The 113835-nt window shown below is 64.0% G+C and carries 103 protein-coding genes (1 of these 103 only partly in view); 44 read left to right on the top strand and 59 right to left on the bottom strand.

The annotated features are described in order from the left end of the window. The 4 genes in view from U5A58_RS20500 to U5A58_RS20485 are tightly spaced (at most 55 nt apart) and all read right to left on the bottom strand, a layout consistent with a single transcriptional unit that may run on beyond the window. On the bottom strand, positions 1-1191 hold the 5' portion of the coding sequence (locus U5A58_RS20500) for an NAD(P)/FAD-dependent oxidoreductase (RefSeq protein WP_321962806.1). It extends 66 nt beyond the left edge of the window; 1191 of the gene's 1257 nt are visible here — the first part of the coding sequence; it begins with the start codon at positions 1189-1191; the stop codon falls past the left edge of the window. Positions 1192-1208: 17 nt separating this feature from the next. Continuing rightward, complete coding sequence (locus U5A58_RS20495; protein ID WP_415774264.1) at positions 1209-2243, bottom strand: sugar ABC transporter substrate-binding protein; 1035 nt, start codon at positions 2241-2243, stop codon at positions 1209-1211. Between the two features lie 55 nt (positions 2244-2298). Beyond that, positions 2299-2622, bottom strand: a complete 324-nt coding sequence (locus tag U5A58_RS20490) for a non-heme iron oxygenase ferredoxin subunit (protein ID WP_321939159.1) — start codon at positions 2620-2622, stop codon at positions 2299-2301. 37 nt (positions 2623-2659) lie between these two features. Next, a complete protein-coding gene (locus tag U5A58_RS20485) occupies positions 2660-3718 on the bottom strand; it encodes a fatty acid desaturase (protein WP_321962805.1) in 1059 nt (352 codons plus the stop codon). Positions 3719-3969: 251 nt separating this feature from the next. Between U5A58_RS20485 and U5A58_RS20480 the strand changes: the two genes are divergently transcribed. From U5A58_RS20480 to U5A58_RS20465, 4 genes are all read left to right on the top strand, one after another. Next, positions 3970-5001, top strand: coding sequence for a LacI family DNA-binding transcriptional regulator (locus U5A58_RS20480; RefSeq protein WP_321962804.1), 1032 nt, complete (start codon positions 3970-3972; stop codon positions 4999-5001). Positions 5002-5130: 129 nt separating this feature from the next. Further along, positions 5131-5922: a DeoR/GlpR family DNA-binding transcription regulator gene (locus U5A58_RS20475; protein WP_321962803.1), complete on the top strand. Its 792-nt coding sequence runs from the start codon at positions 5131-5133 to the stop codon at positions 5920-5922. Beyond that, on the top strand, positions 5919-7127 hold the full coding sequence (locus U5A58_RS20470) for an MFS transporter (protein ID WP_321962802.1): 1209 nt from the start codon (positions 5919-5921) through the stop codon (positions 7125-7127). The genes U5A58_RS20475 and U5A58_RS20470 overlap by 4 nt, the downstream gene beginning before the upstream one ends. Positions 7128-7252: 125 nt before the next feature. Continuing rightward, on the top strand, positions 7253-8548 hold the full coding sequence (locus U5A58_RS20465) for an MFS transporter (RefSeq protein WP_321962801.1): 1296 nt from the start codon (positions 7253-7255) through the stop codon (positions 8546-8548). Between the two features lie 25 nt (positions 8549-8573). On the opposite strand, the gene U5A58_RS20460 is transcribed toward U5A58_RS20465, so the two are convergent. Next, positions 8574-9671 (bottom strand): lactonase family protein, encoded by a 1098-nt coding sequence (locus U5A58_RS20460; protein WP_321962800.1) that lies wholly within the window; start codon positions 9669-9671, stop codon positions 8574-8576. Positions 9672-9724: 53 nt separating this feature from the next. Further along, positions 9725-11284 carry a methyl-accepting chemotaxis protein gene (locus U5A58_RS20455; RefSeq protein WP_321939172.1) on the bottom strand — a complete coding sequence of 520 codons (1560 nt, stop codon included), beginning with the start codon at positions 11282-11284 and terminating at the stop codon, positions 9725-9727. 423 nt (positions 11285-11707) lie between these two features. Here U5A58_RS20455 and U5A58_RS20450 point away from each other — a divergent pair, with 423 nt between their 5' ends. Further along, the gene (locus U5A58_RS20450) at positions 11708-13063 is read left to right on the top strand and encodes an MFS transporter (RefSeq protein WP_321962799.1); all 1356 of its coding nucleotides are present in this window, start codon (positions 11708-11710) and stop codon (positions 13061-13063) included. Between the two features lie 15 nt (positions 13064-13078). Here the strand turns inward: U5A58_RS20450 and U5A58_RS20445 are convergent, their stop codons facing one another. Both U5A58_RS20445 and U5A58_RS20440 read right to left on the bottom strand, forming a co-directional pair. Further along, positions 13079-14299, bottom strand: a complete 1221-nt coding sequence (locus tag U5A58_RS20445; protein ID WP_321962798.1) for an MFS transporter — start codon at positions 14297-14299, stop codon at positions 13079-13081. Positions 14300-14313: 14 nt separating this feature from the next. After that, positions 14314-14766, bottom strand: coding sequence for a MarR family winged helix-turn-helix transcriptional regulator (locus tag U5A58_RS20440; protein ID WP_321914995.1), 453 nt, complete (start codon positions 14764-14766; stop codon positions 14314-14316). A gap of 18 nt (positions 14767-14784) precedes the next feature. Between U5A58_RS20440 and U5A58_RS20435 the strand changes: the two genes are divergently transcribed. Together U5A58_RS20435 and U5A58_RS20430 are read left to right on the top strand one after the other, a co-directional pair. Further along, positions 14785-15300: a hypothetical protein gene (locus U5A58_RS20435; RefSeq protein WP_321962797.1), complete on the top strand. Its 516-nt coding sequence runs from the start codon at positions 14785-14787 to the stop codon at positions 15298-15300. 102 nt (positions 15301-15402) lie between these two features. Beyond that, positions 15403-16464: a porin gene (locus tag U5A58_RS20430; protein WP_415774267.1), complete on the top strand. Its 1062-nt coding sequence runs from the start codon at positions 15403-15405 to the stop codon at positions 16462-16464. A gap of 11 nt (positions 16465-16475) precedes the next feature. On the opposite strand, the gene U5A58_RS20425 is transcribed toward U5A58_RS20430, so the two are convergent. Continuing rightward, on the bottom strand, positions 16476-16799 hold the full coding sequence (locus U5A58_RS20425) for a hypothetical protein (protein WP_321962795.1): 324 nt from the start codon (positions 16797-16799) through the stop codon (positions 16476-16478). Positions 16800-17170: 371 nt separating this feature from the next. On the opposite strand from U5A58_RS20425, the gene U5A58_RS20420 reads away from it, so the two are divergent. The 3 genes from U5A58_RS20420 to U5A58_RS20410 are packed head-to-tail and all read left to right on the top strand — an operon-like array spanning position 17171 to position 19016. Beyond that, a complete protein-coding gene (locus tag U5A58_RS20420) occupies positions 17171-17677 on the top strand; it encodes a 2,4'-dihydroxyacetophenone dioxygenase family protein (RefSeq protein WP_321914998.1) in 507 nt (168 codons plus the stop codon). A gap of 30 nt (positions 17678-17707) precedes the next feature. After that, positions 17708-18115 carry an alpha/beta fold hydrolase gene (locus U5A58_RS20415; RefSeq protein ID WP_321962794.1) on the top strand — a complete coding sequence of 136 codons (408 nt, stop codon included), beginning with the start codon at positions 17708-17710 and terminating at the stop codon, positions 18113-18115. Beyond that, positions 18090-19016, top strand: coding sequence for a 3-hydroxyacyl-CoA dehydrogenase (locus U5A58_RS20410; protein WP_321962793.1), 927 nt, complete (start codon positions 18090-18092; stop codon positions 19014-19016). The genes U5A58_RS20415 and U5A58_RS20410 overlap by 26 nt, the downstream gene beginning before the upstream one ends. Before the next feature lie 17 nt (positions 19017-19033). Here the strand turns inward: U5A58_RS20410 and U5A58_RS20405 are convergent, their stop codons facing one another. Continuing rightward, entirely contained in the window at positions 19034-20059 is a 1026-nt protein-coding gene (locus U5A58_RS20405) for an AraC family transcriptional regulator (protein ID WP_321962792.1), read from the bottom strand. A gap of 297 nt (positions 20060-20356) precedes the next feature. Further along, a complete protein-coding gene (locus tag U5A58_RS20400; protein ID WP_321962791.1) occupies positions 20357-20737 on the bottom strand; it encodes a DUF4148 domain-containing protein in 381 nt (126 codons plus the stop codon). Positions 20738-21247: 510 nt separating this feature from the next. Here U5A58_RS20400 and U5A58_RS20395 point away from each other — a divergent pair. Continuing rightward, positions 21248-21784 carry a sigma-70 family RNA polymerase sigma factor gene (locus tag U5A58_RS20395; RefSeq protein WP_321962790.1) on the top strand — a complete coding sequence of 179 codons (537 nt, stop codon included), beginning with the start codon at positions 21248-21250 and terminating at the stop codon, positions 21782-21784. After that, a complete protein-coding gene (locus tag U5A58_RS20390; RefSeq protein ID WP_321962789.1) occupies positions 21784-22569 on the top strand; it encodes an anti-sigma factor in 786 nt (261 codons plus the stop codon). The genes U5A58_RS20395 and U5A58_RS20390 overlap by 1 nt, the downstream gene beginning before the upstream one ends. A gap of 148 nt (positions 22570-22717) precedes the next feature. Here U5A58_RS20390 and U5A58_RS20385 read toward each other — a convergent pair whose 3' ends face one another. Beyond that, complete coding sequence (locus U5A58_RS20385) at positions 22718-23038, bottom strand: DUF4148 domain-containing protein (protein ID WP_321962788.1); 321 nt, start codon at positions 23036-23038, stop codon at positions 22718-22720. A gap of 385 nt (positions 23039-23423) precedes the next feature. Here U5A58_RS20385 and U5A58_RS20380 point away from each other — a divergent pair, with 385 nt between their 5' ends. Further along, positions 23424-26096, top strand: coding sequence for an excinuclease ABC subunit UvrA (locus U5A58_RS20380; protein ID WP_321962787.1), 2673 nt, complete (start codon positions 23424-23426; stop codon positions 26094-26096). Positions 26097-26188: 92 nt separating this feature from the next. On the opposite strand, the gene U5A58_RS20375 is transcribed toward U5A58_RS20380, so the two are convergent. Further along, positions 26189-26392, bottom strand: a complete 204-nt coding sequence (locus U5A58_RS20375) for a DUF2970 domain-containing protein (RefSeq protein WP_110382942.1) — start codon at positions 26390-26392, stop codon at positions 26189-26191. Positions 26393-26799: 407 nt separating this feature from the next. Here U5A58_RS20375 and U5A58_RS20370 point away from each other — a divergent pair, with 407 nt between their 5' ends. Then, positions 26800-28221: a PLP-dependent aminotransferase family protein gene (locus U5A58_RS20370; protein ID WP_321962913.1), complete on the top strand. Its 1422-nt coding sequence runs from the start codon at positions 26800-26802 to the stop codon at positions 28219-28221. Here U5A58_RS20370 and U5A58_RS20365 read toward each other — a convergent pair. From U5A58_RS20365 to U5A58_RS20350, 4 genes are all read right to left on the bottom strand, one after another. After that, the gene (locus U5A58_RS20365) at positions 28194-29507 is read right to left on the bottom strand and encodes an HlyD family efflux transporter periplasmic adaptor subunit (RefSeq protein ID WP_321962786.1); all 1314 of its coding nucleotides are present in this window, start codon (positions 29505-29507) and stop codon (positions 28194-28196) included. The two genes, U5A58_RS20370 and U5A58_RS20365, sit on opposite strands and share 28 nt — an antisense overlap. A 34-nt stretch (positions 29508-29541) precedes the next feature. Beyond that, the gene (locus U5A58_RS20360; protein ID WP_321962785.1) at positions 29542-31065 is read right to left on the bottom strand and encodes an efflux transporter outer membrane subunit; all 1524 of its coding nucleotides are present in this window, start codon (positions 31063-31065) and stop codon (positions 29542-29544) included. Positions 31066-31121: 56 nt separating this feature from the next. Next, on the bottom strand, positions 31122-31559 hold the full coding sequence (locus U5A58_RS20355; protein WP_321962783.1) for a MarR family transcriptional regulator: 438 nt from the start codon (positions 31557-31559) through the stop codon (positions 31122-31124). An 89-nt stretch (positions 31560-31648) separates the two neighbouring features. Beyond that, positions 31649-33211 carry a DHA2 family efflux MFS transporter permease subunit gene (locus U5A58_RS20350; RefSeq protein WP_321962782.1) on the bottom strand — a complete coding sequence of 521 codons (1563 nt, stop codon included), beginning with the start codon at positions 33209-33211 and terminating at the stop codon, positions 31649-31651. 470 nt (positions 33212-33681) lie between these two features. On the opposite strand from U5A58_RS20350, the gene U5A58_RS20345 reads away from it, so the two are divergent. From U5A58_RS20345 to U5A58_RS20335, 3 genes are all read left to right on the top strand, one after another. Beyond that, positions 33682-34104 (top strand): VOC family protein, encoded by a 423-nt coding sequence (locus U5A58_RS20345; RefSeq protein ID WP_321915012.1) that lies wholly within the window; start codon positions 33682-33684, stop codon positions 34102-34104. Positions 34105-34419: 315 nt separating this feature from the next. Beyond that, a complete protein-coding gene (locus U5A58_RS20340; protein ID WP_321962781.1) occupies positions 34420-35130 on the top strand; it encodes an SDR family oxidoreductase in 711 nt (236 codons plus the stop codon). An 81-nt stretch (positions 35131-35211) separates the two neighbouring features. Further along, positions 35212-35445 carry a 4-oxalocrotonate tautomerase family protein gene (locus tag U5A58_RS20335; protein WP_321915014.1) on the top strand — a complete coding sequence of 78 codons (234 nt, stop codon included), beginning with the start codon at positions 35212-35214 and terminating at the stop codon, positions 35443-35445. A 136-nt stretch (positions 35446-35581) separates the two neighbouring features. Here the strand turns inward: U5A58_RS20335 and U5A58_RS20330 are convergent, their stop codons facing one another. Continuing rightward, positions 35582-36835, bottom strand: a complete 1254-nt coding sequence (locus U5A58_RS20330; RefSeq protein WP_321962780.1) for a serine hydrolase domain-containing protein — start codon at positions 36833-36835, stop codon at positions 35582-35584. 306 nt (positions 36836-37141) lie between these two features. Here U5A58_RS20330 and U5A58_RS20325 point away from each other — a divergent pair, with 306 nt between their 5' ends. Both U5A58_RS20325 and U5A58_RS20320 read left to right on the top strand, forming a co-directional pair. Next, positions 37142-38179: a GGDEF domain-containing protein gene (locus tag U5A58_RS20325; protein ID WP_321962779.1), complete on the top strand. Its 1038-nt coding sequence runs from the start codon at positions 37142-37144 to the stop codon at positions 38177-38179. A gap of 191 nt (positions 38180-38370) precedes the next feature. Further along, on the top strand, positions 38371-38637 hold the full coding sequence (locus tag U5A58_RS20320) for a DUF4148 domain-containing protein (RefSeq protein WP_321915017.1): 267 nt from the start codon (positions 38371-38373) through the stop codon (positions 38635-38637). A 77-nt stretch (positions 38638-38714) separates the two neighbouring features. Here the strand turns inward: U5A58_RS20320 and yicI are convergent, their stop codons facing one another. From yicI to U5A58_RS20260, 12 genes are all read right to left on the bottom strand, one after another. Further along, positions 38715-41045 (bottom strand): alpha-xylosidase, encoded by a 2331-nt coding sequence (yicI, locus tag U5A58_RS20315; RefSeq protein WP_321962778.1) that lies wholly within the window; start codon positions 41043-41045, stop codon positions 38715-38717. Between the two features lie 54 nt (positions 41046-41099). Continuing rightward, positions 41100-42179 (bottom strand): sn-glycerol-3-phosphate ABC transporter ATP-binding protein UgpC, encoded by a 1080-nt coding sequence (locus U5A58_RS20310; RefSeq protein WP_321962777.1) that lies wholly within the window; start codon positions 42177-42179, stop codon positions 41100-41102. An 18-nt stretch (positions 42180-42197) separates the two neighbouring features. After that, positions 42198-43010, bottom strand: coding sequence for a carbohydrate ABC transporter permease (locus U5A58_RS20305; RefSeq protein WP_321962776.1), 813 nt, complete (start codon positions 43008-43010; stop codon positions 42198-42200). Positions 43011-43094: 84 nt separating this feature from the next. Continuing rightward, positions 43095-44033, bottom strand: coding sequence for a sugar ABC transporter permease (locus U5A58_RS20300; RefSeq protein ID WP_321962775.1), 939 nt, complete (start codon positions 44031-44033; stop codon positions 43095-43097). A gap of 87 nt (positions 44034-44120) precedes the next feature. Further along, on the bottom strand, positions 44121-45332 hold the full coding sequence (locus tag U5A58_RS20295) for a sugar ABC transporter substrate-binding protein (RefSeq protein ID WP_321962774.1): 1212 nt from the start codon (positions 45330-45332) through the stop codon (positions 44121-44123). A 262-nt stretch (positions 45333-45594) separates the two neighbouring features. Next, on the bottom strand, positions 45595-46641 hold the full coding sequence (locus U5A58_RS20290) for a substrate-binding domain-containing protein (RefSeq protein WP_321962773.1): 1047 nt from the start codon (positions 46639-46641) through the stop codon (positions 45595-45597). A 166-nt stretch (positions 46642-46807) separates the two neighbouring features. Next, the gene (locus U5A58_RS20285) at positions 46808-47953 is read right to left on the bottom strand and encodes a hypothetical protein (RefSeq protein ID WP_321962772.1); all 1146 of its coding nucleotides are present in this window, start codon (positions 47951-47953) and stop codon (positions 46808-46810) included. A 645-nt stretch (positions 47954-48598) separates the two neighbouring features. Continuing rightward, positions 48599-48991, bottom strand: coding sequence for a hypothetical protein (locus tag U5A58_RS20280; protein ID WP_321915025.1), 393 nt, complete (start codon positions 48989-48991; stop codon positions 48599-48601). Positions 48992-49073: 82 nt separating this feature from the next. Continuing rightward, on the bottom strand, positions 49074-49757 hold the full coding sequence (locus tag U5A58_RS20275) for an RraA family protein (protein WP_321962771.1): 684 nt from the start codon (positions 49755-49757) through the stop codon (positions 49074-49076). After that, the gene (locus U5A58_RS20270; RefSeq protein WP_321962770.1) at positions 49754-50794 is read right to left on the bottom strand and encodes an amidohydrolase family protein; all 1041 of its coding nucleotides are present in this window, start codon (positions 50792-50794) and stop codon (positions 49754-49756) included. Before U5A58_RS20270 ends, U5A58_RS20275 begins: the two co-directional genes overlap by 4 nt. A gap of 34 nt (positions 50795-50828) precedes the next feature. Next, positions 50829-52157, bottom strand: coding sequence for an MFS transporter (locus U5A58_RS20265; protein WP_321962769.1), 1329 nt, complete (start codon positions 52155-52157; stop codon positions 50829-50831). A 169-nt stretch (positions 52158-52326) separates the two neighbouring features. Further along, on the bottom strand, positions 52327-53226 hold the full coding sequence (locus U5A58_RS20260; protein ID WP_321962768.1) for a LysR family transcriptional regulator: 900 nt from the start codon (positions 53224-53226) through the stop codon (positions 52327-52329). A 211-nt stretch (positions 53227-53437) separates the two neighbouring features. Between U5A58_RS20260 and U5A58_RS20255 the strand changes: the two genes are divergently transcribed. Further along, the gene (locus tag U5A58_RS20255) at positions 53438-53824 is read left to right on the top strand and encodes a hypothetical protein (protein ID WP_321962767.1); all 387 of its coding nucleotides are present in this window, start codon (positions 53438-53440) and stop codon (positions 53822-53824) included. A 253-nt stretch (positions 53825-54077) separates the two neighbouring features. Then, a complete protein-coding gene (locus U5A58_RS20250) occupies positions 54078-54362 on the top strand; it encodes a hypothetical protein (RefSeq protein WP_321962766.1) in 285 nt (94 codons plus the stop codon). Here U5A58_RS20250 and U5A58_RS20245 read toward each other — a convergent pair. Further along, a complete protein-coding gene (locus U5A58_RS20245; protein WP_321962765.1) occupies positions 54346-54636 on the bottom strand; it encodes a hypothetical protein in 291 nt (96 codons plus the stop codon). The genes U5A58_RS20250 and U5A58_RS20245 overlap by 17 nt on opposite strands. Positions 54637-54945: 309 nt before the next feature. Between U5A58_RS20245 and U5A58_RS20240 the strand changes: the two genes are divergently transcribed. Then, positions 54946-55941, top strand: a complete 996-nt coding sequence (locus tag U5A58_RS20240; protein WP_321962764.1) for a GlxA family transcriptional regulator — start codon at positions 54946-54948, stop codon at positions 55939-55941. Between the two features lie 6 nt (positions 55942-55947). Here U5A58_RS20240 and U5A58_RS20235 read toward each other — a convergent pair whose 3' ends face one another. Beyond that, positions 55948-56901 (bottom strand): GlxA family transcriptional regulator, encoded by a 954-nt coding sequence (locus U5A58_RS20235; RefSeq protein WP_321962763.1) that lies wholly within the window; start codon positions 56899-56901, stop codon positions 55948-55950. 142 nt (positions 56902-57043) lie between these two features. On the opposite strand from U5A58_RS20235, the gene U5A58_RS20230 reads away from it, so the two are divergent. Further along, positions 57044-57847, top strand: coding sequence for an SDR family oxidoreductase (locus U5A58_RS20230; RefSeq protein ID WP_321915035.1), 804 nt, complete (start codon positions 57044-57046; stop codon positions 57845-57847). A gap of 39 nt (positions 57848-57886) precedes the next feature. On the opposite strand, the gene U5A58_RS20225 is transcribed toward U5A58_RS20230, so the two are convergent. Genes U5A58_RS20225 through U5A58_RS20210 form a run of 4 tightly spaced genes read right to left on the bottom strand, consistent with a single transcriptional unit; the run spans position 57887 to position 62582 of the window. Continuing rightward, entirely contained in the window at positions 57887-58873 is a 987-nt protein-coding gene (locus U5A58_RS20225; RefSeq protein WP_321962762.1) for an ABC transporter permease, read from the bottom strand. Further along, positions 58870-59850 (bottom strand): ABC transporter permease, encoded by a 981-nt coding sequence (locus tag U5A58_RS20220; RefSeq protein WP_321938881.1) that lies wholly within the window; start codon positions 59848-59850, stop codon positions 58870-58872. Before U5A58_RS20220 ends, U5A58_RS20225 begins: the two co-directional genes overlap by 4 nt. Continuing rightward, entirely contained in the window at positions 59847-61418 is a 1572-nt protein-coding gene (locus tag U5A58_RS20215; RefSeq protein ID WP_321962761.1) for a sugar ABC transporter ATP-binding protein, read from the bottom strand. Before U5A58_RS20215 ends, U5A58_RS20220 begins: the two co-directional genes overlap by 4 nt. A gap of 36 nt (positions 61419-61454) precedes the next feature. After that, positions 61455-62582: a sugar ABC transporter substrate-binding protein gene (locus U5A58_RS20210; RefSeq protein ID WP_321938877.1), complete on the bottom strand. Its 1128-nt coding sequence runs from the start codon at positions 62580-62582 to the stop codon at positions 61455-61457. A 396-nt stretch (positions 62583-62978) separates the two neighbouring features. Between U5A58_RS20210 and U5A58_RS20205 the strand changes: the two genes are divergently transcribed. Then, positions 62979-63722, top strand: a complete 744-nt coding sequence (locus U5A58_RS20205; protein WP_321962760.1) for a FadR/GntR family transcriptional regulator — start codon at positions 62979-62981, stop codon at positions 63720-63722. 4 nt (positions 63723-63726) lie between these two features. Here the strand turns inward: U5A58_RS20205 and U5A58_RS20200 are convergent, their stop codons facing one another. From U5A58_RS20200 to U5A58_RS20190, 3 genes are read right to left on the bottom strand one after another with little or no spacing between them, the layout of a single operon-like run. Then, entirely contained in the window at positions 63727-65388 is a 1662-nt protein-coding gene (locus U5A58_RS20200; RefSeq protein WP_321962759.1) for a methyl-accepting chemotaxis protein, read from the bottom strand. Positions 65389-65403: 15 nt separating this feature from the next. Then, positions 65404-65712: a hypothetical protein gene (locus U5A58_RS20195; protein ID WP_321962758.1), complete on the bottom strand. Its 309-nt coding sequence runs from the start codon at positions 65710-65712 to the stop codon at positions 65404-65406. Positions 65713-65760: 48 nt separating this feature from the next. Continuing rightward, positions 65761-68304, bottom strand: a complete 2544-nt coding sequence (locus tag U5A58_RS20190) for an EAL domain-containing protein (protein ID WP_321962757.1) — start codon at positions 68302-68304, stop codon at positions 65761-65763. A 253-nt stretch (positions 68305-68557) separates the two neighbouring features. On the opposite strand from U5A58_RS20190, the gene U5A58_RS20185 reads away from it, so the two are divergent. Beyond that, positions 68558-69130 (top strand): XRE family transcriptional regulator, encoded by a 573-nt coding sequence (locus U5A58_RS20185; protein WP_321962756.1) that lies wholly within the window; start codon positions 68558-68560, stop codon positions 69128-69130. A gap of 16 nt (positions 69131-69146) precedes the next feature. Next, a complete protein-coding gene (locus tag U5A58_RS20180; RefSeq protein WP_321962755.1) occupies positions 69147-69683 on the top strand; it encodes a GNAT family N-acetyltransferase in 537 nt (178 codons plus the stop codon). 138 nt (positions 69684-69821) lie between these two features. Here U5A58_RS20180 and U5A58_RS20170 read toward each other — a convergent pair whose 3' ends face one another. From U5A58_RS20170 to U5A58_RS20140, 7 genes are all read right to left on the bottom strand, one after another. Then, the gene (locus tag U5A58_RS20170; RefSeq protein WP_321962754.1) at positions 69822-70607 is read right to left on the bottom strand and encodes an alpha/beta hydrolase; all 786 of its coding nucleotides are present in this window, start codon (positions 70605-70607) and stop codon (positions 69822-69824) included. Positions 70608-70739: 132 nt separating this feature from the next. Then, positions 70740-71771 (bottom strand): helix-turn-helix domain-containing protein, encoded by a 1032-nt coding sequence (locus tag U5A58_RS20165; RefSeq protein ID WP_321962753.1) that lies wholly within the window; start codon positions 71769-71771, stop codon positions 70740-70742. Positions 71772-72000: 229 nt separating this feature from the next. Next, positions 72001-72804, bottom strand: a complete 804-nt coding sequence (gene eutC, locus U5A58_RS20160; protein WP_321962752.1) for an ethanolamine ammonia-lyase subunit EutC — start codon at positions 72802-72804, stop codon at positions 72001-72003. Next, on the bottom strand, positions 72801-74198 hold the full coding sequence (locus U5A58_RS20155; protein WP_321962751.1) for an ethanolamine ammonia-lyase subunit EutB: 1398 nt from the start codon (positions 74196-74198) through the stop codon (positions 72801-72803). The genes eutC and U5A58_RS20155 overlap by 4 nt, the downstream gene beginning before the upstream one ends. A 27-nt stretch (positions 74199-74225) precedes the next feature. After that, positions 74226-75635 carry an ethanolamine permease gene (eat, locus tag U5A58_RS20150; protein WP_321915050.1) on the bottom strand — a complete coding sequence of 470 codons (1410 nt, stop codon included), beginning with the start codon at positions 75633-75635 and terminating at the stop codon, positions 74226-74228. Positions 75636-75783: 148 nt separating this feature from the next. After that, entirely contained in the window at positions 75784-76803 is a 1020-nt protein-coding gene (locus U5A58_RS20145) for a M23 family metallopeptidase (RefSeq protein WP_321962750.1), read from the bottom strand. 593 nt (positions 76804-77396) lie between these two features. Then, the gene (locus U5A58_RS20140; protein WP_321962749.1) at positions 77397-77708 is read right to left on the bottom strand and encodes a hypothetical protein; all 312 of its coding nucleotides are present in this window, start codon (positions 77706-77708) and stop codon (positions 77397-77399) included. On the opposite strand from U5A58_RS20140, the gene U5A58_RS20135 reads away from it, so the two are divergent. Genes U5A58_RS20135 through U5A58_RS20120 form a run of 4 tightly spaced genes read left to right on the top strand, consistent with a single transcriptional unit; the run spans position 77707 to position 81173 of the window. After that, complete coding sequence (locus U5A58_RS20135) at positions 77707-78423, top strand: ABC transporter permease (RefSeq protein WP_321962748.1); 717 nt, start codon at positions 77707-77709, stop codon at positions 78421-78423. The two genes, U5A58_RS20140 and U5A58_RS20135, sit on opposite strands and share 2 nt — an antisense overlap. Continuing rightward, positions 78420-79343, top strand: a complete 924-nt coding sequence (locus tag U5A58_RS20130; RefSeq protein WP_321962747.1) for a glycine betaine ABC transporter substrate-binding protein — start codon at positions 78420-78422, stop codon at positions 79341-79343. The genes U5A58_RS20135 and U5A58_RS20130 overlap by 4 nt, the downstream gene beginning before the upstream one ends. A 10-nt stretch (positions 79344-79353) precedes the next feature. Then, on the top strand, positions 79354-80007 hold the full coding sequence (locus U5A58_RS20125; RefSeq protein ID WP_158763271.1) for an ABC transporter permease: 654 nt from the start codon (positions 79354-79356) through the stop codon (positions 80005-80007). Then, complete coding sequence (locus U5A58_RS20120; RefSeq protein WP_321962746.1) at positions 80004-81173, top strand: ABC transporter ATP-binding protein; 1170 nt, start codon at positions 80004-80006, stop codon at positions 81171-81173. Before U5A58_RS20125 ends, U5A58_RS20120 begins: the two co-directional genes overlap by 4 nt. A 23-nt stretch (positions 81174-81196) precedes the next feature. Here the strand turns inward: U5A58_RS20120 and U5A58_RS20115 are convergent, their stop codons facing one another. Further along, positions 81197-83218 (bottom strand): TonB-dependent receptor, encoded by a 2022-nt coding sequence (locus tag U5A58_RS20115; RefSeq protein WP_415774266.1) that lies wholly within the window; start codon positions 83216-83218, stop codon positions 81197-81199. A gap of 420 nt (positions 83219-83638) precedes the next feature. Here U5A58_RS20115 and U5A58_RS20110 point away from each other — a divergent pair, with 420 nt between their 5' ends. The 4 genes from U5A58_RS20110 to glgX all read left to right on the top strand — a co-directional run bounded on the left by U5A58_RS20110 (position 83639) and on the right by glgX (position 88764). After that, complete coding sequence (locus U5A58_RS20110; RefSeq protein WP_321962745.1) at positions 83639-84046, top strand: DUF6632 domain-containing protein; 408 nt, start codon at positions 83639-83641, stop codon at positions 84044-84046. Between the two features lie 236 nt (positions 84047-84282). Further along, positions 84283-85818 carry a methyl-accepting chemotaxis protein gene (locus tag U5A58_RS20105; protein ID WP_321962744.1) on the top strand — a complete coding sequence of 512 codons (1536 nt, stop codon included), beginning with the start codon at positions 84283-84285 and terminating at the stop codon, positions 85816-85818. Positions 85819-85963: 145 nt separating this feature from the next. Further along, on the top strand, positions 85964-86287 hold the full coding sequence (locus U5A58_RS20100) for an antibiotic biosynthesis monooxygenase (protein WP_321962743.1): 324 nt from the start codon (positions 85964-85966) through the stop codon (positions 86285-86287). A 299-nt stretch (positions 86288-86586) separates the two neighbouring features. Then, positions 86587-88764, top strand: coding sequence for a glycogen debranching protein GlgX (gene glgX / locus U5A58_RS20095; protein WP_321962742.1), 2178 nt, complete (start codon positions 86587-86589; stop codon positions 88762-88764). 102 nt (positions 88765-88866) lie between these two features. Here the strand turns inward: glgX and U5A58_RS20090 are convergent, their stop codons facing one another. The 9 genes from U5A58_RS20090 to U5A58_RS20050 all read right to left on the bottom strand — a co-directional run bounded on the left by U5A58_RS20090 (position 88867) and on the right by U5A58_RS20050 (position 100399). Then, positions 88867-89700, bottom strand: coding sequence for a M55 family metallopeptidase (locus U5A58_RS20090; RefSeq protein ID WP_321962741.1), 834 nt, complete (start codon positions 89698-89700; stop codon positions 88867-88869). Then, entirely contained in the window at positions 89697-90773 is a 1077-nt protein-coding gene (locus U5A58_RS20085; RefSeq protein ID WP_321962740.1) for a P1 family peptidase, read from the bottom strand. The genes U5A58_RS20090 and U5A58_RS20085 overlap by 4 nt, the downstream gene beginning before the upstream one ends. Then, complete coding sequence (gsiD, locus tag U5A58_RS20080) at positions 90770-91663, bottom strand: glutathione ABC transporter permease GsiD (protein WP_321962739.1); 894 nt, start codon at positions 91661-91663, stop codon at positions 90770-90772. The genes U5A58_RS20085 and gsiD overlap by 4 nt, the downstream gene beginning before the upstream one ends. A gap of 7 nt (positions 91664-91670) precedes the next feature. Then, entirely contained in the window at positions 91671-92591 is a 921-nt protein-coding gene (gsiC, locus tag U5A58_RS20075; protein WP_321915066.1) for a glutathione ABC transporter permease GsiC, read from the bottom strand. Positions 92592-92660: 69 nt separating this feature from the next. After that, the gene (gene gsiB, locus U5A58_RS20070) at positions 92661-94184 is read right to left on the bottom strand and encodes a glutathione ABC transporter substrate-binding protein GsiB (RefSeq protein ID WP_321915094.1); all 1524 of its coding nucleotides are present in this window, start codon (positions 94182-94184) and stop codon (positions 92661-92663) included. 108 nt (positions 94185-94292) lie between these two features. Beyond that, positions 94293-96194, bottom strand: coding sequence for a dipeptide ABC transporter ATP-binding protein (locus U5A58_RS20065; protein ID WP_321962738.1), 1902 nt, complete (start codon positions 96192-96194; stop codon positions 94293-94295). 47 nt (positions 96195-96241) lie between these two features. After that, on the bottom strand, positions 96242-97237 hold the full coding sequence (locus U5A58_RS20060; RefSeq protein ID WP_321962737.1) for an isoaspartyl peptidase/L-asparaginase: 996 nt from the start codon (positions 97235-97237) through the stop codon (positions 96242-96244). Continuing rightward, the gene (locus U5A58_RS20055) at positions 97234-98175 is read right to left on the bottom strand and encodes a MurR/RpiR family transcriptional regulator (RefSeq protein ID WP_321962736.1); all 942 of its coding nucleotides are present in this window, start codon (positions 98173-98175) and stop codon (positions 97234-97236) included. Before U5A58_RS20055 ends, U5A58_RS20060 begins: the two co-directional genes overlap by 4 nt. Before the next feature lie 310 nt (positions 98176-98485). Continuing rightward, the gene (locus tag U5A58_RS20050; protein WP_321962735.1) at positions 98486-100399 is read right to left on the bottom strand and encodes a PAS domain S-box protein; all 1914 of its coding nucleotides are present in this window, start codon (positions 100397-100399) and stop codon (positions 98486-98488) included. A gap of 689 nt (positions 100400-101088) precedes the next feature. Between U5A58_RS20050 and U5A58_RS20045 the strand changes: the two genes are divergently transcribed. From U5A58_RS20045 to U5A58_RS20030, 4 genes are all read left to right on the top strand, one after another. After that, the gene (locus U5A58_RS20045; RefSeq protein WP_321962734.1) at positions 101089-103041 is read left to right on the top strand and encodes a putative bifunctional diguanylate cyclase/phosphodiesterase; all 1953 of its coding nucleotides are present in this window, start codon (positions 101089-101091) and stop codon (positions 103039-103041) included. A 43-nt stretch (positions 103042-103084) separates the two neighbouring features. Beyond that, a complete protein-coding gene (motA, locus tag U5A58_RS20040) occupies positions 103085-103954 on the top strand; it encodes a flagellar motor stator protein MotA (protein ID WP_321915073.1) in 870 nt (289 codons plus the stop codon). Positions 103955-103964: 10 nt separating this feature from the next. Further along, complete coding sequence (gene motB, locus U5A58_RS20035) at positions 103965-104903, top strand: flagellar motor protein MotB (RefSeq protein WP_321962733.1); 939 nt, start codon at positions 103965-103967, stop codon at positions 104901-104903. 220 nt (positions 104904-105123) lie between these two features. Then, entirely contained in the window at positions 105124-105582 is a 459-nt protein-coding gene (locus tag U5A58_RS20030; RefSeq protein WP_321915075.1) for a PRC-barrel domain-containing protein, read from the top strand. A gap of 54 nt (positions 105583-105636) precedes the next feature. On the opposite strand, the gene U5A58_RS20025 is transcribed toward U5A58_RS20030, so the two are convergent. Continuing rightward, positions 105637-106761: an aromatic ring-hydroxylating dioxygenase subunit alpha gene (locus U5A58_RS20025; RefSeq protein ID WP_321962732.1), complete on the bottom strand. Its 1125-nt coding sequence runs from the start codon at positions 106759-106761 to the stop codon at positions 105637-105639. Positions 106762-106909: 148 nt separating this feature from the next. Between U5A58_RS20025 and U5A58_RS20020 the strand changes: the two genes are divergently transcribed. Together U5A58_RS20020 and U5A58_RS20015 are read left to right on the top strand one after the other, a co-directional pair. After that, positions 106910-107761, top strand: a complete 852-nt coding sequence (locus U5A58_RS20020) for an intradiol ring-cleavage dioxygenase (RefSeq protein ID WP_321962731.1) — start codon at positions 106910-106912, stop codon at positions 107759-107761. A gap of 363 nt (positions 107762-108124) precedes the next feature. Next, positions 108125-108394 carry a hypothetical protein gene (locus U5A58_RS20015; RefSeq protein ID WP_321915079.1) on the top strand — a complete coding sequence of 90 codons (270 nt, stop codon included), beginning with the start codon at positions 108125-108127 and terminating at the stop codon, positions 108392-108394. A gap of 30 nt (positions 108395-108424) precedes the next feature. Here the strand turns inward: U5A58_RS20015 and U5A58_RS20010 are convergent, their stop codons facing one another. After that, positions 108425-109387, bottom strand: a complete 963-nt coding sequence (locus U5A58_RS20010; protein ID WP_321962730.1) for a D-glycerate dehydrogenase — start codon at positions 109385-109387, stop codon at positions 108425-108427. Between the two features lie 286 nt (positions 109388-109673). Between U5A58_RS20010 and U5A58_RS20005 the strand changes: the two genes are divergently transcribed. The 4 genes from U5A58_RS20005 (at position 109674) to U5A58_RS19990 (ending at position 113553) form a co-directional block, all read left to right on the top strand. Then, a complete protein-coding gene (locus tag U5A58_RS20005; protein ID WP_321962729.1) occupies positions 109674-110432 on the top strand; it encodes an SDR family oxidoreductase in 759 nt (252 codons plus the stop codon). Between the two features lie 71 nt (positions 110433-110503). Continuing rightward, positions 110504-111823 (top strand): MFS transporter, encoded by a 1320-nt coding sequence (locus U5A58_RS20000; protein WP_321962728.1) that lies wholly within the window; start codon positions 110504-110506, stop codon positions 111821-111823. A gap of 29 nt (positions 111824-111852) precedes the next feature. Beyond that, positions 111853-112245, top strand: coding sequence for a VOC family protein (locus tag U5A58_RS19995; RefSeq protein ID WP_321962727.1), 393 nt, complete (start codon positions 111853-111855; stop codon positions 112243-112245). Between the two features lie 51 nt (positions 112246-112296). Next, positions 112297-113553 carry a citrate synthase gene (locus U5A58_RS19990; RefSeq protein ID WP_321962726.1) on the top strand — a complete coding sequence of 419 codons (1257 nt, stop codon included), beginning with the start codon at positions 112297-112299 and terminating at the stop codon, positions 113551-113553. 27 nt (positions 113554-113580) lie between these two features. Here U5A58_RS19990 and U5A58_RS19985 read toward each other — a convergent pair. Continuing rightward, positions 113581-113835 (bottom strand): hypothetical protein (locus U5A58_RS19985; RefSeq protein WP_321962725.1); only part of this gene is annotated, 255 nt, incomplete at its 5' end.

The following is a 113835-nucleotide window of genomic DNA, read 5'->3' as shown; positions in this document are numbered from 1 at the left end:
CTCGGGTTCGATCCGCACACGGCGTGCAATGAGTTCCTGCGCAATGCGCACGTCACGGGCGATCTCGCCCGTTTGCCCCACGCCGCTCGCGCCCACCAGCCAGCCCGCTTCGTCGAACGCGAAAAAGACCTTCGATGCCGGCCCCGTTGCACGCACCGCCCGGGTCGAGCCGAACCCGGGCAAGCCTGCAATCTGGATCGTCATGTCGTATTGATCGGACCAGAACCACGGCACGGCGCTGTACGCCTCGTCGCGGCCGAGCATGTTGAGCGCTGCCACGCGCGCCTGATCTTCCGCGTTGCGCCAGCATTCAAGGCGAATGCGACGCCCGTACAGCGGATGCACGAACGAGCACACGTCGCCCGCTGCGTAGATATGCGGGTCGCTCGTACGCAGCATGGGATCGACGGCAACGCCGTTGTCGATCGCGAGGCCTGCCTCCTGCGCCAGCGCCACGCGCGGCGCCACGCCAATGCCGACCACGGCTGCGTCGCAAGGCACGACAGTGCCATCGCCGAGCACGACGCCATTGACGCGCCCTTCGCCCTCGAAGCGCCGCACCTGCACGTCGAAGCGCACGTCCACACCTCGTTCGCGATGCAGGTCCACGAGGCACTGCGCCACCTCCGCGGGCACCGCGCGCATCAACGCGCGCGGCGCCGCTTCAAACACGGTGACTTCGCAACCGCGCTGTCTGGCCGAGGCCGCAACTTCAAGCCCAATGAAACCCGCGCCAATCACCGCAATGCGCCGTCCGGGCCCAAGCTCGCCCGCGATGGCGAGCGCGTCGCTGGCATTGCGCAACACATGCACGCCCGCGAGGTCTGCGCCGGGCACGCTCATGCGGCGAGGCTCGGCGCCGGTCGCGATCAGCAAGCGATGGTAGGAAAGCGATTCGCCATGCGCGAGCGTGACCGTCTGCGCGGCGCAATCGATCGCGCTCGCGGCGCAGCCGCTGCGCAGATCGACGCGCTGCTCGCGATAAAACGTCTCGCGATGTATCGCGCCCTGCTCCGGCGTGCGCTCGCCCACTAGCACCGCCTTCGAAAGCGGCGGCCGCTCGTACGGTTGTGCGGCTTCATCGGCGATCAGCGTAATCGCGCCTTCCCAGCCGCCTTCGCGCAAAACTTGCACGGCACGTGCGCCGCACTGGCCGCCGCCGATCACCACCATGGCATCGTCCGCACTCATTTCGACTCCTTGCGCGCTCAACGATACTGCCCCGCGAGCGCAGACACCTGCTGGATATTCTGCGGCGTGATGAAGCCCGGCCCGGAGCTGATATTGCGCGCCTCATACACGGGCTTGAGCCCATAGTCCTTCAGGCGCTGCTGGAATTTCGGGTTCTGCTCGAGCACGGTGCGCGCCTGCAGCACGTCGTTGCTGTGGTTCTGATGCATGATCGCCAGCAGCGCAACCGGGATATAACCCTGCAAATACGGCTGCTGATCGGTGCAGAACTTGATCGTGCCGTCCTTGATGCCCTTTGCGACGTCCGTGTCGATATCGAAGGTCGCAAACCAGATCTTGCCCGCAAGGCCGAGACTCTTCACCGCGCGTATCGTCGGATCGGCCGAGGTCGGGCCGAGCGTGAGCACGCCCCGCGTGTTCGGGTGGTTGCGCAGATACGCGCTCACCTTCGATTCTATGCCTGTGGGGTCCGTGCCTGCATCGAGCACCGATGTTTTCATGTTCGCGCCGATAGCGTCGGCAAAGCCGCGGCAGCGTTCGAACGAGAGCGGGTTCGTCGCGTAGTGGTTCACGCACAGGAAGGTCTTCACGCCGTCTGCTTTCGCGCGCAGCCCCGCTTCCTTGCCGGCGAGATATTCGGGCTGGCCCACGTGCATGAGCGCGCCAAGCTCTGCGCTCTGCTGCTCCGTGCCCGTATTCGCGGTGATAAAGGGAATGTTCTTCGACTTCAGGCGCGACACGGCGCCCTTGAGCAGATCGAAATCCGCGATGGTCGTGACCACGCCGTCGTAATTGCGCGCCGCCGCCTGATTCACGAGCTGCACCATATCGGCAATATCGCCATTGGGCGGATTACGGTAGTCGGTCTGAACATTGAAGTCTTCATCGGCCTGCTTGATGCCGTTCTTGACGGTGTTCCACCATGCGTCCGAATCGGGCGCGTGCGAAATGAAGTCGAAATGGGCGACGGGGTCCGCGTGCGCCGCAGGGCTCAGCGCGAGTGCAAACAGCGTAGCCGCCAGCGGCAACACCTTCAGGAAAGGAACGTTCACGGCTGTCTCCTAAGTTTCGTCGTTATCGTGCTGAATCATCGATTCGTATGCCGAATCATTCTGCGGCGAGTCCGAGATAAATCGTGCCGCCCTCCACCTTCACCGGATGCGTTGCGAGATTCACGCAGACCGGCGCTCCCTTGGCCGCGCCCGAGGGAATATGGAAGCGCCCCATATGCATCGGACATTCGATGATGTCGCCGAACACGAGACCTTGCGCGAGACGCGCCGTTTCGTGCGTGCAGACCCCTGCGGAAGCGTAATAACCCGTGGGCGTGTGATAGATCGCGTAAAGCTCGCCTTCGTGCTCGAACTCCATCACGTCCTCCTCTTCGAGTTCGTCGCTCGCGCACACCTCGTGCCATTGAAGAATGTTCATCGTCGTCTCCACCATCTGTTAGCGGGTAACCGAAGCGTCATTGCGTATCGGCGGCAAAAGCCTTTGATACCGCGTCCTCGCGCATCACGCCCGCCGTCTTGCCGGGCACCTGTGGCGTGACCATGTAGTCCGGGTCGTGGCGCTGCATGCGCAATACGTGCAGGATCTCGGCCCACGCGTCGAACACACCGTCATAGGCGGGCGGCAAGTCAGCCTCGATCGCCTTGCGCAATTTAGGCAGCGCATGAAACGGCACGTTGGGGAACATATGGTGTTCGACGTGATAGTTCATGTTCCAGTAGAGGAACTGCAGCACGGGGTTCAGCCGCAGCGTGCGGGTGGAAAAGCGGTGATCGAGTTCGTTCTCGCGCAGCCCGGTGTGCTGCGTAATGGCCAGCAGTTCATGCAACCAGGCGCCGTATGCGCGAGGCAGAAGCAGGAACACCACCGGCAGCCCGCTATGCGCAACAAAAGCCCACACGCCAACGCCCACGTAGAGCGCGAGCATGACCCGCGAATTGCGGCGCATCGCCCGATATTCGACCACGGGCACCACGGCCTTCGCGCTCCTCGCGACGATGCCGAGGCTGTGCAACACGATGTTGCCGAGATGATGGATGCCGTGCGAAATGCGCAGGAAATCGGTGGCGAGCTTGAGGTAATTGGGCGGGCGCTTGACGGCAATTTCAGCGTCGGCGGGCACCGTGGCCGTGAGGTGCGTATAGGTGTGATGCTGCGCATGCGACCAGCGGCTATAGATCTGCTCGCGCCACGTCATGAAGCAGATGACCCAGTGCACGCTCTCGTTGAGCCACTCGCTCCTGAACGGCGTGCGATGACGCAACTCGTGCTCCATCGCCTCGGCGAACGCGTAGATCGTGCCGTAAAGCAGCAAGGCCGGAATGCACCAAAGCGTACCCAAGGCAAACCAGGCGAGCGCGCCGGCGGCGAGCACGAGCGCCATGAAGCCGCCGAAATACATCAGGGCAACCCTGTCGTTGCGCCGCGTGACCTCCTTGAGCACCTTGCGGTCCAGCGGACAACGGTACCAGTCGTCCATCGTGATGACCTGTGGCGAGCCTTGCTGTGCGGACATGAATCGAACTCCCGTGCATGACGTTGAACGCTGATGAGCCGCCTTGAATTCGCTCATCCTTGAGGCGAATTACAGGCTCTAAATGAGCCATCGTCAAAGACTAATACGACTCATTTTGAGCATTAAAGGGTTTTCACCTAAAATGCCAGCACGTGAAAACGTTCTCCACGTGGAGATAAATTTCAAATATTCGTATTTTATGACTCATTTTGAGGCAAAATGCGTTCATGCCCACCCGCCGCGGAGATCCGATGAAAAGCCGCCCTACGCTGAAGCAGTTGATGGAACTCACCCAACTGAGCCGCGCAACCATCGACCGGGCGCTCAATGACCGGCCAGGCGTGCACCCGCGTACGCGCAGCGCTGTGGAAGCGGCACTCAGGCAGCTGGGCGCAAGTGACGATCAGGCGTTGCCCGTGGCCTCGCGTGCAGGGCCCAACGCGCTGCGCGTGCGCCTGCTCCTGCAGGCCGGCGACGCGTTCACCGCAGAGCTCACGCGCACGGCAGCGAGCCTCGAAGCCGAGTTCGCCGCTGCGGGCGTCACGCTCGACGTGGTCAACTGCGTAGGCGCCAGCGACGAGGACGTCGCGCTGCGCGTGCGCGAAGCCGGGCAAGGGGCGGACGCCATCGGCATCATCTGCACGAACACGCCGCCCATTACGTCGGCGTTGCGCGCATGTATGGCGCGGGGCCTTGGCGTGGTGACGCTCATCACCGACGTGGATGCCGACGCGCGCCACACCTACGTGGGCGTGAACAACCGCGCCGCGGGCCAGTCGGCTGCGTTCCTCGTTGGCCGCCACCTGGAAGGTCGGCCCTCGCCCTCCGTGGCCGTTGTGGTCGCAACGTTCTCGTACACCTGTCACGAAGACCGCGAGATCGGCTTTCGCTCGCTGTTGCGCCAGCGCTTTCCCCATGTGAATGTCGTCGAAGTGATCAAGGGCGCCGACTCGGGCGCGGCGACCTACGAGGCCACGCGGCGCTGCATGGAAATGCACGGCGCGCTCGACGGCATCTACAACGTGGCGGGCGGCAACGAAGGGCTCGCGGCGGCGCTGCGCGAGCGCGGGCTCGCGGGCCGCACGCTCTATGTCACGCATGAGGTGAACGCCGTGACGGAGCCGCTGTTGCGCGCAGACGTGATCGACTATCTGCTCTCGCAAGATTTGCGTTTGCTGCTGCACACAGCCGTCGAACAGATGCGCCAGGCGGTGGCAGGCGGCACGCCCCCTGCGCAGGCGCTCGTACCGATCGAAACGTATTCGCGCTATTCGCTCCCCTGAAACAGTTGCACCGCGCACACTGCGCCGCCTGTTGCATGTCTCGCCCGTTTACGCTACTTTATGCTCGTTTTTGCTCGATTTAAAAGGGCAAAAGCGAGTCAGCCGACACACAAACGGGAGCCGAACCCCATGCAACGAACACGCCAGGCGGCCATTGAAAGCCTGCTCCCCGACGAGCGCGAGCGCCTGATCCTCGAAAAACTGCGCGCCGAGGGCCGCGTGCTGGCCGCCGAACTCGCCGCGCAACTCGACACCTCTGAGCACACGATCCGGCGCCATTTGCGCGATCTGGCCGAGGCGGGACACTGCAAGCGCGTGTACGGCGGGGCGCTGCTCACCTCGCCCTCCAACAAGCCCGCCTCCGTGCGCATGCGCGAGCAGTTGCCAGCCAAGGCGCGCCTCGCGCGCGCCGCCGCCGCGCTCGTCAAGCCCAACCAGGTGATTCTGCTCGACGCGGGCTCGACCAACGTCGAGATCGCGGCGGCGCTGCCGGAAAATGCCGGTCTCACGGTCATCACGACTTCGCCGCAGGCCTGCGTGCGCCTGCTCGAGCGCCCGGGCATCGAGGTCATCCTGATCGGCGGGCGCGTGAGCGCGCAAGCCGCGGGCGCGCTGGGGGCGGCAGCCCTCGTGCAAATTCAGAGAATCAAGGCCGATCTTTGTTTTCTCGGCGCGTGCGCGCTCGACCCACAGGAAGGCGTCGCCGCATTCGATGCTGAGGATGCCGAAATGAAGCGCGCCATGGTCGCGGCAAGCGGCCAGATCGCGGCGGCGGTCACCACCGAAAAGCTGATGACGTCCGCGCCGTTCGTCATCGCGCCCTGTGCTTCGCTCGACTATCTGGTCGTCGATGCCGATGTGCCGAAACTCCATCTGAAGCAGCTAAAAGCCGCATGCGGCGACGTGACGGTGGCGCGATGAGACCGCTGCGCGAACGTTACGCCACCACCGCCGTCTTTCTGGCGAACGGCTTCGGCATTGGCGCGTGGGCCGTCGAGGTGCCGCGCGTGAAGGACAAGTTGTTCCTTGGCGACTCGCTGCTCGGCGTCGCGCTCTTCGCCTTCGCGCTGGGCGCGATCGTCGCTATGCCGCTTGCGGGGCGGCTCGCACCGAAGTTCGGCAGCGGCCGCGCGACCGCCCTGCTCGGCGTGCTGTTCGTCGCCGCGTTCCCGCTACCCGCGCTCGCGCCTAATGCGCCGCTGCTGTGCGCCGCGTTGCTGTTGCTCGGCGCGCTCAATGGCGCACTCGACGTTTCCATGAACGGCCACGCCAGCGCTATCGAAAAGGTGTGGAGCGCGCCGATCATGTCGTCGTTCCATGCTGCGTGGAGCGCGGGCGGTCTGGCGGGCGCAGCGGTGGGCACGGTGCTGCAGAAGGCAGGCTTCGGCGTCCTAAGCGGTCTCGCGCTGCCCGCTATTCCCATCGCCGTGCTGATCGTCGGCGCGGCGCTGTTTTCGCTGCGCGACGTGGGCACGCGCCCCAAGGCTGCGTCCGGCAGCGGATTCGCGCTGCCGCAGGGGAGCGTCGTGAAGCTCGCCGCGCTGGCGTTCCTTTGCATGGTGACCGAGGGCGCCATTGCCGACTGGAGCGCCGTGTACCTGCGCTCTGCCTTGCCCGCTCATGCCGATAGCGCAGGCATCGGCTATACAGCGTTCGCGTTCGCCATGGCGGCCTGCCGCATGGTGGGTGATGCGTTCGTGCGGCGCCTCGGCGCGGTGCGCGTGGTCGCGCTGGGCGGCCTCCTTTCGGCTGCGGGACTCGCGGCTGTGCTCGCCGCGCCTGCGCTCGCTACGGCGGTTGTGGGTTTCATCTGCGTCGGCATTGGGCTCGCCAATGTGGTGCCGGTGATTTTCAGCGCAGCCGGGCGCACCACCGATCCGCCCGTTACCGGTGTTTCGATGGCGGCCACCGCCGGGTACGCGGGCTTTCTCGTGGGGCCGCCGATCATCGGCTTTGGCGCTGGGCTCGTCGGATTGCAGCTAGCGCTTGGCGTGCTGGTGCTCGCTACGCTCGCGGTCTGCTTTGCGGGCAGCCGTGCGGTTCGCGACGTGGATGCATCGCCCGGCGAATCGGCAACGCACGCACAGGCGAATGCGCGTGACGCGGACCGCATTGAGACGGAGTAACCTGCGCACATCGAATTTCAGCACAAGATCCGGATATCCCCAGCCAACCGCCCTACGTAGACTCGATCCCGAAGTTCAAACCACCGCATCCAGCCTGCAACGGATCGATCTTCGGGACATCTACGATGGGCAACACGCCGGAAAACGCCACCTCACAGCGCGTCGTCGTCAATCTTTCGCATGCGAGTCTCGCGGCGCAATTCAGCGAGCAGATGGCCATTGCGGTCATCCCCATCGTCGCCGTGGTGGCGCTAGGCGCTTCCGCACAGCAAAGCGCTTCGCTGCAGGCCATCAATACGCTGCCGTTCCTGCTGCTCTCGCTGCCCGCCGGCCTCGTTGCCGATCGCAGCCGGCGCAAGCCGCTCATGATCGCAAGCGAACTGCTGCGCGCCGCCGCCCTTTTCGTGCTGTTCGCGTTGTTCCATGCGCGCGTGCTTTCGCTCTACACGCTCGGCACACTGGGCTTCGCCATCGCGACGGGCACCGTCGTGTTCAGCGTGAGCGCGCCCTCGCTCGTCGCAGCCATGGTCGAAACGGGCGACCTGCTCACCGCCAACCGGCGGCTCGAGATCGCGCGCAGCATCGCCTATACGGCGGGACCAGCCGTGGGCGGTATCTTTGCGGGCTGGGCGTCGGGCGTGTTCGCGTTTCTCGCGGCGTTCGCGCTGTCGCTCGCCAGCGCATGGTTTCTCGCGCGCCTGCCCACCGAGGCGCCGCGCCCGCGTTCGCGACGCGCGCTCACACACGAGTTATTCGACGGCGTGCAGTTCATCGCGCGCAACACGCATCTGCGGCCGATCGTGGCGACGGCCTTCGTCTTCAATACGTCGTGGTATCTGTTGCTCGCCGTGTTCGCCTGGTACGCGATACACCGGCTCGCGTTCGCGCCATCGGCCGTCGGTGTTGCGCTTGGCGTGTACGGCTTCGGCATGGTGGGCGGCGCGTTTCTCTACAAGCTCATCGCAAAGCGCCTCGTCTTCGGAAGGCAAATTCTGCTCGGCCCGCTGAGCGCCGCGCTTGCCTCGCTGCTCATGGCAAGCACCGCGCTCACGCATTCGCGCGCCACCGTGTTTCTAGCTTTCTTTCTGTTTGGCTTCGGGCCGATCGTCTGGACCATCTCGACCACGGCGTTGCGCCAGGTCGTCACGCCGCGCGATCTGATCGCGCGCGTCTCGTCGGTCATCATGACGGCGACATTCGGCGCGCGCCCGCTTGGCGCCCTGCTCGGCGCGCTCCTGAGCACGCGGCTTGGCATGACCAGTTGCCTCGTGGGCGCGGCGTGCGGATTCGCCATGCAACTCGCGATCATCGCGTTCTCCGCGCCCGCGCGGTTGCGCTCGATCGAAGGTCTCGACGCAGCGCACGCAGACACGCGCGAAGCGAAGGCAATGACCTTCGCGACTGAGAACCACCAACAATAAGGCGGCCAAAGCCGCCCCTTATGCCTTACTCGTTCGAACCGTCGAAGTCCACCACTTCGACCCAGTTCGCGCCCTTGCCCACCGGGTACTTGCCAAGCTCGTGCAGCGCGCCGCTCTTCGCATCGATACGGTAAGCGCTCAGCGTGGGCGAGAGCTGGCCCACGGCAAAGAGGTATTGGCCCGAAGGATCGATATTGAAGCCGCGCGGCTGCTTTTCCGTGGCATACGTGCCAATGCGCGTGAGCTTGCCCGTTTCCTTGTTCACGCGATACGCGCCCAGCGTGCTCGACGTGCGCTCCGAGATATACAGGTGGCGGCCGTCGGGCGTGAGGTGCACGTCGGCGCCCCACGGCTTGTCGCCGGAGAAGTCAGCGGGCAGGATCGAGATCGTCTGGATCGGCTTGACCGTATTGTTCGCCGCGTTGAACGCGAGCACGTGCAGTTTGCCGTCGAGCTCATCGATCAGATAGACGAAACGCTGGTCCGGCGAAAACTGGAAGTGGCGCGGGCCGGAATCCTTGGGCAGCGAGTAGGCGGGCTGCGCGTCTTCGGTGAGCGCGCCCGTCGCGGCGTCGAACTTCAGGCGCAGCCATGCGTCTGCGCCGAGCACCGAGGCGAACGCATAACGGTTGTCCGGCGAGGTGCGAATGATGTGCGCCATCGGGCCCGTCTTCACAGTTTGCAGCACGTCGCCCGCCACGCCGTTTTCGGCGATACGGTTCACCGCCAGCAGATTGCCGCCGTACGAAGCGGAAAGCAGATAACGGCCCGTGCCGTCGGTGGACACATAGGCCATGCTCTCCGCGAGCGGCGCGCGCCCGAGTTCGACGAGGTGGCCATCGAGCGGATTCACCGCGAAGCTCACCACGCGATACGGCTTCGAGCGCAGCGCCGCATACAGGCGATGATGATCGGGCGAGAACGCCATCGGCATGACCGTGCCGCCCACCGGCACGGTTTCGACCGCGGCCAGCGCGCCGCTTTGCGCGTCGAGCCGGAACACCGAAATGTCCTGGCTATCGGCGTTCGACACGTACACGTAGTTAGCTGCGTGCACGGCCACCGATGCCGCGAGCCCGAAAACGGCACCCACCACGCCGCGCAAGATTGCGTTCTTCTTCATCAACTCTTTTTCCGTTTGTTACTTCTATTAATCAGCTTCGCACTCGCCTGCCTTCACGCAAGCGCGCCAACGCGAAACACCGAAACCGCTTCCTTCATCGATTGCGCCTGGTGCTCCAGCGCGCTCGCCGCGGCGGCCGCCTGCTCCACGAGCGCGGCGTTTTGCTGCGTGACCTGGTCCATCTGGCTCACAGCCATGCCAACCTGCTGGATACCCGTGCTCTGCTCCGCGGTGGCCGTGGTGATCTCGGCCATGATGGTGGCGACGTTGCGCACCGAGTTCACGATCTCGTTCATCGTCTCGCCTGCCTGCGCGACGAGCGCGTTGCCGTTGCGCACGTCTTCCATCGAGGCGCCGATCAGTTCCTTGATCTCGCGGGCGGCACCCGCGCTGCGCTGCGCGAGCGTGCGCACCTCGCCCGCGACCACGGCGAAGCCGCGCCCCTGCTCGCCCGCGCGCGCCGATTCCACGGCGGCGTTGAGCGCGAGAATATTGGTCTGAAACGCGATGCTGTCGATCAAGCCGGTGATCTCGGCGATTTTCTGCGAGCTGGCGCTGATGTCCTGCATGGTCTGCACGGCGCGCCCCACCACGTCGCCGCCGCGCTGCGCGAGATCGGCCGCGCCCGTTGCGAGCGTGCTGGCCTCGGATGCGTTCGAGGAGTTCTGCTTCACGGTGGAGGTGAGTTCCTCCATGCTCGCAGCCGTTTCTTCGAGCGAGGCGGATTGCTCTTCCGTGCGGCTCGACAGATCGAGGTTGCCCGCCGCGATTTCGCGCGCGGCCGTGTGGATTGCATCGCAACTGTCGCGCACGCCGGCCACGGTGCGCGAAAGCCCTGCCTGCATCCGGCGCATTGCCGCGAACAGCAGGCCAATTTCGTTGCGGCCCGCTTCGGGCACGCGCACCGTGAGATCGTTCGACGCGATGCGGTCGAGCACCGCCGCCGCTTCGGCGAGCGGGCGCGACACGATGCGCTGCAACGCGAAATGCGTCACGACGACGAGCGCCAGCGCAATCGCCACGCCGACGCCCACGAGACTCACGATCCACGCGTAGCGCGCGTTGCCGTCTTCGAGCGTTGCCTCGGCGAGCGCGTTGGCGAGCTTCTGGAACTTCTCCACGTTCACGGAATAGGCCGCGCCCGCGGCGGTGATGTCGGTGTCGTTGACCGCCACATAGGCCGCTGTGTCGCCGTTGCGCAGCGCGGCGGTCGCGCGCGTGAGCGTGTTGGAAAGCTGTGCGGCGGAGTCGAGCAACTGACGCTTGAGGTCCGCGTCCATGCCGTCGAACGCCGGGGCGTTGGCGAAGGCCTGCGTTTCGCTCACCGAAAGCTCGAAGCTTTTGGCAGCACTGGTCAGCGCGGAGTCGCGCGTGGCCGTGTCGTTGCGTTCCTTGAGCGCGCTATAGCCGCGCACGAGCGCCGAGCGCGTGCGCGTGGTGTCCTTGTAGGCGTCGTTGACCAGAATGGTCTGGCGCGCGATTTCGTGCAGGCGCTGGGCGCTGGCGTTCGACTCCCGCAGCGAAAACACGCCCGCGAAGCCGCCGATCAGAATCATCACGCCAAAGATCACCAGCACTGCAAGGAGGCTGGCTCGTACCGTCGTGTTGCGCATGTTGCTTCAATCCCCGGTTTCCATGGTGTTCTTCTTTACGGCCCAAACGCAGGAGTCTTGAGGGTGTGCCCGCCATGTTGTCCAACAACTTGGGCATATCATCCCATCATCACGCGCTTATCCTGAAATTCGAGTTTACCCTGAGACCCACTCAAGAGGCGTACAGTTCGGTTGCCTCGGCTTCCTGGGCAATGTACGATTGGCTCTGACAACCAGCCTCGATGTCAAACAACTTGCTGACAACTGGCTGAACAGGCAGCGGAGCAGGTCCGCACCCGGAACGCGCTTGACGTAAGTTCAGCGCGTTCCTGCATAAGTAGATGCGGCGCGCATGAGGCGCGCCGTCAGGAGACAGCAGATTCGGGCCGCCGCCTCGCTCACGTTGCGCGGCCCGGGTCTCGCGCACGATAGAGGTCGATCCACATGTCGTTGAGCCGCACCGCCACGCAGTCCGATGTCGCCAGGCGCACCAAGGTGCGCTACCTGATCCTCTCGCTGATCTTCATCATCACCACGCTCAACTACGCTGACCGCGCCACGCTCTCGGTCACGGGTTCGGCAATGCGTGCCGAGTTCGGTCTCGACGCCATCCACATGGGCTACATCTTCTCCGCGTTCAGCTGGGCGTATGTGCTCGCGCAGGTGCCCGCGGGCTGGGTGCTCGACCGCTTCGGCGCGCGCCGCGTGTACGCGGGCAGCATCTTCCTGTGGTCGCTCTTCACGCTGCTGCAAAGCTCGATTGGCCTGCTCGGCAGCGCGGGCGCCGCGATCGCAGGCCTCTTCGCCCTGCGCTTCGCGATGGGCGCGGCCGAAGCACCCGCCTTCCCCGCCAACGCGAAAGTGGTCGCGAGCTGGTTCCCGGCGAAGGAGCGCGGCACGGCCTCGGCCATCTTCAATTCGGCGCAGTATTTCGCGGCCGTGGTGTTCACGCCGCTCATGGCGTGGCTCACGCACGCGTATGGCTGGCATCACGTGTATATCGTGATGGGCGTGGGCGGCCTCGTGCTGGCCTTTGCGTGGATCAGGTTCATGAAGAACCCCGCCGATCATCCGGGCGTGAACCAGCAGGAACTCGAATACATCGAGGCGGGCGGCGGCATCGTGAACGGGCATCAACGCACGGCGCGCGCGGAACGCAAGGCACGCAAGGGCGCGAACTGGGCGGTCATCCGCCAGCTGTTGGGCAACCGCATGCTGCTCGGCATCTACCTCGCGCAGTATTGCATCAACGTGCTCACGTACTTCTTCCTCACGTGGTTCCCGATCTACCTCGTGCAGGCACGCCACATGACCATCCTGAAGGCGGGGCTCGTTGCTTCGCTGCCCGCCATCTGCGGGTTCCTCGGCGGCGTGCTGGGCGGTGTGGCGTCGGACGCTTTGATTCGCTCGGGCCGCTCGCTCACTGTGGCGCGCAAGGCGCCGATCGTCGGCGGCATGATGCTCTCGTGCTGTATCGTCGGCTGCAACTACGTGAACAGCGACTGGATCGTGGTCGCGCTCATGTCGCTCGCATTCTTCGGCAAGGGGCTGGGTGCGCTCGGCTGGGCCGTGATCGCCGATACCGCACCGCGCGAAGCCATCGGCCTCTCGGGCTCGATCTTCAACATGTTCGGCAATGTGGCCGGCATCGTCACGCCGATCGTGATCGGCTATGTGCTGGCCGAAACCGGTTCGTTCAACGGCGCGCTCGCCTTTGTCGGCGTGAACGCGCTCGTCACGGTGATCAGCTACCTCGTGATCGTGAAGGACATCAAGCGCGTGGAATTGAAGGCCGCCTGAAGCGGCTGCGCTCGATCACTGCTCGTGGGCCCGCCGCGCCAGCGCGCGGGCCGCGACAATAGCGGCCGCGAAGCCGGAAGCCGCGCCCACCAGCAAGGCCCAGCGCGGCCCCCAGTGGTCGGCGATCCATCCCACGATCGGTGCGCCGATGGGCGTGCCACCGAGCGCCACGGCCAGGCGGATCGCCAGCACGCGGCCGCGCATGCCAGGTTCCGTGGAAAGCTGCATGAGGCTGTTGGTTTCGGTCGTGAACGTGAGCGCCGCGATGCCGATCATGACGAGCGCGCCGCCGAACCACCAGTAACCGGGCGCAACAGACGCCAGCACACACGCCACCCCGAACGCCGCCGCCGCGAACAACAGCGAGACGAAACGCGGATGGCTGCGGCCCGCGCCGAAGAACGCGCCGCTCATGGTGCCCACCGCCATCAGGGAAGAAAGGAGTCCGTAGCGTCCCGCGTCGGCGTGGAAGACGTTCACGGCCATCGTCGAGATGAAGATCGGGAAATTCAGCCCGAAGGTGCCGATCAGGAACAGCATGACGAGGATCGCCCGCAGGTCGGGGCGCGCCCACACGTAACGGAATCCCGCGGCAATCCCGCCCTTCGCGGGCTGCTTGCGCTTCGCTGAACGCAGTTCGTCCACACGCAAGCGCGTAAGCGAGATCAGCACGGCGACAAACGAAAGGCCGTTGAGCAGGAAGGCCCAGCCCACGCCCACCGAAGCAATGACGAGTCCCGCCACCGCCGGCCCGATCATGCGCGCGGCGTTGAACGAGGTGGAATTGAGCGCGACGGCGTTGGAGAGATCGGCGTCGCCGACCAGCTCCGAGACGAAGGTTTGCCGCACCGGCGAATCGAATGCCGTCGTGCAGCCGAACAGGAACGCGAACACATAAACCTGCCAGAGCTGCACGAGCCCCGTGACCGTGAGCACGCCTAGTGCAATGGCCAAAGCGCCTAGCAGCGCCTGCGTGAGCATCAGCAGCTTGCGCTGGTCGAAGTGGTCGGCGGCAAAGCCCGACCACGGCATGAACAGCATTTGCGGGCCGAACTGCAAGCCCATCACGATGCCCACCGCCGCCGCGCTGTGATGTGTGAGGCCGGTGAGCACGAGCCAGTCTTGCGCCGTGCGCTGCATCCACGTGCCGACGTTCGAGACGAGCGCACCCGCCGACCACACGCGATAGTTGTAACTCTTGAGCGAGCGAAAGAACCCCGAAGCAGGAGCGCTCATGTGAGCCCCTCGCCTTAGTCGGCCACGAGCCGCTTGAGCAGGTCGACTGCGGCGGCTAGCTGCTGTTGCTCGGCGCCGGAAAGGCGCGTGTCGATCCTGCGCGAGAGCCAGTCCTGGCGCGCGGCCCGCCCTTCTTTGAGCCACTCGCGAAAGGCGTGGGTGAGCGACCAGAGCGTTTGGCGCCCGTCGTTGGGGTCCGGTGCGCCGCTGATATGCCCCGCCGCCTCGAGCGGCGCGATGAGTGTGCCCATCGACTGCGGGCGCATACCCTCCGCGCGCGCGAGGCTCGACACCGTGGCCGGCCCTTCGCGTTCGAGCCGCAGCAGCACGGCCATCTGCGACGGCGTGAATTCGCCGAGGATCGCCTGCTCGCGAAAACGGCGGCGCAGTTGCCCGACGAGGGCGCGCAGGTCGCCGGCAAGCGACGCGGCGAGGTCGGGAGGGGGAGTTTTGGCGCGATCGGTCATCTCCGCATTCTAGGAGATATGAAGGTAAACTGCAAAGATAACCTTCATATCTCCGAATCCAGGCTGGAGCGAGGTTGGTTTGGGGAATGCCTGGCGGGGTGTACTGCTTTATGTCACCTGAGATGCGTTGACTCGACCCGTGTCGTCGGTTGCGTTCGGCCACGGGCAATTGAATTCATTCATTTCGCCGAGTTCGCGCATCTGCTCGACGGTGACGAGGTCTTTACTGTCGATCGTTTTTCCGGCCATGCAACCGAAGCCGCGCCCTGCATTGTCGATCCGAACACGCTCACGCGCACCGCCAACGCTGCTGGGCGCGCAACCGTTTTGAAGTTTTGCAGGTCGTTGGGGCGACTGAACTGGTTCTACGACACATTTCTGACGCGGTTTATATCGCTATCCTTATTAATTAAATCACACAAAGGCAATCGTGCTGGGAATTGCTCGCCAGGCACGGCAACGCACATGTTGTCGTCATTGCGACACCGCGCTGAGTTTGAATTGGCGGGAAATGTACAAATTCAGGCGGCGTAGGTCAAGTTTCGATGTGTGTAATGCGCGTAAATACAGGGAGGAGACCGCATAGCCATTCAAGGAGACACCCGCATGACGAAGTGCAATCCAACCTGGCGTGCCATTCGAAGCGCCGCCATCAGCACCTGCGCACTCGCCGCTGTATCTGTTGCACATGCCCAAAGTAGCGTCACGCTGTACGGCATTGCAGACGCCCAGATTCTCTACACGAACAAGACCTTCAATCTCGCCACGGGTGCCAGTGAAGGTCATCAGTTTTCCCTTCAGAGCGGCGGCGAAAGCGCGACTCGCTTTGGCGTAAAAGGGACTGAAAATCTTGGTGGCGGGCTCGCAGCCATTTTCAACCTCGAAAGCGGCATCGATATTGCCAACGGTGGACTGGGTGACTCTAACGGCGAGTTCTTCGGCCGCCAGGCGTGGGTTGGCCTGGTCGGCGGCTTCGGCACAGTCACCGCCGGTCTTCAATACTCTCCGTTCCTGCTTTCGATCTTTGCGACCGATCCACGGGACTTCAAATATTTTGGCAGCGGACTCGTCAACTACGTTGACAACGTCGTCGTCACTGGCCTCTTCAACGCCAATTCAATCATGTACACGTCACCTGAGATTGCGGGCGTCCAGGGCCGTGCCATGTACGCCTTTGGTGGCTCTCCTGGCGACTTCAAGGCAGGTCAGCAGTATTCCTTCGGGCTTTCCTGGCATGCTAGCGGCTTGCTGCTCAGCACCGCGATGTATAACGGCAACTCAGGCGGGACCGCAGCCACCATACCGAACCCAAGTACCGTCGCTTTCGTCGGCCGGAACATCGGAGCAACTTATTACCTCGAGCACCTGTCTATCAAAGTCTCCTACACGCTCTACAAAGTCGCTGGCTCCTTCGACAACCGCGTGATCGCCGGCGGCCTTGCATATTCGCTCACACCCTCCCTCTCCATCGACGGTGGTGCCTGGTATACCCGCGACGGCAATGACTCAAGCAATCATTCAATCCTCGGCTCGCTCGGCGTTGACTATTCTCTCTCCAGGCGCACAACTCTTTACACGCAGGTCGCTTACGCTAACAATCACGGGCGCATGAATACAGGATTAGCAATCAACGGGGCGCTCTTTGGCGTAACAGGGTCACAGTTCGGCGCCGATGTTGGCATTCGACACCTGTTTTAATATTCGATTTCTCACGCTGCTGCGGCCTTACCCCGAGGCTTCCCAACTTGAGCCTGCCATGCCCTACGGCGCGCCATGCGTTGGGCAGGCTTCGCCGTGGCGCCCGCTATTATCGCCAGTCTGCTGATGCGCCGACGTAACCGGCCAAACACGCTGGCCGCCGATGACCGGTGCGCGGCACTCTCATGCTGACGCGCCGTGCATCGATGCAGTGATTCCGCGAATCGCTGTAAAGCCGATACCGAACCGCATACGCTCTGGTATTCCTCGCGGCCAATCCTGCCATCGAGGATGACGGTCAATCCCGACGCGCGGGCCATGTCGATGATGTCCATTTTGATCTCCTGTTTAGGTGCCTTTCCTGTCATACCGCGGGCAGGCGCCGGTTATTCCCCATCCGTACAGGAAAACGACCATCACTTGTGCAGCAGCAGTCGATTCATCGAATCACGCCCACGCTATAAACAGGAATCCTTTTCGAACGGATTCTTCACATGCATGCCTTGACGGCCAGCCGACACGATCTTTGGCTGGCGTCCTCTTTGCCGGTCTTCCAGCACGAGGAAAAACTGGCGCGTAAAGTACAAATTTGGGCGGCGCCAGTCAAGTTCCGGCGGCGAAACTGCGATGGAATAGACACCAGAGATTGCACATCGGCTTGTCTCGATGCCAATCCTGTTCCTCATCCCCACTGGAGACACTTTCCATGAACGCAGAAGTCGCACAAGCCCTCAATGATGTTTCCGCAATTGACACGGTGCATATCGGCGGACAATCCACGCCGTGGCTCCCCTTTGCTCCGATCAACGACAAGATTCACCTCAAGTATTTCCGGATCAACCCTGTCACGGGCGAAGTGGTCTTGCTTATGAAGGCGGCCAAAGGCGAAGGCGCGCATATCCACCGGCATACCGGCACGGTGATGGTCTACACGCTCAGCGGCCGCTGGAAATATGACCAGCACGACTGGATCGCAGAAGCCGGTGACTTTGTGTTCGAGCCCTCGGAGTCGTCGCACTCGTTCACGAACCTCTCCGACGACGACAACGGCATGGCGCTCGTCGTCTCGACCGGAGAACTCCACTTCCTGGATGAACAGGGCAATGTCACGCACGTCGAGACGTGGCGGACCGCTTTGAACCGCTACCAGGCCTATTGCAGGAGCCATGGGTTGCCTGAAGTTGACCTGATCGGCTGTCAGGGCAGCCGCTAAGCAGCACGCCTTCTCACGGAGGTTACGCCTATGGCTCACCTCGCACCCTCCGCGCCGGCCGAATCCATTGAAGCCCTGACGCTGACCTGTGGACCGCATGCCGATACCGCGCTGGCTGCGGGGCCGCGCAGCGGAGAGTGCGTCCTGCTGCTCCATGACTGGCCGGAATTCGCCGACTGCTTGCGCGACGTACTGGCCGCTCTCGGCGCTGCGGGATACCGGACCGTCGCAGTGGACCAGCGCGGCCGCGCTGAAAACGCCAGGTCCACGAATATTGCGCTCTACACCGCGGCTCATCTCGAGTCGGACGCACTTGAGTTCGCTGATCAAACCGGGGCGACACAGTTCCATCTGATCGCGCACGACTGGGACCAATCTCCTCTCTATACGTTACATCCATCACCTGTCATTCATGTCTTCTCACTCCCTGAACGATAGCCAGCCGATTGCTCGCGTCATGGTGGCCGGCACTGGCGTACTCGGCGCGCAGATCGCCTTTCAATGCGCTTTCTCCGGCGTCGATGTTATTACCTACGATGTTGACACTGGCTGCCTCGAACGCGCGAACATGAGATTTGATCAACTCGGTCACATTTACGCTGCGGAGCTCGGCGCCACACGCGCACAAATCGAAGCCGCGCGGGCTCGCATCGTGGGCAATATCAATCTTGGTTCTGCCGCGGCGCACGCCGATCTTGTCATCGAAGCCATCCCCGAAGATCTCGCGACCAAACAGTCGTTCTACCGCGCGCTGTCTGCCTGCGCGCCTGCCGCCACCATCTTCGCGACCAACTCGTCGACGCTCGTGCCGAGCCAGCTTGTCGGCGTCACGGACCGCCCCGAGCGCCTGCTGACGCTGCATTTCGCCCACGAAGTCTGGAAGCACAACATCGCGGAGATCATGGGCCACGCGGGCACCGACCCTGCCGTATTCGGGCGCGTGGTGCAGTTTTCCCGCCGTATTGGCATGGTGCCGTTGCCGCTGCGCAAGGAGCAACCGGGTTACCTGCTGAATACCATGCTTATTCCGATGCTATTGGCGGCACTCGGCCTGCTCGTCAACGATGTCGCCGACATACAGACGATCGACAAAGCATGGATGGTTGCGAAAGGAGACTGCATCGGCCCCTTCGGCATTCTCGACGGAATCGGCATGACGACCGTGTACAACGTCACCCGCGCACTCGCTGAACGCACCGGCGATTCCACTCATCGTCGTATTGCGGAGTACGTGAAGACGCATTTCATCGAGACGGGCAATCTTGGTGAGTCAACGGGGCGCGGGTTCTATCGTTATCCTGATCCTGACTTTCTGGATCCCGCGTTCGTCTCAGCTTGAACTGCCAGCCAGGATCGCTAGTCGTCGGCGCGTTCGCGGTCGGTCCCGCGGCACGTTGCGCGCAGCTGTCGGGGCGTCATGCCCCGCAGTCGCTTGAATGCACGGCTAAAGGCACTCTGCTGGGAATAACCCAGCATTTCGGATATCTCCGCAAGCGGCAGGCTGGATTGCTGCACATACTTGACCGCGAGGTCTTCACGAACTTCGTCCCGAATTTCATCGAAGCTCGTCCCCGCTTCCGAGAGGCGGCGTTGCAGAGTCCGCGGGGAAATTGCAAGCGCTCGTGCAATCGCATTCAGCGAACTGTCCGTGAACGGCAAAAGTGCCCGAATCACCGCTTGCGTGCGCACAACCCAGAGCGCCTCGATTTGCGCCCTTTCTCGCCGCAAATGTGCTTCGAGCACGCGATGTGCGTTACGCCGAAACTGCGTAACCGGGCGCATCACCGTGTCATGGTCCAAAACAATCGCGTTTCTATCCTGGTTGAATCTCAGGGATGGTCCAAACGTACGCAAGTGCATCGAGCAGTCCGCCGGCGCAGCATGACGAAACTGCACGACTTCCGGCTTCCAGTCTGTGCCACAAATCGTCCGCAAATACCGCACACCGTTGGCAAGCCCCAATTCGATTGCCTGCACCTCTCCAGACCCAGCCGCATTCTCAATGTCGTAAGTCAATACCATTCCTTGTTCATCGCGAACTGCCCTTACCGATGACATTGACGTATGGAGCACATAAAACTCGGCAAGCGTTTCCATGGCCTCGCCAACGGTACGCATGCCCTGCATCATGACAAGTATCGGCCCCAGGACCGCCAGGCCCTGGTACTCGGAGAGCCTCAGTCCGAAGTCCCGGCATTGTGTGATTTCAGCAGCGAGCGAAAGGAAGCGCAGTACCTGTGCGCCTCGAATTGGCACATCAGTGGAACGCAGCGCAAGCTCCGGCAAATCCGCTCGAGTCACCACCAACTCGGGTCGGACGCCAAGCGCTTCGAGTAGAGCGGCAGCTCCCGTCAACACGACACTTGGTAGGTAGCCTTGCATTCTATGTACAGGTAGTCACTTGCGACGGGGCACTGTGGGAGGAGGTTCATATGCGGGCCGCGAAGACCGGCCTTGATTTTGGTATTTTCCCTCAAACGCACCACGCGCGGAACATGCCTGACAGTAGCCCGCAGCCGCGGTCACAAAACGCCAGCGCCCCGGCATTAGCGGGGCGCTGGCGCAGTGCTTGTGGAAACGTTCATCCGGGAAAGTGGCGCCGCGTATCAATTGTCTGGCGCGATGGGTCGTTGCAGCACCGGATCACCTTGAAACTCGCGAAGCACCGTGACGGTTGGCTCAAGAGCCGAAGAAGATAGTGCAAAAGCTAACCGGTCCGACGCAGGTCGACGGATCGGACGGCGTCTTTTCTTTTTTGATGTGGCCCGCGTCGCTCGTGCCTGTCATTGCGGCACCCATGCCGCTGTCGCTGTTCTGCTGCTGGGGCTCGGCGGCTTGCCGTTCAGCGTCCTGGGCGGCAGCCTTCGCCTGCGCCGCCTGGATATCGTCCGGATAGTTCGCGTCGTCGCCAGCCGACGGATTGTATCCGGCCTGTTCGAGCCTGATGAGATCGGCGCGCACCTGCGCACGGGTGAGCGGCACGGACGCGGACTGCGCAAAAGTCTCGGTGGAGCTGACGAGCGCGCAAAGCGCCAAAGCCAGCAGGGTGAGCTTTTTCATGATCACAACTCCTTCCCAAAGCGTGCAGAGACTGGCAGGCCCGACACAGGTCGACCGTTAGCCTGCGCGTCGATTGCAACGCCGGCTCCAGAAAAAATTCTCAGGGAAACATTCATGGTTCGCTTATTCAATTTGGACTCCGATTTAAATGAGATGAAGTGACCAATCCAATGGCCCAGAACGTCAGACACCGTGGCGTCCGTTTCTCCGCTCACTTTCAGATGAGAGGACTGAAACGCTGCAGTCGTCATCGGGCTTGCCCACGCCAAGGTATACCGGGAACAGGTACCGCTTATTCCCACAGCTGACACAGGTGCGAGAAAAAAAATCCATTGGCGAGTGCGTCGCCTTCGTTCGCTCGAACGCGATACGTCGTTGGAATAAACCGCCCCACTCCCCGGTATTGCTGTTGGACGCCAGCTTTGCTCAACGTACGGAATAAAAGTTGTGCGCCGACGGTTAAACCTCTCGACGGGCGCGGATGCGTCACAGCGACAATTCGGGTCCAGAATGAACGATCTGACTCCTCTCAGGCGCTTTGAAACCCTGGTGATACCTCACATGAATTCCGCGTACAGCGTCGCAAGGTGGCTGACCCACAACGATCAGGATGCGCAGGATGTCGTTCAGGAAGCGTACATCAAGGCATTCCGGTTTATTGGCAGCTTTCAGGGTACGGATGCGCGCGCCTGGCTGCTGACCATCGTCCGCAATTCGTTCTACACGTGGTATCAGCACAACAAGAGCCGGGCCTTCGAATCGCAGGTATTCGAGGAAGCCGCGTATGAATCGGAGCCAGACGACGAAGGTATCGAAAGTCCAGAGGCTCTGGTCATGCGCGATCAGGACCGCAAACAGGTCATCAAGGCGCTGAGCATGCTGAGCCTCGAACATCGGGAGATCATCGTGCTGCGGGAGATCGAGGAAATGACCTACAAGGAGATTGCGGGCATTGTCGGCATTCCAATGGGCACGGTCATGTCCCGTCTTGGACGGGGGCGTCAACAGCTTGCCGCGGTCCTTGCAGGAATGGGCCAGGAGGCATGATGGATCACGGGAAAGCGTTCGAACTGCTACCGGGTTACATCGACAACGAGCTCACCCTTGGTGAAACGGTAGAGTTCGAGCATCATCTTTCCGGCTGTGCCGTGTGTCACTGTGTGCTGGCTTCGCAGCGGCGGGTGAGTACGTTATTGAAAACATCCAAGCTCCAGTTCACCGCGCCGGCCGAACTGCGAGCGTGCATCAAGAAGGAACTGCATCCGCGCAAGTCCCTTTTCCAGCGTCTTGCGGATTGGCTGCCTTCGTGGAAAGAAGGCGGCAGGTCTGGCTGGGCCCCAACTGGTGTAATGATCATCAGCGCAGCGGCACTCATGGGAAGCGGGATGCTTTATCTGGCTGCCCCCTCCTCCGACGTCCGGCTTACTCAGGAGTTTGTCGACAACCATGTGCGCTCGCTACAACTGAATCACCTTATCGATGTCATTTCCACGGATCGACATACGGTCAAGCCATGGTTCGAAGGGAAGATCGATTTTGCGCCACCCGTACTGAATCTGGCGCAGGATGGCTATCCTCTCGTTGGCGGGCGTCTCGATTATCTCGACGGCCGCACCGTGGCGGTCATGGTCTATCGCTACAAGCTTCATGCAATCAATCTCTACGTGTGGCCCGGCAACGACGCGGGAGACAGTGCGAAGGTTCATGAGCAGCAGGGCTACCATATCGCTCACTGGACCGATGGACGGATGAACTATTGGGCCATTACGGACGCCGGAAAAAACGAACTGTACGGATTCGTCAAAAGCCTGAGGGCGCAAGCTGGTTCGTGAACGGAACCCCCAAGACCGTGAGCATCGATGAAAGCGGTGCGAAAAAGACGGCATAAGCGTCGCGCTGCTCACTGAGGGAACTGACTGGCGGCTTGAACGACTGATTGAATCCGCCAGCAGCCCCTCTACAACACCCCATCTCTCGCAATCAAGGCCTGCTTTCAACCTCGACCGCCTTGTGACCGGCCATTGACGCGGTCACCTGCGCTTGCCGTTTTGCCTCAACGCGTTGCTCCGCAGCCTGGATGTCGCCCGGGTAATACGGATTGTTACCCACAGGTTGGTGATAGCCGACCGACGCCAGCTCATTCAGTTCATGCCTCACTTCCGCGCGCGTAATCTGATGAACGTCTGGGTTCAATGCGGCTTGCGCAAACGTACCGGACGACAGTACCAGTAGCACTGCGCTCACGAGCGGCGGGCGCAACGATTTCAGGATCTCACGGCGATCCGACGGTGTTGATTTCATGTCGATACTCCTTGGTCAATGAGCGTTGAAGCCCCGCCGTCTGCCAGTTCTGGCGGGACAACGCTCTACATGACTAGACCGTCGTACAGCCCTTCTTATTCCACCGGCGCTCGGGCAACATTTCGCGCACGAAGAACCGGCGACACGAGCCGCCGCTTTGTCAGTTTTGACGGCAGCGGCTCGTGCGCCTCCCGCGCGAATCGGCTCATCCAGGCGTGGCACCCAGTCCCGATGCGCGTGCACACGATTGCCGATATGCTAAAGGCCTGTTTGGCCGAAGCGCGGGGCATAGACAGATAGTTAATATCGGAAGTTTCGCGTTGGCACGTACAGTGCAATCGTCTATCTTGAACGGGCGCGCAGCCCATCAAACGGTGAGTGCGAAGTGTCCAAAAAGCCCTCCAGTGAGTTGTCTCGTCGTGCTTCGGTCAGCGGCTTCGTGGAAGTGCGCGGTGCTCGCGAGCATAACCTCAAGGATGTGGACGTCTCCATCCCGCGCGACGCGCTCGTCGTGTTCTCAGGCGTCTCCGGCTCAGGCAAGTCCTCACTCGCCTTCGGCACCCTCTATGCCGAGGCGCAGCGGCGCTACTTCGAATCGGTCGCACCTTATGCGCGGCGCCTGATCGACCAGGTGGGCGTGCCGGACGTGGATGCCATTGACGGCCTGCCGCCCGCGGTGGCGCTGCAACAGCAACGCGGCGCCAGCAATGCACGCTCGTCCGTAGGCAGCGTGACCACCCTGTCCAGTCTCGTGCGAATGATGTATTCGCGCGCCGGCGCCTACCCGGCGAACCAGCCGATGCTGTATGCCGAGGACTTCTCGCCTAACACACCGCAGGGCGCGTGCCCAACCTGTCATGGCCTGGGCCGTGTGTATGAGGTGACCGAAGCCACCATGGTGCCGGACCCATCGTTGAGCATCCGCGAGCGGGCCATCGCCTCCTGGCCGCCCGCCTGGCATGGGCAGAACCTGCGCGACATTCTGGTGACGCTGGGCTATGACGTCGACCGGCCCTGGAAGGACCTGCCGAGGAAAGACCGCGACTGGATCCTGTTCACCGAGGAAACACCCACGGTGCCGGTGTATGCGGGCCTCACACCCGCGCAAACCCGCGCAGCGCTCAAGCGCAAGCAGGAGCCGAGCTACATGGGGACCTTCACCGGCGCGCGGCGTTATGTGCTGCATACCTTCGCCAACACGCAAAGCGCGCTGATGAGAAAGCGCGTGTCGCGCTTCATGGAAGGGATGTTATGCCCCGCTTGCCACGGCAAGCGGCTCAAACCCGAGGCACTGTCGGTGACCTTTGCTGGTGTGGACATTGGCGAACTCACGCAAATGCCGCTGGACCGGTTGGCCAGCCTGCTCGAACCCATAGCCCATGGCGATTTCCACGCTCATTGCGCCGGAGCAGGCATCGACAAGGAAGCGACCCAGCGCGACCGCGCCGAACGCGCAACAGCGGGCCGCGCCACGCATGCGATCACTCCGGACGTGCGCCGCACTTCCGCATTGTCGGAGGAGAAGCGCATGGCTGCCCAGCGCCTAGCCGAAGGCATCGTTGCACGCTTGCATCAGTTGCGCGGGCTGGGCCTCGGTTATCTGACGCTGGATCGCGCTACGCCAACGCTTTCAGCGGGTGAGCTTCAGCGGCTTCGGCTGGCCACGCAATTGAGTTCGATGCTATTCGGCGTCGTGTACGTACTCGACGAGCCCTCGGCGGGCCTGCACCCTTCGGACAGCCATGCCCTCTATGACGCACTCGACAAGCTGCGTGATGCGGGCAATTCGGTGTTCGTGGTCGAGCACGACCTCGATCTGATGCGCCGCGCGCAATGGCTGGTAGATGTGGGACCGGATGCCGGGGAGCGTGGCGGCCGCGTGCTCTACAGCGGCGCGCCCGAAGGCCTGCGCGCGATTGCTGAGTCCCGCACCGCACGCTATCTGTTCGACGAGATCCCCGCGCTACCCAGCCGCAAACGCGCCCCCAGTGGATGGCTCGAGCTGCATGGGATTCAACGCCACAATCTGCACGGCGTGGACGCACGCATTCCGTTAGGTGTGTTGACTGCGGTCACGGGTATCTCCGGCTCCGGCAAATCCAGCCTGTTCGCGCAAGCACTGCCCGAGCTGGTGCTCCTGCGTCTGGGCCACGAACCCGAGGACGATTCGGCCGAAGCCACGAGCGAGGGTCCAACAGTCATCGAAACCACTGGTGGCCACCTGGCCGGTGATGTGGATGCCGTGCAGCGCGTGGTGCAGGTGGACCAGAAACCCATCGGCCGAACGCCACGCTCGAACCTGGCCACTTATACCGGCCTGTTCGATCACGTGCGCAAGCTATTTGCTGCTACGCCGGACGCACGCCGCCGCCGCTTCGACGCGGGCCGGTTTTCGTTCAACGTGCCCAAGGGGCGCTGCGAAACCTGCGAGGGAGAAGGATTCGTGAGCGTGGAGCTGCTGTTCATGCCGAGCGTGTATGCGCCCTGCCCGACTTGCCACGGCGCACGCTACAACGAAGCCACATTGAAGGTCCGCTGGAACGAGCGCAACATCGCCGAGGTGCTCCAGATGAGCGTGGACGAAGCCCGCGACTTTTTCGCCAGCGAGGACGTGGTAGCGCGCCCGCTGCAATTGCTGCGAGAGATCGGGCTGGGATACCTGCGCCTGGGACAGCCGGCAACAGAGCTCTCCGGGGGCGAAGCGCAGCGCATCAAGCTGGCCACGGAGCTGCAGCGCAGCCAGCGCGGCCGCAACCTGTACGTGCTCGACGAGCCGACTACGGGGCTGCATGCGGCGGACGCCGATAGATTGCTGGTGCAGTTGCAGCGTCTGGTCGACGCTGGCAATACGGTCGTCATGATCGAGCACGACATGCGCGCAGTGACACAAGCCGATTGGGTGATCGATGTGGGACCCGGCGCGGGCGAAGCAGGTGGCCGCGTGGTGGCGACCGGCACGCCGCAAGAGGTAGCGCGAGCGTCCGGCAGCCGAAGCGCGCATTTTATTGCGCAGGAGCTGGCGCGCGCCACACCAACCGCACCGCACCGGCATCGCTAACTAATAAGCTCGCCTTAGCGCAAACGCCGTTCCTTCCGAACAAACCTTTCAATTACCTTCAATCGCAAGCCTATTTGAACAATCGCAAACCGTCAGAACCCCTGCGCAGTTCCTGTCGAATGCGCGACCAGCAGCACGACGCCCAAAATGCAAGCGCCGATCAACGCGGCCAGCCCAACGGCCACGAACGGGAGCCAGCTGAAGTTGATATTGGCCAGATCGGCTTCGTGCGACGCGCTCTTGCGCACGCCAAAGAAGCTCCACAGGACCATGCGCACCATGCGTACGAGTTCCATCACGCTCTCCATCGGGTTCGATTCGATGGGTCTATGTTCGGACTTCACGGGCGGCGAAAAAAGGAGCAGTTGCGAACAATCTGAGCGATGCAGAATCGTCCCGCCGGATAAAGAAAACGCCCCGGTACTCGCGCACCGGGGCGAAAGGCTTGCCACGCTACAGGCAAAAAGAGCCGCAAGCTCTGCGGGTTTAGGTGATGATCCAGGCACTCGCGCAGTAATCCCGGCGCATCCCGGGAGAACAGACCCGGACTGCGATGCGCGCTGGCCGCAATGATCCGCGCTTCGGGGAAGGCCGTATAGAAGCAGCCGACGCATAATTGAGCGCAGCAGATCGGAATCCCCTTCCTGCACGCCAAAAGAAACGTACGAATCGACCCATGACCGCACTGGAACAGCCTGAACGCATGACACGCTATGAACGCCTCGCGCAGAGCATGGCCGCCGAGATTCGCTCGGGCAACCTGAAGCCGGGCTCTCGCATGCCTTCACTGCGGCAGATCATCGCGCAGCACGGCGTGAGCCAGTCCACGGCGGCGCGCGCTTACTACGTGCTCGAACAGTGGGGCCTCGTGCGCGCCGAAGAGCGTTCGGGCTATTACGTCGCGCCGCCTTCGAAGGCCAGCCACGCGGACTCGCGCGCAACGGCAGGCGAAACCGCCACCGTCGATATCAGCGAGCTCGTGTTTTCGGTGCTCGACGCCGCCAAGCGCCCCGGCATCGTGCCGCTCGGCTCCGCGTTCCCCTCCCCGCTGCTCTTTCCGCTGTCGCGGCTGGCGAAATCGCTTGGCCAGGCCGCGCGCAGCGTGAGCCCGTGGAGCACAGTGGTCGATCTGCCGCCGGGCAACGAGAACCTGCGGCGGCAAATCGCGTTGCGCTACATGCGGGTTGGCATCTCGCAGCCGGCCGAGGACATCATCATCACGAACGGCGCGCTGGAAGCGCTCAATCTTTGCCTGATGGCGGTCACGCAGCCCGGCGATATCGTCGCGGTGGAATCTCCTGGCTTTTATGCCGCGCTGCAGGCGATCGAGCGTCTTGGGCTGCGCGCGGTTGAAATTCCCGTGGATACCGCCACAGGACTCGACCTCGACGCGCTCGCGCAGGCGCTGGAGAAGCACCCCATCCGCGCCTGCTGGTTCATGACGAATTTCCAGAACCCCACGGGCGTCACGTTGTCGGCGGCGAAGAAGGAAGCGCTAGTCGAGCTGCTCGCGAAACACGAAGTCCCGCTCATCGAAGACGATGTGTACGGCGAGCTGCACTACGCGCCGAACTATCCGCCGCCGGCCATCGCGTTCGACCGGCGCGGCCTCGTCATGCATTGCAGCTCGTTTTCGAAGAACCTCGCGCCCGGCTATCGCGTGGGCTGGGCGAGCGCCGGGCGCTTCGCCGAGCGCGTGCAGCGCCTCAAGCTCATGACGACGATCTCGGCGAGTATTCCGGCACAGGCCGGCATTGCAGATTATCTCGAGCACGGCGGCTACGAGCGTCATCTGAAGAAGATCCGGCTAGCCATGCAAACGCAGCGCGACGCGATGATCGAGGCGATCCGCCGTTGGCTGCCTGAAGGCACGCAGTACACGCGACCCGAGGGCGGCTATTTTCTGTGGCTGACCTTCCGCGAGCGCATCGACGCCATGGTGCTCCATCGCCTCGCGGTCGAACGTGGCATCAGCGTCGCGCCTGGCCCGCTCTTTTCCGCGTCGCATGCATTCGAAAACTGCATCCGGCTCAATTACGGTCATCCGTGGTCGCAGCGCATCGACGAAGCGATTCGCACGCTCGGCGAACTGCTCGTTCATCCCGATGTGTGCGCTCGATTGTGATCGCGCGACGCCACACGTTGCGGCGAGGGTTGTGAAGCGGTCGCGGGCGTAGAGGAAGATGCAGCCATTTCGTTCTGCTTGATGATCTTTTCGATCTCGCCGTTGGCTTGCGCATCGTACTGTGCAAACACATCGGTGCGATAGCGCGTATTGTGCGCCGCGCCGAGCTGCGAGCCGGCATCGTCGCGCGTGTCGGTATCCACCGTCATCGAGAGGCCGATGCGCAACGGCCGCGCCGCGAGTTCGCGCGGATCGAGTGCGATGCGCACCGGCAGGCGCTGAACGATCTTGATCCAGTTGCCCGTGGCGTTCTGCGCAGGCAGCGTCGCGAATGCACTGCCCGTCCCCGCCGAGAACCCCTCGATACGGCCGTGATACTTCACGCCCGAGCCATAGACATCTGCAGTGAGCGTTACCGGCTGGCCAATGCGCATGTGCTTGAGCTGTACTTCCTTGAAGTTCGCGTCCACCCACACGCCGTCGAGCGGCACGATGGCCATGAGCGGCGTGCCGGGCGACACGCGCTCGCCAACCTGCACCTGACGCTGCGCCACATAGCCCGTGACCGGCGCCGGCAAGGTGTCGCGCGCGTACGCGAGCCACGCCGCGCGCACTTTCGAGGCGGCTGCCTGCACGTCCGGATGCTGTTCGACCGACGTGCGATCGGTCAGCGCATGGTTCGCCGCGCCTTGCTGGCGCGCTGCGTCGAGCGCGGCTTGCGCGGCCTGCACGGCGTCGCGGGCGTGGGCGACATCCTCGGCGGAAACGGCGCCCGAGTCCGCGACGGCCACGCGCCGGCGCAGATCGTCATTGGCGCGCGCCAGGTCCGATTCGCGTTGCGCCACGTTGGCCGCATAGAAGTCGTTGTTGACGTACAGGCCGCTCACACGGCGCACGGTCTGGCCGAGCGACGCTTCGGCATCGGCCAGCGCGATTCTTGCGTCCGCCGGATCCAGCGTCACGACTGGGTCGCCTTCCTTCACGATCTGCGTGTCGTCGGCATTGACGGCCACCACCGTGCCCGTGACCTGCGGCGTGAGCTGCACGAGATTGCCGTTCACATAGGCGTCGTCGGTCGACTCGTGAAAGCGGCCTTCCGTGAAGTAGTACGCGCCATACGCCGCCGCCGCAATCAGAGTGACGGCGCCGTGCAGCGCGATCAGGCGCTTGCGACGGCCAGGGGGCGTGGGCGCTTTGTCGTCGTGCGCCGGGGCCGCTTGCGCGCCGCCTTTCTTCTCGTCGCGTTGATCCACCGCCTCGCGGTCGGTCGTGATCGTTTCGCTCATTTCAGTTCTCCTGACGGGTTTGCAAACATGCCGTTCAACGTGCGGCGGCAATAACGGAATGGGCTTGGGGAGTGGGTTGGGCGGCAACGTCCGCGCGGTGGCCGGTATCGGCTGAGGCATCGACATAGCCGCCCCCCAGATCCGAAGCCAGCGCGATCTGTTCGTCGCGGCGATCCATCTTCAGGTTGGCGACGGCTTCGTCGGCGTTCAGCGCCGTGACGTCGGCATTGAGCACCGTGAGCTGATTGGTCAGCCCGCCCTTGTACTGCAGGATCGCGAGCTGGTCGGCGTCGCGCGCCGCCTGCTGCGCGGTTTGTGCATCGGCGAGCTGCGCGTCGTTCGAGCGGATCTGCGCGAGCTGCGTGGCCACGCCGCTGAGCGCCCCAATGAGCGTCTGGTCGTACGCGGCCACCGCATAGTCGAACTCCGCGTAGCGGCCCTTCAACTGCGCACGCAGTTCGCCACCGTCGAAGATCGGCAGATGGATCGCTGAACCCACCGACGCTGTGCGGCTCGCGGCAGTCAGGAAGCGGCCGAAACCGAACGCGTCGAGGCCCAGCGCGGCGCTCAGGTTGATGTCCGGATAGAACTCGGCCTTCGCTTCTTTCACCTCGTGCGTGATCGCATCCACGCGCCAGCGCGCCGCGACGATATCGGGGCGGCGGCTCACGAGGTCGGCGGGCAGGTTGTCCGGCAAACGCACTTCGTCGCCCACCCCAAGCGTTGGCCGCGCGATCGCGAGTCCGCGGTCGGGGCCCTTGCCCATCAACGCTGCCAGCTGGTAGCGCGTGGTCAGAATGCTGCCGTCCAGCGCACTCACGCGCGAGCGGCTTGTCGCCAGGTTTGCCTGCGCGGTCTTGCGCTCCACTTGCGTGTCGAGGCCCGTGGCGATTCGGCCCGCCGTGATGCGGTCGATCTGCTCGCGGCGCGTGACTTCTTCCTGCGCGATATCGCGCAACGCGTAGAGCCGCGCCAGCTGGTTGTAGGTGCGCGCGATCGAGGTATCCAGCGTGAGCTTGACCATCTCCTCATCGGCCTCGCTCGCAGCGGTCTGCGAAACGGCGGCCCGCAGCGCCTCGCGGTTCTTGCCCCACAGATCGAGATCGTAGGATGCGGTGAGCAGGCCCTTGTTTTCGGTCTGCCACGAGCCGGCGTACGGCGGCGGAATCAGCGCCGTGCTGCTGTACTGCTGGCGCGAGAGCGAGTAGCTGGCGTCGACGCGCGGCAACGTATTCGCCTTCGCGGTTTCGCTATAGGCTTGTGCCTGCGCCACACGCGCCTTGGCCTGCTCGACCGTCGGGCTGCCCTGCAGCCCTTCGGCAATCAGCGCCTTCAACTGCGCGTCGCCAAACTGGTCGACCCAGTCGGCGGACGGCCAGTGGCCCTCTTCTTGCGGCAGGCTCTGCGCCGTTTCGAACTGTTGTGGCTTGGCCATCTGCGCATCGCTGTGGATGCCCGCATAGTTTGCGCACGCCGCCAGCGCGGCCATGGCGATTGCCGATACACCCAGCTTCAGCGTACGGGCGCCGATGCTTGATCTAGAAGTCTGCGTTTTCATTTTCTGACAAATCAGATTAATGACCGAAAAAAAGCGCGGCACCACGGCCGCACCGTTCAGTCGTCTGTGAACTTGCGAAGCAGGCGGTTCAGTTCGGCAAACTCCGCCTTCGTGAATTTGCGCAGGCGGGCGTTCAATACATGCGGCGCGACTTCCGGAATCTGCGCCGCCGTTGCCTGCCCCTTTGCCGTGAGGTGCAGATTGACCACCCGGCGGTCCTCTGCGTCGCGCGAACGCTCCAGCAGACCCTTGGTTTCCAGCTTGTCCAGCATGCGCGTCATGAGGCCCGTATCGATACCGAGCAGTTTCGACAGTTCGAACGGCGTGGTTGCCACACCCTGCTTCAGCGAAAGCAGAATACCCATTTGCTGGCCCGTGATGTCGAGGTCCTTGAGCGCCGCGTCCATTTCCGCGACGACCAGATTGCGCGCCTTGACGATCCTGAAGCCGACACTTTCCGTGAGCATGAAATTTCTCGTGGTGTAGTGGTCCATCGCGACATCCTCCGTGTTGAGGATCACAATATCTGCATTATCAGATATTGTCAAGAAAATACCCTCGGGACCGGGTTCAACTGCACTATTCAATGTCCGCCAGCCGCCGCCGCGCCCGCGCCACCGCCCTTGACCGGTCTCGTCACCCAGATCAGCGGGATGATGACGATAAAGATCACCGCCGATATCCAGAAGATGTCGTTCAACCCCAGCATGGTGGCCTGCGCGTTGAGCGAACTTTCGTAAAAGGCCGTGGCCTTCGGAACGCCGCCGCCCAGTGTCGCCTGCAGGTGCGCAATCGCGCTGGTGTAAGCGGGATTCTCTACGCTCGTCTGTTCGGCGAGCCGGGCGTGATGGAGGATCGTGCGGTCGTTCCAGGCATTGCTCATGAGCGACGTGCCCACGGCGCCCGCGAAAATGCGCGCGAAGTTCGACAGGCCCGCGGCCGCCGGAATCTCGTCGGGCCGCAGCCCCGAGAGGATGATGCCGGTGAGCGGCGTGAAGAACAGCGCCGTTGGTATGCCTTGCAGCAGCGTCGGCAGGATGAGTGTCCAGGCATCGACGCCAGTCGTGTAGTTCGAGCGCATGAAGAACACGGCGGCGAAACCCACGAACGCCAGCGTGGCGAGCACCCGCAGGTCGGAGCGCGGCATGACCTTGCCCATCACGGGGGCGAGGATCACGGCGAAAATCCCCAATGGCGCGGTCACCAGCCCCGCATCCACCGCGCGGTAGCCGAGAAAGCCCTGGATCCACTGCGGCAGGATCACGAGGTTTGCAAAGAAGATCGCATACGCAACCGAGATCGCAATCGTGCCGCCAAGGAAGTTGCGTTTGGTGAACAGCCGCAAGTTGACGATCGGTTTTTCCTCAGTCAACTCCCAGATCAAGAAGAACACGAAGCTGACCGCGGCGACGATGGTGAGCGCCCAGATAACCGGCGAGCTGAACCAGTCGAGATCCTTGCCCTTGTCGAGCATGATCTGCAGCGGCGCCACCCAGGCGATGAGCGAGATCAGCCCGACCTTGTCGATTGGCAGTTTGCGGGCCGGAGTCTCGCGGTCGCGGTAGATCGCCCATATCACGCCAGCGGCGAAGAGTCCGACGGGCACGTTGATGTAAAAGATCCATGACCAGCTGTAGCTGTCGGTGATCCAGCCGCCGAGCGCCGGGCCCGCGATCGGTCCCACGGTTGCTGTCATCGCCCACAGCGCCAGCGCGTTCGAACTCTTTTCCTTCGGAAACGAAGCGAGCAGCAAGGCCTGCGAGAGCGGCACCAGCGGCCCCGCCACCGCGCCCTGAACGATACGGGCCACGAGCAGTGTGAGCAGGTTCGGCGCCAGACCGCATGCTGCCGAAGATAGCACGAACAGCAGGATCGCCCAGACGAACAGCTTGACCTGGCCTACGCGCTGCGTGAGCCACCCGGTCAACGGAATGGACACGGCATTGGCCGCGGCAAACAGCGTGATGACCCACGTGCCTTCGTCAATCGACACGCCGAGATTGCCGGAGAGCGTGGGAATCGCAACGTTTGCGATCGACGAGTCCAGCACGTTCATGAAAGTAGCGAGCGCCACGGCGAAGGTGCCCAGTGCGAACTTCAGGCCAGTCAGCTGGGCGAGCCCGCCTGGGTTGGTCGATGGGTTCATGTTAGGTTCTCTCGTCTGGATGCGAATGTCCCGTCAAGCTCGGGCCGTTATCTGACATGTCTGATAATTGGGTAAAAAAAAAGCCGCCTTAGCCATGGAGCAATCTGGAAAGCAGCGTTTGGCGCCTCGTCGACGTTTCGTCGACGCGGGAGGGCCGCTCGGTCGCGGCCCGCAACTCATATGTTGCCCCGGGGAATCTTCATTGACGGGATCGTTCATCGATTGCCCTCTTCGATATCTGATGCGGAATATATCTGACATTGCAGATTTGTGCAACCAAGTTCCCGGAGCCGTACGCGACGAGTCAGCACCTCGAACTGGCGCGGAAACGCCCTCTGCGCGCGACGCGATACACCGTGTAAAAAGTGATGTGAGCGGCAAGCGACTATCGACGCCGTACTTCACAGCTATATTGTTTCGGCAGAGATTTGCCCCGGATCGTCACCCTCTTTCCTCAGGAGAATCGAAGCATGACTGACAAACCGCTTACGCTGGGCATCGATCATGTCGGGTTGACCGTACGCGACCTGAACCTCACCCGCGACTTTTTCGTGGATTGTCTGGGCTGGAAACAGGTTGGCGAAAGGCCCAGCTATCCTGCTGCGTTCGTCTCGGACGGGCACGTCATGTTGACGCTCTGGCAAGTGACCGACCCGAGCCGCCTTGTCGAATTCGACCGCAAGACGCACGTGGGCCTGCATCATCTCGCCTTGCGCGTAGGCAGCGAAGAAGCGCTCAACGAGGTCTTCTCGCGCGTTTCTGCGTGGCCCGGCGTGAAAATTGAGTTTGCGCCGGAAAACCTCGGGCCGGGCCCAAAACGCCACACCATGGTGTACGAACCGGGCGGGATCAGGCTCGAATTCGACCACGATCCACGCTCGCAAGCCTCCTGAACCTCGCATCCACTCGCCAGCGGCCAGACGGTCGCTGCGCACCTCCACCTTTCCCCCTATCCAGATTGACCCGCACGTGTGCATTCACGCGTTGCAGTCGCCGCTATTTAATCAGTTATCCGTAGTTAATAAAGCGCCATTTCGATGACTTTTCCGCCTGGCGGCATCGTGCCCAGCTTGTACCCATTTGTTCCTGCGACTCACAACTGTTTGTCCGCCCCCTGTGTTCAAAACAGGAGCGCCAGTGCGTAAATTGATCGACATCGGAGCAGCAAGCCCGATCAGATAGAGAGTCCAACTTACTTCGAGGTTGATATGAGCCAATCCCCCAAAGTCGTCGTGATCACAGGTGCATCACAAGGTATCGGCGCCGAAACGGCCAAGGCATTCCGTGCACTCGGCCACAACGTGGTCGCGACGTCGCGCAACATCAAACAGACTGACGATAGCAATCTCGTCGCAGTGGCCGGCGACATCGCCGACCCGGCCACGGCTCGCCGTGTCATCGAAACGGCCGTCTCGCGTTTTGGCCGCGTCGATACGCTCATCAACAATGCGGGCATTTTCGTGGCGAAGCCGTTCACGCAATACACAGCCGAAGACTACGCCGCGATCACGGGCATCAACCTCGGTGGTTTCTTCCATATCACGCAGCTCGCGATTGCAGAGATGGAAAAGCACGAGAGCGGTCATGTTCTCAGTGTCACGACGACACTCGTCGATCACGCGATCGACGGCGTACCGTCGGTGCTGGCCTCGCTGACCAAGGGCGGTCTCGCCGCTGCCACGCGCTCGCTCGCTATCGAGTATGCAAAGCGCGGCATTCGCGCGAACGCCGTGTCGCCCGGCATCATCAAGTCGCCGATGCACGCGCCCGAAACCCACGCAGCGCTTGGCGCACTGCACCCGATGGGTCATATGGGCGAGATGAGCGACATCGTGAACGCCATCCTCTATCTCGACTCGGCCCCGTTCGTGACGGGTGAGATCCTTCACGTAGACGGCGGCCAGATCGCCGGCCACTAAGCCGCATCGGGCATCACCGATGCCAACGAGGAGCGCCGCGCGCCGGCGCTCCTTCCACGGATCATCATCAAGGAGAGCGAAATGCCGATCGTCACCATTCAAGTCACACGCGAAGGCACGAAGCCCGGCACGGATTCCGTCACGGCGGACGAAAAGGCCCAGCTCATCAAGGGCGTGAGCCAGCTATTGCTCGACGTGTTGAACAAGCCGCTCGAGGCGACCTTTGTCGTCATCGAAGAGGTGCCAACGGAAAACTGGGGATGGGGCGGCCTGCCCACCGACGTCTACCGGCGACAGAAGGGACTCATCAAGTAAATGTGCGCGGCCTGCCCGAGAGCAGGCTTCGCGCACATATGAGTCGGACGCATAGTGGGTGGTCACGCCTTCAATCGATGTCCATCCTTCAGCAAGGAAAGCACATCGGGAAAGCCGGTCCATTGCGGCGCGAATCTCAGGCTTCGCACTCCATAATCGCGCTGTAAACCAGCGTGCGCAACTGGCGGCGAATCGGGTACGCAGTCGAAGGCAGGAGTTGCGTGAGAAACAGCACGATCATGTCCTCGCGCGGATCGACCCAGAAGAAGGTGCTGGCCGCGCCGCCCCAGAAGAAGTCGCCCGCGCTGCCCGGAATCAGCGTGGATGCGGGCGCAATCGTCGTGGCGAAGCCGAGCCCGAAACCCACGCCTTCGTAGGCCGCTTCGGTGAACATAGAGCGCGAAAGGCGCGGCAGGTCGACACCGCCTGGCAAATGGTTGGCGGTCATCAGCTGGACGGTCTTCGGCCCGAGCAAGCGCACGCCGTCCAGCTCGCCGCCGCCCAGCAGCATGCGCGCGAAGCGCATGTAGTCCGCCGCCGTGGAAACCAGGCCGCCGCCGCCCGAAACGAACGAAGGCAGCTCGCGATACGGGCTCGTATGAGGATCGTCCTGCAGCGTCGGTCCTCGATCGGAGACGACCTTCGAGCCGAGCGCGCCGATGGCATAGCATGCGCAGAAGCGGGACACCTTCTCTTGCGGCACGTAAAAGGCCGTATCGACCATGCCGAGCGGGTCGAAGATGCGCGCTTTCAGAAAGTCCTCGAAGGCCATGCCGCTGACCTTGCCGACGAGATAGCCGAGTACGTCCGTGGAAACCGAATAGTTCCACGCTTCGCCCGGCGAAAATTCCAGCGGCAGCGTGGCCAGCTTCTCGATCATTTCGTCGAGCGTGCCTGCGGTTGCAAGCTCACCCACCTTGAGCTTGCGATACGCCGCGTCAACGTTGGTGTTTTGCTGGAAGCCGTAGGTCAGGCCCGAGGTATGGCGCAACAGGTCGACCACGCGCATCGGGCGCGCGCCCGCACGCGTCTGGAAGCTCTCCATGAAGCCGCCCGCGTACACGCCAAGCTTTTCCCATGACGGGATGTACTTGCTCACGGGGTCGTCGAGCGCGATCTTGCACTCCTCGACCAGCATCATGATCGCCACCGACGTAATGGGCTTGGTCATCGAGTAGATGCGGAAGATCGAGTCCTCGGCCATGCGCGTCTCTCGTTCGCGGTCCGCAAGACCCAGCACCGAGTTCAGCGCGAGTTCGCCACGCCGCCACACCTGGGTGACGGTGCCCGCAAGCGTGCCGGCGGCGACGTAGTTTTCGTCGAGAAAACGTTCGATTCGCGCGAGCCGCTCACACGACATACCCTGCTTTTCCAGACCTTCCCTACCCATGACGCCTCCTTTGGTGGATTGACCGAGCGTATTCGGAACTGATGCATTGCAAGCGATGCGCGCCACAGTATCGGTCATTCGGCGCGAAGTTGCGCAGCGCTGCATTGCGTTGTCCAGCACGACGCCACATTTTGGCGTTCGCGGCGCATGCAAACCGCATCGGCCCAAAGCACGATTGAAATTCGTTTTTTTCGCGCCTCGACACGCAATATGTGTGGGGTACACTACCGGGCGACCAAATACAGAACGACAGCGGGGGTGGCAGCCATGGGCGAAACGGAAATACATTCCTGGCCCGGGAAAGCGTTGTTTCGCGCATTTCCGAAGGACCCTGAAAAAGAGCAAGCCGTACTGCGCATTACGCTCGGTTCCGTCGTGCTGCTCGCCTACCTTCTTGCCTGCTCGATCTATCGCTCGACGCATGCCTACGCAACGCTTCTTGCGGTCACCGCTTATGTGGCGTTCGGCGTCATCACGTATGTGGCGGTAACCGTCGCGCCGGCGCGCTCGCTCGTGCGCCTCGCGCTCTCCACGTTCGCCGATCAGGCCATCGTCACCGCCGCGCTGGCCGTGGGCGGCACGGCCGCGCTGCCGCTGCTGTGGGTGGCCTTCTGGTTTCTGGTTGGCGCGGGCTGCCGCTATGGCCAGCGTATGCTGGGTCTTTCGTGTGTCGTCGCGCTCGTCGGCATCATGGGACTCATGCACTGGCAGCCGTGGTGGCACGCCAACATCGCGGCCGGGCTCGGCATCGCGCTCAGCCTCGTGGCGACGTCCATTTATCTGGCGGTGCTCGTGCACCGGCTGGAACGCCAGGCGTCGACCGATCCGCTCACCGGGCTCTACAACCGCGTGCGGCTCGAGCAGGCCATTGGGCGCACGCTCTTTACGCGCGTCGGCGATGTCGATCGCACCGCCATGCTGCTCGTCGATCTCGACGGCTTCAAGGAAGTGAACGACTCCTTCGGGCACGCGGTGGGCGACGAACTGCTGCGCAACTTCGCCGCGGCTTTGGAGCGCCGCATGCGGCGCGGCGACACGCTCGCGCGCCTGGGCGGCGACGAATTCGTGGTGCTGGCCCGCCACGTCTACGACAAGAACGACGCGCTCACGGTCGCCAACAGCATCCACGCGATTCTCGCCAACATGCGCACCGTGAGCGGCTATCCGGTCACGGTGTCTTGCAGCATTGGCGTGTGCCTGCTCACGGAAGGCACCGGCAGCCGCTCGCTCGACGCGCGAACCTTGATGCGCGCCGTGGACAGCGCGATGTACCGGGCCAAGTCGCGCGGCATGGGGAAGACGGAGTTCGTCGATCCGGTCGGCGTGGTGCCCAGCGCGGTCTGACCCCACTGACTCCCACCACGTTCGGAAATAAACGGCTTGCGCCGTGCCCGTGCCCGGATTGTTCTTGCGGCAGAAACAGTGAATTCGTTTCTTAGGTATTTACCCTAGTCCCTGACCCTCCTACACTGCCTCCATCGCTGCAGACATCCCCGTCGGCAGCTCAAGAAGAAAGTAAATCTGGAGGTTATGTCATGAAATCGCTCGTCCAAGCCGTTGTTATCGCTGCCGCCCTCGCCGCTCCCGTTGCCGTGTTCGCCCAGTCGAACCAGCCCGTGACCCGCGCACAAGTCCGTGCAGACATGATCCAGGTCGAAAAGGCCGGCTTCAATCCGGCACGTTCGAACCCCAATGAATATCCGGCGAACGTTCAAGCCGCTGAAGCTCGCGTGGCTGCGCAAAACAGCGCAGTCGGCGGCGTGAACAACGGTTCGTCGCAAGCCGGTCAAGCCGCGCAGTAAGCTGTAAGGCTGAATAAGCCACGCTTTAAGGTTGTTGCCTTCTGGCCCGCCATTGCGGGCCAGTCGCATTTCTGGCCTTACGCCGGGACGCGCAACACCACTTCTCCCTCACCTGCCGGCAACTGCACGACTACGCCTGATTCCCCGGCGAGCGCCTTCAGTCCTCCGGCGTCGCGCAGTTCGGGCCATTGCCGCAGCGTCATCGGCAACGGCGATTTCACGCCGTCGTAACACACAGTCAGCGTGTCGCCGCGCCGGGTCACGCTCACGTGAGTGACGCTTGCGCCGCGCTCGTCGCGCAGCGTCGCTGCCGCGCTCGCGCCATCGGCCAGCTCGAACAGATGCAGTTCGCTGCGCGACGCGTAGTCGTAGTCGGGACGCTGGTCCTCGGTCCCGATCGCGAGCAGCGTATTCGGCCGCACGTACACCGGCAGGCTCAGAAACCCGTGCCGCTCGCGCAGCCACCGGCCGCCCTCGACCTGCCGGCCCGTGAACAGATGCGTCCAGCGCCCCGCCGGCAGCCAGAAGTCCACGTCGCCCACGGCATTGAACACCGGCGCCACCAGCAGCGAGTCGCCGAGCAGATACTGGCGGTCCAGATGATCGCAGGTCGGGTCCTCCGGAAACTCCAGCAGCATGGCGCGCAACACGGGCGTGCCGTGATCGACCGCCTGTTGCGCGGCGTCGAACAGGTACGGCATGAGGCGCGACTTCCATTCGGTGAAATGGCGCACCACGTCCACGGCTTCGTCGTCGAACAGCCATGGAACGCGATACGACTTGCTGCCGTGCAGGCGGCTATGGCTCGACAGCAGCCCGAACGCGCACCAGCGCTTGTAGACGTCGGCGGGCGCAGTGTGCTCGAATCCGCCGATGTCGTGGCTCCAGAAGCCGAAGCCGCTCAAGCCCAGCGAGAGGCCGCCGCGCAGCGTCTCGGCCATCGACTCGTAAGTCGCGCTGCAGTCGCCGCCCCAATGCACCGGCAACTGCTGGCTGCCCACCGTGCCCGAGCGCGCGAACACCACCGCCTCGCCCTCGCCGCGCACTTCGCGCAGCACGTCGAACACCACCTTGTTGTAGAGGTAGCTGTAGTAGTTGTGCATCTTTTGCGGATCGGAGCCGTCGTGATAGACCACGTCGGTGGGAATGCGCTCGCCGAAATCCGTCTTGAAGCAATCCACGCCCATTTCCAGCAAGCGACGCAAATGGCCCGCATACCACTGCGCCGCAGCGGGATTCGTGAAGTCGACAATGCCCTGGCCAGGCTGCCAGCGGTCCCACTGCCACACGTCGCCGTTGGGCTTGCGCAGCAGGTAGCCTTTCGCCATGCCCTCGGCGAAAAGCGGCGACGGTTGCGCGATATACGGATTGATCCACACGCAGATCTTCAGCCCGCGTGCCTTGAGCCGCACGAGCATGCCCTGCGGATCGGGAAAGGTCTCGCGGTTCCACTCGAAATCGCACCAGTGGAAGGCTTTCATCCAGAAGCAGTCGAAGTGGAACACATGCAGCGGGATACCGCGCTCCGCCATGCCGTCGATGAAGTGGTTCACCGTGGCTTCGTCGTAATTCGTCGTGAACGAGGTGGTGAGCCACAGGCCGAACGACCACGCGGGCGGCAGCGCGGGCCGGCCGGTGAGTTGCGTGAAGCGCTCCAGCACGGTTTTCGGCGTGGGGCCGTCGATCACGTAGTATTCGAGCCGCTCGCCTGCCACGCTGAACTGCACCTTCGCGACTTTCTCGCTGGCCACTTCGAACGAAACGTTTTCCGGATGATTCACCAGCACGCCGTAGCCGCGGTTGGTCAGATAGAACGGCACGTTCTTGTACGCCTGCTCGGTGCCCGTTCCGCCGTCGCGGTTCCAGCTTTCGACCACCTGACCGTTCTTCACGAACGCGGTGAAGCGCTCGCCGAGGCCATAGACATTCTCGCCAACGCCGAGATCGAGGCGCTCGAACATGAATGCGGCGCCCTGCTGGCTGGCGTCGTGAACCTGGCCGCTCGCGCGAAAGCCGCTGCCGGTGATGCGCTCGCCGTCGCGCAGGAAATCCACCGACCAGTCTCCCGACTTCACGATACGCACCGTGAGCGAGCCGCTTGTCAGGCACGCTTCCTCCTCGGTGTTCTGCGTAACGATGTCCGTTCTCGCGTGCTTGAGCGCGAAATGCGGTCCGCGATCGACCACGCCCGCGAAATGCTCGACGCGCACGCCAATCACGCCGCTTTGCGGCGAAAAGAAGCGCCACGTAAAGAGGCCCGTGTCGAGTTGCCGTTCGCGGTTCGAAACGTCGCGCGGCGCGACGTGCACGAGTAGTTCGTCGCCGACGATCTCCACGCTGTGCGGCGACGTTGAGTACGAGACGTTCAGGCCGTCCCGGATCAACCAGTTGCCATCGCTGATTTTCATTTAGATGTACTCATAGCTTATTGAACAGCTTGTCCAGATTCACTTGCGGTTTGGCTACAGCGCCCGCTCGGTCTTCCTGTCGAACACGTGAATGTGCTCGCCCGAAATGTCGAGCCCCAGCGATTCGCCGCTGCGCATGGCGCATACCCCGGCCTGCGCGATCATCACGGGCGCCGCAACGCCATCGAGCTTCGCCGCGATGAAGTTCATGGAGCCGGTGGTCTCCACGGTGTCGATCACGCCGCGCAGGCCGTGGGCCTCGCGGTGCAACGTCAAATGTTCGGGACGCAAACCGATCCAGACTTCCGCGCCCGCTGGCATCGAACGCCCAAGGTCCAGCGTCTGCACGCTCGCGCCTTGTGTGCCGCCGAATTGTGCGCTGCGCCCGTCCGGCCCGATCACGGCTTCGATGAAGTTCATCGAAGGCGAACCGATGAAGCCTGCGACAAAGCGGTTGGCAGGCTGGTGATACAACGTGAGCGGCGCGCCCTGCTGCTCCACTTCGCCGGCGCGCATCACGACCACGTGATCGGCCATGGTCATCGCCTCGATCTGGTCGTGCGTGACATACACCGAAGTCGCGGAAAGACGCTGATGCAGCTTGCGGATCTCCGTGCGCATATGCACGCGCAGCGCCGCGTCGAGATTCGAGAGCGGTTCGTCGAACAGAAATACTTTCGGATTGCGTACGATTGCGCGACCCATGGCCACGCGCTGGCGCTGACCGCCCGAAAGCTGGCGCGGCATGCGCCCGAGCAGCTGGTCGAGGCCCAGCGTACGCGCCACGCCGTCTATGCTTTCGCGAATGACCTGGGGTGCAGCGCGCCGCAGCCGCAGCGAGTACGACATGTTCTTTTCGATGTTCATGTGCGGGTAGAGCGCGTAGCTCTGGAACACCATCGCCACGTCGCGCTTGCGCGGCGGCACGTCGTTGACGACCTGGCCGTCGATACGCAGCGTGCCGCCCGTAATCTGCTCGAGCCCGGCAATGGTGCGCAGCAAGGTGGACTTGCCGCAGCCCGAAGGCCCGACCAGCGCGACGAAACACCCTTCGGGCACGCTAATGTCGATGTCCTTCAACACCTGCACGGCTCCGTAGCTCTTGCTCAGGCGCTCGATCTGTATGCGATCCACAGCGATTCTCCGTATGCGTTACTTGAGCGCGCCGGCCGTCAGCCCGGAGACGATCTTGCGTTGCAGCAGCATGAACGCCACGAGGATAGGCGTGACGAAAATGGCCGAGTAGGTCATGATGCCGATCCAGTCGACCTTGGTCGCGCCGACGAATGCCGAAAGGCCCACCGTGGCGGTCTGATACTGGTCGTCGAGAATCAGCGAGCGGGCGTACACGTACTCGCCGAACGATTGCAGGAACACGAGAATCGCCGAGACGAGAATGCCGTTGACCGCGAGCGGCAGAATCACGCCGAAGAACGCGCGCGCCGGCGTGGCGCCGTCCACGAGCGCCGCGTCGCGCAACTCGCGCGGCACCTGCACGAAGCTCGGGCGGCACAGCACGATATAGAACGGCAGCGTTTTGGTGATCTGCGCGAGCACGACGGCCAGACGCGGCGTATCGAGCAGGCCGAGGCTCTTGAACGCCGTGAAGATCGGCGTGACCATGAGGCTCGAAGGCAGCGCCTGGAGCACCAGCACCGCGAAGATAGCGAAACCGGTCCAGCGGTTCTGCACGAACGCGAGCGCGTAGGCCGCGCCCGTGCCGACGAACACGGTCACCGCCACCGTGCCGCAGGCGGTCACGAACGAGTTCCACAGGAAGCGGCCCATGCCGCTGCTGCTGAACACCTGCCACAGATGCGATTGCAGATGCTGCGGCCAGAACGTGGGCGGATACTGGAACATTTCGCTCGCGCTCTTGAACGCGGTGATGTACATCCAGTACAGCGGGAACAGATAAACCACCGTGACACACAGCGCGATGGCGAACAGCACATAGCGCTTCATGCCAGCCTCCGCAGGGCCGCCCCAAGGAGGCTGGCCGCCCCCCTGGGGGGCCGTGAGCGCAGCGAGCGTGGGGGCTGTTTCATCTCACACCATCCTTTCGTTGCGAGTGGAGCGCACATAGATCACCGCGACGATCAGCACGAGCACCAGCATGACCGTGGCCACCGCGGAGCCCGCCGACACCTCGAAGGTCTGCAGGGAAAGCTGCCAGGACCAGTACTGCGCGACGAGCGACGAGTTGGCCGGACCGCCTTGCGTGAGCGCGGCGATCAGGTCGAACTGCTGCATTGTCAGGATCGCGCCCAACGCGATCACGGCGCCAAGCGTGGCTTTCATCATCGGCAACGTGATGCCGACGAAGCGTTGCAGCGCATTCGCGCCGTCGAGTTCAGCCGCTTCATAAAGGTCGGCCGGAATGGCTGCGAGTCCGACCGAGAGCAGCAGCATGTTGAACGGCACGCCAAGCCACACGTTCGCGGCGATCACCGCATAGAGCGACCAGTGCGGGTCGGAGAGCCAGAAGATTTTCTCTTGCAGGATGTGCGTTTGCATCAGCACGTGATTGAGCACGCCATAATCGCCCGCGAAAATCAGCTTCCAGATCACGCCGACCACGAGGCCCGGCATGATCCAGCCCGCGAGAAAGAGGCCGCGCATGAGGCTCGAAAACGGAAAGTCCTGCGCGAACAACAACGCCAGCAGAAAGCCGATCACCACCTGAAAGACGAGCGACAGCCCAACGAACAGCACCGTGTTCACGATCACCTGGTGCATCTCGGGACGGCTGAACACATCGCGATAGTTGGCGAGCCCGACGAACGGCCGCAACAGCGTGGCAGGCGCCATCAAATCGACCTGCTGAAACGACAGCACGATGTTGTAGACGAGCGGCAGGCCCGCAAACACCAGCAGATACAGCAACGCGAACACCGCCAGCGAAATCTCGAAGGCATGGGCGCGCGGAAAGCGGCGCAGGAGCCCCGCTGCCGGGTCGCGCGGAGCACGGCGCAAAAGTGTGTTCATGGCGGTCATTGCTCAATGGCGGGCCAGCGCCCGAAGAACGCATGTTCCTCGGGCGGCAACCTCAATGCCATACTTCGTTCGGAATGCTTATTTGGCCGCGGCTTGAACCGTCTGTGCGTCCGCCGCCATGGCCTGTTGCGGCGTGGCCTGATGCGTCAGCACGGACTGGACCGCGTCGGAGATCGACTTCGAGATTTTCGGCCAGTTCGGGTTCGGACCGCGCGGACGGGCGTACTGCATCTGCTCGTTGAACACCTTGTATGCCTGCGGCCACTTCGGGTCCGGCGTCACAGTGTCTTTCGAAGGCGGCAGCATGCCGAATTCGTTCCAGTCGCGGCCGCGCTGCGCATACATGTACTCGAGGAACTGGAAGGCCACGTCCGGGTTCTTCGCGCCGCGCAGGATCGCGTGATTCTGCTCGCCGAGCGCCGAGGCGCGCGGGCCGCCCGCCTTCTCGACCGGCAGGAGCGCCACGCCCCACTTGAACTTCGCGCCCTTGTCCACGGCGCCCAGTTCCCACGGACCGTCGATGTCCATCGCGGCATTGCCGTTGATGAACGTGGCCGCCGCCTCCGACTGGCTATGCGTGAGCGTGTCCGGCGAGGCCACCTTGCTGTCCAGCAGCTTCTGCCAGAAGGCCGCCGCGCGCACCGCGCCCGGGTCGCTCATGCGGTCCCAGTCGGCGCCCGCGGCCTGCACGAACGGCAGGAACTGGAACACGCCCTCTTCCGTGTTGATGGCGGAAAACGCGAGACCGTACACGCCTTTCTTTGCGTCGGTGAGCTTTTGCGCGTCGGAATAGAGCTCGTCCCACGTTTGCGGTGCACGCTCGGGATCGAGCCCGGCTGCCTTGAACATGTCCTTGTTGTAGTACAGCGCGAGCGTGTTCGTGCCGCGCGGAATGGCGTACACCTTGCCGTTCCACGTGGCGTTTTTCAGCGGGCCGGGGAAGATCTGCTTCGCGTCGATCACCTTCGACTTCGCGAGGTACGGACCAAGATCGAGCAGTGCGTTCTTCGAAGCGAACATCGCCGTGTTCGGGTTGTCGACCGGCACGACGTCCGGCATGTTGCCGGACATCACGGCGCGCATGGTTTCGTCGTTGAGCGCCGCAAACCCCACCTTGCGGATCTGCACCTGGACATCGGGATGCAGCTTCCCGAATTCCTGCGCCATTTTCGCGGTGTAGTCGTCGGGCTCGTCCACGGCCCAGACCGAGAGCGTCGCGGCGTGCAGCGACGCACAGGAAAGCGAGAATGCCAAACCAATGGCCGCGGATGCGGCAAGTAGCTTCTTCATGCTGTCTCCGTTTTCGCGCGTTGGGAATCGCGCTTTGTTTCAGGCTCTTTTCTGTGGCGGTGCGGGAGCCGTCTCGTTCGGTTCGCGTTATCTGGCCTCGGTCTCATGACTTCGTGCCGCGGGAACCGCGTTTTCCGGAAACGTTTCCGGAAACAGGCAAATAGTTGCGTGTGAGGCAGGCGCTGTCAAGACAGCCAAGCGAAAATCACAATGTCGATTCGCGGAAACCGCAATACTTTGCGCGGCGTTGCCGGGCCGGCCGTTAGCGTTGGACGGCCTCGGGCGTCACGGTGTCGTCATCGCGCTCGCGCAGCGTCAGCGGCCACAGCAGCGGCTCGCGCGCGGCGCGGTAGGCTTCGCCGATATCCGGGAACTGCGCGAGCAGCGCCTGCGCAAGGCGCTGCCCGAGACCATACGCGTCGAGCGTGAAGCCGGAGAGGCGCGGAGCCAGGTATTCCGACACTTCGCCCGCCAGCACGCCGCCCGAAATCGCCAGATCGCGGCCCGGCGCCCTGCCCGTTTCGTGCAGCTTGCGGTACGCGCCAATCGCCATGCAGTCGCTCTGGAACATCAGCGCGTCCGGCGGCACGTCCAGGTTGAGCAACGCTTCGGTCGCGAGATAGCCACCGCGCTCCGAGAGTTCGTTGCGCTGCACGAAGCCTTCGGGCACCGGCAGCCCGTGCTTCTTCATCGCTTTCTTCCATGCGCGCAGGTAGATGTGCGCCTGCATGGCGTCGCCGCCGGGAATGGCGAGCGCGATACGCCGATGCCCTTGCGCCACGAGCCGCTCGACGCCCTCCGTCACGGCCGCCTCGAAGTCCAGATCGACCCACGCATGCTCGCCGCCCGACTCGCTGCGGCCGAGCGCCACGAACGGAAAATGGCGGCTCGCGACATAGTCGAGCCGTTCGTCGTGCTTGCGCGTGCCCGCGAGAATCACGCCGTCCACATGCCGGCGATCGACAATGCGCCGCAGCCGCGCGAACTCGTCGTCCCACGACTCGCTCGAATACATGACAAGATCCATGCCGTGGCGCGACAACACCGACTGCAGACCGTCCGCCAGCTTCATGAAAATGCCGAGCGTGTAGGTCTCTTCTTCGCGCCGCACCGGCAGCATCAGCCCGACAATGTCGAGCCGCCCCCGGCGCAGGCTAGCGGCCGATTTGCTGGGTGCGTAGCCATGCTCGAGCGCGGCGGCGCGCACGCGCTCGCGCGTTTCGGCGCTCACCTCGTCGCTGTCGTTCAAGGCGCGCGACACGGTCGAAACGGACAGCTTCAGTACTTTGGCGAGTTCCCGAATACCCATGCGCTGGTGTAATGATGAATGGAATCAGTCCGGGCTCGCGGAGCCGGCACGGTGCGAAACATCATAACCGTAAGTGACCGAAGGGCCGAAGCAGCCGAAGAAACAAAACAGCCAGCGGACGATTTTCTCGTCCGCCGGCTGTTGGCTATGGCTTCGTGCTTCCTGGCTACTGCGTCGAGAACACCGATATCCCGCCATTCGGAAATGCCGATGCGCCGGGCTGGTATGGCACGAAGACTTCGCCCAGGCTACTGTCGATGCCAACCGAGTGCGCGCCCGTTCCCACCGCCACGGTATAGATGAGCTTGCGCGTCGCGCCGTCGATGACACCCATGGTCGGCGTGAAGCCCGACGCCGCCGCGGTGCCGCTCGTGACGTAGTGGCGCGCTGGCAGGAAATAGCGGTTCGACGAGCGATCGTATGCCACCTGATCCACGCCGCCAAATGGCACCGACGCGAGTTGCGCGCCTGTATTGCGATCGAGTATCAGCGTGATGAGCGGGTCACCCGCCGAAGGATCGCAGCCAATCAGCACGTCACTGTTAGGACCGAGCGCGATGCCTGCAGGCCCGCATTTACCGAGCGGAAACGACTTGCTGACTGCAGGCGTGCCCGAAGTGACCGAACTGGCTGTAATCACGTCGAGTTCGCCGTCGGGGTTCGCGGCCGTTCCGTCGTTGTTGATGAGGAAGTTCTTCGACACCGGGTCGTATGCGCAGGCTTCGAGACCGGATGAGCCGTTAAAGACCAGCTTGTTCACGACGGTCTGCGTCGTGGTCGAGATGAAGGTCACGTAGGGCGGCGTGTCGCCGGGGCTCGCAAACATGATGAGATGGTCGTCGGGATCGTAGCAGCCTTCATCCACGCGCGAGCCGGACGTGCTGATGGGGATCGTCTTGACCGTTTGCATCGCGGACGTATCGACGACTTTCACGTTATCGACGTCGCCTACATACAGCGTATGCGTTCCCGTCACGCCCACGATGCCGTCCGGCCCGGAGGCATCGGTATTCGCGCCCACGCCAGTGAAGTTGCCGGTAATCTGTGCAATAAGCGCGTCCGATTTGGTGTCGACGACATCGACAGACTTGTTGTTACGATCGGCCAGATAATACTTGCCCGCCTCCACATAGCCGATGTCGAAGCTGAACGCAGGGCTCGTGGTATTGGGCACGGCAATGTTCGTGAGCAGTTTCGGCGCGGACGGTGTGGCCGCGGCCGAAGTCGGGTTCGAGCTGGAGCTGTCTCCTCCGCCGCAACCGGCAACGGCTACGGTGGCTATCAATAGAAAGGCCAATAACGGTTTATTCATCAGTCGGCTCCTTTGAGTAGCAGAACAAGTGGGTCAACACGAATACCTCACGGAATCTGCGGGAGCACATCGATGACTTGTCATCGCACTGCGGCTCACGTCATCCATGTCCTTGAAGCGGCCAAATGGCAGGGCTTCGATCTGGACGTAAGAATGCGCAAGGAACGGTAATCATGCACAACAAAGAAATTGATCGTTTCCATATAAAGGCATCTATGAATGTATGGCTGCGGAAATTTTTCGACCAAGGAATTACGCGAACTTAGTAAGTTTTAAATCACGCATTTGATTTTGAGAACAAAACTCAGAATTGATCAGAGCGGGAAGATAATCGCCGCGTGCTGCGTCGCGCCATCTCCTGCATCGCACTGCAGCGAGGGCGTCTGGGCGCGAGCTTCAACTCGCCATTGAGGATTTGATGCGCGGGCACATCGAGAGGCCCGGCTCGACGCACGCACGCGTTGTGCCGCGCGACCTGCGCGCTCATGTAAGGCGCGGTTGTGAATTCGAAAGCGCTATAGGCAGTCAGTCGAATGTCATGCCGAGAGAAATGAAAGAGAGGCCAGGGAAAAGCCTGGCCTCTGGATGATTCACAACGAATATAAGCGTGAGCGAATCAGAAGTTATTCGCCAATCTAGCCGTACTCAAAGCGGCACATCCTCGATCAACCGCGCTTTCAACGCACGGATGCGCTGATCGACGAAATAGCCGCCGCCTTCCGTATAGCGAAGGTAAAGGCGTCCGCACAGTGTGCACTTCCAGACACCGCAACGGTTATACGGAAAGTACCGGGGTGCGATCGGCGCGCTCTCCGACCAGTAGCCGGTTTCCCCCGGCAGATGTTCGGCAAAGGTCGGCTCGGCTTCGTCGGCGCATACGAGCGTGCCGATCTGTTCCAGTTGCCGCTCGTCGAGCGAAAGCGGTTGCGATTGCCAGCCATCGAGCGGCGTTTTCGTGCAGGTGCATGGCGGCGGGTCGGTTCGCTCCGCGTGTTCGGCGAGTTCGCGCAGCGCGGCAGCGTCAAGGTATCGGGTCATGGAGCAAGAATGGATCTGCGGTTGAGCCAGGGAGCGCACAGGCTCCAGCGCGCATCTTAACGCCTGGCGCCACGAGAGATCATCAAACCCCGCTTCTCATGCGTTCGATATGCGGCAACACCCAAGCGCGGTCGAAGCGGCCTTCGGCTATCGCCTGCAATGCGGCGGCCTCCTTTTCGCCCTGCTTGCGCGCGCCCGCAATCACGGTTTCCACATCTTCGGGGGCGATGGCGAGCAAACCGTCCTCGTCGCCGACGATGATGTCGCCCGGGTTGACGACCATTCTGCCGATGGTCACGGGCACGTTGATTTCGCCGGGTCCGTTCTTGTAGGGGCCGCGATGCGTCACGCCGCGCGCATAAACAGGAAAGTCGCGCTGCCGAAGTGCGCCAACGTCGCGGATCGCGCCGTCGATCACGAGGCCCTGTACACCAAGGCTTTCTGCATAGCTCGACATGATGTCGCCCATCAGCGCCTGGGTCACTTCGCCTGCGCCGTCGATCACGAGCACGTCGCCCGGCCGGCAGAAGTCGAAGGCGCGATGAATGGCGAGATTGTCGCCGGGTCGCGTGCGCACGGTCACGGCCGTGCCCGCCATCGGCTTGGCCTTGTGGAACGGCTGCAAGCCGAGAATGCCGCTCGAGCGCGCCATGTTATCGCTCAGGAGCGACACGGCCAGTTCGCGCAACACGGCGAGCGTGGCTTCGCTGGCCTGGGGTGCGGATGCGTTTTCGCGCCAGCCGATCGGGTTTGCATTGTGATTCATTTCGTCATCCCTTCCAGTGCGGTTTGTCGTTCGATCTGCGCGGAAAGGCGGCTGTACACCGCGCGCGCGTTGCCTTCGTAAATGCGTTGCCGGTCGGCGTCGCTCAGCCATTCGATCGCGTCGATATAGCGGCGCGTGTCGTCGTAGTAGTGCCCGGTTTCCGGGTCGATGCCCTGCACCGCGCCGATCGTCTCCGAGGCGAACAGGATGTTCTCGACCGGAATCACCTTGGCGAGCAGGTCGGAGCCCGGCTGGTGGTACACGCAGGTATCGAAAAAGACGTTCTTGAGGAGATAGTCCTTCAGGAGCGGGCGTTTCATGTCCTGCGCCAGACCGCGATAACGCCCCCAGTGATACGGCACCGCGCCGCCGCCATGCGGAATGATGAAGCGCAAGGTCGGGAAGTCGGCGAAGAGGTCGCCCTGCAAGAGCTGCATGAACACCGAGGTGTCGCCGTTGATGTAATGCGCGCCCGTGGCATGAAAGTTAGGATTGCATGACGACGAAACGTGAATCATGGCGGGCACATCGAGCTCGACCATGGCCTCGTAAAGCGGATACCACGAGCGGTCCGTGACCGGCGGCCCGGACCAGTGCCCGCCCGATGGATCGGGATTCAGGTTGCAGCCCACGAAACCCAGTTCCTCCACGCAACGCCGCAACTCGGGAATGCAGTTCTCCGGCGACACGCCCTGCGCTTGCGGCAGCTGGCAAACGCCCACGAAATGCTGCGGGAACAGCGAGCACACGCGATGCACGAGGTCATTGCATTCGCTGGACCAGCGCGCATTGGCCGCTTCGCCCGCCTCGTGGTGCCCCATGCCGGCGGCGCGCGGGGAGAAGATCGTCAGGTCCGTGCCGCGCTCGCGCTGAATGCGGCGCTGGCCGTTCTCGATGCTCTCGCGAATCTCGTCGTCGGAGATCGACGGGCGCGGCGGCACCGGCGTGCCGTCCTTGAGCGCGGCAATCTGTTTAGCACGCCAGGCTTCGTGCTGGGGCGGCGAGGTCGTGTAGTGACCGTGGCAATCAATGATCATGTAGCAATTCCATCAGGTGTACGGACGATAAAAATCAGCTTTCCATCGCTTCATCACGGCCAGCGAGCGCCGGTTTGGAAGCGTCGTTCCCGGCAGGCTTCACGCGCATCACAATGGCGATGAGCGTGGCGACCACGAGGAAAGCGGCGATGGTGAGCAGCGCGAGCTTGAAGTTGCCGGTGGCGTGACGCACGAGACCAATGCTCCACGGCCCCACTACGCCGCCGAACTGCGCGATCGTATTGATGAGCGCAATCGTCGCCGCGCCCGCCGCGCCGGTTCTGAACGAAGCGGCCAGACTCCAGAACAGCGGGTTGCCCGAGTAAATGAAGAGGCCTGTCACGCAAAGCAGCGCATACGCAAGCAGCGGATTCGGCGCATACGCGCTGCCTGCAATCGCGAGCGCGCTCATACCGTAGACAAAGGCGAGGTGGTACTTGCGGTCGCCGCTGCGGTCCGAACTGCGGCTCACGAGAAATGTGCCCAGCACGCCCAGGAGCGGCGGCGCGGCGGAGAGGAAGCCCACTTCGATATTGTTGAGATGGCCGAGGCTCTTCACGATCTGCGGCAGCCACAGGAAAAGCCCGTAAATGCCGACCAGCGCGCAGCCGAACAGACAGGCAAGGCTCCATACTCGAATGTCGCTTGCCACCTTCAGCAGCGGGAAATGCCGATGGCCGCCAAGCGCCTCGCGCTCCGTGGCGAGCGTGGACTCGAGCCATTGCTTCTCTTGCGCTGAAAGCCAGTCCGCGTCCGCGGGGCGCTCGGTCATGACGCGCAGCGTAATGAGGCCGAGCAGCATGGCGGGCACGCCTTCGAGAATGAACATCCACTGCCAGCCGTGCATGCCGAGCAGGCCGTTCGCATAGGTCATGAGCGTGGTCGAGAGCGGGCCGCCCAGCACGGCCGAGAACGACCCCGCGATGATGTACCCGCCTACGGCGCGGGCGCGGTAGCGCTCCGGAAACCAGTAGGTCAGATAGACCGCAATACCCGGCAGAAAGCCCGCTTCCATCACGCCAAGCAAAAAGCGCAGCACGTAGAAGCTCGAGGCGTTGAACACAAAAGCCGTTGCGGCCGCAACGGCGCCCCACGTGAGCAGAATGCGCGCGATCCAGCGGCGCGCGCCCACGCGGTGCAACAACAGATTGCTGGGCACTTCCAGCAGCATGTAGCCGATAAAGAAAATGCTGCCCGCGAAGCCGAACACGGCGGGGTCGAAGCCCATGTCCGAGTTCATGTCGAGCGCGGCGAAACCGATATTGATACGGTCCAGATAATTGAAAAACATCATGCAGAAAAGCAGCGGCACAAGCCGCTTGTAAACCTTTCGCATGGTTGCTGCTTCGTCGATGTGACTCATGCTGTCTCCGCCTCATGGCGACGGGCGGTGCCGTCGCTGCATCGTTATCGGCCGGGAGCGTTGATCGCTGCCGGCGGCACCTCACGAGACCGGGCGCCTGAGTTTCGATAATAAGAAGCGGGGAGCGTCGAGTCCAAGACGCGATACTTATGCTTCTATAAGCATGCGCTTATAGTGTGGCTGCAAGCGGCGGCGGCAGGCATTCGAGAAACGCGCGCAGATGCGGCGAGGTGTCGTCGCTGCGGAAGGTCGCCGCCAGCACGGTGCGCTGCGCAGCGCCGGGGCCGTCGAGGTGGCGCGCCACGACGTCGGCGCGGCCGTTTCGCGCCACCGACTCGCCCACCACCGTCACACCAAGCCCCGCCGCCACGAGCGCGATGGCGGTCTGGATCTCGTAGGCCTGGTGCGCGACGAAGGGCGTCACGCCCGCGTCGCGGTAGAGCGCCTGCACCGTGCGCTTGAACTGCGCGTTCTGATGCTTCGGATAGAGGATCAACGGCGTATCGGCAAGTTCGTCGATGCGCACCTTCTTTCGTTTGGCGAGCGGGTGATCGGACGCCATCAACACCACGAGCCGCTCGCGCAGCAGCGGCAAGGTCGTGTAACCGGGCACGTGCACCGGCTGCCGCCCGATGCCGATATGGATGCGCATGTCGCGCAAGGCGTCGGTTTGCTCGTCGGTCAGCATTTCGAACAGCTTGAGTTCCACTTGCGGATACGCCTGATGAAACGCCTTGAGCGCGGGCGGCAGGACGCTGTACATGGACGAGCGCGTGAAGCCGACACTGAGCCAACCGCGCCGGCCAACGCCAATTTCCAGCGCGCCGTGTGTCACCTCGGCGAGCGAACCGAGAATCTGCCGCGCTTCGGTGGCAAGGTACTGGCCGGCTTCGGTCAGCCGCAGCGGGCGGCGCGTGCGATCGATCAGCTGCGTGCCCACGCGGTCCTCCAAGGCGCGTATCTGCTGGCTCAACGCCGGCTGCGCGATATGCAGACGTTCCGCGGCGCGGCTGAAGTTCAGTTCTTCGGCGAGTGTCACGAAACACTGCAGGCCCCGAAGCTCGTTCATCTCGTCTTCTCCGTATCGCTTAGAGGGTGTTAAGCACTTTAGGTCAGGCTGACATCCTGGCAGTATGCCAAAACGCAATCCCTACCCAACGGATGCATCGGATGAAGAGTGATATTTCGGCGCGCCGTCTCCAGATGTTGACAGAGCACAGACCGCGCACCTCGGGTTAGCGCTAGCTTTGCGATTTCCTTAATCAATGGGAGATTCGCCGATGACCGGTACACATACTCACTCGCATCGCCCAATAAAACACCAGAAACATGCATGGTCGGAGAAGTCCGCCAGCATCGTCCCACTGACGTCACAACTCGCCCTTCGGGACGCGATGGCTAAGGAAGGCATTTCATTGGCGGATTACAACGATCTTCTATGGATCATGGCACAGGAATCAGCGGGCATTGTCGACGCGCGTAACGGTGCTTCGACGGCCCGCGGCCTGTTTCAGTTGCTTCACGCACAATATGATTTGAACCCCCACGGCGAGGCTTCATTCGGAAACGCCGTAGAGGAATGCCAGGGCGGAATCCGCTACATCTATGGGCGCTATCACACGGCACGCCGGGCGCGCAATTTCTGGCAAAGTCACCACTGGTATTAAGACCATGCGTACGCGTTCAATACCCGTTGCGTTGCTGCTCCTGTGTGCGTCACCATGCATCACGCACGCGCAACAACCGCCCAGGTTCGCAGACTGTCCCGCAACGGTCCAGGCGAAGCGCGCACCCACGCGCCTCGCGTTCGATGCACGGTCGAGCCAATACCGCAGCGCAATCCAGAATGCCGCCAGAGGTCCGGTCAATTTCGCCGGGCGCTATATCCTCGCGCAATGGGGCTGTGGGGCCGGTTGTGTCATGGCCGCCGCAATCGATACGAAAACCGGCCGCGTTACGTCCTTGCCGTTCACGGTATCAGACTGGCCGCTAGATGTGACGGAGCCGCTAACGTACCGCGCAGATAGCTGCATGCTGCTGGTGCGAGGAAGCCGTAACGAAGGCAAGGAACACGGCACGTACTGGTACGCCTTCGACGGCAAGGCGTTCCGGTTACGTGCCGCGGTTCCGCAATCGGGCCGCGAGGCAAGCGGAATGCGCTCAATGCTGAACGACACCGCCGCGCAAATCACGCGTGCTTTTTAGGCGGCAGCGGCTGGTCGAGGCCGGGCTCGACCGGCGTGGGCACCGCGTCGCCTAGCGGCCTCGAAATATCGTTGTGCGGCGCACGATCTTCCTCGTCAGGGCTCTCGGCCTCCTCCTGGGCAGTTGGCAAATCGTGCGTCTTTGGCGGTAAAGGCTGATCGAGACCCGGCTCGGTGGGTGCGGGCACAGCGTCCCCAAATGGCTTGGGCAGATCCGTGCCGCGCGGCTCCGGTGCGTCCTGGGGCTGTTCGGGCTTGTCGGTCTGGTTGCTCATCGTTTCGACCTCCCTTTGCGATGGATATCGCATGGTCCACATCACGCACGGAACATGCCAGCAAACGGCGTGTACCAACTTCAGTAGAATGAGGGACACTCCGCGCCGAATCTGGCCGCAGACGAAGAATCACGCCCCGGAACACGCCTGATGCTGCACGCCCTCGATCGCCGCACCGCCATCGCATTCCTTGTGGCCGCAACGTTCTTCATGGAGAACCTCGACGCAACGGTCATCACCACCGCGCTGCCCATCGTCGCGCGACGCTAGCGAGCCTCCGACCCCTGACTCCCTTCTTCGTCCACACCGATGCTTACTGTTGCGCTTCTCGTGTTCCCAGGCGTCCAGGCCCTCGACGTGTTCGGGCCCACCGACGTTTTCTCGGAGGCCAATCGGCTGCTCGCTCCCGAGGAGCAATACCGGCTCGAGCTGATCGCAACGGAACGCGACACCGTGCGCTGCTCGAGCGGTGTGCGCATCGGCGCGGACCGCCACTTCGACGAGGCACCCGGCCACTACGATCTGCTGCTCGTCGCAGGCGGGCCCTCGCTAGTGGCGCAAGCGCTTCCCGATGCGGCGCATGCATGGCTGCGCGAAGCCAGCGCGCGCGCCCGCCGCTTCGGATCGATCTGCAACGGCGCGCTCACGCTCGGGCGCGCAGGCTTGCTCGACGCGCGCACCGTCACCACGCACTGGAACGACGCCGCCGCCCTCGCCGCGATGTGCCCCACTGCGAACGTCGAATTCGACCGCATCTTCATTCAGGACGGCAATCTCTATACCTCGGCGGGCGTGACGGCGGGCATCGATCTTTCGCTCTACCTGCTGGCTCAGGACCACGGTCCGGAAATCGCGTTGCAGGTGGCGCGGCGGCTGGTGGTGTTCGTGCAGCGCGCGGGCGGCCAGTCGCAGTTCAGCCCGTATCTCACGCCCTACGCGGAGGCGTCGTCGCCCATTGCCCAGGTGCAGCAGTATGTGCTCGGGCATTTGAACGAGGATCTGGGCGTGGAAGTGCTCGCCGCCATCGCGAAGATGAGCAAGCGAAACTTCGCGAGAATCTTCGTGCGCGACACCCATGTAACGCCAGCCGAATTCGTCGAGAGCGCACGTGTCGACGCGGCGCGCGTCATGCTCGAAAACAGCACCGCGCCGTTGAAAACCGTGGCCTTCCGCTGCGGCATGCGCGACGCCGATCATTTGCGCCTGGCATTCAAGCGCAAGCTGGGCACCACGCCACAGCAATATCGCGCGCACTTCGGCGCGGTTACGGCGAAGGGCAAACGCGCGAGCAAAGCGGATTCGTAGAAGGGACTACGCCCCCGCGCGCATCTCGCGCCGCACCGCCTGGGGCGGCACGCCAAAGCCACGCACGAACGCCTCGCGCATGTGCCGCCGATCGCGAAAGCCAGTCTCGCGCGCGATGACGTCGAGCGGATGCGTGCTCTGCTCGATCATGAGCCGCGCCGCTTCGAGGCGCAGCCCCTCCACGGCGCGCGCGGGCGACTGCCCCGTTTCCGCCGTGAACACGCGGCTGAACTGGCGCGGGCTCAGATGCACGGCTTCGGCGAGCTGCTCCACCGTGAGCGCGCTGCTCAGGTTGCGCCGAGCGTAGTCGAGCGCGTTCTGGATGCGGTCGGATTTGGGCGCAAGCGCGAGCATTTCCGAATGCTGCGACTGACCGCCCGAGCGACGCTGATACATGACGAGCTTGTGAGCGACCGAGCGCGCCACTTCCGCGCCAAGGTCGCGCTCGACCATGGCGAGCGCGAGATCGAGCCCCGCCGTCATGCCCGCCGACGTCCAGACCGGCCCGTCGACGATATAGATGCGGTCGTCTTCCACGCGCACGTCCGGAAAGCGCTCCCGCAAGTCGCGCGCGTAGATCCAGTGTGTGGTGGCGCGGCGGCCGTCGAGCAGGCCCGCCTCGGCCAGCACGAACCCGCCCGTGCAGATGCCCGCCACCCGGCGTGCGCGGCCGCTCGCGCGGCGCAGGAACGCCAGCACCGCGGGCTCTGCAGCCACGGCGACTGGATCGTTCACGCCCGCCACGATCCAGGTGTCCACGCGGCTGCGCGCGGGCGCGGGCGTACGCTGCGTGTCCACGCTCATGCCGAGCGACGAGCGAACCGCCCCGCCCTCCATCGAGTAGTTCTCCATCGCGTAGAACGGCGAGCCCGCCACCACATTCGCGTATTCGAAAACGCTTTGGGTCGCGAGCGCCATCATCTGGAATCCGTCGCTCAGCAGGTAGCCAATGCGGTGCATGTCCTACTCCCGTCGTTGCATGTCCTAAAACACGACCATATACGTCATTTGCGCCACGGTCAATCGCGGCCAGAATGCATTCACAGCAGCGCCACTCGTACGTTACCTAACCACTCGCGCCGCTACACAAAGGAGTGCAATCATGACCCAGCCATCTCATCGCGGCACCGCGCTCGTCACCGGCGCCTCTTCCGGTATTGGCGCCGTGTACGCCGCAGAACTCGCCCGCCAGGGCTACGACCTCGTGCTCGTCGCGCGCAATCGCGACCGGCTCGCCGCGCTCGCCGAGCGCATCACGAGCGAAACCCAGCGCGACGTGGAAGTGCTCGCCGCCGATCTCAACGACCGCAACGACCTCGCCGCCGTGGAAGCGCGCCTGCGCGACGACGCGAGCCTCACGCTGCTCGTGAACAACGCGGGCATCGGCACGCACACGCCGCTCGTCGAGAGCGATGTCGATCACATGACGCGCATGATCGAGTTGAACGTCACCGCGCTCACGCGGCTCACGTATGCGGCCGTGCCGGGATTCGTCGCGCGCGGCAATGGCGCGATCATCAATATCGCCTCCATCGTGGGCATCGCGCCCGAGATCCTCAACGGCGTGTATGGCGGCACGAAGGCCTTCGTGCTCGCGTTCAGCCAGTCGCTGCATCACGAACTGGCGGCCAAGGGCGTTCGCGTGCAGGCGGTGCTGCCCGGCGCCACGGCTACGGAGTTCTGGGAGACGGGTGGACTGCCGCTCGAACATCTCGACAGTGCGATCGTGATGTCGGCGCAAGACATGGTGAGCGCCGCGCTCATCGGCTTCGAGCGCGGCGAAACCGTGACGATTCCTGCGTTGCACGACGTGGAGCAATGGAACACGTTCGAGACGGCTCGCCGCGCGATGTCCGCGCATCTGTCGAGCAACACGCCCGCGGCACGCTATCGCGTTGCGCAGTGACGTTCGCGTTCGAGTCAGGCGGGGGCTTGCCCCCGCAACTCACGCTTCCCGCTTGGTCCGCCCGTATAGCAGCAGCATCGCCGCAATCACCACGCCGTAGATGATCTGGCGGCCGGCCTCCGGCATCTGCGCGACCGAGAGGATCGATTGCAGCAGCGTGATGAGGATCGCACCGGCCACGGTGCCGAGGTACGAGCCCCGGCCACCCAGGATGGACGTGCCGCCCAGCACCACCGCCGCGATTGCGGGCAGCAGGTAAGCGTCGCCCATCGACTGTGCCGCCTTCGACGCATAACCCGCGAGCAGCACGCCGCCGAACGCCGCGAACGCACTGCACACGGCGAACGCAGCCACGGTCACGAGCCGCGTATCGATGCCGGAGAGGTAGGCGGCGCGCTCGGTGTTGCCGATCGCGTAGAGCGTGCGGCCGAAGGTCGTGCGCGAGAGCAGGAACATCGTCGCGGCCCCAATCACCACCCACAGCGCGACGGCATTCGGCACGCCGGGCACGAGCCAGCCCGCGGCGAGCCATCGCATGACTTGCGGCGCAGAATCCTGCGGCGACGATCCCCCCGTGTAGACGATCATGATGCCCTGCGCGACCGCATTGGTCGCGAGTGTCGCGATCATCGATGGAATGCGCAGCAGTGCGACGAGAATGCCGTTGACGATGCCGATCAGCACGCCGCAACCAATGCCAACGGGAATCGCGAGAATTTGCCCGAGTTCGCCGTGCCCTGACACCGCGCACGCCATCATGGCGCCGACCGTGATCGTCCACGGCAGGGACAGGTCGATGTGGCCAAGCAGAATCACCATCATCAGCCCGGTCGCGATAATGCCGAGAAACGCGCCGACCTTCAGCTGCAACAGGATGTACTCCGGCGACGTGAAGTTGCGCGAAAACATCCCGCCCACGAGCAGCAGCGCAATGATGCAGCCGAACGCAATCACGATCGGCTTGTCGATCCTGCGCGTGAGCCTCGACACGAACGTGGTTCGCGTGCTTGCCGAAACGCCGCTCATTGGAACCACTCCAGACGGTTGCGTACGCTGAACAGCCCGCACGCGCCAATCGCGACAGCCAGCAGAAGAATCACGCCCTGGAATAGCGGCTGCCATAGCGCGTCGACGTTGAACACGAACAGCAGGTCGCCGATCGAGCGGAACGCGAACGCGCCGAAGATCGCGCCAATCGCACTGCCCTTGCCGCCGAGCAGCGACACGCCGCCGATCACCACGGCGGCAATCGAAAAGAGCGTGTATGAGTTGGCGCTGCCGAGGCTCGCTTCGCCGGTGTCGGTGAAGAAGGTCAGAAAAAGGCCGCCTATCGCAGCGAGCAGGCCCGCCAGCGTGTAGCTTGCGAACTTCGCGCGGCGGATCGGCATGCCGGAGAGGAAGGCCGCGGGTTCGGACGAACCGGTCGCATACGCCGCCCGCCCCACCGCCGAGCGTTTGAAAGGAATCCAGACTATTGCCACCGCCGCAATGAGAATCAGCAGGCTCGTCGGCACAACGCCTGCAACCTTGCCGGTCAGAACGTCGGCGAGATCTTCGTTGATCGTGCCGCCCGGCACGGGGCGCAGCAGCAGCGCGATGCCGTAGTAGACGGCGCCCGTCGCGATCGTCGTCACGATCGGCTGCAAGCGCCCGAAAATGATGATCACGCCATTGAGCGCGCCGCACAGCGCGCCTGCCGCGAGCACGCCCACAATGCCGAGCGCGCTGTGCAGCGCGTCGCCGGTGACGATCCACGAGCCAATGCAATTCGTCAGCACGAGCATCATGCCGATAGAGAGATCGATGCCGGCCGTGAGCACGACGAGCGCCTGGCCCATCGACACCAGTGCGAGCAGCACCGCTTTGTTCGCCGCGGTCTGAAACACGTTCGCCGACAAACTCGACGGATAGTTGAACAGATAAATCGCGAACATCAGCACGAACAGGCCGAACGCGAACGCCGTCCCGCGATTTTCCGCATACCAGTAACGCAGCCCGCTCATGGCGCGACTCCTGTGGAAGGCGTTGCTTGCGCGATTTGCCCGACCGGCAGGTCCAGCGCGCTGGCGATCAGGTTCTGCTCGGTGATCGCCGCCCCGACGAGTTCCTGCTTGATCCGGCCTTCGTACAGCACGAGCACGCGGTCGCAGCAGCCGATCAGTTCGTCATAGTCGGTCGAGTAAAAGAGAATCGCGGCGCCTTCGTCGGCAAGCCGCCTGAGCAACTGATAAAGCTCCTGCTTGGTGCCCACGTCGATGCCACGCGTCGGGTCGCTGAGGAGCAGGATTCTGGGCTTGCGGATCAGCCACTTCGCGATGACCACCTTCTGCTGGTTGCCGCCCGAGAGCGACCCCACTGGCGCGTCGACGCCGTGCGACTTGATCGCGAGGAGTTCCATCATTCGGTCTACGAACGACTGCTGGCGCTCGCGATCGATGACACCCGCGGTCGACATGCGATCGAGTGCCGCAAACGAGAGATTTTCGCGCACCGACATCGGCAGCATCAGCCCTTCGGTCTTGCGGTCCTCCGGGATCAGCGCCATGCCGATTCCCTTGGCGCGCGCGGCAACCGGGCTGCCGATCGACACGGCCTTGCCGTCGATCTCGATCTTGCCCGCGCAACCGCGCAGCACGCCGAACAGCGCGAGCAGCAGTTCGCGCTGTCCCTGGCCATCGAGGCCGCCCAGCCCGAGAATTTCGCCGCGCTTCAGCGAAAAGCTGATACCTCGCAGCGTGTCGCTCCATGCAAGATCGTGACAGGCGAGAACCGGGGCGGCGGCGCTCGACGGCTCAGGCTTTTCGGCGGGCTTGTCCGGAAAGGCATGCTGGTATGTCCGGCCGATCATCATTTCGACGACCTCATTATCCGAACGCGTGCCCGCCTCGAAGCTCATCACATGACGGCCATTGCGGTAGACCGTGCATTCGTCCGCGAGCGCCTTCACCTCGTGCATGCGGTGCGAAATGAAGAGAAGCGCGAGCCCCTCTTGCCGCAGGCGCTTGAGCACCTCGATCACGCGCGCGACGTCGGCCGCGGTGAGCGCGGACGTGGCCTCGTCGAGGATCAGAATGCGCGGCGCGTGGGCCAGCCCCTTGGCCAGCTCGACCATCTGCTGGCGCGACAGCGGCAGGTCGCGGACTTTCGCGAGCGGATTGATGTCGGCCGCGCCCGCTCGCGCAAGCGCTTCCTCGGCCTGGCGGCGCTGGGCCCGACGGTCGATCATGCCAAAGCGGCGTGGCGGGTTCGAAGCGAAGATGTTGTCGGCCACGCTCAGGTCGGGAATCAGCGACAGCTCCTGATACACGCAGACAATGCCCGCCGCGTTCGCCTCGGCGGGCGACGCGAACGAGACCTCGCGGCCATCGAGGTGCATCACGCCTTCGTCCGGCTGCACGACGCCGGACATCACCTTCAGCAGCGTGGACTTGCCCGCGCCGTTTTCGCCGAGGATCGCGTGAATGCGGCCCTTTCGCACCGCGAGGTCTGCGTGATCGAGCGCCACGGCGCCGCCATAGCTTTTCGACACGCCGGACATCTGAAAGAACGGCTGCCCTGCATCCTGCTGCATGCTTCGTCTCCCGTCACGTCGCCAGCCTTCACGCGTTCACTGGTTGCCCTGGCTCTGCTTCATGATCTCCTGCGCGGAGAAGTTGATGCCGCAAGTGGGAAACGAATTGCCGACGAAGAAGTTGTCCGACTCGTTCGGGAAATAGTTGGCGCCCGCCTTCAGCTTCGAGTCGTCGGTCACGTCGAGCGGCAGCTTGATCGCCACAGGAATCGTCTGGCCATCGAGCGCCGCGAGCGCCGTCTTGATCGCCACGGCCACCTGCGCGGGACCACTGCCCGCCGACGTGCACTTCAGCCCCTGGGCGCCGTACTGCGCGCAGAACTTGCGAAAGCCGTTTTCCGTCTCGCCGCCGAACGGCACGAACGGATGTTTCGCATCGATCATCGCGCGCACGACACCGGTGTCGCCGCCTTGCGCCGAGATGCCGTCGAAATGGCCTTGCACGGCAATCGCGTCGGCGGTGGCCTTCTGCGCGACGGCGTCGTCCCACTTGCCGTAGACCTGCACGACGTTCCACTTCTTGCCGCTTTCGTCCAGGGTCTTCGTGAAGCCATTGTGGCGGTCGGTGTCGACCGACGTGCCCGCCACGCCGCGCACTTCGAGCACCTTGCCGCCGCTCGGCAGATGGCCCGCGAGCCACTTGGCCCACAACACGCCAAGCCCGTACTGGTCGACGTCCACGTTGATCGCGTCTTCGCTGTCGAGCGTATTGTCGAACGCGACCAGCACGACGCCGGCTTTCTTCGCGCGGCGGATCGCAGGTCCGAACGAAGCGGGATTCTGCGCGTCGACGATGATCGCGTCGTAGCCGGCGTCAATGAAGTTGTTGACAGCCGAGATCTGCGCCGGAACGTCCTCGCCGGTCGAGACGACCTTGAATTCCTTGAGCTTGGCGGCGACGTCCGGTTGGGCCGTATAGGCCTTGGCCGTCTTGATCATCTGGATACGCCAGGTGTTCGCGATATAGCCATTCACGAGCGCGACACGGTACGGGCCGCTCTTCTTCGGATACTTGATGAACTTCGTGTCGGTCTTCCAGGGGACCATGCACGTCGGGTCGCTGGACGGACCGGAAACGATCGATGCCTGCGCGAATGCCGCGCTTGCGCACAGCGCCATTGCCGCGGTCGCCGCCGCTCGAAGCACGTGGATTCCTGAAAGCATGTTGTCTCCTTTTTGTCGGATAGAACTGACTGCTTATGGATAACCGGCGCACCTGGCTTGCCGAAAATGGCCGACACCGTGTGCGTAACGCGGGGAATCTTTCTGGATGTGCTGCAGCGGGACTGGACCGGACGCGCCGAACCAGCGGAATGACATCTTCAAAGGCGTCCCCTCGAAGCAAAACGACGGGCATGCGTGAACGCCACCCCGTCTGACAGTACTGGCATACCAATCTGCGCGCGATAGTGGTTTACCACTGGATGCGGCGCGCGGGCCAACTGGCGGGAATCGGGCGAAAACCCGCACCACGCCTATGCGTGGCGGCGCGGCAACTGGTGTACCATTTTGCCGAACTTCAGCCGCCGCCCGGCGGCTTCGACGCTTTCGAGAATCTGGATGGCCGATCTTTCGCATACGCCAACCGGTCGCGCCGCCGATGCGGACGCGGCCGATCGCTCCTACGTCGGCCTCGCGAAACAGATCTACGACCTGATCGCGGCGGGCGAACACGGGCGCGCACCGGTGGGCCCGCGCGAGCGCCTGCCTTCCGAGCGCACGCTCGCGGAGCGTTTCGGCGTGAGCCGTACGCAGGTGAGAGAGGCGATCATCGCGCTGGAAGTGCAAGGCGTGGTCGAGGTGCGCGTGGGCTCGGGCATCTATGTGGCCGAAGCGCCGGAGGCGCGCTCCATCGCGTTCGACCTGCCGCGCGGGCCGGGCCCGATCGAAACGTTGCGCGCGCGCGAAGTGATCGAAAGCGGCATCGCGGCGCTCGCCGCGACCGAACGCAAGGACTCGGATCTCGACCGCCTCTTCGCCGCGTTGCGCGCGATGCGCGAAAACATGGACGACAAGGCCGCGAACGAGGCCGCCGACCGCGAGTTCCATCTGGCGATTGCGGGCGCAACGGGAAACGACATGCTGCGCCAGGTGGTGAGCGCGATGTGGGACAACTCACGCGCGGACCCGCTGTGGCAGAAGATCGAGGAGCACTTCCATACGCCCGCGTTGCGCGCCGCTTCGCAGGAAGACCACCAGCGCATCTTTTCGGCCATCATGGCGCGCGATGCCGATGCCGCGCGTGCGGCGATGCAGGCGCATCTCGCACGCGTGATCGGCGAATTCACGCAGGCGTGGCGTTAGCGCCTTATGCGGCCGCAGGCAGTGCGTGCGCGAGCAGCGCGCCTTCCTCGTGCACAACAGCCAACGGTGTGACCAACGGCGCCTCTTGCAGCATGTCCACCGTCTCGCTCACACGGAAGGTCGCCACGGCCTCGGCCATCTGGCTTGCCTGCTGCTCGAGCGATTCGGCGGCAGCCGCTGCCTCTTCCACGAGCGCCGCGTTCTGCTGCGTGACCTGATCCATCTGGCTGACCGCCGTCTCGACCTGCTCGATGCCGGCGCTCTGCTCCACGGTGGCCGAGGCGATCTCCTTCATGAGGCCCGACACCTTGTCCACCGACGCGACGATCTCGGCCATCGTTGCGCCCGCTTCGCCCACGAGCGAGCGGCCATTGCGCACGTCATGCACCGAGGCGTCGATCAGCGACTTGATCTCGCGCGCCGCAGCGGCGCTGCGCTGCGCGAGCATGCGCACTTCGCCCGCGACCACCGCAAAGCCGCGCCCCTGCTCGCCCGCGCGCGCTGCCTCGACCGAAGCGTTGAGCGCGAGAATATTGGTCTGAAACGCAATGCCGTCGATGATGCCCGTGATGTCCGCAATCTTGCCCGAGCTGCGGCTGATCTCCTCCATCGTTTCGATCACCTGTTCGACCACGCGTCCGCCGCGCTGCGCGACATCCGCCGCGCCTGTGGCGAGCGCGCTCGCGGCGTTCGCGTGCTGCGCATTCTGACGCACGCTCGACGTGAGCTGCTCCATGCTCGACGCCGTCTGCTCCAGCGACGCCGACTGCTGCTCCGTGCGGCTCGACAGATCGAGGTTGCCCGCCGCGATTTCGCGCGCGCCCGTATTGATGGCGTCGCAACTCGAGCGCACGCTGTGCACCGTGTGGCTCAGCCCGCCTTGCATGCGCCGCATGGCGCCAAGCAACTGGCCGATTTCGTTGCGCCCGCCACTTTCTATGTGGACCGAGAGATCGTTCGCGGCGATCTGGTTCAGCACTTCCACCGCCCCTTTGAGCGGCGCCGTCACGAGGCGGCGCAGCGCCATATGGGTTGCGACGACGAGCGCCAGCGCGCCTGTCAAGCCCACCGCCACCATCGCCATCACCCAGTCGTGCTCGCGCTCGCCCTGGTCGAGCGTCGCGCGCGTGGCGGCGTCCGCATTCGCGCGCAACGCACCCACGCTCGCCGAAAACTGCGTATTCGCGTTGGCGACGTCTCCGGCGGCGAGCGTGGCATATGTAGCCGTGTCGCCAGCATCGAGCGCCGTGGCCGCGCGCCGCAGCGTATCCGCGAGCGCGCTCCACGTGGAGAGCAAGGTGTCGCGCTGCTGGGCCGCCGCGGCATTGAACGGTGCGCTCGTGCGCAGCGCGGCGCTATGCTTTGCGGCCTGATCGAAGAGATCGCTTGCGTCCTGCTGCGCCCGCTTTTGCGCTTGCTCGCGCGTTGCTGCGTCGCTCGTTTCCTTCGCCGCCTGGTACGCGCGCGCGAGTGCCGTTTGCGCAAGCGCCGCGTCCTCGCGCAAGGCGAGCGCGAGTGCGTCCTGGCGCGCGACTTCGTGAATGAAACGCGCCGAGTTGTCGGCGCGGCCAATCATCAGGACACCTACCGCAGCGCCCACCACCAGCATCGCCGCGAACGTGCAGAGCACGACCAGCAGCCCGGTTCGAATCGTCAGATTACGCATTGCTCTCTTCCCGGTTCAGGGCTTCGACGTGGTTGGGACAGCGTCGCTGCCCATGCGGGCCAGCAGCATGTTCGCCTGCTCGATCAGCGTGGCGCGGTATTCACCGGGCAGCAGCACGTCGTCGGCCACGGCCATCGCTTCGCCGAGCTGCGCGCGAAACACGAGGATCGTGCGCTCGATCTGCGCAGTCGACAGTTGCGGCAACACCGCCTCCACGAACTTCGTCATGACCACCACGCTCGCGCCGAAGCGCGAGATGGCCTTGCCATGCGCGCTCACTAGCGCGGTCATCGATTTCAACAGCATCTCGTCACTGGTGCTCACGGAATTCTCCAGATACAACGGCCAAAGGGGGATTGGAAACGGCAGCCTTCAACCGGCCACGCACACTTCGAGCACGCGCGGCATCAATTCGGCGGGCGCGGGACGCGCAAGCAGATAACCTTGCGCGCGGTCGCAGCCGATCTCGCGCAGGAACTCGAGTTGCCGCGGCGTCTCGACGCCTTCTGCCACCACCGTGACGCCGAGCGAGCGCGCCATCGCGACAATCGCGCGCACGATCGAGCGGTCGCGCGCGGCACTTTTCTTCACCCGCGGCGACATGTCCGGCTCCGGCTCGGCCATATCCGCGAGGAACGAACGGTCCACCTTGAGTGTGTCGACCGGTAAGGACTGCAGATACTTGAAAGACGAATAACCCGTGCCGAAGTCGTCGATCGCGAGGCTGATGCCGCGCGCGGCGAGTTCCTGCAGCAACGCTTCGATACCGCCCCGGCCCGACGTCATCGCCATGCTCTCCACGAGTTCGAGCTGCAGGCGCGTGGGCGGCAAGCCGGTTTCGCTGAGTATGGTCGTCAGCTGATGCAGGAAACCGTCGTGCAGGCATTGCCGCGCGGAGAGATTCACGCTGATGCGCCCGAAGTCGAAGCCTTCGTCCAGCCACTCGCGCGCCTGGCGGCAGGCTTCGCGCAACACCCACGCGCCGAGCGGCACAATCAATGAGGATTCCTCGGCAATCGGAATGAACTGATCGGGCGGCACGAGGCCGCGGCGCGGATGCTGCCAGCGCACGAGCGCCTCGATATTGACGAGTGCCCCGCTCGCCACGTCGAATTCGGGCTGATAGTGGAGCACGAGTTCGCCGGCTTCCAGCGCATGGTGAAGCTCGCTTTCGAGCACGATGCGCTCCATGGCCGACGACGTCATCGGCGCGGCGAAGAAGCGGAAGTTGTTCTTGCCCGCGTCCTTGGCCTCGTACATCGCGCGGTCGGCCTGCATGAGCAGTTGCCGCGGATCGCGCGCGTCGTCGGGATACATGCTGATGCCGATACTCGGCGTGACGAACAGCAGTTGCTCGCCAATGTGCATCGCGGCGCCCACGCGCGCGAGCAGCCCCTGGGCGATCTGCCCGACGTGGCGAATGTCCTCGATGTCCTCGATCAGCAGCGTGAACTCGTCGCCGCCAAGACGCGCCACCGTGTCGGTCTCGCGCACCGCTTCGCGCAGACGCGTGGCGATCACCGTGAGCGCCTCGTCGCCCACGCCGTGGCCCATCGTGTCGTTGATGAGCTTGAAGCGGTCGAGGTCGAGAAACATCACCGCGACGCGCTTGCCCGAACGGCGTGCGCGCGCAAGCGAGAGCGTAAGGCGCTCGGTGAACAGCGTGCGATTAGGCAAGCCCGTCAAGGCGTCGTGCGTCGCGAGGTAGCTCAGGCGCTCCTCGGTCTCGCGGCGCTGCGTAATGTCCGCGAAGATCGCGGCGTAATGCGTGCAGCGGCCTCCGGGATCGCAGATGCTGGAAATCGTCAGGTATTCCAGGTAAAGCGCGCCGTCCTTGCGGCGGTTCCAGATTTCGCCTTTCCAGTGGCCGTTTTGCTGAAGGCTGCGCCACAGTTCGCTGTAGAACGCCGCACCCTGGCGCCCCGAGTTGAGCAGGCTCGCGTTGCGGCCCAGCGCTTCGTGCTCCGTATAGCCCGTGAGGCGCGTAAAAGCGGGATTCACGCGTTCTATGGTGCCGTCGAGGTCGGTGATCATCACGCCGTCGAGCGTCGATTCCACCACCTGGTCGGCGAGGCGCAGATTCGCGCGCGAAGCGAGCAGCGCGTCATCGCGCTCGCGCAGCGCGATCTGCAGTTCGCGCACGAAACCGTCTTCGATATCGTGCAGGATATGCGAGAGGTCGAGCAGGCCAGCGAGACTGCCGTCTTCGCCGATCACCCCCACGTGGCGCATGCGGTGCTCGACGAGATACTGACGTGCGGCATAGAGGCTTTGCGAATGCGCGAGCGAGCGCAGCGGCCGGCTCGCGCGCGCGCCGGCCGTGCCGTCGAGCGCACCGGCGGCCGCGAAGCGCACCACGTCGCGCTCGGTCACGATGCCGTAGTCGCCTTCGGGATAGCTCACGACCAGCGCGCTCAAGCGCCGCGCACGCATGCGCTGCATGGCCTCGTGCATGGACATGCGCGCGTCGACCACGAGCGGCATCGCGGCGTTGACCGACCCGACGGTCTTCAGCCGCAGAAAGCATTCGAGCCCTTGGTTCATGACCAGGTCGGTTTGCGTGACGATGCCGAGCGAGCGGCCAGCCTGATCCACAACGAGACAATGGCGGATGCCCTCGCGCTTGAAACGCAGCGCGGCGTCGCGCAGGCGCGTGCTTGCAGGCAACGCGCGCACCGGATGGCTCATCGCGTGACGGATGGGCAGCGCCAGCGCGGCGGCGTCTTCGCCCAGCGCGAGCGCGTCGTGCTCGGTCCAGATGCCGACGGGCCGCCCCATTTCGGTAATCACGATGGCGCTATAGCGCCGCTCGCTCATCATGCGCGCCGCTTCGCGAATCGGCACGTCGGGCCCGCAGGCAAGCGGCGGCCCTGAAAGAAGCTGCCCGATTTCCAGGTCCAGCGTGTGGTGTTGCATGTAGCGCCCCGAACCGCACTGCGATGTCTTTGTGAGATAGCGGGAAGCTAACAGCGGGCAAGCGGGCGTCAGTTGACGAAAATCAAGGTTCTAACTGTCCGAGACCGCGCAAACGTTTGCGTTTCCACTAGTACGAATATCAGGGCGGCATCATGTGTCGCGCGCTTGCGACAAACTTGATGCGCATAAACTTTTATATGTGGAATCACATAATCTAGTTTACTGGACAGATAAATCCATTAAACTGGACGTCATGGATATCCACACCAACATCTCCCGCCGCCTGCGCGAACTACGCGACGCCAAAGGCTGGTCGCTCGAAGCGCTGGCCGAGCGCAGTTCGGTTAGCCGCTCGAACATCTCGCTCATCGAACGCGGCGAGAGCAGCCCCACGGCCGTCGTGCTCGACAAGCTCGCCACGGCACTTGGCGTCTCGCTTGCGTCGCTCTTCGAGACGCCGGGCGACGAAGCACGACAGGTCCCCTCCCCGCATGCCGCGGCCCGCGATCAAGCGGTTTGGACCGATCCCGAATCGGGCTACGTGCGGCGCAATCTCTCGCCGGCCGCGTGGTCGCCCATCCAGCTCGTGGAAGTGCACTTTCCGCCAGGCCAGCGCGTGGCCTACGACACGAGCCTGCGCGACGCGGAAATTTATCAGCAGGTTTGGGTCATGGAAGGCGCGATGGAGATGACGGTTGGCGAGCGCCTGTGGCGGCTCGAAACCGGCGACTGCCTCGCCATGCGCCTCGACTGCCCTATCGTCTATCGCAATCCCACGAGCGAACCGGCGCGGTACGTCGTCGCGCTATGCAGGATCACTAATTGACCGGATTCGAATTCACATGAACGAAACCATCGAGATACGCCGCCTCACCGCCGAGCAGGCGCACGCCGCCTCACCCGCGCTTGCGGATGTGCTCATCGACTGCGTGGAGGGTGGCGCCTCGGTGAGCTTCATGTGGCCCATTTCGCGCGATACGGCGCTTGCGTTCTGGCGCGAGGTCGCGCAAGGCGTGGCGCGCGGCGAACGCATTCTGCTCGCGGCCGAAGACGCGCAGCAGCGCATCGTGGGCACGGCCCAGCTCGTGACGGCACAACCCGCGAACCAGCAGCATCGCGCCGATGTCGCCAAGGTGCTGGTGCATCGCGCCGCGCGCGGGAACGGCGTAGGGCTGCGCCTCATGCGGGCAATCGACGCGGCGGCGCGGGAAGCGGGCAAATCGGTGCTGGTGCTCGACACCGTGACAGGCGGCGTAGCCGAGCGGCTCTATGCGCGCGCAGGATGGCAGCGCGTAGGCGCCGTGCCGAACTACGCGCTGATGCCGGACGGCACCTTCTGCGGCACGACGTTCTATCACAAGCAACTGGCAAGCAGCTAACGTGGCAGGCTGCTAACGCGAAGCCGGTTCATCGTGCGTTCACCCAACCATGGGGCGACGGTACGAATGGAACGAGTACGAACACGGGCACGGGCAGCGCGCACTCATTTGCCGTATTCGGCCGCGTACCGGCGTGGCTCAATACCTGCCCGGTTTTAGAATATTGCCGATTGCCAACGCCAAACCATCGGGATTGTCATAGGCCATCATATGCTCGGCGTTGGCGACGAGTTCGACGCTACAGCCCGCTCGCTCGAATCGGGCAATATCCTCGCGCGTTGCCGTATCCGGAAGAATTACCCCCTTTTTCGTATTCAGCCTGGCGAGGTCTTCGAGCCAGCTTCCCGAGTTGTCTTCCAATGCGGACTTTGCCCATTGATATAGGGCATGAGGCGACGCAACGGAAAACGGGCCCAGCCAGGCGTCATTGCCGCCCTCGGCTTTCAATTGCGCCAGAAGCTGCACAAACCCGCCATTGATGAATTCCGTTTCGGTCGACGATGTCATTTCCGACAGCCTCGCAATACCGTAATCGGTGAGCCCCGGTGCACACAAGATCAGCGTTCTGAGCTTGCCTGGCAGGCATTTCGCCAGCTTCAAGGCAATGAATGCACCGGCACTGTGACCGAAGAGATCCACCTGCGTGAACGGCTCGGCAGCAACGAATTTTTCCAGAACGGCCGCCTGTGCCGTGGAGGTATAGGTTCCGTCCTCTGGCTTATCGCTGAACCCCGCGCCCATGAGATCGACGAGTATCGATCTGCATTTCGAATAAGACCTGGACGTCACGACCGGCGGATAGTCGCTACTCGAAGCACATCCCAAGCCGTGAATAAAGACGAGCGGATCGAATGTGCTCGTACCGCAATGCATATCGATGTAACGAAGAATGTTGCCTCTGTCGTCTACGGTGAACGTATTCACACACCTCCCCACGAAGCGATATCGAACTCACGATACCCCAACGTGGAATACCTATGGAAATTCACTACATCGCTCATGACCTGAAATACGCTTTGGGACAATGCAACGACACCGCAACGCGACTCGCATCACTCACGCATGCTCCACCGCGCGCAACGCCTCCGAAGGCCGCATGCCGAACATGCGCCGGTAGTCGGTGGCGAACTGGCTCAGATGCCAGAAGCCCCAGGCCGCTGCGACGTCCTGCACCGAGCCGGCCGCGCGTCCGCACAAATCGCGCCGGGCGCCGTTCAGGCGCAGCGCGCGCAAATAAGTGGCGGGCGCCATGCCGAGCACGTCCTGAAAACAGTACTGGAGCGTACGACGGCTCACGTGCAACTGCTCGCAAAGCTCCGGCACGCCAACAGGCCGCGCGCGATGCGCGAGCACATAGTCACGTGCCTGCGCGACGATCCAGCGGCGTCGTGACGCGGGCTCGACAACCGCCTCGCCGCTGGTCGCGCAGGCATCGAACAGCGCGGCGAGCACTTCGGCCTGGACTTCATTGCGCTCGAACTCCGAAAGCGGGCCGTTTGGCGCGTGGGCATGCGCGTGTCCGCCGTCGTCGAGACGCCTTGCGAGCAGCGAGCAAAGGCGCTCGATACGTGCGGCGCCAGCGTGCACGATGGGCGTGCCCGGCAGACGTTCGTCAAGCGACGCGCGCTCGACCGAAGCCGCATAGTGGCGCAGCACGTCGCCGCGCACGACCACGCCGTAGATCGAAAATTGCGCCGGCGTGAGCAGTTCGAATTCGACGTTGCCAGGGCGCAGCGCAAACGCGTTCGCGCCGATAGGCTGCGCGTCGATACGCGCATGACCTTCGCGCGCGACCGGTATGCCGAACCACCAGGTATCGCCGCGCACTTCGCACGCCTGCCGCAGCGTGTGGCTCGTGGTCTCGCGAAACACCTTCATGGTGTCGAGCGGCAACTCGGTGAGCGTGCCGACAAAGCGGCCCGCGGCGAGCTGGTCGTAGGTCTGACGCCACCCCACGAGATTGCGCGCCTGCTCGTCGGCGTCGTGCGCGACGCTGACCACCGCACGGCCTGCGGGCACTTCCGCGCCCAGCGCGTTGCGCCGCGTTTCCTCGGCCGTGGCTTCGGTCCGCTCAGCCAATTCGTTCATGGTTGCCTCCCAGCTCGCACTTGCATCTGTCGATCGTCGAATGATGCAAGAGTCGCGCCAGCCCGAGCAATATGCCGAAAGGCCAAACCGCGCGGCAGGCTGCTCCACGGCGGCGCAATGGCCTGTTACCGGAGTGCTCAATCACGGCACAGGCGGCGACGCGCACCGCCGCGGTGCGTGAAGGGTCGCGCAAGGCTGCGGCGAACCACATGGCATGCCGCACGCGGGCTCACGCCGAACCAAGCTGACCTGCCCCCGCATTGCCCGGCAACGTCGCGTCGCTATCGTCCTTGAGTCCGACGCCGGTCAGCCCGAGCCGCCGCGCGTGCGTGAGGAGGTAATGCAGCTTGTGAGCGGCCGCCTCGTAGGGCAGGCCTTCGGGCCGCACGTTCGAAATGCAGTTGCGCTGGGCGTCGTGGCATCCCACTTTCGGCGCATAGGTGAGGTAAACGCCGAGGCTGTCGGGCGAGCTGAGTCCGGGCCGCTCGCCTATGAGCATTGCAACGAGCTTCGCGCCCAGCAGTTCGCCAATCTCGTCGCCAAGCGCAACGCGCGCCTGGCGCGCAACGACCACGGGACCGATGCGCCAGCCTGCAAGGCGCGCACGCACGGCGAGCAGCAACGGAACGGCCTGCTTCGCCGCAGCGAACGCCGAAAGGCCGTCGCCGATCACGAATACGACTTCGGGCGGTTCACCGTTCGAGCCGGCTGCGGTGGAACCGGCCAACGCGGCCAACTCGGCCCGGCTTGCCTCCGACAAGCGCCGCCCCAGATCCGGCCTGCGCAAATAATGCTGCCGGTCGGGCGCCGCGCTCTCCACACCGAGCGTTGCGAATCCCTCGGCTTCGAGCGTGCGCCGCAGGGCTTCGGCGTCCAGCGGCTGATGCACGGCGTCGCGCGCCTGCGCGTGCGAGAGATTGAACGCGAGCAGCGGTGCAGTGGGCAGGCCGTTGCCCGCACGCCCGAGCGCAATGCGCGCGTTCGTGAATGCCTTCAGTCCGCCCCAGGGGTTCTTTTCGACGGCGTCGCTCATGCGTCGATCCCCATCCATTCGTGCGCGCCCGCGAGCAACGGCACGCGCGTCGAGCCGGGCAGGAGCGCACCTTTGGAGTCGACGATTTCCATCGTCTCCAGCCACTCCTCGAATTCCGGAGCGCGGCGCAGGCCGAGCAGGTCGCGCACATAGAGCGCGTCGTGAAACGAGGTGCTCTGATAGTTGAGCATCACGTCGTCCGCGCCTGGAATTCCCATGATGAAGTTGATGCCCGCCGCGCCCAGCAGCGTGAGCAGCGCGTCCATGTCGTCCTGATCGGCTTCGGCGTGATTCGTGTAGCAGATGTCGCAGCCCATTGGCACGCCCAGCAGCTTGCCGCAGAAGTGATCTTCCAGACCCGCGCGAATGATCTGCTTTCCGTCGTACAAATACTCGGGGCCGATGAAGCCCACCACCGTATTGACCAGAAACGGCTCGAACTTGCGCGCAACCGCATAGGCGCGCACCTCGCACGTTTGCTGGTCTACGCCGTAATGCGCATTCGCCGAAAGCGCGCTGCCCTGGCCCGTCTCGAAGTACATGAGGTTGTTGCCGACCGTGCCGCGCTTGAGCGACAGCGCAGCCTCGCGCGCCTCTTTCAGCAGCGCGAGCGAAATGCCGAAGCTCGCGTTTGCTTTTTCAGTACCCGCTATCGACTGAAACACGAGGTCGACCGGCGCGCCCTTTTCGATTGCCGCAATCGTGTTCGTGACGTGCGTGAGCACGCAGGACTGCGTAGGCACGCGGTAACGCTCGCGAAAACCGTCGATCATCGCGAGCAGCTTCACGATGGCCGCGAGGCTGTCCGTTGCGGGATTGATGCCGATCATCGCGTCGCCGCAGCCGTACATCAGGCCGTCGAGCATCGAGGCGGCAATGCCCTTCACGTCGTCGGTGGGATGATTCGGCTGCAAGCGCACCGACATGCGGCCCGGCAATCCAACCGTGTTGCGAAAGCGCGTGACCACGGGGCGCTTTTTGGCCACCGCGATCAGGTCCTGATTGCGCATGAGCTTCGACACGGCGGCAACCATCTCGGGCGTAAGGCCTGGCGCCAGGCGCTCGAGCGTTTCGGTATTTGCTGCGCCGGAAAGCAGCCAGTCACGAAAGTCGCCAACGCTCAGGTGCGACACAGCGGCGAACGCCGCTGCGTCGTGATCGTCGACGATGAGGCGCGTGACCTCGTCGTTCTCGTAGGGGACCAGCGCCTCCGAAAGAAACGCCTTCAGCGGCACCGCGGCCAGCGCCATTTTCGCGGCCACGCGCTCCTCTTCGCTCGCCGCCGCCACGCCGGCCAGCTGGTCGCCGGAGCGCAGCGGGCTAGCCTTCGCGAGCAGCGTCTTGAGGTCCGCGAAGCGGTAGGTGCGCGCGCCGATCGTCTCCGTATATTGCATGTGATGGACTCCTGCAAATCTCGCGGCTCACTCCTCGAGCAGCGCTTCACCCGGCATGGCGTCGCGCTGGCTGCGCGTGGCGAGGAAATAGCCATAGCCGAGCGCGAGAAACACCACGAACACTCCCGCGACCAGCGCGTTGAAATACACCATCGTGCCGAGGCAAACGACTGCGGCCACGAGCGCAAACGCCGGAAAGTACGGGTAAAGCGGCGCGCGGAACGGCCGGTCCATGGCCGGCTGCATGCGGCGCAGCTTGAAGAGCGCCGCCATGCTGACAATGTACATCACGATCGCGCCGAATACCGACATCGTGACGATGTTGGCCGTGAGCGTCTGGCCGCCGAACTGGATCAGCTCGTCGCTGTAGATTGCGGCGATGCCCACCACGCCGCCCGCGAGAATCGCGCGATAAGGCGTCTTGAAGCGCGGGTGGATCTTCGCGAGCCACGCGGGCAGATAGCCTTCGCGGGCGAGCGCGAAGATCTGCCGCGAATAGCCGAGGATGATGCCGTGAAACGAGGCGACGAGCCCGAAGAGGCCGAGCCAGACGAGCATGTGCATCCAGCCGCTATGCTCGCCCACGATGAACTTCATGGCTTGCGGCAGCGGGTCGTTGATGTTGGCGAGCTTGGTCCAGTCGCCCGCCCCGCCCGCGAACACCATCACGCCCACGGCCAGCGCGACGAGCGTGAGAATGCCGGCCACGTAGGCGATGGGAATCGAGCGGCGCGGGTTCTTCGCTTCTTCTGCCGCCATGGCCACGCCTTCGATCGCGAGGAAAAACCAGATGGCGAACGGAATCGCGGCGAACATGCCGTTGAACGACCCAAGCGAGAAGTGGTCGCTACCGGACCAGCCGCCCTTCATGAAGTTGCTCCACGCGAAACCCGGCGACACCACGCCCATGAACACGAGCAGCTCGAAAATGGCGAGCAGCGTGACGATCAGCTCGAAGGTCGCGGCGATCTGCACGCCCACGATATTGAGCGCCATGAAGACGAGGTACGCGCCCATGGCCGCGTGCTTGGGTTCGAGCCCGGGGAACTGCACGTGCAGGTAGGCGCCGATCGCAAGCGCGATGGCGGGCGGCGCGAACACGAACTCCACGAGCGTGGCCGCGCCTGCCAGGTACCCGCCGGTCGGGCCGAACGCGCGGCGGGCATAGGCGAAAGGCCCGCCCGCGTGCGGAATGGAGGTAGTGAGTTCGGTGAAGCTGAAGATGAACGTGGTGTACATCGCCGCGACGAACAGTGCCGTGACGACGAAGCCGAGCGTGCCGGCGCTGGCCCAGCCGTAGCTCCAGCCGAAGTACTCGCCCGAAATCACGAGGCCGACTGCGATGCCCCACAACTGCCACGTGCCGAGCGTTTGATTCAGTGCCGGCGCGCCGGCCTTGCCGCCCGCTGCGGGGCGTGCGTTCGACTCGCGTTGCATGGTTCTCTCCCTGTGGATGGCCCGGGCAGCCAGCCCTGGCCGCCACGGATGCGTGAAACCATGCTATTGGGTCATTAATCGACGTGTTATCGAAAATCGGCAAATCGTGGCCGCGCGCTTCCTTGCGGCAACCTTTCTATCGTTGCACCTAAAGCAACGGGTCCATCAGCGCGACCTGCTGCGCGAAGCGCTGCTTGTCCTCGCCCTGCAAGGGGTCACGATGCGGCAGGTCGACGGTGAGCGGATCCTGCGCGACCTGATCCACGTGCACCTCGTAGTGCAGATGCGGACCGGTCGCCCAGCCCGTCGCGCCCACATAGCCGATCACCTGCCCCTTGGTCACCGTCTGCCCGACCTTCAAATGCTTCGCAAAGCGCGAGAGATGCGCGAAGGTCGTGGAGTAAGGGCCGAAGTTGTCGAGCTTCACGACCTTGCCGTAGCCCGTTTGCCAGCCGGCGAACATCACAGTGCCGCGCGCGGTCGCGTGAACCGGTGTGCCCACGGGCGCCGCGAGATCGACGCCTTCGTGCGGCTGGATGCGGTGCGTGACCGGATCGAGCCGTCGCAGCGAGAAATGCGAAGACACGCGCGTGAACGTCACGGGAAACCGCAAGAATGACGGCATGGCCGCGTGGCCATCGGCGGAATAGTAAAACGCCTTGCCCGCGAGGTTCCGATAGAGAAAAAGATCGTGCGAGACGTTGCCGTTCGAGATGCGGATCGCAACCGGCGTGTCGGGGGAAGACTGTGCGTCTTGTGTCGCGCCGGCATTCGAAGCGCTCACGCCGTTTGAATCTTTTGCGCCGTTTTCGTCGTTTGCGCCGTTCGCATCGTTGCGAAACACGAAGCGGATTTCGCTGCCGCGTTGCAGATCGCGCCGGAAATCGAGCCGGCCCGAAAATGCGCGCGCCAGCCGGGCCGTCGTCGCCGCATCGAGGCCGAGGCGCTGGGCCGCCTCCGAGAAGCTGTACTCGACCACGGCGGTTTCCACACGAAACGCCGGCGCGGTTTCGCTCGCGGGCGCCGCGCTCGCCGCCGCCTGCGACGCCGCATCATGCGCCGGCGCGGCGGACGTCACCGCCGCCGCGCCGGTTAGCGGATCGTCGGTCGCAACACCCGCGTGCCGATGTGCAAGCCACGCGGCGCTCGTCAAACCGATTGCAGACACAACGATGAGTTTCCCCGCGAAGCCCGGGGAGGCCGCTATTGCACGAAAAGCCATGAATCGAATGACGGATTGCAGAGCAGAGAAACGCAAGCGAACGCCGCGCTTCTCGAGGTGAAATCGGAAGTGAGATCGATGGCCGCTTCGTTCGATTAGCGAGCATCGATGATGCGAAGCGCTTCAAAATAAATGCCCTTTCTTAAACGAAACTTAAGACAGGTCAAAGAGCAGAACATTCTTCCGATTTGCTGAGCAATGGCTCCCGGGAACGCCGCTTGCTAGATGCCACGGCGCAGAAAATGCGTACCTGTACGCGAGTTTTCTGTCACTTTTATAAAACGGGAAATGCTACCGAAATCATTTCATCTGGATACCTTATTAATTTCCCGAAATGACACGCCGAATGCAATCAAGCCCGTTATCCGTTCAGTCGCGATCGTTCCCCAAGGTAGACGCACCCAATCGAATGCTCTATACTGATCTCGTTTCGATCACAACGAAGTCGTTCTCGTGTGCATTGAGGCACATGGTCCACGCTAAAGGACCACTGTGTCGCAAGCGCCATTCAAACGGGCCTCCGGCCCTCGCGTAGCGGCTTAAAGCCCTCGCATCCATGCCGCCATCAGGCGGTTTCCTGCTTCAGCGCGCATCGATTTTCTCGACGCCGTTGAGCTGAACATGACAACCAGAAGAACGCGAATCGCGCGTTCACGCGACTGCCGCCACGTAGCCATCGTGCGCGGGCGGGCTGGCTTTCGTCCGCTTTTTTGTCCGTTGTTTTCGTCGGTTCCAATCGCGGCCATGCCGGGATCACGAACTTCCTTCGCGGCGCCCCCGGCATCTTCATGGGCGTCCCCGCTGCGCAGCGTTGCGCCGCGCGGCACAAGAACAAGGAGGCGTACCTTCATGACTCGACGCTCTGCCCTGCTCGCGGGCAGCCTGATCGCCCTTGCCGCCCTTGCGTGGGCACTCTCGCGCGCCATTGGCGCGGATACGTGGCACAGCCACGCAGGCGACCTCGCCTACTACACCGGGCGGCACCTGCTGCTCGTCGGCTATTCGATGGCGCTCGCCATCATGGTTGGCGTGCCCGCAGGCGTGCTGCTTAGTCGACCGCGCTTCGCGCGCCAAGCCGAACGCTTCATGCAGATCTTCAATGTGGGCAACACGATTCCATCGCTCGCGGTACTGGCCATTGCGCTCGGCGTGTTCGGCATCGGCGACATTCCTGCGATCGTCGCCCTCTTTCTCGCGTCGCTCCTGCCCGTCACGCGCAATACTTACGAAGGCGTGAAAAACGTGCCGGGCGCGCTGCGCGAAGCCGCGCGCGGCATCGGCATGACGGGATGGCAATCGCTCACGCGCGTGGAGCTGCCCAATGCGCTGCCCATTATCGTGGGCGGCGTGCGCACCGCGCTCGCCATTAACGTGGGCACGGCGCCGCTTGCTTATCTGATTGGCGCGGACAGCCTCGGCTCGCTCATTTTCCCCGGCATCTATTTGAACGATCAGCCCTTGCTGCTGCTCGGCGCCGCGTTCACCGCCGCGCTCGCGCTCGTGCTCGACGGCGTGGTCGCCGCCAGCAGTCATCAGTGGCTCTCGCGTCACGGAGGGCTCGTATGATGCTCACGTCACCCTTCCAACGCCTGCGCCGCTTCCTTCAAGCCTTCTTGCTCGGCGCGACGCTCGTTGCCGTCAGCACGCCCGCTTTCGCGCAGCCGAAGCTCGTTTTGGGCGCGAAAAACTTCACCGAGCAATACGTGCTCGCCGAAGTCACGGCGCAATACCTGCGTTCGCGCGGCTACACCGTGGAAGTGCGATCGGGCCTCGGCAGCACGCTCATGCGCAGCGCACTGGAAAATGGCCAGTTCGACCTCGTATGGGACTACACAGGCACTGCGGCACTCGTCTACGACAAGCTAACGGAAAAGCTCTCGCCCGAAGCGATGTACGAACGCGTGAAGGCGCTCGACGCACCGCGCGGCCTCGTCTGGCTCAATGCCTCGCCGCTCAACGACACCTATGCATTAGGTCTGCCGAGCAAATTCGCGGGGGAAACGGGCATCACCACCGTCTCGCAGCTTGCGCAACGGCTGAAGACCGACCCGCAAGCCAGGCGCTACGTGTTCGGCATGGACGCTGAGTTCGCGAATCGCCCGGACGGCCTCAAGCCCCTGCTCGCCACCTACGACATGAGCTTCCGCCGCTCGCAGATGAAGCAGATGGACCCTGGCCTCGTCTACACGGCGCTGCATAACAGTCAGTTGAAGATCGGCCTTGTCTACACCACGGACGGGCGCGTGAAAGGCTTCGGCATCGTACCGCTCGAAGACGACAAGCATTTCTTCCCGCCCTACAACGCCACGCCCGTGGTGCGCAAGGAAGTGCTGGAGCACAACCCGAAGCTGGCCGCGCAGCTCAACGCGCTTTCCGCCTCTCTCAACAACGACGTGATGCAGGACATGAACAAGGCCGTGGATCTGGACGGCAAGTCCGCCCAGGAAGTGGCGGCGGATTTCCTGCGCACGCATTCGCTGCCTTGAAGGAGCCTGCATGAACGTATTCGACTATCTCGCTTCGAGCTGGCCCGAACTGCTGCAACTCACGCTGCAGCACCTGTACCTCGTAGGCATTGCCGTGGGCTGCGCGATTGTTGCGGGCGTGCCGCTCGGCGTGCTGATCAGCCGCCACGACTGGCTCGCCGCGCCGCTGCTGGGGCTCGCGACCATCATCCTCACGCTGCCCTCCATCGCGCTATTCGGCCTCATGATTCCCGTGTTCTCGCGCTTCGGGCAGGGTATTGGCGCGGTGCCCGCCATCACGGCGGTCTTCCTCTATTCGCTGCTGCCCATCATGCGCAATACGTACCTCGCGCTGCGCAACGTCGACGCTGGCATCAAGGAAGCGGGCACCGGCATTGGCATGACGTCGTGGCAGCGCCTGCGTCTCGTCGACCTGCCGCTGGCCGTGCCCGTGATTCTCGCGGGCGTGCGCACGGCGGTCGTCATGAACATTGGCGTGATGACCATTGCCGCCGTGATCGGCGCGGGCGGGCTCGGCACGCTGATCATCCGCGCCATTGGCCAGAGCAGCATGATGAAGCTGCTCGTGGGCGCGGTGCTCGTGAGCGTGCTCGCGATCGTCGCCGACCTGTTGTTGCAGATGCTGCAGCGCGCATTGACACCAAAAGGAGTACAGAAGACATGATCGAACTCGACCAACTCACGAAGACCTTCACGCAAAAAGACGGCCAGGCCGTGCGCGCCGTCGATTCGGTGAGCCTTTCGGTGGCCGAAGGCGAGATCTGTGTGTTCCTCGGCCCCTCGGGCTGCGGCAAGACCACCACGCTCAAGATGATCAACCGGCTGATCGAGCCGACCGCGGGCCGCGTGCTCATCAACGGCGAGGACACCACGGGCCTGAACGAAGTGGATCTGCGCCGCCGCATTGGCTATGTGATCCAGCAGATCGGCCTCTTTCCGAACATGACGATCGAAGAGAACATCACGGTCGTGCCGCGCCTGCTCGGCTGGGACAAGAAGCGCTGTGCCGGGCGCGCGGCGGAACTGATGTCGATGGTCGCGCTCGACCCGAAGCTGTATTTGAAGCGCTATCCGCGCGAGCTTTCGGGCGGGCAGCAGCAGCGTATCGGCGTGATACGCGCGCTGGCCGCCGACCCGCCCGTCCTGCTCATGGACGAGCCGTTCGGCGCGGTCGATCCGATCAATCGCGAAACCATCCAGAACGAGTTCTTCCAGATGCAGCGGCAACTGAAGAAGACCGTCATCATGGTGAGCCACGATATCGACGAGGCGATCAAGCTGGGCGACCGCATCGCCGTATTCCGGCGCGGCAAGCTCGTGCAATACGACCATCCCGATACCTTGCTCGCGCGCCCGCACGACGACTTCGTCGCACAGTTCGTGGGTCAGGACAGCACGCTCAAGCGGCTGCTGCTCGTGAAGGCCGGCGACGCGGCCACGCAACCGGAAACCGCACGCATGAACACGCCGCTCGCCCACGCGTTCGCCGCGATGGACGAAGCCGATTGCCGCTACCTCACCGTGCTCGACGACGCGCGGCATGCGCTCGGCTTCGTGGCGCGGCGTGCCGCGCGCGGCGCCGAAGGCGTGTGCGGCGAACGCATCACGCCGTTCCCGGCCACGGTTTCCGTCGACGACAACCTGCGCATCGTGCTCTCGAAGATGTACCAGTTCCGCGCCTCGTGGATGCCGGTGCTCGACGCCGAAGGCGCCTACGTTGGCGAGATCACGCAGGATTCGATCGCCGACTATCTGAGTTCGGGCCGCTCGCGGCAGCAGACCGGACAGCCACCGGGCGCGGCGGTGCGGCCGGTGGCTGCCATCGCGTGAGCGGCGGGTCATGCCAAAACGCGCTAGAACGTGGTGCGCAGGCCGACCATGACGCTGCGCCCGCCCTCGGGCGCGATGTCGCGCACCACGGAACTCGCATAGCGCACGTCCTGATTCGTGAGATTGTCGCCGCGCACGTATGCTAGCCAGTTCGTTGCGCCCACATGGAATTTGTACGTGAGCGCCAGCGCAAGCGTGGTGTAGCCTGCCGTCGGCAAATCGTCTTCGGGCACGCGGTTTTGCGCCCATGCGTGCACGAGTTCGGCGTGCGCGCCGAACGGGCCGTAGCCGTAGTCGGCGTTTAGCGTCGCGCGCAACGGTGCAATGCGCGGCAGCGGCGCGCCCGTGTCCGCGTTGCGCGCGTGCGTGTAGTCGGTGGTCAAGCCAACGTCGAGACGATGCGCGCCGCGCTCGAGCACCCGCCAGCGCCCTTCCAGTTCCACGCCATAGAACTCCGCGGGCACGCCGCGATAAACGGCCTCGTTGAGCGCATCCGCGGTGCCGGCGGGCACGGGCGTGTCGTCGTCGTTCACGAGGCGGCCCGTGTTGTACTCCGTGAGGTAATTGCGAAAACGGCTGTAGAACACGCCCGCGCTCGCCTTGTTCGCACCGCTCGCATAGCGCAGCGAGAGATCCGTGGAAATGGCCTTTTCCTTCTGCGCGTCGGGGTTGCCGATCAAGTACTGGCCGGTCGCGTCGTGCGGGCCGTTGGCATAAAGCTCATAGAAGGTGGGCGCGCGCTCGGTGTACGCGACGTTGCCCACCACCGACCATACCGGCGTGAGCTTGTAGAGCGCGCCCGCCGAGAGGCTGCCCGCGTTGAAGTCGCGCGATTGCGCGCCCGCGAACTTTGTGCCGTCTTCGCCCGCCACCGGATCGAGCTTCACATGTTCGATGCGCCCGCCCAGACTCAGCTTGAGCGCCGGCGTCACATTCCACTCCTCCAGACCGAACAGCGCGACATTGGTGGTTTGCGTGGTCGGCACGAGCGCCTCATCGCCCAATGCCGAGAACGTGTTCTGGCTCACCTGCACGCCAAACGCGCCCTCCAGCGGCCCGAGCTTCGCGTGGCGTGCCTCGAGCCGCGCTTCGTAGCCGTGATTGCGGAACGTCGTGCTCGTTTCGCCGTTGTCGATCTCGCGATGTTCGTAGTCCGTATAACCGAAGTCGAACTTGAGCTGGCTGATCGGCCCCTGCAGGTTGCGCACTTCGGAGGCGAGCGCGACGTGGTCCTGATGCATGCGCAGGCGCACGTCGTCTTCGGCCACCGAGCCGTAGTTCGCGTCGAACCCGTTGTACGAGATGCCTGCGTAGCCGTCGGCCCAGGTGTACGACGAGCCGACCGCGCCGCCGTGCCAGCGGCCGTCGCTGTTCGGGATGCTGCCGTAGGGCTCGGCGGCATCGGGGCCGTCCAGCGCGCGTTGCTGCGCCGAGTGCGCGTAGCCGGGTATGCGCTGATTGCTCGTGTCGCGGTCGAACGCGTCCACGTGGAAGGCGAAACCGCCGTTGCCGCCTTCCACCTGGGCTGCGCCTGCGCGCGCGTCGTTCGCCCCGCCGTAGCTCGCATCCACGGCGCCCGTCACGCCCGAAACCGGCTCGCGCGGAATACGGTTGTCGATCGTGTTCACCACCCCGCCAATCGCGTTGCCGCCGTACAGCAGCGCAGCCGGGCCGCGCACGATCTCGACACGCTCGATCGAAAGCGGGTCTTGCGGCACGGCGTGATCGTATGAGAGCGACGAGGCGTCGAATGCGGCCACGCCGTTTTGCAGCAGGCGAATGCGGTCGCCGTCCATACCGCGAATGATCGGCCGCCCGACCAGCGGGCCGTAGGTCGTCGTCGAAACACCCGGCAGACCGTTGAGCGTTTCGCCGAGCGAGTTGGCGCGGCGCAGGACGAGCGCATCGCCGTAAAGCGCGGTGGATGGCGTGGTGAGGTCGGTGTTGCCGAGCGGGTTCGCGGTGACGAACACCGGCGCGAGTGTCGCGCCGCCCGCCTGCGTGTCGGCGGCGTTCGTTCCGGGCGATTGGGCATGCGAGAGCACACCGCAAAGCGCGAGCGGCAAGGGAGCGAGCGGCAGGACGCGCGCGAAGCGCAGCCCCGCCAGCAGCGCGGATAAGGACGTAAATGGGATGGTCGCCACGATGTTTTCTTGTTTGCGTCGTTGGAGTGATGGGCGGCGAACGTCCGGGGCCGAGGTGGACGTACGTCGCACAGGGTTGTGGCTGCAGCTCGACGCGAATGTTACGTTATAACATTACTCATTGCGAAGGAAATTTTGACGGAGGGCTTTCAAGCTAGCGCCGCAATGCAAGATCGAAATATCCGCAAACGTCGCCCATTGCACCCCCAAGTCGCGTGAATTGACGCGCTAATCGCAACGGACTTGCACGCGTCACCGCACGCGCGCATATTCCCCAATACTGCCGGACGGACCCAACGGGGGCGCGCCATGGATCACTCGATGCGGCTCAAAAGCCTCTCCGCCGCCCTTTACGCGGTCGGCGCGATCGCCACCTTTGGCTTCTACCCGTTGATGGTGCTCTGGCCGTCCGGCTGGGCCTGGCACTCGGGCCACTCGGACTACTCGCTGATGATCGTCGGCATCTACGCCACGCTGGGCGTGTTTCTCATGCGCGCGGCACGGCGTCCGCTCGAGCATTTGAGCCTGATCTGGTTCACGGTGTGGTCGAGCGTCGTGCACGGCGCGATCATGACGGTCCAGTCGTTCATGTCGCCCGGCCATCTCGGCCATTTGATCGGCGACGTGCCCGCGCTCTTCATCGTTGCCGCCGTGCTGGCCGCGCTCACGCCGCGCCGCGTGCCAGCGGGCGCGGGCGTCCCGCCCCAATCGAGCTTGCGGACGAATTGACGCAGCGCTCAACCTGGCGGCCTCTGCGCGGCACATGGCCGCGAACAAATGCCCTCCAAACGACCTGTTCGGTAATTATTACAAACCCCATGAATTCTGTAGTAACTTAAAAATATTCGGGTTCACCCTAAATCCAGGCCGCCAGCTGTCGATATGTAAGGTGACGCCCGTTGGCGGCAGCCTGCACCGATGGGCCGCCCCGCTTGCGTTGCCCTTGGTCAAAACGGTACAGACGCATGACACTCACCATTCGAGCGCGCATCGCCCTTACGTTCGCGCTTCTCGCCCTTCTGCTCACGGTTTCCGGCGTTCTTGGCTTCATCAGCACGGAAAAGGCCAATAGCGCCAACCGCGACACCTATCGCAACAAGCTCGCCGAATCCACGGCCATCGACAACGCGGAGATCTTCATCGCGCGCACGCGCCTCGTGCTCGACCGCGTGGCGCTGCACCCCGACGCGCCCTCGGTGCCCGACCAGTTGCAGCGCGCCGCCGGCTTCTTCCAGAACTCCGACGAGTGGTGGACGAAGTTCACGCAAATGCCGCACGAGAGCGACGAGTTGCCGCTGATCGCCGCGACCACCGAGCGGCGCACGGCCATGCGCAACGCGGTAACGGACTTCACGAAGGCACTCGAATCGGGCGACAAGGCCAGCGCCGACAACATCGCGATGACGCAGCTCTCCGACCTTTACAGCGCCATGAGCGCCGCGAACAACGAGGTCAAGCAGCACCTCTACAACAACGCGAAACTGCGATATGAGGAGGCCGAAGCAAATTTCCATCTGTTCTCGGGCGTGAGCGCCGCGATGGTCGCGCTCGGCCTGATCGGCGCGGGCCTTGGCTGGGTGATGCTGCGCCGCGCGATCATGGAGCCGCTCAATTACGCGCTCACGAGCCTCAATGAAATCTCCTCGGGCAATCTCAGCCAGACGGTGCGCGCGCAGCGCCACGACGAAATGGGCCTGCTGCTCGAAAACATCGAAAAGACCCGCAAGGAGCTGGGCTCCGTAACGGGCGCGGTGCGCACGGGCAGCGAGTCGGTTTCGGTGGCCACGCGCCAGATTGCGGCGGGCATGATCGATCTCTCGGCGCGCACCGAAGAACAGGCCGCGTCGCTCCAGGAAACGGCCGCGAGCATGAACGAGCTGACCTCGGCGGTGAAGCAGAACACCGACAATGCGCGCCAGGGCAGCACGCTCGCGCAAACGGCAGCGAACGTGGCGTCGCGCGGCAGCGACGTCGTGCAGGACGTGGTGAGTACGATGAGCGAGATCGAAGGCAGCTCGCACAAGATCTCGGAGATCACGGCCATCATCGAAGGCATTGCGTTTCAGACCAATATCCTCGCGCTCAATGCGGCTGTCGAGGCCGCGCGTGCGGGCGAACAAGGGCGTGGCTTCGCCGTGGTCGCGAGCGAGGTGCGCTCGCTTGCGCAGCGCTCGGCCGCGGCGGCCAAGGAGATCAAGGACCTCATTGCGAATTCGGTGGCAACCGTTTCGCACGGCACGGAACTCGTTACCACGGCTGGCGCGACGATGGCCGAGTTGCACACGTCGGTGCAGCGCGTCACCGCCATCATGAACGAGATCGCCTCGGCCTCGGAGCAGCAGCAAAGCGGCATCGAGCAAGTCGATACCGCCGTCACGCAGATGGACGAAGTCACGCAGCAAAACGCAGCGCTCGTCGAGCAGGTGACGGCTGCGGCCCAGGCGCTCGACACGCAGTCCACCAAGCTCGCCGGCACTGTGCAGGTGTTTCGCGTCGCCTGAGGCGCAAGCTGACGTACGGATGCGGCGCGAGCGCCTTCGCGGCCTCTTATAATCGGAAATCGAAGCTGCGGCGGGCAAGGAGGAACACAGACTTTGTCCCGCCGCCGCGCTTGATCGAGTTTTCGTACGCGAAGAGGAACGCCGCATGTATATCGCCATGAACCGCTTCAAGGTCGCACCGGGCTCCGAGGCCGCATTCGAGGAAGTCTGGGCCACGCGCGACACGCACTTGAAAGAAGTGCCCGGCTTCATCGAATTTCATCTGCTCAAAGGCCCGCAACGCGAAGACCACGTGCTCTACGCGAGTCACACGATCTGGGCGAGCCACCAGCACTTCGAAGACTGGACGCGCTCCGAAGCTTTCCGCGCGGCGCACAGAAACGCGGGCAACGCAGGCGGCGCAAACCGTCCGGTCTACCTGAGCCACCCCGAATTCGAAGGCTTCGAAGTGGTGCAGACCGTGAAGTAAGCGGCGCACGCAAAGTCACGCCACCCTATCGGTAAATCCGTGCACGCGCTGCGCCAAAGCTACACGCTCGCAGCGCGCGCCGCCTCCTCGCGCGGCAACGCGCGGCACGATTCACGCGGCGATCGACGGCTGAAAAAAATGCCGCTGCGCCCCGCGCGTACCACTCTCCCCTCCTTGCCTTCCCCTGCAGCGCGTTGCTCAGCGCGCGCTTAGGCCCGAACCTTGCTTGACAGAAGCCCCCGTCCTTGCGCGCAACGGCGTTGGAAGCGCGCACCACCGCGTCCCCCACCGACGAGCCCATGAAGAAAAAGACCGCTACCCGCATCGTAGAAGGACAGCCGTTTCCACTCGGCGCCACCTGGAACGGACGCGGCGTGAACTTCGCGCTCTTCTCCGCCAACGCCACGAAGGTCGAGTTATGTCTCTTCGACAAGAACGGCCTGCGCGAGCTCGAACGCATCGAGTTACCCGAATACACCGACGAGGTGTGGCACGTGTATCTGCCCGACCTCGAACCGGGCGCCATCTATGGGTATCGCGTGCATGGGCCTTACGAGCCGCAGGCGGGCCATCGCTTCAATCCGAACAAACTGCTGCTCGATCCCTATGCGAAGGCGCACGTGGGCGCGCTGCGCTGGCATCCCGCCGTGTTCGGCTACACCATCGGCAGCCCCGACGGCGATCTCTCGTTCGATACGCGCGACAGCGCGCGCTATGTGCCGCGCTGCCGCGTGGTCGATCAGGGCTTCATCTGGCACCACCCGATGCGCGAGCGCGTAGCGCGCGAGCGCACGATCATCTACGAAACGCATGTGCGCGGCTACACGATCCGCCATCCCGACGTGCCGCCCGAAGAGCGCGGCACCTTCGCGGGACTCGCACAAACGCCGGTGCTCGAATATATCCGCGGGCTTGGCGTGACATCCGTGGAGCTAATGCCCGTTCATACCTTCGTGAACGATTCGCATCTGCTCGAACGGGGGCTCACGAACTACTGGGGCTACAACACCATCGGCTTCTTCGCGCCGGACCCGCGCTACTCTGTTGGCGCGCATGGCTCGATCGACGAATTCAAGAACATGGTGGACCGCCTGCACCAGGCGGGTCTCGAAGTGATACTCGACGTGGTGTACAACCACACGGCCGAAGGCAGCGAGCTCGGGCCCACGCTCTCGTTCAGAGGCATCGACAATGCTTCGTACTACCGGCTACCTGAAGACAGACGCTACTACATCAACGACACCGGCACGGGCAATACGCTCAACCTCTCGCACCCGCGCGTGCTGCAGATGGTCACGGACAGCCTGCGCTACTGGGTGCTCGAAATGGGCGTGGATGGTTTCCGCTTCGACCTCGCGACGATCCTCGGGCGCGAGCCCTACGGCTTCGACGAAGGCGGCGGCTTTCTCGACAGCTGCCGGCAGGACCCGATTCTCTCGAGCGTGAAGCTGATTGCCGAGCCATGGGACTGCGGGCCCGGCGGCTATCAGGTGGGCGGCTTCCCGCCCGGCTGGATGGAGTGGAACGACCGCTTTCGCGATACCACGCGTGCCTGGTGGAAAGGCGACGAAGGCATGGCCCCCGAACTCGCGACGCGCCTATGCGCCTCGGGCGACAGCTTCAACCGGCGCGGCCGGCGGCCTTGGTCCAGCGTGAACTTCGTCACGGCGCACGACGGCTTCACACTGAACGATCTGGTGTCGTACAACGAGCGCCACAACGAGGCCAACGGGGAGGAGAACCGCGACGGCCACGGCGACAATCTCTCATGGAACTGCGGCGTGGAAGGCCCGACCGACGACCCCGAAATCCGCGCGCTGCGCGAGCGCCAGAAGCGCAACTTCCTCGCCACGCTGCTGCTCTCGCAGGGCACGCCCATGCTGCTGGCGGGCGACGAGTTTGGCCGCACACAGCGCGGCAACAACAATGCGTACTGCCAGGACAACGAGGTGAGCTGGGTGGACTGGGAGGGCATCGGCGACACGGGCCGCGCTCTCGCCGACTTCGTGCGCAAGCTCACTGCACTGCGCCATGCGCTGCCGGTGCTGCGCCGCAACCGCTTTCTGATCGGCGAGCACAACGCCACGCTCGACGTCACCGACGTCGAATGGCTTTCGCCCGCGGGCGTGCCGCTCGCCCATGAGCAGTGGGACGATCCCGCCATGCGTTGCTTCGGCATGCTGATTGATGGGCGCTCGCAAACGAGCGGCATCATGCGCCTCGCCTCGGATGCGACCATGCTCATCGTGTTCAACGCCTACCACGACGTGGTGGAATTCACGCTGCCCTCCGTGCCGGGCAACGATCAGTGGAACTGCCTCATCGACACGAACATGCCTGTGCGCGACGAGTTGCCCGAATTCGAAGCCGGCGATATTTACCAGGTCACGGGGCGCTCGCTGCTGTTGTTCGCACTGCATGCGCGCGGCGCGACGCAACGCGTGTTCGCCAGGCTGGAGGAAAATCTCACGGGATGAATGGCAGGCTTTTTCGCGGACTGGCGGCGAAGCCGCCGGTCCGTTGGGCAACGCGTGGCGGGGCTGACAGTTAGTTGCACTATGAAGCGAACGACAGTTGCCTCACCGCAAGACCGCCGACATCGCCGACAAACTATTGAGCGTGCGCACGAGGTACTCGGCGGTTGGCGCCACAAACCGGATCACGCTGCCCGCCGCGCGCTCGACACTTGGCCACTGCGAAAAGAGATCCGCAAGCGCAGGGGTCTGTGTATGCAGTTCGCACGTGCGCACACGTGGCGCCGCGCAGGCGCGGTCCCACCACGCGCCGTCGCTCGCGATCTGCCCCACGGCTTCGCGTGCGGCGTCGCGAATCCGCTCGCGGCTCGCGGCAGGCGTCAGCAGATCGCCGCTCGCGTGGCCGCCGGCGTGCTTCACCACCACGAACTTCGCCTCGGGAAAAACGGGCCGCGTTTCGCGTTCGAACACATCGTCGCCGCTCAGGAGCGCCACCCGTGCGCCGTATTCCTGCGCAAGCGCGCCGTACAGCCCCGCCTCGCCCGTTTCGACGCCATCCACGAGCACGCGTGCGAACGCAAAACTATTGATGGTATGCGCAAGCATGCCGCGGCTTTGCGCCATGGCGTGATAGCCAATCATGAAAACGAGCGCGGGCCTTTGTTCGAGCCCCGCCATCATGCCGAGCGTGCGCGGCTTGCCGAGTATGACGCGTGCGCGCGCATCGATCTCGTCGAGCAGCAGGTTGTTGAAGCCGCCATGCGAGTCGTTGACCCACACTTCGCTTGCGCCGCCCGCGAACGCGCCTTCCACGGCCGCGTTCGCTTCGAGCGTCATCCAGCAGCGGGCGCGTTCGTACTCGGGATTGCCGGCGCGCGTTTGCTGAACGTTGAACACACCGCCTATGCCTTCGATATCGACGGAAATCAGTACCTTCACGCTTGCGCCCCGCCTGAAAGCAGATCGGCGAGATCGGGCACGGCTTCGCGCAGCGCGAGACGCACGTGGCCATCGCGGCCCTGCACGGTGCTTGCGCTCCACAAGGCGTCGAGAATCGCTTGCTCGACGCAATCGGCGCTGGCCTGAAACAGTGGATCGAGTTGCGAGTCGGCGAGCAAGGGCGGCAACGCGTAGGTTGGCGCGTCGTGCGCCAGTGTGTATGCGGTGCTGAACGCCAGTGAAACATCACCGCTGCCGTGTCCATACACGGAGCCCGTGCGCGCGAGGCCCGCTGCCGCGCGCATCGACACGCGCCGAAGCTGCCGCGAGTCGAGCGGCGCATCCGTGGCGGTCAACATGATGATTGACCCCTTTTCGGGCGCCTGTGCCGCGCGATTCGACGCCGCGCGCGCCGCAAGTTCGCGCCCCACAGGCACGCCATCGATCGTCAGCATGGGCAAGCGGCCGAAGTTCGCCAGCACGAGTGCGCCCACCGTGTACTGCGCGCCCGCGGTCATTACCACGCGCGACGCCGTGCCAATGCCGCCTTTCAGGTCGAAGCTCGACATGCCACGGCCCGCGCCGACACTGCCGCGCGCAAAGTCAGCGCTCATAGCAGAGCAGGCAGCGACATAGTGTGCCTCGGTCACCGCCAGCGCCTGAAGATCGTTCAGATAGCCGTCATTGCATTCAAACACGAGCGGATTGACGGTCGGCAGGCCGCGCCCGATCTGCGGGTTCGCCGCGACCGCCGCACGAATCTGCGCTTGTGCAAGCGCGCCCACGCCGAACGTATTGGTCAGCGCAATCGGCGTTTCGAGCACACCCAGCTCTTCGAGCTGCATGAGCCCGATGCTCTTGCCGAATCCGTTGATCACGCAAGCGCTCGCCGGCACCTTCTCGCGAAAGAGGTCGCGCGCGTGCGGCATCACCACGGTCACGCCCGTTTGCACATCGCCCGCGTCGAGCGTGCAGTGACCCACGCGCACGCCGCTCACATCGGCAATCGTTCCCGTCGCACCGCTCGCCAGTGTGCCGATATGCGGCGCGGCATCTCCGCGATTCTTGCTCATGCGCGGTCCAGTTTCGGGTCGAGCGCGTCGCGCAGGCCGTCACCCAGCAGATTGAATGCGAGCACGGTGAGGAAGATCGCGAGGCTCGGGAACAGCGCGATATGCGGCGACGTGACCATGTCCGCGCGCGCCTCGTTGAGCATGGCGCCCCACTCCGGCGTGGGCGGCTGCGCGCCGAGGCCGATGAACGACAGGCTCGCCGCCGTGATGATCGAGGTGCCGATACGCATGGTCAGATACACGACCACGGACGACACCGTGCCCGGCAGAATGTGCCGCATGATGATCGTCCAGTCCGACGCGCCAATGCTGCGCGCGGCCTCGACATACGTGAGGTGCTTGAGCATGAGTGTGTTGCCGCGCACGAGGCGTGCGAACGCCGGAATGCTGAACACGGCCACGGCGCACACCACGTTGATCATGCCGTTGCCGAGAATCGCCACCACGCCGATGGCGAGCAGAATGCCTGGGAATGCGAACAACACGTCGGCCACGCGCATGGTGATGCGGTCCCACCAGCCTTCGTAGTAGCCCGCCAGCAAGCCGAAGAACGTGCCGACCACGGCGCCGAGCGCCACCGAAAGAAAGCCCGCCGCGAGCGAGATACGCGTGCCCGCGAGAATGCGGCTGAAAATATCGCGGCCGAGCGCGTCCACGCCGAACCAGTGGGCCGCAGAGGGACCCGCATTGAGCGAGTCGTAGTCGAAGTAATTTTCCGGGTCGTACGGCACGATATGCGGCGCGAACACCGCGATCACCACCAGCAGCAGCACGAAGGCGCCTGCGCCAAGCGCGACATGCTGCTTGCGGAACTTGCGCCAGAACTCGCGCCACGGCGTGCGGATCGCCTCGTCCTGGGCGCGTACGACAACGTTTTGAGTCGTGCTCATGGCGTGCTCACCTGAATCGAATGGTCGGATTGATGACCGCGTACAGCACGTCCACGATCAGATTGATGACGATGAACTCGAGCGAGAACAGCAGCACTTCGGCCTGAATCACAGGGTAGTCGCGCATCGCAACCGAATCGACGAGCAGCCGCCCGAGGCCCGGCCAGTTGAACACCACCTCCACGACGATCGAGCCGCCCAGCAGGAAGCCGAACTGCAGGCCCATCATCGTGACGACGGGAATCATCGCGTTGCGCAGGCAATGCTTGATCACCACCCATTGCTCGGCCACGCCCTTCGCACGCGCCGTGCGCACGAAGTCTTCGTTGAGCACTTCGACGAACGATGCGCGCGTGAAGCGCGCCATCACGGCGGCCACGGCCGCGCCGAGCGTAATCGAAGGCAGCACGTAACTGCGCCACGAACCGTCGCTCACCACGGGCAGCCAGCCAAGGTGCACCGAGAACAGTTCCATGAGCGCCATGCCGAGCGCGAAAGCCGGAAACGAAATGCCCGACACCGCGAGCGCCATGCCGATGCGATCGGGCCAGCGATTGCGCCACACGGCCGAGACGATGCCGATGGCCATGCCGAACACCACGGCCCAGACCATGCTGGTGAGCGTGAGCAGCAGCGTGGGCATGAAACGCTCGCTAATTTCGGTGATGACCGGGCGCTTGCTGCGCATCGAAACACCGAAGTCGCCGTGGGCGATGCGCACGAAAAAGTGGAGGAACTGCTGCGGCAGCGGCTGGTCGAGGCCGAGATCGGCGCGCACGAGCGCAACCGTGGCGTCGTCCGCCTCGGGACCCGCCGCGAGGCGCGCCGGGTCGCCCGGCAGCAAGTGCACGAACAGGAACACCAGGATCGCGACGATCAGGAGCGTCGGCAGGAGACCCAGCGAGCGTTTGACAATGAAATTCAACATAAGCGCGTTACTGCATCGGGGCGTGCGCGGCGCGCCGGACTCGAATGTTCCGGCGCGCCGCGCAACGCATTAGCGAATCGAGATCTCGTCGAAGTTGAACGAGCCGTCCGGCGCCACATACGCGCCGGCCAGGCGCTTGCTGCGGGCGTACACGACCTTTTCCTTCACGAGGAACACCCACGGCGCGTCGGCCCAGATGCGCTTTTGCGCGTCGGTGTAGAGCGCCGTTTTTTGCGCGCGGTCCGTCGTTTCGAGCGCCTTCGCGAGGTCCTCATCGACAGCGGGGTTCTTGTAGTACGCGGTGTTCATGAGCTTGGGCGGCCACGATGCCGAAGCGAGCAGCGGCGAGATGCCCCAGTCCGCTTCACCCGTGGAAGACGACCAGCCGATGTAGTACATGCGCACGCCCGCCGATGCCGCGTCTTGTGCGCTTTCCACGCGCGCCACTGCCGTGCCCGTTTCCAGCGCTTCGACGTTCGCCTTCACGCCCACTTGCGCGAGTTGCTGCTGCACGAACTGAATGGCCTTTTGCGCGGTCGAGTTGTTATACGCCGACCACAACGTCGTTTCGAAACCGTTCGGGTAGCCCGCCTGCTTGAGCAGTTCGCGCGCCTTGGCCGGATCGTACGGCCACGGGCCGAGCTTGACCGAATAGTCCACGCCCTGGGGCAGCACGCCGTCCGAAGGCAGCGCGTAGCCCGCGAACGCGACCTTCGCGAGCGCGTCCTTGTTGATCGCGTAGTTCAGCGCCTGGCGCACGAGCGGGTTGTCGAACGGCTTCTTCGCGGTGTTCAGGCTGATATAGCGCTGGATGATCGAAGGCGTGGCGATCAGGTCCACCTTCGGGTTCGACTGAAACGCGCTCGCCTGCTCGAACGGAATACGGAACGCGAAGTCCGCTTCGCCCGTGCGCATGAGCGCGGCGCGCGTGTTGTTGTCGGCCACCGGCTTCCAGTCGATCTCGTCGATCTTCGGGTAGCCCTTCTTCCAGTAACCGTCGAACTTGTGCACAACGAGGTCGCCCGCCGGGTCCCACTTCACGAATGCGAACGGGCCCGTGCCTACCGGATGCAGCCCGATATCCTTGCCCCACTTCTTCATGGCCGCAGGCGAAATCATCACCGCCGACGGGTGCGCGAGCACGTTCACGAACGCCGAGAACGGCGCATTGAGCGTGACCTTCACCGTGTACGGATCGACCACTTCGGTCTTCGCGATGCGGCGGAACATGTTGTAGCGCTTCAGGTGATTTGCCGGGTCCGTCACGCGGTCGAAGTTCGCCTTCACGGCTGCCGCATTGAAGTCGGTGCCGTCCTGGAACTTCACCCCCTGGCGCAGCTTGAACGTGTAGGTGAGGCCGTCGCCGCTCACTTCATAGCTCGTGGCCAGCACGTTGGTGAGCTTCAGGTCCTTGTCGAAACCGAACAGGCCCTGGTAGAACGACTTCGACACCGCCTGCGAGAGCGTGTCGTTGGCGTCGTACGGGTCGAGCGTCGAGAACGTCGAATCGACGGCCATCACGGCGCGCTGCTCGGCGGCTTGCGCAGCCGTCGCGCCGGCGATCAGCGCGAGTGCGAGCGCGCTGCCCTTCATCCATGCTTTGACTTCATTCATCAATCAGGTCTCCATACCAATGAATCTTGACGATTCAGCGAAATGATGCAGCTAAAAAGCAAACGATTGCGTCGCACGATGGCGCATTCAGTAAGCGCCGCCCACCCGATGCTTCGCAACGAAGTGACCGGGACCGACCGGCACGAGCGGCAACACCTGCGGCTCGTCGCCGGGGGCGCGAATCGGGCTCGGGAGTTCGTCGGCGGCCAGCACGCGCTTCGCGTGGCGGCGCGCCGGATCGGCGATCGGCACCGCGCCCATGAGCTTCTTCGTATAGGCATGCTGCGGGTTTTCGAACACGGCGCGGCGCGGCCCGATCTCGACGATCTGCCCCAGATACATCACCGCCACGCGATGGCTCACGCGTTCCACCACGGCCATGTCGTGCGAGATGAAGAGGTACGCCACGCCCAGTTCCTGCTGCAGGTCGAGCATGAGGTTGACGATCTGCGCCTGTACGGAAACGTCGAGCGCCGACACCGACTCGTCGGCGACCACGACTTTCGGGTTCATCGACAACGCGCGCGCAATGGCGATGCGCTGACGCTGGCCGCCCGAGAACTCATGCGGATAACGCCCCGCCGCCGATTTCGGCAAGCCCACGCGGTCGAGCAGCCATTCCACGCGCGCCTGCGCTTGCGCCCCCTTCGCGATGCCGTGCACGAGCAGCGGCTCCATGATCGAGAAGCCCACCGTGAGGCGCGGGTTGAGCGAAGCGAACGGGTCCTGAAAAATGAACTGGATGTCGCGACGCAAGGTCTGCAACGCGGGCCCGGTGAGGGTGCTGATGTTCTGGCCGCCGAACTCGATCGTGCCGCTCTGGCTCTCCACGAGGCGCAGCAACGAGCGGCCCGTGGTCGATTTTCCGCAGCCGGATTCGCCCACCAGCGCGAGCGTTTCGCCCGCGTGAAGATCGAAACTGACTTTCTCGACCGCGTGCACGCGGCCCGTGACCTTGCCGAACAGACCGCTGCGCACGGGAAATCGCGTAACGAGGTCGCGCACGCGCAGGACCGGCGGGACGTCTGTTTTCGGCGCGTTCGCCGCGAGGTTCGAGGCGGCGGCCGGGCGTGCCGCTTCATTCACCGAAAGCAGCGGGAACTTCTCGGGCAAGTCGGTGCCCTGCATCGCGCCAAGCTTCGGCACGGCGGCGAGCAACGCCTGTGTGTAGCGATGCGAAGGTGCTGCAAAAAGCGTATCGGAGGCACCTTCTTCCACTTTCTCGCCGCGGTACATCACGAGAATGCGGTCCGCCACTTCGGCCACCACGCCCATGTCGTGCGTGATAAAGACCACGCCCATATCCATCTCGTCCTGCAGGCCGCGAATGAGCTGCAGGATCTGCGCCTGAATCGTCACGTCGAGCGCCGTGGTCGGTTCGTCCGCGATCAGGAGCGCGGGCTTGCACGAGAGCGCCATGGCGATCATCACGCGCTGGCGCATGCCGCCCGAAAGCTGATGCGGGAAGCGCTCCATCACGCGGCGCGCCTCGGGAATGCGCACGAGGTCGAGCAGGCGCAGTGTTTCGGCGCGCGCTTGCGAGGCGTTCATCTGCTGATGCAGCGCGATCGCCTCGCTAATCTGGTTGCCCACCGTGAACACGGGGTTCAGCGAGGTCATGGGCTCCTGGAAGATCATCGCAATGTCCGCGCCGCGCACCGAACGCATGGTCGATGCACTCGCACGCGTGAGATCGAGCACGCTGCCGTTGCGCCGGCGCAGTTCGATGCTGCCGCCCGCAATGCTGCCGCCGCCGTGCTCGACGAGCCGCATCAGCGAAAGCGACGTGACCGACTTGCCCGAACCCGATTCGCCGACGATGGCGAGCGTCTCGCCGCGATCGACGTGGAACGACAGATTGCGCACGGCTTCGAACGTGCTCGCGCCGCGCTTGAACGACACGCGCAGATCACGAACGTCGATCACGCGGTTCGGCGGCAACGCGGCCTTTTCTCCGGCCAGTGCGGTATCAAGAGAGTGCGAGGACATCTGCACGATGAGGATTCCTTCGTTTGATGTGCAAAGCGATGCGCCGCTTAAGCGTAAATCGACGCAACGGGCGCTTCGCCCACGCGCGCGTAGCCGCGATACATGCCTTCGGTGTTGAACGGCAGGACCACGTTGCCTTGTGCGTCCACGGCGATCAGGCCGCCGCGGCCGTCAATGCGCGGCAATTGCTCCATCACGACATTCGTTGCCGCTTCGGAGAGCGAAACACCGCGATATTTCATTTGCGCCGCCACGTCGTAGGCCGCGACCATGCGCATGAACATTTCGCCCGAGCCCGTGGTGGACACCGCGCAGGTGGCGTCGTCGGCATAGCAGCCCGCGCCGATCAGTGGTGCGTCGCCCACGCGGCCCACCTGCTTGTTCGTGATGCCGCCCGTCGACGTCGCCGCCGCGAGGTGGCCGTGCGCGTCGAGCGCTACCGCCCCCACCGTGCCGTACTTGCGATTCGGGTCGATCGGCTCGTGCGGCAGGCTTTCTTCCGCTGCCTTTGCTGCGGCCTTCGCCTCAAGCGTTGCCCCGTCGTGATCGAGCATCGCGCGCGCTTCGCCACGTGCGAGTTGCCACTGGCGATAGCGCGCGTCGGTGTGGAAATAGCCGGGATCGACAAATTCGAGGCCCTGTGCCACCGCAAACGCCTCCGCGCCTTCGCCCGTGAAGAGCACGTGCTCGCTCTTCTCCAGCACGCGGCGCGCCGCCAGCACGGGATTGCGCACGCGCTTCACGCAGCACACCGCGCCCGCTTCGAGCGTGCGGCCGTCCATGATCGAGGCGTCGAGTTCGTGCGTGCCGGCAGACGTGAACACCGCGCCATGGCCCGCGTTGAAGAACGGACAGTCTTCGAGCAGGCGCACGGCTTCTTCAACTGCGTCGAGCGCGCTCCCGCCATCGGCCAGGATGCGCTGGCCGGCCGCGAGAATGCGGCTGAGCGCTTCGAGATACTGGGCTTCGACTTCGGGCGCCATCGAGGCGCGCAGGATCGTGCCGGCGCCGCCGTGAATGGCAATGACTGCATTCGATTTCATGACTTCTTTTTCGTGGGGGAAGACGGGGCCGAAGGCGCGGGGCTCGCCTGCGCCGAGGTCGAGGAAAGCCACGGCAGCACCGATTCGGTGATGGCCGCAGCGGCAACGACGGAATCTTTCGCGCGCAACGCCACGGCGTCGCACAGCGCTTCGATGACAGCCAGCACCGCGGCTTCCGAGTTCGCCGCGAGGCGCCGTTCGGAGCGGATCAGCAGCATGAGATCGGCGAAGCGCGCGAGCGGCGAGTCGATGCTGTCGGTGAGCGCGAGCACGCGTGCGCCGAGCTTCGCGGCGTGGCGCGAGAGCTTGATCGTGTCGTCCACGTAGCGCGGAAACGCAATGCCGATCACGAGATCGTCCTTGTTCGCGCCGAGCAGCCGGCGCGCGGAATGCGTGGGACCGCCGACCGAGGAGAGCGCCTGCACGTTGTCCAGATAAGGCAGCAGCGCGTTCTCCATGATCCCGGCGAGAAACGCGCTCGTGCCCGAGCCGATCACGTACACGCGGCGCGCGCAAAGAATCGCGTCCACGGCTGCGGCGGCCGCTGCGCTGTCGATCGACTGGCGCGACAGGCGCAGGTTCGACTCGGCCTGCTCGAGCGACGCGCCGAACAACTCGGCGCCGCTCGTGGGCGATTCCTGCGCGCTGCGCAGCCGCTCGACCGGCGCGAGCGTGGCCTCGAAGCCGCGCACGAGCGCCTCGCGAAACTGCGGATAGCCGTCGAACCCGAGCGAGCGAGCGAAGCGGTTGGCCGTGGCCACCGAAGCGCCCACCGCGCCCGCGAGTTCGTCGATTCGCATCGTCGCGGCATGGAACAGGTTCGCGAGCACGTACTCGGCCATGCGCCGGTGGCCGGGCGTGAGAACGGGCATCGCAGCGGTAATGCGCGCGACGATCTCGCCTTCGGGCGTGTCGGGAGTGGACGGTCGGGTTGGCATGCGTGGGCCGGCGTGAGGACGGCGAGTCCGTAAATGAAATTACATGAACGGATCTTAGTGAAAATTAATTTTCATCGCGCCCGGGGTTTACCCTATCCGAGAGAAGCTAAACGGAAACTAGCTTGACCGGGCGCAACGAGGCGCAAACTCGCGTGCCTCGGACACGATGCAGGATTTTGGGAGGAGAACCCGGCAGAAGCCGGAAAGACACGTCGCCTGCTGGCGAGACGCTGGGAAGATACAAGAAACTTGCCGCCGGCATGGCGCCAGCGGCAATCGAATCAGTCACATGAAAACGGCGTGCGCCGCTTCACGCATTCAACGCCACCATCGCCTTGGCGCCCGGCGCCAACCGCCACGTATTACGCCCCGCGCGCTTGGCTTCATACATTGCGGCGTCGGCCAGACAAAGCGGATCGTCGGCGAGCGCCTTGTTCTCGGCCTCGACGGAAAGCACTGCATGGGTGGCGTCCACCCTGCCCGCCGCCCCAGCCGCGCCGGTCAGCACGACACCCACGCTCGCGCTCGTTTCGATCACGCGCCCCGCAGCGACGAAGACCTTCGACACCTCGCGGCAAATAGCCGCCGCAATACGCTCGCCGGTGCGCGCGTCGCTCACGCCGCGGCTCGCCACCACGAATTCATCGCCGCCCAGGCGGCTCACCACGTCGCCCGTGCGAACGGTGGTGACGAGCCTGCGCGCGGTCTCTTTGAGCAGGGCGTCGCCCACATCGTGGCCGTAGCGGTCGTTGATCGCCTTGAAGCCATCCATGTCGATGAAGAAGAGCGCGAACGGGCTGCCGCTCGCGCGCAGTTCGCACAGCGCCTCCTGCAACGCGCGCCGGTTCGCGAGGCCCGTGAGCGGGTCGATCAGCGCGCCCTCGCGCAGGCGTTGCTCGGTGCGGCGCTGCTCGGTCACGTCGTGCGCCATCACGTAGAAGCCGGTCACCTTGCCCTCGCGCCGGCACGGAATGTAGGTGGCCGACCATACGCGCTCGGAGTCGCCCCGGTAGCGCACCTCGTTGCAGGTCACGCGCTCGCCCGCGAGTGCGCGCGCGAAGAGCGGCTGCAACTGCGCGAAGACTTCGGGGCGCAGCGTTTCGCTCAGGCTGCGACCGCGCAGCGCGGCCGGCTCCGCGCCGAACACGCGCTTGAACGTCTCGTTGTTGAACTGGTAGCGAAGATCGCGATCGACCACGGCGATCAGCGCGGGCACGTTGTCGGTGATCGTCTGCAGCGCGTCGCGGCTGCGCCGCAGCTCCGCCGTGCGCTCACGCACGCGCGCTTCAAGCTCGACGTGATAGTTGCGCAGCGCCTCTTCGCTCTTCTTGCGGCCGGTGATCTCCTGCACGGCCGCGATGAAATGCAGCGGCGTGCCCGCCACGTCGCGCACGAGCGACACCGCGAGATTGACCCACACGGCCTGGCCGTCGGGCCGAAGGTAGCGCTTTTCGATCGCATACGTGGCCGCGCGTCCCGCGAGCAGTTCGGCCACTTGTGCGAGATCGGCGGCAATATCGGCCGGGTGCGTGACAGAAGCGAACGTGCGCCTACGCAGTTCGCTCTCGTCGTAGCCGATGATCTCGGAGAACTTCTGGTTCACGTCGAGAAAATGGCCGTCGAGACCGACCACGGCCTTGCCGATCGGCGTTTGCTCAAACACGGTCCGAAAGCGCGCCTCGCTGATGGCGAGCGAGCGGCGGTCACGCTCGTGCGCCGTGCGCGAGCGGTTCAACTGCCGGCGCAACTCCAGTTCGCGTTCGACCAGGTGCGCGAAGTCCGCGAGCTTCGCGCCCTGCGCCGCGTCGAACGTGCGCGGCTTTTCGTCGATGAGGCAAAGCGTGCCGACCACCTGGCCGTCGGCGAGACGCAGCGGCGAGCCCGCATAGAAGCGGATGTTCGGCGCGCCCGTGACGAGCGGGTTGTCCAGAAAGCGCTCGTCGTCCAGCGCGTCTTCCACCACGAGCATGCGCTTGCTCAGCACGGCGTGCGCGCAGAACGACACGTTGCGCGGCGTTTCGCACGCGGCCAGCCCATGGTGCGACTTGAACCACTGGCGGTCTTCGTCCACGAGCGAGATCAGCACGATCGGCGTGTCGAACGCGAAAGCGGCGAGCCGCGAGATGCGGTCGAATGCCTCTTCGGGATCGGTGTCGAGTATGTCGAGTTGCCGCAGCGCCCGAAGGCGCACATCCTCATCCAGAGGAAGCGGAGCAGTGATCATCGTGGAGAGTCCCGGCTGGGCGGATACGGTTGGGTGGCGCGTTCCGCACCGGCGCGCCTCACTTCGGTTTACGGCCGGAACACGCAAAAACTGAAGCACGGCAATGTCCGAAGCACGCGCGCTGCGCAGCCCTCTGCGCCAGGCATTTCCCTTACGCAGAAGCCGGGAATTAAGCGCACGAACGTTCGGTATACGTGCAGTTGCGCAATCATCACGCCCTTCCGCCTTCATGCCCCTACCGCCCGCGCGGCCCGGCCCACGGCGCTTCATGCCTCTCACCGCGCGGATATCGTCACGCCATGATTGCTTCGGCATCCGAATTACATGCCATTTTTAACCGGTTGGTTATCGCGTTGTGAAATCGATCAAGCCCTCAAAAAAAAGATGTCTGGCGACTTCAGCAACGGTTTTTCATCGCCGTAAAAAGGGCAAAGCTCCACCCTTTCCGGTGTCACCATGAGAACCCTTGCGCAAACCCTGCGACTGAAACAGACCACTGGCGTCGCCTCTGCGGCGCGCAATGCCGCTGGCCGCAGCGCCAGCACGCGCATGAGCGCGGCGCCCCGTGCGCACCGTGCTCCATTGCGCCGCGCTCACGCACATACCGGCACGTCACGTCACTACGCCGTTCGCCGCCTCGCGGCGCAGGCGCGCACGCGCAGAATCTAACGCCACACGGACATCGAAGCATGAATCAGGAAACCGTGGCGGCCATGCCCGATCCCACCTCCGCACTCAAACGCGGGGCAGCGCTTCCCTGGATCGTCCGTACGCGCGCTACGCTGCGCGCCTCGATCCGCGCCCGCACGAAGTTCTTCATCGGACTGTTTTTTGCCTTGTTCGCCACGCAAACCACGCTGCTGGCAAGCCAGCTGATTGCGTTTGGCCAGGCTTTCGAACGCGTGGATACCACCTGGCACGACGAAAGCACTGCGCAGGAGACCGAAGCACCGCATCGGCAAGCCGTTTCCGCTTCGCCTCGCGAGCTTGCCGCCGAGCGGCTGCACAGTCAGGTCCAGCACGGCATCCTGCGCGTGCATCACACGCTCGAAGCGGCCCTGGCGATCGCGCTCGCCACGCTCGCCTTTGGCCTCGTGCTGCTGCACTACCTCGAACGCACGCTGCTGCGCCCGCTGCAGACCTTGACCGATTCGCTCGTGCGCCTTGCGCACGGCGAAGACATGCGCGCATTGCCCGACATGAACCGCACCGACGAGATCGGCGCGATGGCGCATGCCTTCGATACGTTGTGCGAAAAGTCTCGCGAGCTGCATATCGCCCATGAGGCCACGCGCGCCGCCGAGGCGCACGCCCAGGCGCTCGCGCGCCACGATCCGCTCACGGGCCTGCCCAACCGGCGCCTGCTCGCGGCGGAAATGAGCGCGGCGCTCGAGCGCACGCAGCACCGCTCGCCCGATTACCTCGTGTTCGTGATCGACCTCGACCGCTTCAAGCCCGTGAACGACTTTCACGGCCACGCCGCGGGCGACACGGTGCTATGCGAGATCGCAGCGCGCCTGCGCCGCGTGGTGCGCGACGGCGACACGGTCGCGCGTCTGGGCGGCGACGAATTCGCCGTGCTCGCCCGCGTGCATCGCGACGACCACATCGAGGCCGCGAGCGAACTCGCGCAGCGCCTGCTCGCCGCTACGCGCGCGCCCATCGATATCGGCAAGCTGCGCATCAACGTGGACGCGAGCATTGGCATTGCGTGCTGCCCGCGCGACGGCGGCGACCCCGACGCGCTGTTGCGCGCCGCCGATATCGCCATGTATCGCGCCAAGTGCGAAGGCAAGGGCACCTACCGCTTCTTCGAGCAAAAGATGGACGACGAACTGCGCCTGCAGGCCTCGCTCGAATCGGACTTGCGCCGCGCGCTCGCGGGCGGCGATATTCGTCCGTTCTACCAACCGCTCGTGCGTCTCGCCGACGGCCAGACCACGGGCTTCGAGATTCTCGCGCGCTGGCACCACGAGCAGCGCGGCTGGATCTCGCCCGAGGTGTTCGTGCCGCTCATCGAGCAGATGGGCATTTCGCCCGCGTTCACCGCTTCGATCTTGCGGCGCGCGTGCCGCGACGCACTGGGCTGGCCCTCGCGCTATCACCTCGCGCTCAATCTCTCACCCGCGCAGTTCAAGGACACGCAACTCGCGGCGCTGCTACTCACGATCCTCGCCGACGAGGGCATGCCGCCCGAGCGCATGGAGATCGAGATTACCGAATCGGCGCTCATGTACGACTTCGACGCGGCGCGCGCCGTGCTCGCGGACTTCCGCAACGCGGGGCTGCGCATGTCGCTCGACGACTTCGGCACCGGCTATTCGAGCCTGCAGCACTTACGCGAACTGAAGGTGGACAAGCTGAAGATCGACCGCTCCTTCGTGCTCTCCATGGCTTCGTGCGACGAGAGCGCCAAGATCGTCGACGCGATCATCGCGCTCTCCACGAACCTCGGCATGAGCACGGTGGCCGAGGGCGTAGAGACCGCGGAACTCGCGCGCACGCTGGCGGCCAAGGGCTGCGACTACGCGCAGGGCTATTTCTTCGGCAAGGCGATGGCGGCGCGTGAAATCGATGCTTTGCTGAACGTGGATCGTGCGGCGAACGAGGCGCGTCTGAAGCGTGTTGTCGAGCCGGCCTGAATGGATTGACCCGTATTACTTTGAAAAAGAAAAGGTAGACATCATGTTTGTCGCAATTGGCTGGATAGTCGTGCTCGGATCGGTGATCGGGAGCTTCGTGGGCGTGGGGGGCCACCTGCCCGCGCTCGTTCAACCGTTCGAACTCCTGTGTATTTTCGGCGCGGCGCTGGGCGCGTTCGTGGTGAGCAATCCCACGGCCACGCTCGGCAAGACGCTCAAGGCGCTGCCCACCTGTTTCAAGGGCGGCGGCTACACGAAGGCGCAATACCTGGAGCTGATCGCCCTCCTCTACGAGTTGCTGCAAAAGGCGCGCAAGGAAGGCATGATGGCGCTCGAAGCCGACATCGAGGCGCCCGAGAACAGCCCGATTTTCCAGAAGTACGCGCGTGTACTCTCCGACCATCATCTGCTCGACTTCATCGTCGACTATCTGCGCATGATGTCGAGCGGCAACGTGAACCCCATGGAAATGCAGGACCTTATGGACGAGGAACTCGACACGCACCACTCCGAAGTGTCGATCGCGCCCAACGCCATCCAGAAGATGGCCGACGGCCTGCCCGCCTTCGGCATCGTGGCGGCCGTGATGGGTGTGGTGCACACCATGGGGTCGGTCGGCAAGCCGCCCGCCGTGCTCGGCGAGATGATCGCAGGCGCGCTCGTCGGTACGTTCCTCGGCATTCTGCTCGCCTACGGCTTCGTCGGCCCAATTGCCGACCTGCTCAACGCCAAGGGCCGCGCCGCCAGCAAGCCGTTCCAGTGCGTGAAGGCCGTGCTGCTCGCGTCGCTAGCCGGGTACGCGCCGCCCGTGGCCGTGGAGTTCGGCCGCAAGGTGCTCTTCACGTCCGACCGCCCGAGCTTCCAGGAGCTCGACGAGGCGGTGCGCGCCACCAAAACGCCAAAGGCCGCTTAGGAGTCCCGATATGCCAGAACGCACTCCAGGCTCGCGCGCCGCGCGCGACACCGAAGGCAGCAAGGTCACCCTGGTGGTGCGCCGCGTGAAAAAAGGCGGCCACGAGGGCCATCACGGCGGGGCATGGAAGATTGCCTATGCCGACTTCGTGACCGCAATGATGGCGTTTTTCCTCTTGATGTGGCTGCTCGGTTCAACCTCGCAATACGACCGCGACGGCATCGAGAAGTACTTCAACACGCCGCTTTCGGCCATGCTCGGCAGCACACCCGCTGCAGCGAATCCCAACCCGAGCGTGGTGCAAGGCGGTGGCCGCGACCTCTCCAGCAAGACGCCCGCCGTGGGCGGCTCGAACGCGCAGACCACGCTCTCGCACGCCGTGCCAGTGGAAGCGCTCGACAAGTCGCGTCTTTCGCAGCTGAAGGAAAAACTCTCGGCGCTCATCGAGCGCAAGCCGGAATTGCGCGCGTACCGCGACCAGATCCGCATGTCGATCACGGACGAAGGCCTGCGCATCGAGCTGGTCGACTCGCTCAAGCGCCCCATGTTCGCAACCGGCAGCGCGAAGCTCGAAGACTACGCGTACGAGATCCTCGTGCAGATCGGCAGCGCGCTCAACGGCGTGGACAGCGGCGTGTCGATCGCGGGGCACACCGACTCGGTGCCCTACTCGGGGGGCCTGGCGGGCTACTCGAACTGGGAGCTTTCCAGCGAGCGCGCGAACGCCGCGCGCCGCGCGCTCGTGGCCGGCCATCTGAGCGAGGAGAAATTGCTCCAGGTGCGCGGTCTCGCCGATGTTCTGCCGCTCGACCAAGACACGGCGGACAGCCCGCTGAACCGCCGCATCAGCATTCTGGTGATGAGCAAGGCCGCCGAGCGCGCGTTCTTCGAACAAGCAAAACGCTACGGCGTCGAACCGCCGCAGAAGGGCGCCACGCCCGCGTCGTAACGCTTCCGCGGCGCGGCCAGCACAGGTCTCCAAACAGGCAGGAATGCCCCCAATGCGCCTCGCCCCGGCGCATCGAATCGACGGGCACAGCGCGGTACGCCGCTTGCTGTATCTCCCAGCAAGCGGCCAGAACCGCTGCGGCATCGCCTGCCGCCTCACACGGGAATCGTCGGGAGTCTGGCCGGACTCAACGTTGTTCCCCTGATATCTGGAGACCATCATGCCCACCTTCATTCCTCCGCCCATGCCAACCGGTAATGGCGCGCGCATCGTCGGCAAGGGCCGCGTAAGCGCAGCGGGGCCCGGCCCCGACGTGATGGCAGCCAGCACGCTCGACAGCGACCGCGTGCTGAGTTCGGACGGCCAGGAAGTCGGCAAGATCAAGGAGATCATGCTCGACGTGCAGAGCGGCCGCGTGGCCTACGTGGTGATGTCGAGCGGCGGCTTTCTCGGCATTGGCGACAAGCTGCTCGCCATCCCCTGGAGCGCGCTCATGCTCGACACGAGCCGCAAGTGCTTTCTGCTCAACGTGTCGTCCGAGCGCGTGAAGGAAGCGCCGGGCTTCGACCGGGACAGCTGGCCTGCCATGGCCGACGCAAGCTGGGGCAGCACGCTGCACGCGTATTACGGCGCCGAGCCGTACTGGGCAGCGGTCGAGCCGGTGACGCCGCGCCACTGAGCTTCCTGCCCGGCTCCGAACGGCAAGCAGGCGTTCGGAGCCGCACGCGGTCGTTCAGCGCCGCGATGTCCCGGCGTTTTCCGCCGTTTGCTCTGCCTTGGCAGCGCCGGTGGCCTCCAGTGCCCACGTGTTGACCATGCGCCGCATGGGGCAGGCAATCACCGTGGCCACGCGGCTCGCCTGCTCCGCCTCGGGCACATTCCACCCGCCCTCCGCCAGCGCCCGCACGCGTTGTCTGAACGCGATCTGCAAGGCATCCGATTTCACCGACACCTCGCTCTGCCAGCTCTCCGGCACGCGAACCGGCCGGATGCGCCGGAGCACGGCGTGGTCTTCCTCGAAAATGCGCAGATTGCGCGCGCGAAAACGCCCGTCGAAAAGCGGATTGCGCAGGAAGCTGCGGCCCATCATCCAGAACGTCTGCGTGCGCCCCGCATCCACCGGCACATGCGCCGACGCGATATGGATGCGCCACCCATTGGCGAGCGTCAGTTCGAGCGTCGCGCACGGGCCGCTCAGGTGAAAGCCCGTTTGCGTGACCACGTCGACATGTTCGCCCGTAGGCATGCGGCGCAGCCAGCCCTTGCGCACGGGCCGCCGCATCACGAGCCGCGCGTGGCCGCTCCAGGCGTTGGCGCTCACGTTGACTGCGTCGATTTCGGGGCGGTCGGGCGCGCCGAACGAACTGCCGTGCACGAACGGCGCGTGCGCGAAATCGAGTCCGTTCTCGATCACGCGTTCCCAGTTCGCCTCCCACGCGTAAGTGCCGTATACGACGCGCACATTCGGGTCGTCGGCCCAGGCGAGATCGGGCAGCGGCGGCCGCTCCTCTTCGGGCAGGTCGCCCACGAACGCCCAGACCCAGCCATGACGCTCGACCACGGGGTAGCGGTCCACGCGCGCTCGCGCCGGAATGCGCGCCTGCGGCTGCGCGGGAATGTGCGTGCACACGCCGTCGCCGCCATAGCGCCAGCCGTGGTACGGGCACTGGACCTCGCCGTTCACGCGGCGGCCGGCCGCGAGCGAAGCGCCGCGATGCACGCAGATATCGGAGAGCAACTGCGCGCGGCCCTGTGCGTCGCGAAACGCGACGAAGCGGTGACCGAGCAGCGTGACCGGCAGCAACTGCTCGCGCAAATCCGCGGCGGCGGCCACGACGTACCAGAGGTTTTTCAGCATGTCAGATCGAAGCAGAGAATCGAATGCGCCAATTGGACCAGATTTGGGGTCCCGATGGCGACAGGCGCACAATACGTGCCGTTACGGCGCGGCTTCGATGCCGCCATCGCCTGACAACTCCGGGCAACCCTACAGGTAACCGCTAACCATGACCCAGTTCTTCAGCGAAGCCGCCTCCGCCGAGGCTGTCAATGCGCGTATTGGCGAAAACGCCGACGAGCGTCTGCGCGAGGTGATGAGCGCGCTCGTGCGTCACCTGCACGCGTTCGCGAAAGAAGTGCAACTCACGCAGCCGGAATGGGAAACCGCCATCGACTTCCTGACCACGGCCGGCCAGCTTTGCAGCGCCGAGCGCCAGGAGTTCATCCTGCTCTCGGACACGCTAGGGTTTTCCATGCTCGTCGATGCCATCAACAACCGTCGCCCTACCGCCGCCACCGAAAACACGGTGTTCGGCCCATTCCACGTGGCCGGCGCGCCCGAGCGCGAGATGGGCGCGTGCATCACCGCCGACGGCAAAGGCGAGCCCTGCCTGTTCGAGGGCCGCGTGCTCGATCTCGAAGGCCGCCCGGTGGAGGGCGCGCGCATCGACGTGTGGTCCGACAACGCCGACGGCTACTACGACGTGCAGCAGCCCGGCGTACAGCCCAAATGGAACAACCGCGGCATCTTCACGACCGGCGCGAACGGCGCGTACCGCTTCGTCGGCATCAAGCCGGTGTCGTACCCGATCCCGCACGACGGCCCGGTGGGCAAGATGCTCGCAAGCCTCGGCCGGCACCCGTACCGGCCCGCGCACATGCATTTCCTCATCACCGCGCCGGGCTTCCAGAAGGTGGTCACGTATACCTTCGTGGGCGACGATCCATACCTGCAGTCGGACGCCGTGTTCGGCGTGAAGGCGTCGCTCGTCGCGCCGTATGAGCGCGTGGCGGACAGCGTCACGCCCTGGCGCTCAACGTTCGATTTCGTGCTGATGCCGCTCGCGCCGCACGCCTGATTCAGCAATGCCGCGAACTGGACGCAATATCGCGCCCTGCTCGCCGCATTGTCCGCCGCGCCCAGGTCATAGACTGATCCTGCAGTCGAACGAACAGTCGAACGAACAACCGGGAACACCTTGGGGGCGGCGATGCGGGTCACGAACTGGATTCTGGTGCTGGAATGCGCGTATATGGAGTTTTCCAGCTGGCGCGGCAAGAACGTGTATCGCCGCACGGTGGCGTACGACAGCGTGGTTTGGTGCTAGCGCTAAACCATAAGCCATCGACGCAACGGCAATCCTCCACTACAGTCGAAGATTTTGAAGGCGCGCTAGAGACGCCCGCCTCCCGTCATCGTTGCTGGAATCGAGGATCCGACCATGCTGTTCCCCGCCGTTGCCACCGTCGCCCTGCTGATCGTGGTGTATGTCCACGCGAACATTCCGCGCTTCACCGAGCGAGGGCCGAAGCGCATCGTCGCCCACGCCACGCTGTTGCTGGGGGGCCTGTGCTTCGGCGTGATCGGCGGCATGATGGCCGGAACGTTCGCGCCGCCGTGGGCGGTGATCGCTTGCGGCATGGGCGTCGTGCATCTGCCGGCCCTGTGCATGGTCGTGCTCAAGCGCTTCAAGCACTCCGGGCGCAGCTAATACGGCGTTCGCGGGCCGCGCCCACCGTCCTCAAACGCGATTCAACGCGGGCCGCCCGTCGAGCACCGCGGCCACGTTATCGAGCGCCGTAAAGCCCATCTGGTCGCGCGTTTGCACCGTGGCGCTCGCCATGTGCGGCGTGAGAAAGACGTTGTCGAGGCTGGCAAAGCGCTGGTCGACATTGGGCTCGTTGCGATGCACGTCGAGACCCGCGCCGAACAGGTGTCCCGAGGTCAGGGCGTCGTAAAGCGCATCTTCATCCACGAGGCCGCCGCGCGCCGCGTTGACGAATACCGCGCCCTTCGGCAAGCGCTCAAATTCCTTTTTCGTCATCAGGGGCGCGCCGCCGCCCGGCACGTGCAGCGTGAGCACTTCGCAATGCGGCAGCATCTCCTGGAAGCTCGCGTAATAAGTCGCGCCGTTTTCCAGGGAAGGCGCAGCACGATTGATATCGGTGTAGATCACGCGCATGCCGAAGCCGAGCGCGCGCTTCGCCACCGCCCGGCCAATACGGCCAAAGCCCACAATGCCCAGCGTCTTGCCATTCACGCGCGTGCCCAGCATGTCGGTCATGCCGAACGACTTGCCCCAGCCGCTGCGCATGATCCGTTCGTACTCCGATGCACGCCGGCATGCTGCCAGCATGAGCAACATGGAGAAGTCGGCGGTGCATTCGGTCAAGGCGTCGGGCGCGTTCGTTACCACTATGCCGCGATCGCGGGCAGCGGCCACATCGAGGTGATCGACGCCCGCACTCGCGTTGGCGATGATTTTCACGCAGGCAGGCAGCGCGGCAATGTGTTCGGCCTGCAAGCCCGACTTCTTGCCGATCAGCACAGCCGGCACCTCGTGCTGCTTGCAGAAGTCGACCACGGACCACGCGTCCATATCGGCGTCGGTCACGAAGGCATGGAATTCGGCCACAGCGCGTTGCGCCACAGCGGCGGGCACTTTTCGCGCGATCAGAAGCCTCACGCGTTGATTTTCCGGCATGGTGTTTTCCCCTTTGGGTATGAACAGACGTCGAGAGACTACGAAAGCGTCTGCCGGCCGGTCAATGTTGATTCGGCGAATCAAGTTCTGGCGGGCGCTGTGGCCCTGTATTCGCTTCAGCGCGTGTGTACGCGGCGCCTTACGCGATCCGCGCATCAGGAAAACCCTGATCCGGCGCCCAGATATCAAGGCCCCAGATGTTGATTCAACGAATCAAGATTGCTGCGCGCCTCACGCGAATGCAATTCTTTTCCCGTGTTCAATGGAATCGGGAAGAGGACGCGAAATGCCTGCATCGAAAAAGTTCGCCGCCGTGACGGGCGCTGGTTCCGGCATCGGCCGCGCCACCGCCGTGGCGCTCGCCAACGCCGGGTTCGCCGTTGCGCTAATCGGCCGCCGGATCGAACCGCTGCTGGAGACGAAGGAACGGATCGGCAACGAGGGGGCAGACGCCCACGTGTTTTCCGCAGATGTGACCCAGGCAGAATCGGTCGAGCACGCGTTCGCGCAAATCGCGCAGACCTTCGGCCGTCTCGACGTGCTGTTCAACAATGCAGGCCGCAACGCGGGCGCCGTGCCGCTGGAAGACTACGAGACCGACTTCTGGAACGATGTGGTCGCAACCAATCTCACCGGCGTATTTCTGTGCGCGCGCGCCGCGTACCGGCTCATGAAAGCGCAGTCGCCGCAAGGTGGGCGCATCATCAACAACGGCTCGATCTCCGCGCATTCGCCGCGCCCGCACACCATCGCCTACTCGGCCACGAAGCACGCCGTAACGGGCATCACCAAATCGATCGCGCTGGACGGCCGCGCGTACAACATCGCGTGCAGCCAGATCGACATCGGCAACGCAGCCACGTCGCTCACCGAGCGCATGAACAAAGGCGTGCTGCAGGCCGACGGACGCCTCGCGCCCGAAGCGCGCATGGACGTCGCGCACGTCGCAAATGCGGTCGTGCACATGGCGAGCCTGCCGCTCGAAGCCAACGTGCTCAACATGACGATCATGGCGAGCGCCATGCCGTTTGTCGGCCGGGGATAGCGCAGCGCCCCGCCCGATTTGAACGCCCAACATAAAAAAAGCAGGCGTCAGAACTGATATTGGAGACACCGATGAAAGTCGCAGAGGAACAGGTTTTACCCGCCCAAGCTCCGGCCTACGCGAATAGTGCAAAGCGCACCCGGGTACGGTACTTCGTGCTCTCGATGCTGCTCGTGGCGACCGTGCTCAACTTCGTCGACCGCTCGGCATTGGGCATCGTGGCACCCGGCCTTTCGAAAGATCTCGCGCTCAACAAGATGCAGATGGGCGAACTGTTCGCGGCGTTCGGCCTCGCCTACTCGATCGCGCTCCTGCCAGGCGGCATTCTCACCGACGTGCTCGGCTCGCGCGTGGCCTATGCGCTCTCGCTCGTGGGCTGGTCGATCGCCACGCTCACGCAGGGTTTTGCGAGCGGCTATCACATGCTGCTCGGCTCGCGCCTCACCATGGGCGCGCTCGAAGCCCCGGCATTCCCCTCGAACACGCGCGCCGTCACGTTGTGGTTTCCCGTGCAGGAACGCGGCTTCGCCACGAGCGTGTACGTGATGGGGCAATACGTGGGCACACCGCTCTTCACGGGCCTGCTGCTGTGGATTTCCTCGGCCTATGGCTGGCGCACCGTGTTCTTCGTGACGGGCGGCTTCGGCATTCTCTTCAGCATGGTCTGGTATCGCATGTATCGCGATCCGCACAAGCACCGCTCGGTCAATGCCGCGGAGCTTCAATACATCAACGAGGGTGCGGCGCCCGCCGCGCGCAAACCGCGCGAGAAGTTCGACTGGCGCATGGCGCTCAAGCTGCTCAGCTACCGCCAGATCCTCGCCATTTGCCTTGGCAAGTTCTGCAACAACACGCTGCTTGTTTTCTTCACGACGTGGTTCATGACGTACCTGATCGAAGCGCGCCATATGTCGATGATCAAGGTGGGCATTTTTCAGGCCATGCCGTTCATTGGCGCGACGATTGGCATTCTCTCGGCGGGCTTCCTCTCAGACTTCTTTATCCGGCGCGGCGTGTCGATCTCGGCTGCGCGCAAGGCGCCGCTCATCATCGGCACGATGCTGGGCGCTTCGATCGTGCTAGTGAATTTCGTCGAGTCGAACGAGATCGTGATCGCCATTCTCACCGTGGCCTTCTTCGCGCAGGGCATTGGCTCCATGTCGTGGGCCGCCGTTTCGGAAATCGCGCCGCGTCAATACGTGGGCCTCACGAGCAGTATCACGAGTCTTGCCGCGAACATTGCAGGCGTTACCACGCCGCTCATGATCGGCTATATCACGCAACACACCGGGCACTTCTACTGGGCGCTCAACCTCATGGGCGCGATCTGCCTGCTCGGCACACTCTCGTATTCGCTGCTGCTCGGCAAGCTCTCGCGCATCGAACTCTGACACTCGCACACACACGGGGCGAAAAACGCATGATCGAATTCAAGTGGGACCATCTCCAGCTCTGCTCAGCCAATGCGGAGGCCACCGCCGCGTGGTTCGAACGTTGCCTGAATGCCGAAATCGTACGCAGGCCGGGCCGCGTGGATCTGCGCATCGGCGAGATCAATCTGTTCATCACGCAATTGACAGGCGAGCGCGCTGCGCAACGAACGCGTGAGGCACGCTCGCAAGGCATCGATCATTTCGGCGTGGTGGTGGACGATCTCGATGCGGCCTTCGCGCATCTCACGCGCCATGAAGCGGAAATCGTCGAACCGGTGAAGCCCATTCGCCCGGGCGTGCGCGCCTGCTTCGTGCGCGCGCCGGGCGAGATTCTCATCGAAGTGCTCGAGCGGCGGCCCGCAGAGATGACTTTTCGCTGAAAAACCGTCAATATTGCCGCTGAATCTCCGCACTGCCCCGTCTGCCCTGCCATGCCAAACTGGATCACCCTGACTGAAGCCGCCCGTCAACTCGGCGTACAGGCGCAGACCGTCTATGCCTACGCAAGCCGCGGCAATATCGCGGTCATGCCCGATCCGCACGACCCGCGCAAGAGCCTCTACCGCGCCGAAGACGTCGCCAGCCTGTGCCGCAAGAAGCAGGTGGGCCGCAAGCGCGAGGCGCTCGCCGCGGGCACGATCTTCGGCGCGGAGCCGTGCATCTACAGCAGCATCACCACGTTCTCGAAGGGCCGCCCGTATTACCGGGGACGCGACAGCATCGCCATGGCGCAAACGGCCACGCTCGAAGACGTCGCTACCCTCCTCTGGAACGCGCGCGCGGACGTGACATTCGAAGCCGCCGACATGCGCCTGCATGGCGACGAGCGCGGTCGCGAATGCGCGTTCACATCGCTTGCGGCCATCGCGGCGCGCGGCCACTCCACGCTTGGGCGTACCGACACGGCCCTGCACGTGGAAGCCGGCCGGCTCGTGGCGGTCATTGCTCATGCGTTCGGCGCACGCTGCGAGGCAGCGGCAAACGCCGCCCCGCCGCCAGTTCACGAGCGCCTCGCGCAAGGCTGGGGCCAGGGCAGCGAGGGCGCGGAGTTGATCCGCCGCGCCATGGTGCTCGTGGCCGACCACGAGATCACCAGTTCGGCGTTCGCCGCGCGCATCACGGCGTCCACCGGCGCGTCGTTGCCGGGCTGCCTGCTTACGGGACTCGCCACGCTCTCCGGTCCGCTGCACGGCGACGCATCGGGCCGCGTGCGCGCGGTGTTCGACGACGTGGGGCGGCTCGGCGCGGAGCATGTCGTTGCCCATCATTTACAGTCGGCCATTCCCATTCCCGGGTTTGGACACCATCTCTATCCCGACGGCGACCCGCGCGCGGACGCCTTGCTGGAAGTGCTGGACGCACCCGCGGAGATCGCCTCCTTCATCGAGAAGGTCGTGGCGCTAACAGGCCTCAAGCCGAATATCGACGTGGCGCTCGCCACGCTCGCTGCGCAACTCAAGCTGCCGCGCGACGCCTCGTTCGCGCTCTTCGCCACCGCGCGCAGCGTGGGACTGCTCGCGCATTGCATCGAGCAGCTCAGGGTGGGCAAGGTCATCCGTCCGCGCGGACGCTACACCGGGCCCGCGCTCGAAGATGCCAACGCCGCAGCGAGCGCAGACGAGAACGCCAAAACGCCCGACGCAGCGACGCTCGAAAAGAACCGCCTCTTCAAGTCAGTGGCGCGCTGAGGAACGCGCAAGGCGACTGATCTTCCTTCACGCGCTCGTCTCTTTTCGCTTTTGATATTCAGTCATCCAAAGCAATATTGCGCTTAAGCGTACTCGATAAATCGCTACCTGGCTTTGGAAAAAAGTGCGTTTCGCTTGCACAATTTTCCGTGCACGCGATGCCGTCGAAATATTGACGTGCGCTGGCTCGCAACGCGTCGCGAGCTGCTGTATGCTCTGCGCGCAACTTCGACCAGAAAGAATTAACGCGCCCATGGCCCAGACATTCCCGCAGTCATCTCG

It is taken from the genome of Paraburkholderia sp. J7 (assembly GCF_905220155.1).
Classification (GTDB): domain Bacteria; phylum Pseudomonadota; class Gammaproteobacteria; order Burkholderiales; family Burkholderiaceae; genus Paraburkholderia.
The sequence above is the reverse complement of the archived record's forward strand: the minus strand, read 5'-3'. Positions and strand labels throughout refer to the sequence as shown.

What these genes read in the sequence shown, in the direction of transcription:
- U5A58_RS20000 (WP_321962728.1), top strand. Translation starts at nt 110,504, where the DNA reads ATGAAAGTCGCAGAGGAACAGGTTTTACCCGCCCAAGCTCCGGCCTAC.
- U5A58_RS20295 (WP_321962774.1), bottom strand. Translation starts at nt 45,332, where the DNA reads ATGAAGAAGCTACTTGCCGCATCCGCGGCCATTGGTTTGGCATTCTCG.
- U5A58_RS20015 (WP_321915079.1), top strand. Translation starts at nt 108,125, where the DNA reads ATGCTGTTCCCCGCCGTTGCCACCGTCGCCCTGCTGATCGTGGTGTAT.
- U5A58_RS20400 (WP_321962791.1), bottom strand. Translation starts at nt 20,737, where the DNA reads ATGAAAAAGCTCACCCTGCTGGCTTTGGCGCTTTGCGCGCTCGTCAGC.
- gsiD (WP_321962739.1), bottom strand. Translation starts at nt 91,663, where the DNA reads ATGAGCACGACTCAAAACGTTGTCGTACGCGCCCAGGACGAGGCGATC.
- U5A58_RS20335 (WP_321915014.1), top strand. Translation starts at nt 35,212, where the DNA reads ATGCCGATCGTCACCATTCAAGTCACACGCGAAGGCACGAAGCCCGGC.
- glgX (WP_321962742.1), top strand. Translation starts at nt 86,587, where the DNA reads ATGAAGAAAAAGACCGCTACCCGCATCGTAGAAGGACAGCCGTTTCCA.
- gsiC (WP_321915066.1), bottom strand. Translation starts at nt 92,591, where the DNA reads ATGTTGAATTTCATTGTCAAACGCTCGCTGGGTCTCCTGCCGACGCTC.
- yicI (WP_321962778.1), bottom strand. Translation starts at nt 41,045, where the DNA reads ATGAAAATCAGCGATGGCAACTGGTTGATCCGGGACGGCCTGAACGTC.
- U5A58_RS20330 (WP_321962780.1), bottom strand. Translation starts at nt 36,835, where the DNA reads ATGGGTAGGGAAGGTCTGGAAAAGCAGGGTATGTCGTGTGAGCGGCTC.
- U5A58_RS19995 (WP_321962727.1), top strand. Translation starts at nt 111,853, where the DNA reads ATGATCGAATTCAAGTGGGACCATCTCCAGCTCTGCTCAGCCAATGCG.
- U5A58_RS20270 (WP_321962770.1), bottom strand. Translation starts at nt 50,794, where the DNA reads ATGATCATTGATTGCCACGGTCACTACACGACCTCGCCGCCCCAGCAC.
- U5A58_RS20225 (WP_321962762.1), bottom strand. Translation starts at nt 58,873, where the DNA reads ATGAGCGGCGTTTCGGCAAGCACGCGAACCACGTTCGTGTCGAGGCTC.
- U5A58_RS20045 (WP_321962734.1), top strand. Translation starts at nt 101,089, where the DNA reads ATGAATCAGGAAACCGTGGCGGCCATGCCCGATCCCACCTCCGCACTC.
- U5A58_RS20435 (WP_321962797.1), top strand. Translation starts at nt 14,785, where the DNA reads ATGAAGGTAAACTGCAAAGATAACCTTCATATCTCCGAATCCAGGCTG.
- U5A58_RS20480 (WP_321962804.1), top strand. Translation starts at nt 3,970, where the DNA reads ATGAAAAGCCGCCCTACGCTGAAGCAGTTGATGGAACTCACCCAACTG.
- U5A58_RS20230 (WP_321915035.1), top strand. Translation starts at nt 57,044, where the DNA reads ATGACCCAGCCATCTCATCGCGGCACCGCGCTCGTCACCGGCGCCTCT.
- U5A58_RS20005 (WP_321962729.1), top strand. Translation starts at nt 109,674, where the DNA reads ATGCCTGCATCGAAAAAGTTCGCCGCCGTGACGGGCGCTGGTTCCGGC.
- U5A58_RS20420 (WP_321914998.1), top strand. Translation starts at nt 17,171, where the DNA reads ATGAACGCAGAAGTCGCACAAGCCCTCAATGATGTTTCCGCAATTGAC.
- U5A58_RS20135 (WP_321962748.1), top strand. Translation starts at nt 77,707, where the DNA reads ATGACTCGACGCTCTGCCCTGCTCGCGGGCAGCCTGATCGCCCTTGCC.
- U5A58_RS20125 (WP_158763271.1), top strand. Translation starts at nt 79,354, where the DNA reads ATGAACGTATTCGACTATCTCGCTTCGAGCTGGCCCGAACTGCTGCAA.
- U5A58_RS20120 (WP_321962746.1), top strand. Translation starts at nt 80,004, where the DNA reads ATGATCGAACTCGACCAACTCACGAAGACCTTCACGCAAAAAGACGGC.
- U5A58_RS20265 (WP_321962769.1), bottom strand. Translation starts at nt 52,157, where the DNA reads ATGAGTCACATCGACGAAGCAGCAACCATGCGAAAGGTTTACAAGCGG.
- U5A58_RS20275 (WP_321962771.1), bottom strand. Translation starts at nt 49,757, where the DNA reads ATGAATCACAATGCAAACCCGATCGGCTGGCGCGAAAACGCATCCGCA.
- U5A58_RS20415 (WP_321962794.1), top strand. Translation starts at nt 17,708, where the DNA reads ATGGCTCACCTCGCACCCTCCGCGCCGGCCGAATCCATTGAAGCCCTG.
- U5A58_RS20210 (WP_321938877.1), bottom strand. Translation starts at nt 62,582, where the DNA reads ATGCTTTCAGGAATCCACGTGCTTCGAGCGGCGGCGACCGCGGCAATG.
- U5A58_RS20450 (WP_321962799.1), top strand. Translation starts at nt 11,708, where the DNA reads ATGTCGTTGAGCCGCACCGCCACGCAGTCCGATGTCGCCAGGCGCACC.
- U5A58_RS20485 (WP_321962805.1), bottom strand. Translation starts at nt 3,718, where the DNA reads ATGTCCGCACAGCAAGGCTCGCCACAGGTCATCACGATGGACGACTGG.
- U5A58_RS20255 (WP_321962767.1), top strand. Translation starts at nt 53,438, where the DNA reads ATGACCGGTACACATACTCACTCGCATCGCCCAATAAAACACCAGAAA.
- U5A58_RS20360 (WP_321962785.1), bottom strand. Translation starts at nt 31,065, where the DNA reads ATGAAAACGCAGACTTCTAGATCAAGCATCGGCGCCCGTACGCTGAAG.
- U5A58_RS20250 (WP_321962766.1), top strand. Translation starts at nt 54,078, where the DNA reads ATGGCCGCCGCAATCGATACGAAAACCGGCCGCGTTACGTCCTTGCCG.
- U5A58_RS20025 (WP_321962732.1), bottom strand. Translation starts at nt 106,761, where the DNA reads ATGCTGAAAAACCTCTGGTACGTCGTGGCCGCCGCCGCGGATTTGCGC.
- U5A58_RS20020 (WP_321962731.1), top strand. Translation starts at nt 106,910, where the DNA reads ATGACCCAGTTCTTCAGCGAAGCCGCCTCCGCCGAGGCTGTCAATGCG.
- U5A58_RS20370 (WP_321962913.1), top strand. Translation starts at nt 26,800, where the DNA reads ATGACACGCTATGAACGCCTCGCGCAGAGCATGGCCGCCGAGATTCGC.
- U5A58_RS20470 (WP_321962802.1), top strand. Translation starts at nt 5,919, where the DNA reads ATGAGACCGCTGCGCGAACGTTACGCCACCACCGCCGTCTTTCTGGCG.
- U5A58_RS20305 (WP_321962776.1), bottom strand. Translation starts at nt 43,010, where the DNA reads ATGAAGCGCTATGTGCTGTTCGCCATCGCGCTGTGTGTCACGGTGGTT.
- U5A58_RS20240 (WP_321962764.1), top strand. Translation starts at nt 54,946, where the DNA reads ATGCTTACTGTTGCGCTTCTCGTGTTCCCAGGCGTCCAGGCCCTCGAC.
- U5A58_RS20410 (WP_321962793.1), top strand. Translation starts at nt 18,090, where the DNA reads ATGTCTTCTCACTCCCTGAACGATAGCCAGCCGATTGCTCGCGTCATG.
- U5A58_RS20155 (WP_321962751.1), bottom strand. Translation starts at nt 74,198, where the DNA reads ATGCAATATACGGAGACGATCGGCGCGCGCACCTACCGCTTCGCGGAC.
- eat (WP_321915050.1), bottom strand. Translation starts at nt 75,635, where the DNA reads ATGCAACGCGAGTCGAACGCACGCCCCGCAGCGGGCGGCAAGGCCGGC.
- U5A58_RS20425 (WP_321962795.1), bottom strand. Translation starts at nt 16,799, where the DNA reads ATGGACATCATCGACATGGCCCGCGCGTCGGGATTGACCGTCATCCTC.
- U5A58_RS20445 (WP_321962798.1), bottom strand. Translation starts at nt 14,299, where the DNA reads ATGAGCGCTCCTGCTTCGGGGTTCTTTCGCTCGCTCAAGAGTTACAAC.
- U5A58_RS20050 (WP_321962735.1), bottom strand. Translation starts at nt 100,399, where the DNA reads ATGATCACTGCTCCGCTTCCTCTGGATGAGGATGTGCGCCTTCGGGCG.
- U5A58_RS20140 (WP_321962749.1), bottom strand. Translation starts at nt 77,708, where the DNA reads ATGAAGGTACGCCTCCTTGTTCTTGTGCCGCGCGGCGCAACGCTGCGC.
- U5A58_RS20205 (WP_321962760.1), top strand. Translation starts at nt 62,979, where the DNA reads ATGGCCGATCTTTCGCATACGCCAACCGGTCGCGCCGCCGATGCGGAC.
- U5A58_RS20010 (WP_321962730.1), bottom strand. Translation starts at nt 109,387, where the DNA reads ATGCCGGAAAATCAACGCGTGAGGCTTCTGATCGCGCGAAAAGTGCCC.
- U5A58_RS20355 (WP_321962783.1), bottom strand. Translation starts at nt 31,559, where the DNA reads ATGGACCACTACACCACGAGAAATTTCATGCTCACGGAAAGTGTCGGC.
- U5A58_RS20165 (WP_321962753.1), bottom strand. Translation starts at nt 71,771, where the DNA reads ATGAACGAATTGGCTGAGCGGACCGAAGCCACGGCCGAGGAAACGCGG.
- U5A58_RS20395 (WP_321962790.1), top strand. Translation starts at nt 21,248, where the DNA reads ATGAACGATCTGACTCCTCTCAGGCGCTTTGAAACCCTGGTGATACCT.
- U5A58_RS20065 (WP_321962738.1), bottom strand. Translation starts at nt 96,194, where the DNA reads ATGTCCTCGCACTCTCTTGATACCGCACTGGCCGGAGAAAAGGCCGCG.
- U5A58_RS20390 (WP_321962789.1), top strand. Translation starts at nt 21,784, where the DNA reads ATGGATCACGGGAAAGCGTTCGAACTGCTACCGGGTTACATCGACAAC.
- U5A58_RS20375 (WP_110382942.1), bottom strand. Translation starts at nt 26,392, where the DNA reads ATGGAACTCGTACGCATGGTGCGCATGGTCCTGTGGAGCTTCTTTGGC.
- U5A58_RS20220 (WP_321938881.1), bottom strand. Translation starts at nt 59,850, where the DNA reads ATGAGCGGGCTGCGTTACTGGTATGCGGAAAATCGCGGGACGGCGTTC.
- U5A58_RS20215 (WP_321962761.1), bottom strand. Translation starts at nt 61,418, where the DNA reads ATGCAGCAGGATGCAGGGCAGCCGTTCTTTCAGATGTCCGGCGTGTCG.
- U5A58_RS20320 (WP_321915017.1), top strand. Translation starts at nt 38,371, where the DNA reads ATGAAATCGCTCGTCCAAGCCGTTGTTATCGCTGCCGCCCTCGCCGCT.
- eutC (WP_321962752.1), bottom strand. Translation starts at nt 72,804, where the DNA reads ATGAGCGACGCCGTCGAAAAGAACCCCTGGGGCGGACTGAAGGCATTC.
- U5A58_RS20100 (WP_321962743.1), top strand. Translation starts at nt 85,964, where the DNA reads ATGTATATCGCCATGAACCGCTTCAAGGTCGCACCGGGCTCCGAGGCC.
- motA (WP_321915073.1), top strand. Translation starts at nt 103,085, where the DNA reads ATGTTTGTCGCAATTGGCTGGATAGTCGTGCTCGGATCGGTGATCGGG.
- U5A58_RS20455 (WP_321939172.1), bottom strand. Translation starts at nt 11,284, where the DNA reads ATGCGCAACACGACGGTACGAGCCAGCCTCCTTGCAGTGCTGGTGATC.
- U5A58_RS20055 (WP_321962736.1), bottom strand. Translation starts at nt 98,175, where the DNA reads ATGCCAACCCGACCGTCCACTCCCGACACGCCCGAAGGCGAGATCGTC.
- U5A58_RS20130 (WP_321962747.1), top strand. Translation starts at nt 78,420, where the DNA reads ATGATGCTCACGTCACCCTTCCAACGCCTGCGCCGCTTCCTTCAAGCC.
- motB (WP_321962733.1), top strand. Translation starts at nt 103,965, where the DNA reads ATGCCAGAACGCACTCCAGGCTCGCGCGCCGCGCGCGACACCGAAGGC.
- U5A58_RS20385 (WP_321962788.1), bottom strand. Translation starts at nt 23,038, where the DNA reads ATGAAATCAACACCGTCGGATCGCCGTGAGATCCTGAAATCGTTGCGC.
- U5A58_RS20365 (WP_321962786.1), bottom strand. Translation starts at nt 29,507, where the DNA reads ATGAGCGAAACGATCACGACCGACCGCGAGGCGGTGGATCAACGCGAC.
- U5A58_RS20345 (WP_321915012.1), top strand. Translation starts at nt 33,682, where the DNA reads ATGACTGACAAACCGCTTACGCTGGGCATCGATCATGTCGGGTTGACC.
- U5A58_RS20405 (WP_321962792.1), bottom strand. Translation starts at nt 20,059, where the DNA reads ATGCAAGGCTACCTACCAAGTGTCGTGTTGACGGGAGCTGCCGCTCTA.
- U5A58_RS20440 (WP_321914995.1), bottom strand. Translation starts at nt 14,766, where the DNA reads ATGACCGATCGCGCCAAAACTCCCCCTCCCGACCTCGCCGCGTCGCTT.
- U5A58_RS20200 (WP_321962759.1), bottom strand. Translation starts at nt 65,388, where the DNA reads ATGCGTAATCTGACGATTCGAACCGGGCTGCTGGTCGTGCTCTGCACG.
- U5A58_RS20460 (WP_321962800.1), bottom strand. Translation starts at nt 9,671, where the DNA reads ATGAAGAAGAACGCAATCTTGCGCGGCGTGGTGGGTGCCGTTTTCGGG.
- U5A58_RS20490 (WP_321939159.1), bottom strand. Translation starts at nt 2,622, where the DNA reads ATGAACATTCTTCAATGGCACGAGGTGTGCGCGAGCGACGAACTCGAA.
- U5A58_RS20190 (WP_321962757.1), bottom strand. Translation starts at nt 68,304, where the DNA reads ATGCAACACCACACGCTGGACCTGGAAATCGGGCAGCTTCTTTCAGGG.
- U5A58_RS20260 (WP_321962768.1), bottom strand. Translation starts at nt 53,226, where the DNA reads ATGAACGAGCTTCGGGGCCTGCAGTGTTTCGTGACACTCGCCGAAGAA.
- U5A58_RS20235 (WP_321962763.1), bottom strand. Translation starts at nt 56,901, where the DNA reads ATGCACCGCATTGGCTACCTGCTGAGCGACGGATTCCAGATGATGGCG.
- U5A58_RS20245 (WP_321962765.1), bottom strand. Translation starts at nt 54,636, where the DNA reads ATGAGCAACCAGACCGACAAGCCCGAACAGCCCCAGGACGCACCGGAG.
- U5A58_RS20185 (WP_321962756.1), top strand. Translation starts at nt 68,558, where the DNA reads ATGGATATCCACACCAACATCTCCCGCCGCCTGCGCGAACTACGCGAC.
- U5A58_RS20180 (WP_321962755.1), top strand. Translation starts at nt 69,147, where the DNA reads ATGAACGAAACCATCGAGATACGCCGCCTCACCGCCGAGCAGGCGCAC.
- U5A58_RS20030 (WP_321915075.1), top strand. Translation starts at nt 105,124, where the DNA reads ATGCCCACCTTCATTCCTCCGCCCATGCCAACCGGTAATGGCGCGCGC.
- U5A58_RS20340 (WP_321962781.1), top strand. Translation starts at nt 34,420, where the DNA reads ATGAGCCAATCCCCCAAAGTCGTCGTGATCACAGGTGCATCACAAGGT.
- U5A58_RS20060 (WP_321962737.1), bottom strand. Translation starts at nt 97,237, where the DNA reads ATGAAATCGAATGCAGTCATTGCCATTCACGGCGGCGCCGGCACGATC.
- gsiB (WP_321915094.1), bottom strand. Translation starts at nt 94,184, where the DNA reads ATGAAGGGCAGCGCGCTCGCACTCGCGCTGATCGCCGGCGCGACGGCT.
- U5A58_RS20285 (WP_321962772.1), bottom strand. Translation starts at nt 47,953, where the DNA reads ATGAATAAACCGTTATTGGCCTTTCTATTGATAGCCACCGTAGCCGTT.
- U5A58_RS20475 (WP_321962803.1), top strand. Translation starts at nt 5,131, where the DNA reads ATGCAACGAACACGCCAGGCGGCCATTGAAAGCCTGCTCCCCGACGAG.
- U5A58_RS20465 (WP_321962801.1), top strand. Translation starts at nt 7,253, where the DNA reads ATGGGCAACACGCCGGAAAACGCCACCTCACAGCGCGTCGTCGTCAAT.
- U5A58_RS20105 (WP_321962744.1), top strand. Translation starts at nt 84,283, where the DNA reads ATGACACTCACCATTCGAGCGCGCATCGCCCTTACGTTCGCGCTTCTC.
- U5A58_RS20290 (WP_321962773.1), bottom strand. Translation starts at nt 46,641, where the DNA reads ATGGGTATTCGGGAACTCGCCAAAGTACTGAAGCTGTCCGTTTCGACC.
- U5A58_RS20085 (WP_321962740.1), bottom strand. Translation starts at nt 90,773, where the DNA reads ATGAGCAAGAATCGCGGAGATGCCGCGCCGCATATCGGCACACTGGCG.
- U5A58_RS20350 (WP_321962782.1), bottom strand. Translation starts at nt 33,211, where the DNA reads ATGAACCCATCGACCAACCCAGGCGGGCTCGCCCAGCTGACTGGCCTG.
- U5A58_RS19990 (WP_321962726.1), top strand. Translation starts at nt 112,297, where the DNA reads ATGCCAAACTGGATCACCCTGACTGAAGCCGCCCGTCAACTCGGCGTA.
- U5A58_RS20110 (WP_321962745.1), top strand. Translation starts at nt 83,639, where the DNA reads ATGCGGCTCAAAAGCCTCTCCGCCGCCCTTTACGCGGTCGGCGCGATC.
- U5A58_RS20300 (WP_321962775.1), bottom strand. Translation starts at nt 44,033, where the DNA reads ATGAACACACTTTTGCGCCGTGCTCCGCGCGACCCGGCAGCGGGGCTC.
- U5A58_RS20280 (WP_321915025.1), bottom strand. Translation starts at nt 48,991, where the DNA reads ATGACCCGATACCTTGACGCTGCCGCGCTGCGCGAACTCGCCGAACAC.